The sequence below is a fragment of the Nocardia sp. NPDC088792 genome (genome assembly GCF_044750615.1).
Lineage (GTDB): Bacteria > Actinomycetota > Actinomycetes > Mycobacteriales > Mycobacteriaceae > Nocardia.
On the sequence record NZ_JBIVKC010000002.1, the window covers coordinates 170,542 to 285,199 of the forward strand.

Annotated in this window: 105 protein-coding genes, 1 tRNA gene and 1 pseudogene (2 of these 107 running past the window's edge); 57 read left to right on the plus strand and 50 right to left on the minus strand. The window is 67.0% G+C overall.

Translation table 11 applies throughout. From position 1 onward, the window contains the following. The 4 genes from ACIP5Y_RS10150 to ACIP5Y_RS10165 all read left to right on the plus strand — a co-directional run. Positions 1-163, plus strand: partial view of a PaaI family thioesterase gene (locus ACIP5Y_RS10150; protein ID WP_400349421.1) — the 3' portion only. Its footprint begins 254 nt before the window's first position; the window shows 163 of its 417 coding nt (coding positions 255-417); its start codon lies beyond the left edge, outside the window; its stop codon occupies positions 161-163. Between the two features lie 101 nt (positions 164-264). After that, the gene (locus ACIP5Y_RS10155; protein WP_400349422.1) at positions 265-480 is read left to right on the plus strand and encodes a hypothetical protein; all 216 of its coding nucleotides are present in this window, start codon (positions 265-267) and stop codon (positions 478-480) included. A gap of 75 nt (positions 481-555) precedes the next feature. Beyond that, complete coding sequence (locus tag ACIP5Y_RS10160) at positions 556-732, plus strand: DUF6374 family protein (RefSeq protein WP_400349423.1); 177 nt, start codon at positions 556-558, stop codon at positions 730-732. Positions 733-891: 159 nt separating this feature from the next. Then, on the plus strand, positions 892-1,434 hold the full coding sequence (locus ACIP5Y_RS10165; protein WP_400349424.1) for a hypothetical protein: 543 nt from the start codon (positions 892-894) through the stop codon (positions 1,432-1,434). Here the strand turns inward: ACIP5Y_RS10165 and ACIP5Y_RS10170 are convergent. Further along, positions 1,429-3,492 carry an AfsR/SARP family transcriptional regulator gene (locus tag ACIP5Y_RS10170; protein ID WP_400349425.1) on the minus strand — a complete coding sequence of 688 codons (2,064 nt, stop codon included), beginning with the start codon at positions 3,490-3,492 and terminating at the stop codon, positions 1,429-1,431. The two genes, ACIP5Y_RS10165 and ACIP5Y_RS10170, sit on opposite strands and share 6 nt — an antisense overlap. Before the next feature lie 194 nt (positions 3,493-3,686). Here ACIP5Y_RS10170 and ACIP5Y_RS10175 point away from each other — a divergent pair, with 194 nt between their 5' ends. Then, positions 3,687-4,949, plus strand: coding sequence for a GAF domain-containing protein (locus tag ACIP5Y_RS10175; RefSeq protein WP_400351225.1), 1,263 nt, complete (start codon positions 3,687-3,689; stop codon positions 4,947-4,949). Positions 4,950-5,036: 87 nt separating this feature from the next. Here the strand turns inward: ACIP5Y_RS10175 and ACIP5Y_RS10180 are convergent, their stop codons facing one another. Continuing rightward, complete coding sequence (locus ACIP5Y_RS10180; protein ID WP_400349426.1) at positions 5,037-6,011, minus strand: helix-turn-helix transcriptional regulator; 975 nt, start codon at positions 6,009-6,011, stop codon at positions 5,037-5,039. A 61-nt stretch (positions 6,012-6,072) separates the two neighbouring features. Here ACIP5Y_RS10180 and ACIP5Y_RS10185 point away from each other — a divergent pair, with 61 nt between their 5' ends. Continuing rightward, complete coding sequence (locus tag ACIP5Y_RS10185) at positions 6,073-6,651, plus strand: DinB family protein (protein WP_400349427.1); 579 nt, start codon at positions 6,073-6,075, stop codon at positions 6,649-6,651. Further along, the gene (locus ACIP5Y_RS10190) at positions 6,648-6,782 is read left to right on the plus strand and encodes a hypothetical protein (RefSeq protein ID WP_400349428.1); all 135 of its coding nucleotides are present in this window, start codon (positions 6,648-6,650) and stop codon (positions 6,780-6,782) included. The genes ACIP5Y_RS10185 and ACIP5Y_RS10190 overlap by 4 nt, the downstream gene beginning before the upstream one ends. 32 nt (positions 6,783-6,814) lie before the next feature. Here ACIP5Y_RS10190 and thrS read toward each other — a convergent pair whose 3' ends face one another. From thrS to ACIP5Y_RS10215, 5 genes are all read right to left on the minus strand, one after another. Next, on the minus strand, positions 6,815-8,053 hold the full coding sequence (gene thrS, locus ACIP5Y_RS10195; RefSeq protein WP_400351226.1) for a threonine--tRNA ligase: 1,239 nt from the start codon (positions 8,051-8,053) through the stop codon (positions 6,815-6,817). Between the two features lie 170 nt (positions 8,054-8,223). After that, positions 8,224-9,144 (minus strand): NADP-dependent oxidoreductase, encoded by a 921-nt coding sequence (locus ACIP5Y_RS10200; protein WP_400349429.1) that lies wholly within the window; start codon positions 9,142-9,144, stop codon positions 8,224-8,226. A gap of 87 nt (positions 9,145-9,231) precedes the next feature. Beyond that, positions 9,232-10,368: a serine hydrolase domain-containing protein gene (locus ACIP5Y_RS10205; protein ID WP_400351227.1), complete on the minus strand. Its 1,137-nt coding sequence runs from the start codon at positions 10,366-10,368 to the stop codon at positions 9,232-9,234. A 93-nt stretch (positions 10,369-10,461) separates the two neighbouring features. Further along, positions 10,462-10,917, minus strand: coding sequence for an aminoglycoside 6'-N-acetyltransferase (gene aac(6') / locus ACIP5Y_RS10210; RefSeq protein WP_400349430.1), 456 nt, complete (start codon positions 10,915-10,917; stop codon positions 10,462-10,464). A gap of 54 nt (positions 10,918-10,971) precedes the next feature. Then, the gene (locus ACIP5Y_RS10215) at positions 10,972-12,219 is read right to left on the minus strand and encodes an FAD-dependent monooxygenase (RefSeq protein WP_400349431.1); all 1,248 of its coding nucleotides are present in this window, start codon (positions 12,217-12,219) and stop codon (positions 10,972-10,974) included. A gap of 212 nt (positions 12,220-12,431) precedes the next feature. Between ACIP5Y_RS10215 and ACIP5Y_RS10220 the strand changes: the two genes are divergently transcribed. The 4 genes and pseudogenes from ACIP5Y_RS10220 (at position 12,432) to ACIP5Y_RS10235 (ending at position 15,514) form a co-directional block, all read left to right on the plus strand. Further along, complete coding sequence (locus tag ACIP5Y_RS10220) at positions 12,432-13,802, plus strand: MFS transporter (protein WP_400349432.1); 1,371 nt, start codon at positions 12,432-12,434, stop codon at positions 13,800-13,802. A 76-nt stretch (positions 13,803-13,878) separates the two neighbouring features. Beyond that, a pseudogene (locus ACIP5Y_RS10225) lies at positions 13,879-14,313 on the plus strand (DUF3159 domain-containing protein); the annotation flags it as partial. 130 nt (positions 14,314-14,443) lie between these two features. Beyond that, positions 14,444-15,139: an isochorismatase family protein gene (locus ACIP5Y_RS10230; protein WP_400349433.1), complete on the plus strand. Its 696-nt coding sequence runs from the start codon at positions 14,444-14,446 to the stop codon at positions 15,137-15,139. Between the two features lie 72 nt (positions 15,140-15,211). Then, a complete protein-coding gene (locus tag ACIP5Y_RS10235; RefSeq protein WP_400349435.1) occupies positions 15,212-15,514 on the plus strand; it encodes a tol-pal system YbgF family protein in 303 nt (100 codons plus the stop codon). Here the strand turns inward: ACIP5Y_RS10235 and cutA are convergent. From cutA to ACIP5Y_RS10255, 4 genes are all read right to left on the minus strand, one after another. Then, positions 15,495-15,830, minus strand: coding sequence for a divalent-cation tolerance protein CutA (gene cutA / locus ACIP5Y_RS10240; protein ID WP_400349437.1), 336 nt, complete (start codon positions 15,828-15,830; stop codon positions 15,495-15,497). The genes ACIP5Y_RS10235 and cutA overlap by 20 nt on opposite strands. 567 nt (positions 15,831-16,397) lie before the next feature. After that, positions 16,398-16,471 (minus strand) — tRNA-Ile (locus ACIP5Y_RS10245). Between the two features lie 184 nt (positions 16,472-16,655). Then, complete coding sequence (gene tnpB, locus ACIP5Y_RS10250) at positions 16,656-18,065, minus strand: IS607 family element RNA-guided endonuclease TnpB (protein ID WP_400349438.1); 1,410 nt, start codon at positions 18,063-18,065, stop codon at positions 16,656-16,658. Positions 18,066-18,157: 92 nt separating this feature from the next. Further along, positions 18,158-18,532 (minus strand): DUF4234 domain-containing protein, encoded by a 375-nt coding sequence (locus ACIP5Y_RS10255; protein ID WP_400349439.1) that lies wholly within the window; start codon positions 18,530-18,532, stop codon positions 18,158-18,160. A gap of 132 nt (positions 18,533-18,664) precedes the next feature. On the opposite strand from ACIP5Y_RS10255, the gene ACIP5Y_RS10260 reads away from it, so the two are divergent. The 8 genes from ACIP5Y_RS10260 to ACIP5Y_RS10295 all read left to right on the plus strand — a co-directional run bounded on the left by ACIP5Y_RS10260 (position 18,665) and on the right by ACIP5Y_RS10295 (position 27,023). After that, on the plus strand, positions 18,665-19,093 hold the full coding sequence (locus tag ACIP5Y_RS10260; protein WP_400349441.1) for a nitroreductase family deazaflavin-dependent oxidoreductase: 429 nt from the start codon (positions 18,665-18,667) through the stop codon (positions 19,091-19,093). A 195-nt stretch (positions 19,094-19,288) separates the two neighbouring features. Beyond that, positions 19,289-20,329: a TerC/Alx family metal homeostasis membrane protein gene (locus tag ACIP5Y_RS10265; protein WP_400349442.1), complete on the plus strand. Its 1,041-nt coding sequence runs from the start codon at positions 19,289-19,291 to the stop codon at positions 20,327-20,329. A 59-nt stretch (positions 20,330-20,388) separates the two neighbouring features. Continuing rightward, complete coding sequence (locus ACIP5Y_RS10270) at positions 20,389-20,874, plus strand: hypothetical protein (RefSeq protein WP_400349443.1); 486 nt, start codon at positions 20,389-20,391, stop codon at positions 20,872-20,874. A 263-nt stretch (positions 20,875-21,137) separates the two neighbouring features. Continuing rightward, positions 21,138-22,145: an ABC transporter permease gene (locus ACIP5Y_RS10275; RefSeq protein WP_400349444.1), complete on the plus strand. Its 1,008-nt coding sequence runs from the start codon at positions 21,138-21,140 to the stop codon at positions 22,143-22,145. Then, positions 22,142-23,914 carry an ABC transporter substrate-binding protein gene (locus ACIP5Y_RS10280; protein ID WP_400349445.1) on the plus strand — a complete coding sequence of 591 codons (1,773 nt, stop codon included), beginning with the start codon at positions 22,142-22,144 and terminating at the stop codon, positions 23,912-23,914. The genes ACIP5Y_RS10275 and ACIP5Y_RS10280 overlap by 4 nt, the downstream gene beginning before the upstream one ends. A gap of 6 nt (positions 23,915-23,920) precedes the next feature. After that, a complete protein-coding gene (locus ACIP5Y_RS10285; RefSeq protein WP_400349447.1) occupies positions 23,921-24,901 on the plus strand; it encodes an ABC transporter permease in 981 nt (326 codons plus the stop codon). Next, entirely contained in the window at positions 24,898-25,980 is a 1,083-nt protein-coding gene (locus tag ACIP5Y_RS10290) for an ABC transporter ATP-binding protein (protein ID WP_400349448.1), read from the plus strand. The genes ACIP5Y_RS10285 and ACIP5Y_RS10290 overlap by 4 nt, the downstream gene beginning before the upstream one ends. Continuing rightward, entirely contained in the window at positions 25,977-27,023 is a 1,047-nt protein-coding gene (locus ACIP5Y_RS10295) for an ABC transporter ATP-binding protein (RefSeq protein WP_400349449.1), read from the plus strand. Before ACIP5Y_RS10290 ends, ACIP5Y_RS10295 begins: the two co-directional genes overlap by 4 nt. A gap of 599 nt (positions 27,024-27,622) precedes the next feature. Here the strand turns inward: ACIP5Y_RS10295 and ACIP5Y_RS10300 are convergent. The 9 genes from ACIP5Y_RS10300 to ACIP5Y_RS10340 form a co-directional block, all read right to left on the minus strand. Next, the gene (locus ACIP5Y_RS10300; protein WP_400349450.1) at positions 27,623-29,386 is read right to left on the minus strand and encodes an SDR family oxidoreductase; all 1,764 of its coding nucleotides are present in this window, start codon (positions 29,384-29,386) and stop codon (positions 27,623-27,625) included. A 36-nt stretch (positions 29,387-29,422) separates the two neighbouring features. Then, positions 29,423-30,502, minus strand: coding sequence for a PDR/VanB family oxidoreductase (locus ACIP5Y_RS10305; RefSeq protein WP_400351228.1), 1,080 nt, complete (start codon positions 30,500-30,502; stop codon positions 29,423-29,425). Positions 30,503-30,528: 26 nt separating this feature from the next. Beyond that, positions 30,529-31,431, minus strand: coding sequence for a metal-dependent hydrolase (locus tag ACIP5Y_RS10310; protein ID WP_400349452.1), 903 nt, complete (start codon positions 31,429-31,431; stop codon positions 30,529-30,531). A gap of 130 nt (positions 31,432-31,561) precedes the next feature. Then, entirely contained in the window at positions 31,562-33,424 is a 1,863-nt protein-coding gene (locus tag ACIP5Y_RS10315; RefSeq protein ID WP_400351229.1) for an amino acid transporter, read from the minus strand. Positions 33,425-33,641: 217 nt separating this feature from the next. Next, a complete protein-coding gene (locus ACIP5Y_RS10320; protein WP_400349454.1) occupies positions 33,642-34,415 on the minus strand; it encodes an N-acetylmuramoyl-L-alanine amidase in 774 nt (257 codons plus the stop codon). Positions 34,416-34,452: 37 nt separating this feature from the next. Continuing rightward, positions 34,453-34,869, minus strand: a complete 417-nt coding sequence (locus tag ACIP5Y_RS10325; RefSeq protein WP_400349456.1) for a MarR family winged helix-turn-helix transcriptional regulator — start codon at positions 34,867-34,869, stop codon at positions 34,453-34,455. Then, complete coding sequence (locus ACIP5Y_RS10330; RefSeq protein ID WP_400349458.1) at positions 34,859-36,235, minus strand: MFS transporter; 1,377 nt, start codon at positions 36,233-36,235, stop codon at positions 34,859-34,861. The genes ACIP5Y_RS10325 and ACIP5Y_RS10330 overlap by 11 nt, the downstream gene beginning before the upstream one ends. Positions 36,236-36,297: 62 nt before the next feature. Next, positions 36,298-37,017, minus strand: a complete 720-nt coding sequence (locus ACIP5Y_RS10335; protein ID WP_400349460.1) for a hypothetical protein — start codon at positions 37,015-37,017, stop codon at positions 36,298-36,300. A 111-nt stretch (positions 37,018-37,128) separates the two neighbouring features. After that, positions 37,129-38,121, minus strand: a complete 993-nt coding sequence (locus ACIP5Y_RS10340) for a zinc-binding dehydrogenase (RefSeq protein WP_400349462.1) — start codon at positions 38,119-38,121, stop codon at positions 37,129-37,131. A 456-nt stretch (positions 38,122-38,577) separates the two neighbouring features. Here ACIP5Y_RS10340 and ACIP5Y_RS10345 point away from each other — a divergent pair, with 456 nt between their 5' ends. The 8 genes from ACIP5Y_RS10345 to ACIP5Y_RS10380 all read left to right on the plus strand — a co-directional run bounded on the left by ACIP5Y_RS10345 (position 38,578) and on the right by ACIP5Y_RS10380 (position 45,831). After that, entirely contained in the window at positions 38,578-40,722 is a 2,145-nt protein-coding gene (locus tag ACIP5Y_RS10345; RefSeq protein ID WP_400349463.1) for an ATP-binding protein, read from the plus strand. Further along, on the plus strand, positions 40,719-41,180 hold the full coding sequence (locus tag ACIP5Y_RS10350; RefSeq protein WP_397016542.1) for a roadblock/LC7 domain-containing protein: 462 nt from the start codon (positions 40,719-40,721) through the stop codon (positions 41,178-41,180). The genes ACIP5Y_RS10345 and ACIP5Y_RS10350 overlap by 4 nt, the downstream gene beginning before the upstream one ends. Next, positions 41,177-41,533, plus strand: a complete 357-nt coding sequence (locus tag ACIP5Y_RS10355; RefSeq protein ID WP_400349465.1) for a DUF742 domain-containing protein — start codon at positions 41,177-41,179, stop codon at positions 41,531-41,533. Before ACIP5Y_RS10350 ends, ACIP5Y_RS10355 begins: the two co-directional genes overlap by 4 nt. 13 nt (positions 41,534-41,546) lie before the next feature. Beyond that, positions 41,547-42,137, plus strand: coding sequence for a GTP-binding protein (locus ACIP5Y_RS10360; protein WP_400349466.1), 591 nt, complete (start codon positions 41,547-41,549; stop codon positions 42,135-42,137). Next, a complete protein-coding gene (locus ACIP5Y_RS10365) occupies positions 42,134-43,390 on the plus strand; it encodes a cytochrome P450 (protein WP_400349467.1) in 1,257 nt (418 codons plus the stop codon). Before ACIP5Y_RS10360 ends, ACIP5Y_RS10365 begins: the two co-directional genes overlap by 4 nt. Next, positions 43,387-44,613 (plus strand): cytochrome P450, encoded by a 1,227-nt coding sequence (locus ACIP5Y_RS10370; protein WP_400349469.1) that lies wholly within the window; start codon positions 43,387-43,389, stop codon positions 44,611-44,613. The genes ACIP5Y_RS10365 and ACIP5Y_RS10370 overlap by 4 nt, the downstream gene beginning before the upstream one ends. Before the next feature lie 63 nt (positions 44,614-44,676). Next, positions 44,677-45,384, plus strand: coding sequence for a hypothetical protein (locus ACIP5Y_RS10375; RefSeq protein WP_400349470.1), 708 nt, complete (start codon positions 44,677-44,679; stop codon positions 45,382-45,384). Positions 45,385-45,516: 132 nt separating this feature from the next. Beyond that, complete coding sequence (locus tag ACIP5Y_RS10380) at positions 45,517-45,831, plus strand: hypothetical protein (RefSeq protein ID WP_400349472.1); 315 nt, start codon at positions 45,517-45,519, stop codon at positions 45,829-45,831. 233 nt (positions 45,832-46,064) lie between these two features. Here the strand turns inward: ACIP5Y_RS10380 and ACIP5Y_RS10385 are convergent, their stop codons facing one another. The 3 genes from ACIP5Y_RS10385 to ACIP5Y_RS10395 are packed head-to-tail and all read right to left on the minus strand — an operon-like array spanning position 46,065 to position 48,266. Beyond that, positions 46,065-46,745, minus strand: coding sequence for a hypothetical protein (locus tag ACIP5Y_RS10385; RefSeq protein ID WP_400349474.1), 681 nt, complete (start codon positions 46,743-46,745; stop codon positions 46,065-46,067). A gap of 55 nt (positions 46,746-46,800) precedes the next feature. After that, positions 46,801-47,574 carry a lysostaphin resistance A-like protein gene (locus ACIP5Y_RS10390; protein ID WP_400349475.1) on the minus strand — a complete coding sequence of 258 codons (774 nt, stop codon included), beginning with the start codon at positions 47,572-47,574 and terminating at the stop codon, positions 46,801-46,803. 50 nt (positions 47,575-47,624) lie between these two features. Then, positions 47,625-48,266, minus strand: a complete 642-nt coding sequence (locus ACIP5Y_RS10395; RefSeq protein WP_400349477.1) for a TetR/AcrR family transcriptional regulator — start codon at positions 48,264-48,266, stop codon at positions 47,625-47,627. A gap of 68 nt (positions 48,267-48,334) precedes the next feature. Between ACIP5Y_RS10395 and ACIP5Y_RS10400 the strand changes: the two genes are divergently transcribed. After that, positions 48,335-48,769 (plus strand): hypothetical protein, encoded by a 435-nt coding sequence (locus ACIP5Y_RS10400; RefSeq protein ID WP_400349479.1) that lies wholly within the window; start codon positions 48,335-48,337, stop codon positions 48,767-48,769. A gap of 187 nt (positions 48,770-48,956) precedes the next feature. Beyond that, positions 48,957-50,120, plus strand: a complete 1,164-nt coding sequence (locus ACIP5Y_RS10405) for an alpha/beta hydrolase family protein (RefSeq protein ID WP_400349481.1) — start codon at positions 48,957-48,959, stop codon at positions 50,118-50,120. Between the two features lie 682 nt (positions 50,121-50,802). Here the strand turns inward: ACIP5Y_RS10405 and ACIP5Y_RS10410 are convergent. After that, entirely contained in the window at positions 50,803-51,723 is a 921-nt protein-coding gene (locus ACIP5Y_RS10410) for an SDR family NAD(P)-dependent oxidoreductase (protein ID WP_400349483.1), read from the minus strand. Positions 51,724-51,841: 118 nt separating this feature from the next. On the opposite strand from ACIP5Y_RS10410, the gene ACIP5Y_RS10415 reads away from it, so the two are divergent. Then, entirely contained in the window at positions 51,842-52,447 is a 606-nt protein-coding gene (locus ACIP5Y_RS10415) for a TetR/AcrR family transcriptional regulator (RefSeq protein ID WP_400349485.1), read from the plus strand. A 251-nt stretch (positions 52,448-52,698) separates the two neighbouring features. Here the strand turns inward: ACIP5Y_RS10415 and ACIP5Y_RS10420 are convergent, their stop codons facing one another. From ACIP5Y_RS10420 to ACIP5Y_RS10455, 8 genes are read right to left on the minus strand one after another with little or no spacing between them, the layout of a single operon-like run. Further along, the gene (locus ACIP5Y_RS10420; protein WP_400349486.1) at positions 52,699-53,082 is read right to left on the minus strand and encodes a VOC family protein; all 384 of its coding nucleotides are present in this window, start codon (positions 53,080-53,082) and stop codon (positions 52,699-52,701) included. Between the two features lie 57 nt (positions 53,083-53,139). After that, positions 53,140-53,937 carry an IclR family transcriptional regulator gene (locus ACIP5Y_RS10425; RefSeq protein ID WP_400349488.1) on the minus strand — a complete coding sequence of 266 codons (798 nt, stop codon included), beginning with the start codon at positions 53,935-53,937 and terminating at the stop codon, positions 53,140-53,142. Between the two features lie 49 nt (positions 53,938-53,986). Further along, positions 53,987-55,546: a GMC family oxidoreductase gene (locus ACIP5Y_RS10430; protein ID WP_400349489.1), complete on the minus strand. Its 1,560-nt coding sequence runs from the start codon at positions 55,544-55,546 to the stop codon at positions 53,987-53,989. Continuing rightward, entirely contained in the window at positions 55,543-57,090 is a 1,548-nt protein-coding gene (locus tag ACIP5Y_RS10435) for an APC family permease (protein ID WP_400349491.1), read from the minus strand. Before ACIP5Y_RS10435 ends, ACIP5Y_RS10430 begins: the two co-directional genes overlap by 4 nt. Before the next feature lie 57 nt (positions 57,091-57,147). Next, positions 57,148-58,647: an aldehyde dehydrogenase family protein gene (locus tag ACIP5Y_RS10440; RefSeq protein WP_400351230.1), complete on the minus strand. Its 1,500-nt coding sequence runs from the start codon at positions 58,645-58,647 to the stop codon at positions 57,148-57,150. Next, positions 58,641-59,771 (minus strand): aromatic ring-hydroxylating dioxygenase subunit alpha, encoded by a 1,131-nt coding sequence (locus ACIP5Y_RS10445; RefSeq protein WP_400349492.1) that lies wholly within the window; start codon positions 59,769-59,771, stop codon positions 58,641-58,643. Before ACIP5Y_RS10445 ends, ACIP5Y_RS10440 begins: the two co-directional genes overlap by 7 nt. Beyond that, positions 59,768-60,907: an N-methyl-L-tryptophan oxidase gene (gene solA / locus ACIP5Y_RS10450; RefSeq protein ID WP_400349493.1), complete on the minus strand. Its 1,140-nt coding sequence runs from the start codon at positions 60,905-60,907 to the stop codon at positions 59,768-59,770. Before solA ends, ACIP5Y_RS10445 begins: the two co-directional genes overlap by 4 nt. 5 nt (positions 60,908-60,912) lie before the next feature. Further along, positions 60,913-63,333 carry an FAD-dependent oxidoreductase gene (locus ACIP5Y_RS10455; protein WP_400349495.1) on the minus strand — a complete coding sequence of 807 codons (2,421 nt, stop codon included), beginning with the start codon at positions 63,331-63,333 and terminating at the stop codon, positions 60,913-60,915. Between the two features lie 222 nt (positions 63,334-63,555). On the opposite strand from ACIP5Y_RS10455, the gene ACIP5Y_RS10460 reads away from it, so the two are divergent. Both ACIP5Y_RS10460 and ACIP5Y_RS10465 read left to right on the plus strand, forming a co-directional pair. Next, positions 63,556-63,894, plus strand: a complete 339-nt coding sequence (locus tag ACIP5Y_RS10460; protein ID WP_400349496.1) for a bifunctional 3-phenylpropionate/cinnamic acid dioxygenase ferredoxin subunit — start codon at positions 63,556-63,558, stop codon at positions 63,892-63,894. Further along, positions 63,891-65,096 carry an NAD(P)/FAD-dependent oxidoreductase gene (locus ACIP5Y_RS10465; RefSeq protein WP_400349498.1) on the plus strand — a complete coding sequence of 402 codons (1,206 nt, stop codon included), beginning with the start codon at positions 63,891-63,893 and terminating at the stop codon, positions 65,094-65,096. The genes ACIP5Y_RS10460 and ACIP5Y_RS10465 overlap by 4 nt, the downstream gene beginning before the upstream one ends. Positions 65,097-65,100: 4 nt before the next feature. Here the strand turns inward: ACIP5Y_RS10465 and ACIP5Y_RS10470 are convergent, their stop codons facing one another. Beyond that, positions 65,101-66,654 (minus strand): glycoside hydrolase family 76 protein, encoded by a 1,554-nt coding sequence (locus tag ACIP5Y_RS10470; protein WP_400349500.1) that lies wholly within the window; start codon positions 66,652-66,654, stop codon positions 65,101-65,103. 599 nt (positions 66,655-67,253) lie between these two features. Between ACIP5Y_RS10470 and ACIP5Y_RS10475 the strand changes: the two genes are divergently transcribed. Next, positions 67,254-67,814 (plus strand): hypothetical protein, encoded by a 561-nt coding sequence (locus ACIP5Y_RS10475; RefSeq protein WP_400349502.1) that lies wholly within the window; start codon positions 67,254-67,256, stop codon positions 67,812-67,814. A gap of 16 nt (positions 67,815-67,830) precedes the next feature. On the opposite strand, the gene ACIP5Y_RS10480 is transcribed toward ACIP5Y_RS10475, so the two are convergent. Together ACIP5Y_RS10480 and ACIP5Y_RS10485 are read right to left on the minus strand one after the other, a co-directional pair. Then, positions 67,831-68,517: a hypothetical protein gene (locus ACIP5Y_RS10480; protein WP_400349503.1), complete on the minus strand. Its 687-nt coding sequence runs from the start codon at positions 68,515-68,517 to the stop codon at positions 67,831-67,833. 56 nt (positions 68,518-68,573) lie between these two features. Next, positions 68,574-71,768, minus strand: a complete 3,195-nt coding sequence (locus tag ACIP5Y_RS10485; RefSeq protein WP_400349505.1) for a ferritin-like domain-containing protein — start codon at positions 71,766-71,768, stop codon at positions 68,574-68,576. A 293-nt stretch (positions 71,769-72,061) separates the two neighbouring features. Here ACIP5Y_RS10485 and ACIP5Y_RS10490 point away from each other — a divergent pair, with 293 nt between their 5' ends. Next, complete coding sequence (locus tag ACIP5Y_RS10490) at positions 72,062-72,325, plus strand: GlsB/YeaQ/YmgE family stress response membrane protein (protein ID WP_400349507.1); 264 nt, start codon at positions 72,062-72,064, stop codon at positions 72,323-72,325. A gap of 186 nt (positions 72,326-72,511) precedes the next feature. Here ACIP5Y_RS10490 and ACIP5Y_RS10495 read toward each other — a convergent pair whose 3' ends face one another. The 3 genes from ACIP5Y_RS10495 to ACIP5Y_RS10505 all read right to left on the minus strand — a co-directional run bounded on the left by ACIP5Y_RS10495 (position 72,512) and on the right by ACIP5Y_RS10505 (position 75,654). Continuing rightward, positions 72,512-73,465 (minus strand): cytochrome c oxidase assembly protein, encoded by a 954-nt coding sequence (locus tag ACIP5Y_RS10495; protein ID WP_400349509.1) that lies wholly within the window; start codon positions 73,463-73,465, stop codon positions 72,512-72,514. Positions 73,466-73,621: 156 nt separating this feature from the next. Further along, positions 73,622-75,010, minus strand: coding sequence for an aspartate aminotransferase family protein (locus ACIP5Y_RS10500; RefSeq protein WP_400349511.1), 1,389 nt, complete (start codon positions 75,008-75,010; stop codon positions 73,622-73,624). A gap of 170 nt (positions 75,011-75,180) precedes the next feature. Then, positions 75,181-75,654 carry an Lrp/AsnC family transcriptional regulator gene (locus tag ACIP5Y_RS10505; RefSeq protein WP_400349512.1) on the minus strand — a complete coding sequence of 158 codons (474 nt, stop codon included), beginning with the start codon at positions 75,652-75,654 and terminating at the stop codon, positions 75,181-75,183. Positions 75,655-75,817: 163 nt separating this feature from the next. Between ACIP5Y_RS10505 and ACIP5Y_RS10510 the strand changes: the two genes are divergently transcribed. Together ACIP5Y_RS10510 and ACIP5Y_RS10515 are read left to right on the plus strand one after the other, a co-directional pair. Next, positions 75,818-76,261, plus strand: coding sequence for a helix-turn-helix transcriptional regulator (locus ACIP5Y_RS10510; protein ID WP_400349513.1), 444 nt, complete (start codon positions 75,818-75,820; stop codon positions 76,259-76,261). 10 nt (positions 76,262-76,271) lie between these two features. Beyond that, complete coding sequence (locus ACIP5Y_RS10515) at positions 76,272-76,682, plus strand: VOC family protein (RefSeq protein ID WP_400349514.1); 411 nt, start codon at positions 76,272-76,274, stop codon at positions 76,680-76,682. A gap of 6 nt (positions 76,683-76,688) precedes the next feature. Here ACIP5Y_RS10515 and ACIP5Y_RS10520 read toward each other — a convergent pair whose 3' ends face one another. Beyond that, a complete protein-coding gene (locus ACIP5Y_RS10520; RefSeq protein ID WP_400349515.1) occupies positions 76,689-78,356 on the minus strand; it encodes a PucR family transcriptional regulator in 1,668 nt (555 codons plus the stop codon). Between the two features lie 136 nt (positions 78,357-78,492). On the opposite strand from ACIP5Y_RS10520, the gene ACIP5Y_RS10525 reads away from it, so the two are divergent. The 8 genes from ACIP5Y_RS10525 (at position 78,493) to ACIP5Y_RS10560 (ending at position 87,914) form a co-directional block, all read left to right on the plus strand. Next, positions 78,493-79,920 carry a gamma-aminobutyraldehyde dehydrogenase gene (locus ACIP5Y_RS10525; RefSeq protein WP_400349516.1) on the plus strand — a complete coding sequence of 476 codons (1,428 nt, stop codon included), beginning with the start codon at positions 78,493-78,495 and terminating at the stop codon, positions 79,918-79,920. Between the two features lie 9 nt (positions 79,921-79,929). After that, positions 79,930-80,856 carry a universal stress protein gene (locus ACIP5Y_RS10530; protein WP_400349517.1) on the plus strand — a complete coding sequence of 309 codons (927 nt, stop codon included), beginning with the start codon at positions 79,930-79,932 and terminating at the stop codon, positions 80,854-80,856. Then, positions 80,840-82,372 (plus strand): APC family permease, encoded by a 1,533-nt coding sequence (locus ACIP5Y_RS10535; RefSeq protein ID WP_400349518.1) that lies wholly within the window; start codon positions 80,840-80,842, stop codon positions 82,370-82,372. The genes ACIP5Y_RS10530 and ACIP5Y_RS10535 overlap by 17 nt, the downstream gene beginning before the upstream one ends. Further along, a complete protein-coding gene (gene gabT / locus ACIP5Y_RS10540) occupies positions 82,369-83,712 on the plus strand; it encodes a 4-aminobutyrate--2-oxoglutarate transaminase (protein WP_400349519.1) in 1,344 nt (447 codons plus the stop codon). Before ACIP5Y_RS10535 ends, gabT begins: the two co-directional genes overlap by 4 nt. A gap of 54 nt (positions 83,713-83,766) precedes the next feature. After that, positions 83,767-85,221 (plus strand): NAD-dependent succinate-semialdehyde dehydrogenase, encoded by a 1,455-nt coding sequence (locus ACIP5Y_RS10545; RefSeq protein WP_400349520.1) that lies wholly within the window; start codon positions 83,767-83,769, stop codon positions 85,219-85,221. A gap of 106 nt (positions 85,222-85,327) precedes the next feature. Next, entirely contained in the window at positions 85,328-86,308 is a 981-nt protein-coding gene (locus ACIP5Y_RS10550) for a nitrilase-related carbon-nitrogen hydrolase (RefSeq protein ID WP_400349521.1), read from the plus strand. After that, entirely contained in the window at positions 86,308-87,327 is a 1,020-nt protein-coding gene (locus ACIP5Y_RS10555) for an agmatine/peptidylarginine deiminase (protein WP_400349522.1), read from the plus strand. Before ACIP5Y_RS10550 ends, ACIP5Y_RS10555 begins: the two co-directional genes overlap by 1 nt. Next, positions 87,324-87,914 carry a TetR/AcrR family transcriptional regulator gene (locus ACIP5Y_RS10560; RefSeq protein WP_400349523.1) on the plus strand — a complete coding sequence of 197 codons (591 nt, stop codon included), beginning with the start codon at positions 87,324-87,326 and terminating at the stop codon, positions 87,912-87,914. The genes ACIP5Y_RS10555 and ACIP5Y_RS10560 overlap by 4 nt, the downstream gene beginning before the upstream one ends. A gap of 85 nt (positions 87,915-87,999) precedes the next feature. On the opposite strand, the gene ACIP5Y_RS10565 is transcribed toward ACIP5Y_RS10560, so the two are convergent. After that, on the minus strand, positions 88,000-89,607 hold the full coding sequence (locus ACIP5Y_RS10565) for a PucR family transcriptional regulator (RefSeq protein ID WP_400349524.1): 1,608 nt from the start codon (positions 89,605-89,607) through the stop codon (positions 88,000-88,002). A 107-nt stretch (positions 89,608-89,714) separates the two neighbouring features. Here ACIP5Y_RS10565 and ACIP5Y_RS10570 point away from each other — a divergent pair, with 107 nt between their 5' ends. The 4 genes from ACIP5Y_RS10570 (at position 89,715) to ACIP5Y_RS10585 (ending at position 93,376) form a co-directional block, all read left to right on the plus strand. Then, a complete protein-coding gene (locus ACIP5Y_RS10570; protein ID WP_397016612.1) occupies positions 89,715-89,846 on the plus strand; it encodes a hypothetical protein in 132 nt (43 codons plus the stop codon). Positions 89,847-89,985: 139 nt separating this feature from the next. After that, positions 89,986-91,845 (plus strand): long-chain-fatty-acid--AMP ligase FadD32, encoded by a 1,860-nt coding sequence (fadD32, locus tag ACIP5Y_RS10575; RefSeq protein WP_400349525.1) that lies wholly within the window; start codon positions 89,986-89,988, stop codon positions 91,843-91,845. A 610-nt stretch (positions 91,846-92,455) separates the two neighbouring features. After that, positions 92,456-92,791 (plus strand): DUF3759 domain-containing protein, encoded by a 336-nt coding sequence (locus tag ACIP5Y_RS10580; RefSeq protein ID WP_400349526.1) that lies wholly within the window; start codon positions 92,456-92,458, stop codon positions 92,789-92,791. A 144-nt stretch (positions 92,792-92,935) separates the two neighbouring features. Beyond that, positions 92,936-93,376: a hypothetical protein gene (locus tag ACIP5Y_RS10585; RefSeq protein WP_400349527.1), complete on the plus strand. Its 441-nt coding sequence runs from the start codon at positions 92,936-92,938 to the stop codon at positions 93,374-93,376. A gap of 20 nt (positions 93,377-93,396) precedes the next feature. Here the strand turns inward: ACIP5Y_RS10585 and ACIP5Y_RS10590 are convergent, their stop codons facing one another. From ACIP5Y_RS10590 to ACIP5Y_RS10600, 3 genes are all read right to left on the minus strand, one after another. Continuing rightward, positions 93,397-94,146 (minus strand): SDR family NAD(P)-dependent oxidoreductase, encoded by a 750-nt coding sequence (locus ACIP5Y_RS10590; RefSeq protein WP_400349528.1) that lies wholly within the window; start codon positions 94,144-94,146, stop codon positions 93,397-93,399. A 100-nt stretch (positions 94,147-94,246) separates the two neighbouring features. Beyond that, a complete protein-coding gene (locus ACIP5Y_RS10595) occupies positions 94,247-95,218 on the minus strand; it encodes a sigma-70 family RNA polymerase sigma factor (RefSeq protein ID WP_400349529.1) in 972 nt (323 codons plus the stop codon). Between the two features lie 132 nt (positions 95,219-95,350). Further along, a complete protein-coding gene (locus tag ACIP5Y_RS10600) occupies positions 95,351-96,322 on the minus strand; it encodes an acyl-ACP desaturase (protein ID WP_400349530.1) in 972 nt (323 codons plus the stop codon). Between the two features lie 201 nt (positions 96,323-96,523). Here ACIP5Y_RS10600 and ACIP5Y_RS10605 point away from each other — a divergent pair, with 201 nt between their 5' ends. Then, the gene (locus tag ACIP5Y_RS10605) at positions 96,524-96,673 is read left to right on the plus strand and encodes a hypothetical protein (protein WP_400349531.1); all 150 of its coding nucleotides are present in this window, start codon (positions 96,524-96,526) and stop codon (positions 96,671-96,673) included. Here the strand turns inward: ACIP5Y_RS10605 and ACIP5Y_RS10610 are convergent. The 7 genes from ACIP5Y_RS10610 to ACIP5Y_RS10640 all read right to left on the minus strand — a co-directional run bounded on the left by ACIP5Y_RS10610 (position 96,663) and on the right by ACIP5Y_RS10640 (position 104,350). Further along, positions 96,663-97,517, minus strand: coding sequence for an isocitrate lyase/phosphoenolpyruvate mutase family protein (locus ACIP5Y_RS10610; RefSeq protein ID WP_400349532.1), 855 nt, complete (start codon positions 97,515-97,517; stop codon positions 96,663-96,665). The genes ACIP5Y_RS10605 and ACIP5Y_RS10610 overlap by 11 nt on opposite strands. Then, positions 97,514-98,584 (minus strand): phosphonopyruvate decarboxylase, encoded by a 1,071-nt coding sequence (gene aepY, locus ACIP5Y_RS10615; protein WP_400349533.1) that lies wholly within the window; start codon positions 98,582-98,584, stop codon positions 97,514-97,516. The genes ACIP5Y_RS10610 and aepY overlap by 4 nt, the downstream gene beginning before the upstream one ends. 68 nt (positions 98,585-98,652) lie before the next feature. Next, positions 98,653-99,789 (minus strand): pyridoxal-phosphate-dependent aminotransferase family protein, encoded by a 1,137-nt coding sequence (locus tag ACIP5Y_RS10620; protein ID WP_400349534.1) that lies wholly within the window; start codon positions 99,787-99,789, stop codon positions 98,653-98,655. A 79-nt stretch (positions 99,790-99,868) separates the two neighbouring features. Then, complete coding sequence (locus tag ACIP5Y_RS10625; protein WP_400349535.1) at positions 99,869-100,681, minus strand: hypothetical protein; 813 nt, start codon at positions 100,679-100,681, stop codon at positions 99,869-99,871. A gap of 14 nt (positions 100,682-100,695) precedes the next feature. After that, positions 100,696-101,823: a TauD/TfdA family dioxygenase gene (locus ACIP5Y_RS10630; protein WP_400349536.1), complete on the minus strand. Its 1,128-nt coding sequence runs from the start codon at positions 101,821-101,823 to the stop codon at positions 100,696-100,698. A gap of 6 nt (positions 101,824-101,829) precedes the next feature. Further along, complete coding sequence (locus tag ACIP5Y_RS10635) at positions 101,830-102,477, minus strand: methyltransferase domain-containing protein (protein WP_400349537.1); 648 nt, start codon at positions 102,475-102,477, stop codon at positions 101,830-101,832. 457 nt (positions 102,478-102,934) lie between these two features. After that, on the minus strand, positions 102,935-104,350 hold the full coding sequence (locus ACIP5Y_RS10640; protein ID WP_400349538.1) for a PLP-dependent aminotransferase family protein: 1,416 nt from the start codon (positions 104,348-104,350) through the stop codon (positions 102,935-102,937). A 108-nt stretch (positions 104,351-104,458) separates the two neighbouring features. Between ACIP5Y_RS10640 and ACIP5Y_RS10645 the strand changes: the two genes are divergently transcribed. The 8 genes from ACIP5Y_RS10645 to ACIP5Y_RS10680 form a co-directional block, all read left to right on the plus strand. Next, positions 104,459-105,307 carry a nitrilase-related carbon-nitrogen hydrolase gene (locus tag ACIP5Y_RS10645; protein ID WP_400349539.1) on the plus strand — a complete coding sequence of 283 codons (849 nt, stop codon included), beginning with the start codon at positions 104,459-104,461 and terminating at the stop codon, positions 105,305-105,307. Positions 105,308-105,335: 28 nt separating this feature from the next. After that, positions 105,336-106,757, plus strand: coding sequence for a dihydropyrimidinase (gene hydA, locus ACIP5Y_RS10650; protein WP_400349540.1), 1,422 nt, complete (start codon positions 105,336-105,338; stop codon positions 106,755-106,757). Positions 106,758-106,767: 10 nt separating this feature from the next. Beyond that, a complete protein-coding gene (locus ACIP5Y_RS10655) occupies positions 106,768-107,793 on the plus strand; it encodes a TIGR03842 family LLM class F420-dependent oxidoreductase (RefSeq protein WP_400349541.1) in 1,026 nt (341 codons plus the stop codon). Continuing rightward, positions 107,790-109,100: an aspartate aminotransferase family protein gene (locus tag ACIP5Y_RS10660; RefSeq protein ID WP_400349542.1), complete on the plus strand. Its 1,311-nt coding sequence runs from the start codon at positions 107,790-107,792 to the stop codon at positions 109,098-109,100. The genes ACIP5Y_RS10655 and ACIP5Y_RS10660 overlap by 4 nt, the downstream gene beginning before the upstream one ends. Positions 109,101-109,120: 20 nt before the next feature. Then, positions 109,121-110,614 carry a CoA-acylating methylmalonate-semialdehyde dehydrogenase gene (locus tag ACIP5Y_RS10665; RefSeq protein ID WP_400349543.1) on the plus strand — a complete coding sequence of 498 codons (1,494 nt, stop codon included), beginning with the start codon at positions 109,121-109,123 and terminating at the stop codon, positions 110,612-110,614. A 28-nt stretch (positions 110,615-110,642) separates the two neighbouring features. Then, positions 110,643-112,091, plus strand: coding sequence for an NCS1 family nucleobase:cation symporter-1 (locus ACIP5Y_RS10670; RefSeq protein ID WP_400349544.1), 1,449 nt, complete (start codon positions 110,643-110,645; stop codon positions 112,089-112,091). Positions 112,092-113,202: 1,111 nt separating this feature from the next. Next, positions 113,203-114,213 (plus strand): hypothetical protein, encoded by a 1,011-nt coding sequence (locus ACIP5Y_RS10675; protein WP_400349545.1) that lies wholly within the window; start codon positions 113,203-113,205, stop codon positions 114,211-114,213. A gap of 196 nt (positions 114,214-114,409) precedes the next feature. Further along, positions 114,410-114,658, plus strand: the 5' portion of a protein-coding gene (locus tag ACIP5Y_RS10680; protein WP_400349546.1) for a DUF4232 domain-containing protein. Its footprint extends 273 nt past the window's final position; the window shows 249 of its 522 coding nt (coding positions 1-249); the start codon lies at positions 114,410-114,412; the stop codon falls past the right edge of the window.

Consider the following 114,658-nt stretch of genomic DNA (forward strand, 5'->3'; position numbering starts at 1 on the left):
GGAGTCCAAGACCAATTTCCTGCGCGCGGTGCGGTCGGGTCATGCCACGGCGACGGCCAAGCCCTTGCACGCCGGGCGCAGCTTCATCGTGGTGGAGACCGAAATCCGTGATGACGCAGGCAAACTCGTGGCCAAGGTGACGCAGACGCAAGCCGTGCTCTGAGCCGCATGCGGGGTTTCGCTCCTTTTCGCGAGCGAAGAACCAAGATTGCGAATTGATAGCAATGGGACATTTCCGTCGGCCTGCATAGTTAGGCTCGACCCATGCCTCGCGTTCCAGCCGGAAATCGTGCGCTGACCTGGTTCCTGTACCGCTACCAGGGCATTCGTCCGCCGCGTCGGAGCTCGGCCGAGCGGCTGCGGGATCTCGCCGTGCGGCCGTTGCTCTATGCGCGGGTGGCGCAGCTGTCGCTGCGCTACCTGCTGCACAACAGGGCCCGCCTCTCGGAGGGCGGGAATCACTGGGCGCCGCGCAACTGACGCTCACCCCGGTCGTGATACCGCCTCCACGCAAACACTCGAACAAATGTTCTACTCGAGGTATCGTTCCGGGACATGCCGGAACTCTCACGCCGCGACTGGGCCACCATGAACCTCGATCAGGCCCGCAGCCAACTACTCAATGCGGCCGCCTTCGGGAAGATGCTCACCCCTGAGCAGTTGGAGATCGCCGCCGGGAAGATCAGTGAGGGCCTACGGATCTTCCGCGAGGAGACCGAACATCTCGCCTAGTTCACAGCCGACTGCCAGAGATCACCGCAACCTGAAAAACCGCTCCTACAGAGCCGATTTCCTATAGACGCAAATGCATGGCAAGCGCATTATTGTCTTACGTCCGAAGCCGTTCGTCGGGGGAACGTCAAGGAAAACCCGAACGGATGGAAAGAGAACATGTTTACCAGGAAGTTGGTGGCGACAGCGGTATTCGCCATAGCGGCCACGGGAGTCACCCTGGCCACGGCAAACGGCGAAGCGACGTTGGCCGACATAAATTTCGGAGGAATGGCCGGCCCGGTCGGCTACACCACCACGCTGGCGGCCGACCATTCGCGCGCCGACGTCAGCTTGAACAATGGCACCTTCGCCCTCACCCCCGGCGGCGTTCAGGTGCTCTCCAATGACGGCGCGGTCGTCGGCACGATACCCACGACCCTGGTCGCGGACACCGGCCAAACCTTCGCCGTCACACCGGCACTCGCCGATCCCACGGATCTGACCCTCACCCCGGTGGGTGGCCCCACTCCGGCGGCGGCCAGTGTCCAGAACCTGCCGTTCATCCATCAGGCCGACGGGGACGGCGGCGCGATAATCGCCGGCGCCGTGGTCGGCTGCCTCATCGGCATCGTGATCGGCATCTGGTTCTTCCTCGTCGGCGCGATCGTCGGCTGCGCGATCGGTGCGGCGATCGGAGGATTCATCGGCGCGGTGTCATAACAGGGCTCCGGGTGTCACGGCCCGGCACCGAATCCGGTCGCCCGCCTCCTGGCGGCCGGGTTCGCCGGGCGCGGTGGGCCGGTTGGCCGGCGACGAGGGCGACTCGCGTTCCAGGGCGGCGTAGGCGCGGATCGTTTCGGCCATGCGGTAGCGGGTGCCGTCGAACTCCACCAGGGACTTCGTGACCAGGGACATCAAGGTGTCGACGAGGCCGGCGGCGGTGGCGGCGCGCACGGGACCCGAGGCGTCGGTGGGGTGGTCGGCGCAGCTCGCGAGCACCATATCGAGGGTCGCGCCCGTGCCGAAAACCGATATGCGGCGGGCCAATTCGGCCTCACGCTCGGTGAGCAGCGCCCAGCTCCAGGCCACCGCGGCGTGCAGGCTGCGGTGCCGCGCGGAGATCCGGCGGGAGTTGCTGGTCAGCAGGGCGAATCGATCATCGAGTCGTTCGATCACCGCGCGTAGCGACAGCACCTGCAAGCGGGCGGCGGCCAGTTCGATCGCCAGCGGCATACCGTCCAGGCCACGCACGAGGGTGGAAACGTCGGCGCAATTGTCCTGAGTCAGGGTGAAATCCGGCCGCACGGTGGTCGCGCGGTCGATGAACAGCCGTACGGCGGAACAGTTACCGGCCGCCTCGATCGTGCCACCGGAGTCCGGCAGGTCGAGTGTGCGCAGCGGATACCTGCGCTCCCCCTCGATCCCCAGTGCTTCCCGGCTGGTCGCGAGGATCGTCAGCGCCGGAAGTCGTTGCAGCAGTTGGTCTGCCAGCTCCGCGACGGCCAGCACCACATGCTCACAATTGTCCAGGATCAACAGCATCCGCCGTCCCCGCAGCGCGCGGGCCAGCACCTCGATCCAGTCCCCGCCATCGGCGTCGACTCGCTCCACCCGCCCGAGCGCCGATAGCACGGCAGCGCCCACCGCTGCCCGAGCGGATACCCCGGCCTGCTCCGGGCCGACCCCAGCCAACTCGACGAAGACATAACCATCCGGCCAGTCAGGACCGCGAGCATGCACGAGTTCCGTTGCCAGACGCGTCTTCCCGACGCCCGCCAGCCCGACCAGCGTCACCATCGGGCTCGCCGCGAGCAGGCGAACCACCTCCGCGAGATCCTCCTCGCGCCCCACGAAGCTGGTGAACCGCCGCGGCAACCGGGCGCGGCCCGAGGGTGCCGCGAGGTGCGAGGCAGGCCCCGGGCTACGCGGATCGGCATCTCTGCCGGGCAAACCGGCAACCCGGCCGTGCGAATCGAAGGCCGGGCGGCGGAGATACCGGTCGTGGGGATTGTTGTGGTGCGGGTGAGGCAGCGCGACCGCCGGGGCGGGGTGGCGGGGCGTGCTCGGCTCGCGGTGAGCCGATTCGGCCGCCGGCGCCGCGAGGTGCTCTACTGCTCTGCGCAATTCAGCAGACGGGGCGACGCCGAGTTCGGTGGCGAGGGTCTGCTCGGTGCGCCGATATACCTGTAGTGCTTCGGCTTTGCGGCCTACGGTTGCGAGGACGGTGATCAGGCGGGCGGCGAGGGGTTCACGGAACGGGTTGGCCGCGGCCTCGACGGTCAGTTCGCGGACGATTTCGGCGGCGCGGCCGAGGGCGAGGTAGGCGTCGGCGCGTAGTTCGATGGCGTCCAGGCGTTGCCCGGCGACGGTGTCGGCGACGATCTGCAAGTGGGCGATATCGCCTATGTCGGCGAAAGCCGTTCCACGCCAGAGGTGTAGCGCCTCGTCGAGGGCGGCGGCCGCCGCTTCGGGGCGGCCCGCGGTGAGGGCGCGGCGGCCGGTTTCGAGGGAGTGCGCGAAGCGGTGGAGGTCGACGGCGTCCGGCTCGATCGTGAGCAGGTAGCCGCGCTGCACGTATCTGACGGTGTGCTCGGGTGTGATCGCGCGCAGCCGGCGGACCAGCGTTTGCAGTGCGTTCTCCGCGGCGGCGGGTGGTTCTTGATCCCAGATGCGGTCGATCAGCCGTGGCACCGGTACGGCCCGGCCGGCGTCGAGCGCCAGCAGGGCCAGCAGGGCGCGGACCCGAGGTCCGCCCACCTGGGTGGTGTTCTCCGTCACTGACAGTGTCGTCGGCCCCAACAGTCCTACCCGCATGAACTACTCACCTGGCCATCGATCCTGTGCATTCTTCAGAACAAAACCGTGCCGGGGTGCGGGCTTCAAGGGTTGCGGCACGTTGCATATCGATGTGCGCGCGCCGCTACCCCGAAATATGCTGATCGGTACGGTTTTGTGGATACAGGATGGATACCGTGGGTGATTTCAGCGCAATCCGGCCCGGCACGGATCTTCCGCGGTACGCCCGTGACCTGATCCGCATGCACGACGCCGTCCTCGGCGGCAGCAAATCCCCGCTGCGCCCGCGCCCGCTCATCGCCCGCTCCTGGTCCCGCGTGCGGGAGGCCGGCCTCACCGCCGACCAGACCAACAATCGAACCCTGTTGCCCGCGGACGAGATCGAACGCCGGCGCCAATCGCCGCTGGCCGATGTGCTCGGCGAGATCATCCAGGTGCTGCACGCCGTCGCCGACGATTCACAGCTCATCGTTGTCATCACCGACGTCGACGGGGTCGTGCTGTGGCGGGCCGGGTCGGCCCGCATCCGCTGCCAGGCCGACAGTGTCGGCTTCCGGGAGGGCGCGGTCTGGACCGAATCCACCGTGGGCACCAATGGCATCGGCACGGCGCTCGCCGAAGCCGCACCGGTGCAACTGTTCTCGGGCGAGCATTACGAGCAGTCACAGCACGGCTGGTACTGCACCGCCGCCCCGATCCACGATCCGCGCACCGGCGACCTGCTCGGCGTCGTCGATCTCAGCGGTCCGGCGCTGACCCTGCATCCGGCGATCACCGCGCTCGTCACCACGGTGGCGCGGCTGGCGGAGGTGAAACTGCAGGGACTGCACCAGAATTCGCTCGAACGACTGCGCACCAGCGCCGGACCGACACTCGCCTCCTTGTCCGGGCCCGCGCTGCTCGTGGACCAGCACGGCTGGGTCGCGCACGCCGCGGGCCTGGCGCCGGCCCGCCGCATCGCGGCCCCGCGCGACGAACGCGCGCTGCACGTCCCCGGTCTCGGCCTGTGCATACCGGAACGACTCGGCGCCGGCTGGCTGCTCCGGCCGCGACCCGAAGCCGCGCCCATCCGGCTGGAACTCGACCTGACCGGACCTCCGACGGCGATTGTCACCGGACCCGAATCGAGCTGGCGCAGTGCGCTCTCGGCCCGGCACGCGGAGATCCTGCTGCTCCTGCACCGGCAGGGCCGGACCGGTATGTCGGTCGCGGAGCTCGGGGTCGCCCTGTACGGCGATGCCGAGCACGCGGTCACCGTGCGGGCGGAGGTGTCGCGGCTGCGGCGGGTCCTCGGGTCGATCATCGAGAACCGCCCGTACCGCATCAACGACACCGTGGAACTCACCGTCAACCTCGGTGACGGCGGCTACGGCGAGTGCCGATTCATCCGGAATGCCGTCGCTCCGGCCGTCCGCGCACTGATCCACGACAAGCCCTGAGCGGCATACGGACAGCGCCATGCGGGACCTTTCCTCGAAGGGCGGCGTGCTCCCGACAGGTTCGCGGGCCGCACTGGCACGGCGCTGTCAGCCGCTGCCAGCCGGCGGCGGGACCGGGGCGCCGGCCGCCAGCAGGCGTTGCGCCAGTGCGCGGGAACGCTGCCCGAGCTCCGGCGGGTCGAGCACTTCGAACTCGTGGCCCAGCAGCAGGATGTGCAGGAGTACGCCGTCGAGGTTGCGGGCGCCGCTGAGCACCTCGCAGGCCGCGTCCCCGCATTCCCGGACGGCGGCCGCGGACGGCGAAAGTTGTTCGCGCACAATGTCCGCCGGTGCGTGCACGAGAAATCGGGCCTGATGCGGGTAGACGCGGCTCGCCACGCCCTCCTGGACATACCGCGCCGCATCGGGCGCCACCCGCGGGTGAAATCGCCAGGTGCGCGCCGAAACCTCGCTCATCCGGTCGACGCGGAAGCTGCGCCAGTCGTCGCGATCGAGGTCGTAGGCGAGCAGATACCAGCGGCGATCGGAGGCTACGAGGCGGTAGGGCTCGACGCGGCGGCGGCGCAGCTCACCGTTGGACGGGTAGTCGAAACCGGCCTCCACCTCGTCGCGGCATGCTCTCGCCAGCGCCAGCAGGGTTTCCGGATCGACGGGTATGCGGGCTCCGGCGAAGGACTCCACCGAACCGGCGAGCGCGCGCACCTCGTGCCGTAGCCGGGTGGGCAGTACCCGGTCGAGTTTGGCCAGCGCCCGTAGCGCGGCGTCACCGGCGCCGGCCGCACCGGCGAGCAGCGATACCGCGGTGGCGATGGCTTCCTCGTCGTCGAGCAGCAGCGGCGGCAGTTCCTGTCCGGCGCCCAATTGGTATCCGCCGCCGACGCCCTGGCAGGCGCGTACCGGATAACCGAGCGCGCGCAGCCGCTCGATATCGCGCCGCACCGTGCGCGGGGTGACGCCGAGCCGCTCGGCCAGCTCGGGTCCGGTCCAGACCTGGCGTTGCTGCAACAGCCCGAGCAGGGTGAGCACCCGCTCGGTCGTCCCCCGGTCCGCGCCGTCCGCCATTTCGCCACCCTGCCACAGATAGCGGACCGATCCTGTCCGCTAGGGGTGCCAGGGTAGCGGCATGGATGCAGACGACTTCGACTGGAACCGGATCCTGCGCGAGCAGTGGGAGTTCCATTGGGACCATCAGATCCGGGCCCGGCTACAGGGCCTCAGCGACGACGAATACCTCTGGTCACCGGCGCCGGACGCCTGGAACATCCGGCCACGCGACGCCTCGGCGGTGCCGCCGCAGCCCGGCGCCGGAGCCTTCACCATCGACTACGCCTATCCCACACCGGTTCCCGCGCCGTTCACCACCATCGCCTGGCGGCTCGCGCACGTCATCGTGGGCGTGCTGGCCATGCGCAATGCCACGCACTTCGGCGCGCCCGCCGCGTCCTACGAGTCCTGGGAGTACGCGGGCGATGCGGCCACCGCGCTCGAACAACTCGACACCCAGGTCGACGCCTGGGTGACCGGGGTGCGCGGCCTCAGCGAAACCGCACTCCGCACCCCGGTCGGCCCGAAGGAGCCCTACCCGGACGCTCCCATGGCGACGCTCGTGCTGCACATCCATCGCGAGTTGATCCATCATCTGTCCGAGGTCTCCTTGCTGCGCGACCTCTATCTGCACACCCGACAGGGAGCGACCGTATGACCGCGAAGACGACCCACGTCGACCCCGAAGAGCTCTACCACAACCCCGCCATCACCGTGGTCTCGACCGCGGGCCACGCGCGCCCGGGCGCGCTCGTGGAGATCGATGCGGTGGCGATCATTCCCGAATGACTCATGTTCCCGGTGGATTCGCCCGGCTGTGGTCAGTCGATCCACAAGCGGGTGTCGCGGCTTTCGACCAACGCGCGAACACCCGCGACTGCGGTCTCGGCGGATAGCCGAGGCAGGCGGCGGCCGTCCCTGAGCCGGACGGCCACCTCGCCGTTCGCGATCTCGGCGGGGCCGAGGATGAACTGGTACGGCGCCAGCCGGGTATCCCGCACGCGCGCACCCAGACTCCCGGATTCGGCGTCCATCACCTCCGCGCGCAGACCCGCGCGCAGGCAACGATCACGCAGTTCCGCCACCGCCGGCTCCACCGCACCGGATATCGGCAGGACCGCCACTTGCAGCGGAGCCAGCCAGGCCGGAAAGGCGCCGCCGTGCAGTTCGATCAGGTGCGCGACCGCGCGCTCGACACTGCCGATAATGCTGCGGTGCACCATGACCGGTCGATGCTTATCGCCGTCCGCGCCGACGTAGTGCAGATCGAATTGTTCGGGTTGGTAGAAGTCGACCTGCACGGTGGACAAGGTGAACTCGCGGCCCGCGTGATCGGAGAGTTGGACGTCGATCTTCGGTCCGTAGAACGCGGCCTCGCCCTCGACCGCCTCGTACGCGACTCCGGAACGATCGAGTACCGCACTCAGAATCTTGCTCGCCTGCCGCCACATCTCCGGCGCCACAACATATTTCCCGCCCGGGCCCGGTAGTGAAAGGCGATAGCGAGCAATGCCGATACCCATGGCCGCGTATGCCGCCCCGATCAAAGCCAAGGCGCCGGCGGCCTCCTCGGCGACCTGATCGAGGGTGCAGAAGATATGCGCGTCATTGAGCTGAATGCAGCGCACGCGGGTCAAACCGCCCAGTACCCCGGACAATTCGGAGCGATACATTGCCCCGAGTTCGGCCATGCGCAGTGGGAGTTCGCGATAGCTGTGCGATCGTGCGCGATACATGATCGCGTGGTGCGGGCACAGGCTCGGCCGCAGTACGACCTGTTCACCGCCGATATCCATCGGCGGGTACATGTCCTCGTTGTAATGGGCCCAGTGCCCGGAGATTTCGTACAGTTCCCGTTTGGCGAGCACGGGTGAATACACATGCCGGTAGCCGGCCCGGCGCTCCACCTCGCGAACGTATTCCTCGAGGCTGTGCCGCACGATCGCCCCGTCTGGCAGCCAATACGGCAGCCCGGCGCCGATCAGCGGGGCGGTGTCGAACAAGCCGAGTTCCCGGCCCAGCTTCCGATGGTCGTACATGTGGGACTCCTCCCGATACAGGGCGGATGACCACGCGAGAAAGCCCCGGGCATCCGCCCGGGGCTTCGATCAGAACAAGGTTCAGCGCGCCGGGACGTGATCCGGCGTCGTCGTGGACTGCGCGCGCTGCATGGCGGAACGCTACCCCGGCACATCCCCTTCGGCCAAAGGACTTTTCGCGGCGGGGCCGATCAAGGCTGGAGCACGATCCGGCCGGGGAGGCCACCGGCCGCCTTGGCGCTGAACCCCTTGATCGCGTCCGCGAGCGGGTAGACCTCGCTGACCGGCGGGCGCAGCGTCCCGTCGTCGATGAGGCGCGCGAGCTCGGCGAGCTGATTGCGGTCCGAGACCTGGACGAAGACGATCTTCTCGACATCGTCGCGGCCGGGCGGGAAGTCGAAGGCCGCCTTGATCGTGACCAGCCGGCCGCCCTCGCGGAGCAGGTCGGCCGAGGCCGCGAGCACCTCACCGCCGATGGTGTCGACCACCAGATCCGCTTGCCCGGCAAGATCTTCCAGCCGATCGGTATCCAGCGCCACGTACCGATCCGCGCCCATCTCGGTGGCCAGCGCGCGGGAATGACCGCGCCCGGTACCGATCACTATCGCCCCGGCCCAATGCGCGAGCTGTACGGCCACCGAACCCACCGCGCCGCCCGCGCCGTGAATGACCACCGTCTGGCCCGCCGCCAGTTTGCCGTGGTCGAACAGGGCCTGCCAGGCCGTCAGCCCGGCCCGCGGCACCGCGGCGGCCTGCACGTGATCCAGGGTCCGGGGCTTCAATGCGAGATTCCGTTGCTCGACGGCGACGAACTCGGCGGCCGCGCCGTCCCGCAGCTGGTCGGTGAGCCCGAAAACCTCGTCGCCCACGGCGAACCCGGCCGCCCCGAACCCCAGCCCGACTACCACGCCCGACACCTCGTTACCGGGAATGATCGAAGTCCGCTTATGCCCCGCCCGGCAGGTCCAGACGGGCCAATCCAGCTCATTGTGCGTGATACCGCATCCGGCCACCCGGATCAGTACCTCGCTCAGTCCGGGCTCGGCATCGGGGACGTCTTCATAAACGAGCCCGTCGATGCCTGTCGGTTCGTGGAGGCGAACAGCCTTCATCCCCCGCTCCTTCCGCGCGTGAAATCTCTTCCCCTGGCATTATGCGCGGACGCCCTTCGAGCACTTGGTATTTCGGCAGGAACGACCTCAGGCCCCGCACGCTGCGACATCGAGTGTATGAAACCCCGCCGAGTTGTGCTCGTGATCGATGAGGTCCTGGTTGAAGGCGATCGTCACCGCTCGCCCGGTCGCCGGGACCACGCCGTCGAAGGTCAGGAATCCGGAGGTGCCTCCGGTGTGCCCCCACAGCTCTTTCCCGCACGAGAGCGACATCCGCATCATTCCGAGACCGTAGGACAGCGTGCCTTTGTCGTCGACGGATCTGACATTCTTCATTTCCGCCAATTGCGCGGGCGGCAGCAGCTTTCCGTCCAGCAGGCCGGCCCAGAACCGGTCGAGGTCGGCGCCGGTCGCGACTATCGCGCCCGCGGCGCCGGCCCATGACATGTTCTGGCTCGTGTAGTCGACCCGCTGACCGCCGACCTCGCTGTACCCGATGGGATGCGGACCACGGATATCGGTTTCGCCGGGCTCCGGATAGTAGGTGTCGCGCAAAGCGAGTCGCTCGATAATGCGGCCGGTGATCTCGGCGGCGACCGAATGCCCGGTGACCTTCTCGATCACCATCCCGGCGACGGCGTAGTTGGTGTTGGAATACCGCCATTGCGCGCCGGGCTCGAAATCGGCCGGAGCGGTCAAGGCATTGCGTATCACCTCAGCCATATCCGCGGTCGTCCACCGTGCGTGCTCGGTCACGATCTCGACCTGCCCGGGTTTGGGAGTATCACCGAATTCCGCCGCATACTCGGGCAGGCCACTGGTGTGCTGCAACAGATTTCGGATGGTGATCCGATTGCCGTCGATACCCGGCCCGTGCACCACACCCGGCAGATACCGCTCCACCGGCGCATCCAATTCGACCTTGCCCTCGGCCACCAACTGCAGCATGACGGTTGCCACGAAAGGCTTGGTATTGCTGCCGATCCGAATCCTGGAATCGCCGGGGAACGGCTTGCCCGTGGCCAGCTCACCGGCACCCGAAGTCACCGTCCAGGTGTGGCCTTTGTCGTCGATCACGGCTTGCGCGCCCGGAAATCCCAGGTGCACAGCGGCATTCAGAGCAGCCGTGATCTCGCCCAGGCCGGCTTCCTCGTTATCGCCCGAACCGTCCACGCCGCAGGCCGTCACCGCCGCCATCGCCACGCCCAGCACCGCAAGTTTCATCCTCACGACCCCAAGCTATGAAAGGCGACCCACGGGCGACAGCCTGCTACCGCCCGGGCGGTAGTAGGGCTGCCACCACCGGACCGCGCGCCGTCAGTGGCCGGTGCCCAGCATCTTTCGGTAGTAGACGACGCGTTCGCGCTCCTCGAAACCGAGTGCGGCGTGCATGGCCTGGCCGGTGGGGTTGTCCAGCAGGGCGTCCGAGCCGAGTTCGGTGCAGCCGTGGGCGCGGCCCCAGGCTTCGATTGCGTCGCACAGCATTCGGGCGATGCCCGCGCGGCGGTGCGCCGTATCCACGTACATGCCTTCCAGGAAGGCGACCGGCGAGGTGTCGCAGCCGTTCACATAGTCGGTGCGCAAGGTAGCCTCCGCGAAGCCGATGGGGCGGTCCCGGCCGTCGCGGGCCAGGAAGGCGACCGCCGCGCGGGAGCCGTCGTATGCGTCGGCGATATCCGCGCGATGCAGCGCGACCGTGAGGTCGGGCCACAATTGGGCGCGGAGAGTGGCCAGATCGTCCAGGTGTTCCGGACCGCACCGGTGGATTCTCATGCCGCCAGCGTATTCCGGGCAAGCGCCCGAACCGGACGCGCCCGGCCCGGCAATCTATATTCGGCCGGTATCTCCCGGGTACGTGGGTACTGGATATTCGGCTCCCTTCCCGATCAAGTGGGTGAGCAGAGCGCGCACCGGCTGCAGTGGGCGCGACGCGATCACCGCTACGAGGCCCTGCATGAACGCGACCCCGCGACGGGTTTCCGGGTGACGCAGCCGCACTTGCCCCTCGGTGCCCTTCTGCACGGCGGTCACCAGTGGACGCAGCAGTTCCTCGTAGCGCGTGAAGGCACGCTCGAAATCGTCCGGTGTGGTGGCGATTTCACCGGCGAGGAGATACGCGCCGATGAGGGCGAGCGCGGTGCCCATGCCGGTCATCGGCGAACCGCAGCAGGCGGCATCGCCGAGCAGCACCACGCGACCCTGCGACCACTCGGGCATCCGGATCCTGGCCACCTCGTCGAAGTAGAAGTCGGGGGCGTCGGCCATGGTGTCCAGAATCGCCGGAACCACCCAGTGGTGCCCGGACAGTCGATCGCGGATGAGCTGTTGCTGCGCCGCGACATTCCCGCGCAGGCGGTCGTCGGCGGGGACGCGGGTGGAGATGATGGCCATGGAGGTCGCCGGGTCCGGGTCCGGCCGCAACGCGACGACGCTGCCGGGCACGGGATACACACCGACCCAACCGGTTTCCAGCTTCGAGTCCGCCGGCGTGGGGATGGTGAAGAAGCCGATATAGGCGCCCAGATATTCGGTGAACTGCTCGTGCGGGCCGAATACCTGCTCCCGCAGGGCCGAACGCAGACCGTCGGCCCCGATCACGAGGTCGAAGTCGGCCACCGCGCCGGAGGCGAAGCGCACCTTCACCGCTTCGGCATCCTGTTCGAGCTCCGCGACCGATTCGCTGTAGCGGTAATCGAGTACGCCGGATTCCGCTGGGAGTGCGGCGATTTCGTCGAGCAGCACCTGATTGAGGTCACCGCGTGTGATCTCGATATCGGCGATGATGCCTTCGCCGCCGAACATCTCGGCCGGCATGCGCGCCCGCCGGCGACCGCGGTCGTCGATGAACACCATCCCGCGCTCGTCGAGCGCATGCCGGCGGATGCCCGGCATCAGCCCCATCCGCTCGGCCACCTTGCGACTGGGTCCGCGCAGGTCGACGGCTTGGCCGCCGGGTCGCGGCGCGGGCGCCCGTTCGACGACGGTGGTATCGATACCTGCCCGCAGGAGTTGCAGGGCGACGGCGTTACCCGCGATACCGCCGCCGCAGACGAGCACGCGAATCGGTTGCGACATGGTGAATCCTCCCCGCACGATGCCATGAACTCACCTCAGTCTTCACCGGGGATCAGAGCGTGACAACCGAGTTACGGGCGCGGGGCCGCGCTCGACTAGATGTGTGGCGACGATCACTTTTGCCACTTCCGCCCTGGTAGCGGGTGATGAACGAGGCCATTTCATCGATGCCCGCTGTTTGCCCGCACCGTTCATGGGTACCGGTCTGTTTCGTGCGACAAGAGACGGAATCGAAGACATCCGGCTTCCCGCTACGGCGATCGGTGGCCGCGAGCGCGCTGGGCAATGCCACCGAGTGGTACGACTACGGCGTCTACGCGGCCACGGCCACCTACCTCACCGATGCCTTCTTCCCGGGCGCACTCGGCACCCTCGGCACCATGCTCGGCTTCGCCGTCTCCTTCCTGCTGCGACCCCTCGGCGGCATGGTGTGGGGTCCGCTGGGCGACCGCATCGGCCGAAAAGCCGTGCTCGCCACCACGATCCTGCTCATGGCCCTCGCCACCGGTCTGATCGGCATCCTCCCGACCCACGCCGGCGCCGGCGTCCTCGCGCCGATCCTGCTCATCACTCTCCGTGTCGTACAAGGCTTCTCGACCGGTGGCGAATACGGCGGCGCCGCAACCTATCTGGCCGAATGCGCGACCGACCGCAAACGCGGCTTCCTCGGCAGCTTCCTCGAATTCGGCACCCTGGCCGGCTTCGTCGGCGGCTCGACCGTGGTCCTGGCCTGTCAGCTGGTCCTGGGTTCCAGCGGCATGCACGACGGCGGCTGGCGCATCCCCTTCCTGCTCGCCGTCCCCCTGGGCCTGATCGGCTGGTACCTGCGCACTCGCCTCGACGAATCCCCCGTCTTCAACGAACTCTCCGAACAATCCGACCGCGACCAGCCACCGACCGGCCTGCGCGAGGTCGTGACCACCTACCGCCGGGAACTCCTGACCCTGATCGGCCTGGTAGTGGCCCTCAATGTCGTGAATTACACCTTGCTCACCTACCAGCCGACCTACCTGCAGCGCACCATCGGCCTCGGCGAATCCACCACCACGGCAATGATGCTCATCGGGCAGTTGGTCATGATGATCTCCCTCCCTTTCTTCGGCCGCCTCTCCGACCGAGTGGGCCGCCGCCCCCTGTGGCTGGTCTCCCTGGTCGGCCTGGCCGTCCTCGCCATCCCGATGTACTGGCTGATGGGCAAGGGAACAGCCTGGGCCATCACCGGATTCGTCATTCTGGGCCTGCTCTACGTCCCACAGTTGTCGACCATCAGCTCAACCTTCCCGGCGATCTTCCCCACCCACGTCCGCTACGCCGGCTTCGCCCTCGGCTACAACATCTCCACCGCGATATTCGGCGGCACCGCCCCACTGGTAAACGAGGCCGTCATAGAGAAGACCGGCTGGTCCCTCTTCCCCGCCGCCTACATGGTCGCGGCCTCCCTGATCGGCCTGATCGCCTGGTCCTTCCTCCGCGAAACAGCCGGAACCTCCTTGCACGGCACCGAAATCCCCGACGCGAGCGACCTCGATCCCGTCCCCGCCGCGGCCGGACAGGCGACACCGCAGTACACCCTCGGCAGCTGAGAATCCTTGGACACCGCGTCCGCGCGCAGACACCCCGACCACTGGTCTCGGGGAACTGCGCACAAAGATCCGCGACATGGGCGGCAGCCGCCATCTGATCGACGGCGGCGCCCCCATCCTCGCCGTCGCCATAGGCTATGTCCTGCAAGGCATCCCAACCGGCATAGCCCTCGCAGCCGTCACGGCGGCCCTCCGCCTGCACCACCGCGACCGCCCCACCGCAGTCGCCATCTCAACCGCCGTCGTCCTGGTCTTCTCCGCGACCGCCGCCGTCACCGGCCAAGGCCGAGACTTCTTCCTCCCCGCGCTGATCCTCTACGCCGCGCTGGCAGTCGCATTCGGCATCAGCCTGGCCACCAATACCCCACTCACTCTGCCTATCTGCCGAAGGCTCCACGTCGAACCCGCCACGTCCACAAACGCCGTCACCCGAATTCGTCTGCACCGCCGCATAACCGCCGCCTGGACGATCTTCTGCCTCGCCCACGTCCTCATCATGACCCCGCCCTACCTGGCCGACAACGTTGTCCCACTGGGCACCCTCGCCCTGATCCTCAACAAACCGCCCTACTCGCCGCCCTCGCCGGCACCTGGGTTTGGGTACGCCGCCCCCGAAAAAAGGGCAACCCCACACCGATCCGGTGAGAGACTTCGACACCGTGGATGTCGAGAAGCTCGAAACACACGACTGGCACATCGAGCCCCGCGAGTACGCCCGCCACGAATCCCGCCGCGGCCGCCGCTTCGCCTACCCCACCGTCGATCCCCCGCGCACCGCACTGATCGTGATCGACATGGTGCCGTTCCACGTCACCGACAACCCGTACTGCCGCGCAATCGTCCCCAACATCAACCGCCTGGCGGAAGCCCTGCGCCGAGCCGGCGGCACGATCGCCTGGGTCCTCCCCGGCACAGACGAGCCGAGCGCAGCCTCGATAGCCTTCTTCGGCAGCCAGATCGCCGAAACCTACAGCACCTCAGGCGGTTCCGGCCCACTACCCACTCGTCTATGGCCAGGCTTGTCCACCCACAAAGATGACCTCTTCGTAGAAAAGTCCGCATTCAGCGCCTTCTTCCCCGGCCGCTGCCCCCTCCCAGACCTACTCGACCAGCGAAACATCACCACAGTCCTCATCACCGGCACGGTAACCAACGTCTGCTGCGAATCCTCAGCCCGAGACGCCGCCACCCGCGGCTACCGCGTAATCATGATCGCCGACGCCAACGCCGCCCCCCGCGACCAAGACCACAACGCCACCCTCCACACCATCTACAGATCCTTCGGCGACGTCCGCCCAACCCCAGACCTGCTGACCATGATCACCGCAGGAAAATAACCCTACGCTCGTCTGTGACTAGCGGTTTCGTAGTTCAGAACACTGCTGAGCTCCTTTGATCGAGTCTGGTCGGTGTTGCACAAGCCCGAGCGCGCCATTCCTCCGCTACAGCGAGCCCTCGCCGACTACCCGGACAACTGGGCGAGAGACAAAGCCCTGTACCTGACTTGGCTCGCCGACGCATATCTTGACTCAGGCGATCACGCCAACGCTCTTGCAACAACCGAGCAGGCTTTCGCCCTCGCAGGAGAGGTCGCATCCGTGCGCCCGCTGGCGCGAATCAGAGAGACCACACAGCCCGTGCTGGCAGCCGGAGCGGCCGCCCTCGCACGGCTGGCCGCCACCGCGAAGTCCCCTATTCCGGTGCAGCTGTGAACTTCTCGACCCATTCGGCGTAGCTGTCGATGCACCACTCGACGGGTGTCGCGGTGATCTCGGGTCCGCCGGCCCACGGGTGCAACTCGAGAATGCGCTCAGCCAGCTCGTCCCGGACTGCGGCCGAGGTCTTGAGAGTGACACGCCACTCCTGGCCCTCCCCAAGCTCGTTGAGGTGCCAGAACACCGACATCGCAGGCCCGGTCACCTCCGCACCCGCGGCGAGTCGCTCGGCCACCACGGTCCGAGCGATCTTCCGTGCGTCCTCCTCGGTCGGAGTTGTCGACGTTACTGTCCACACCCGTGCTTGAGTCATAAGAGAACAGTAGGCGCGGGGCTTTGGCTGTCAGTGCCCGCGCGTAGTCCCGATCGAGGCGGCCTGGCACCTCACGGGCGTCTCTGCGGCGCTTGGGGTCCCGATGAACGGCCAGAAATAGACGATATTCCCGATGCCCACGTGAACACGAACAGCAACACTGCACCCGGAGCGGTTGCCCCTTACATTGACGACGGTAGGTCACTGCCGAGCCCGCGGAAACATGGTTGTCGATGATCCGGAGGCGCGTACTGCTGCTGCGGATACGCCTGTCCGTACATCGGTTGTGCGTATTGCGGTGCATACCCTGCTGCGGGAATTGCTGCGGTGCAGGCGTTCCGGACGCCGCCCGCTGGATTTCCATCCGGCCGGGCCGCGCCCGTTCAGACCCAGGCCACCTCACACTGTGGATCGGTCGGTTCACCAGGCTTACTCAGATCCCGCGCATGTGGAACGTACCCTTCGGCTCAAAGCCGATTGATTTGTGCCACCAACAGACAGGCCGCCACCTGTTAGCTGGAAGAAAAGAGGCCGGTGTGTCCAGAAATGACACGCCGCACGTCAAGGTGCCCCCGGCCGGGCTCGAACCGGCAACCGACGGATTATGAGTCCGCAGCTCTAACCGATTGAGCTACAGGGGCCTGCCACGGCACATTAGCAAGAGCGGCTTGAACCGACAAACCAAACACCGGTGTCTCGGGCGACGCTCCCGTAGCGGGGCGTCGATCGGGTAACCGACTGAGCTACCGCCGTTGCCGATCTCATCGGTGGATGGGTCGGCAGTCCTCGGCCTTTCGGCGAGGAAGGTCCGTATCGGTGTCACCATCAGCCGAGGTGGGTGGTGGTGTCTTGATGACGGTCTCTCGTTTCTGACCGCGGGTGCGGGGTTGCGCCACCTGCCCGCCGCGCCGTCGCCTTGCGGTTCGGGTGCGTTGTGCGGGTCTTCCGGTCGGCTCCACGAGGGTTCGGAGCTGTCGCTCCCCGGTCTCCGGCCACTCCGGTACCGGTTGGATCGTGGGTCGTTGCGAGGGCGGCCAGGTTGCGGGCCGCGTTCTCGTCTCTGTCGATGGACAGGCCGCAGGTGCGGCAGGTGAACACTCGAACATGCGGGGACAGTTTGGCTTTCACCTCACCGCAGTGCGAGCAGGTCTTCGACGAGGGGTACCAGCGGTCTGCCGCGATGGTGCGGCCGCCGTTCCAGTCGCCTTTGTAGGTGAGCTGGCGGCGGATCTCACCGAAACTGGAATCGGCGATCCTGCGAGCCAGTCGCCGGTTGCGCAGCATGCCGGCCACATTGAGGTCCTCGATTACGACGGTGCCGTAATCGGATCGGATACTCGTAGTGAGCTTGTGGAGTGCGTCGGCTCGCAGGTTCGCCACCCGGTGCAGTACGCGGTTACGTTCGGTATTCGCCCGCAACCAGCGTTTGGACGGTTCCCGGCCACTACGGCGATCCGGGCCTCGACGGCGCGATACGCGCCGGGACAGCCTTCTGAGCACGGTAATCGCACCGTCGTAGTGGCCGGGGTTCGGGATGAAGCGGACCGCGCCCGAGGAGTCTGCCACGACCGCCAGGTTCCGGACACCGACGTCGATACCCGCAACTGCACCAGCCCGCTGGGCAGAGTGAGTACGCCGCTGGACTTCGACTTTGAAGGCCACCCACCAACGGCCGCGCTCGAATTTGACTGACGCCGACAAGATCCGGGCGGTGCCATCGGCGATGTGCCGTTGCAGTTTTCGGGTGGATTCATGAGTGCGGATCGTCCCGAGTCGAGGCAGTGTCACGTGTCGGCGATCGGGATCGACACGGATCACGCCTGTCGTGAACCGGCATGCCATCGTGACGCGGTGCTTCGACTTGAACCGCGGCATGCCGACCCGGCCCGACCGCCCGCCGGTCTTGGCCTTCGCATAGTTGTCGAAGGCCGCGGCGGCATTGGCCAACCCGGTGTTGTATGCCTCTTTCGAGTTCTCCGCCCACCAGGCTGCGAACCGTGGATCGGTCCGTTTGACGACGTTGAACACCTTCCGCAATTCCGGCAACGACCAGGGCCGCCAGGGCGTCAAATCCGCGTCCTCGATCCCATAGGACCGTTCGGCCTGACGCTGCCACCAGGACGCCGATACCCACCCCACGGCCCAGTTGTACGCTGCCCGCGCCGCACCACAGTGCGACCTCAGAGCCGCATCCTGGCCGACGTTCGGATCGAGGGCGAATCTGTATGCCTGCACCACCCAACCTGGCTGCGGCTGAAACGATTTCACTCTGCGCCCCCAATAGACTGTCCTGCCCCAGTAGTTCGGAGCAGGGCAACCGGTGGATGTCAGGCGAAGCGGTCGGCGATTTTGTTGAGTTCGAGTTGGTAGTAGAGGACGCCCAGGCCGAAGACGAAGTTGAGGAGGAAGGCGAGGAGGGGGGTGCAGGTGGCTTCGAGGCCGGCGGCTTCTTGGGATTGGCGGATTCGGGTGCCGGTGCGCCAGAAGCTGATCAGGGCGGCGATGCCGGTCCAGGAGAGGAAGAGCATGACCAGGAGGGGGCCGGCTATGGGGGCTTCGGGGTCGCGGCGGAGTTCGGCCATCTCCTTGTGGATCTTGTAGTACCAGACGAAGAAGTAGACGCCGAGGGTGATCAGGGGCCAGACCAGCCAGACGAGGACTGGGTTACGGTACTTCACGGGGGCCGCGAGGGCAGTAGTCATTGCGTTCGATCCTGTTGGTGTAGTGCGAATTTCGGGGCTCCCGGCGAAGCCTTTCCGGGAACCGTATCCACAAGATCGTGACCGCTTCGTGAAGCGTTAATGTGGGCATCGACCACTAGAGCAGGAGGAACGATGGCGAATCTGTTCGGGAACGTGCTGAAGGCACATCAGTGGATCTACGAGAACAGCAATGGGCTGGTCGGGCACAAGTTGTTGTTCGGGAATCCGACGCTGCTGCTGCGGACGGTCGGGCGCAAGAGCGGGCAGGCGCGGACGTCGGCGCTCACCTATGCGAAGGACGGCGGCGATTATCTGGTGACCGCCTCCAATGGCGGCGCGACGAAGCCGCCGGGGTGGCTGGCCAATGTGAAGGCCGACCCGAAGGTCGAGATCCAGGTCGGGCCGAAACGGATTCCGGTCACGGCCCGGCCCACCTACCCGGACGACCCGGATTATGCGCGGCGCTGGGACCTGGTCGACAAGGTCAATCAGGGTCGGTACACGGAATACCAGAAGAAGACCGACCGTCCGATTTCCGTGGTGGTGCTCAGCCCCCGCTGACCGCGATACGGGCCACATCGAGTGGACATGCGAGGTAAGGGTCGACTATCCTCACCGCCGTAGAGGGGAGTACTTCCCAATAATCACTCCGGTCAGTACGGGCCGCGCCGTCGCGTCCCCCGGATGATTGCCCGCGAGCAGGATCTACGTGGGTGAAGGAGACCTCGGCTGGTTTCCCATGCCCGAGGAGGTCCCATGAGCCTTACTGTTTTCGCGAGTGCCCCCGTCATCCACACCATCGGCACGCCGTGGTTGTGGGGCGGCACCATCATTGCCGTGCTCGCCCTGCTGGTCCTGGATTTCACCCTGACCCGACGCCCGCACGAGGTATCCATGCGGGAAGCCATCGGCTGGACCATCTTCTATATCGCCCTGCCCGTGCTGTTCGGGCTGTTCCTCTGGGGCAATAACGGCGGTAAACCCGCCATGGAATTCTTCACCGGCTATCTGCTGGAGAAATCGCTGTCGGTGGACAACCTGTTCATCTTCATGCTGCTGCTGTCCGCGTTCGCGGTGCCGGCGGCGCTGGCGCAGCGGGTACTGCTGTATGGCATCGCGGGCGCACTCGTATTGCGCGGCATCTTCATCGCGCTCGGCGCCGCCGCGCTGGCGACGTTGGATTGGGCGTTCCTGCTGTTCGGCGTGATCCTGCTGATCACCGCGGTGAAACTGCTGGCCGACGCGGCGGGCGGGCACGAACAGGACGTCGATATCTCGTCCATGCGCTCGGTGCGACTGCTGCGCCGCATCTGGCCGGTCACCGACGACTACCGCGGCACCAAAATGATTGTGCGCGAAGCCGATCCGGCGCAGCCGTCCAAGCTGCGCCGCGCCCTGACCCCGCTGGCCCTGGTGGTGACCGCGGTCATGGCGACCGACCTGGTCTTCGCGGTCGACTCGGTGCCCGCCGTGTACGGCGTCACCGGTGACCCGTTCCTGGTGTTCGCCACCAACGCCTTCGCGCTGCTCGGCTTGCGCGCACTGTATTTCGTCCTGCACGCCGCCCTGTCCCGCTTGGTGCACCTGGCCTACGGCCTGGCCGCCATCCTCGCCTTCATCGGCGTGAAGCTGGTACTGCACTGGGCGCACGGCGTCTGGAGCGGCGTCCCGACGATCCCCACCGCCACCTCACTGGTGGTGATCGTGGTGGTACTGGCCACGGTGACCTTCACCAGCCTGCGCGCCACCCGCGGTCAGCAGCAGCCGGACGCCGAAATCAGCACGCCCAGCGCCTGAGCCCCGCCCCGGAAATCGGTGCCGTGCGCGGGCTCCGGCCCGCGAAGTACGGTGAAGCCATGCTGCAACGCCGCTCCCGTCCACGGCTCGACCAGGTGAATCGAGCCGTGGACGCGCTGGAACTGCCGGACGCGGTATTCAAGACCAGCCCGTGGCAACCACGCGACCTGGTGGAGACCGGTCTGCGGCAATGGCTGCGCTGCTGCGGGGCCGCCATGCGCGACGATCAGGTGATCGGCATGCCCTCGCACGCGGTCGACGAGGCCTGGCACGGGCTGATCCTGTGCACCGTCCGGTACGGCCGCTTCTGCGAGAACGCGTACGGCCGCTTCCTGCACCACTTCCCGGACGGCGAGGGCACCGGATCCGGCGACCCCATGGCCGATCAGCTGGGCCGCACCGTGGTCGCCTGGTCCATGGTGGCGCGACCGGACGAGCAGTGTGTGCTCTGGAACCTGGATTCGGTTGTCGGCGTGGACAATCCATGGGGTATCCCACTGGAACGAGTCGACACCATCGAGACGGCACTGCGGTCCGGAGACTGAGTCCCCGGGATCTCGCGAACCCCAAAGCCTCAGCTATGCAATTGTTTCCGTAAACGCGGTCGCAGACCGCCGGAAACTGGCTGAATTGTCAAGCGAAGTCCGATCATCGGTCGATTATCGGAAATATGTTGCGCTACAGCGCAGTTGAGTAACCCCACCCCGCGGCGCGCGTCGACGCGAGTATGAGTTGACGTTGAACGGTATGAGTCGTACGGTTCGTCCATTCTTGTCAACTGATTTGTTTCGGGTGATCGGGGAAAGTAGTGGCGGTACTGCTCACGGATCAAAATGCCCCGGATGTTGCACCGACCACCGAGGAGGCACGGCAGCGGCTGCGCGGCCGCTCGCCCGGACAGCTCGCCTGGCGGCGGTTCAGACGGGACAAGACCGGCCTGGTGTCCGGTGTCGTGGTGCTGTTCTTCTTCGTCGTCGGCCTCGGCGCACCGCTGATTTCGCTGCTCTACGGCAAAGATCCCTACACCCCGTACGCGACGCCGGAGAACGGGTTGCTCACCAATACCGGCTTCCCGGTCAAGCCGAACGGCGGTATCTCGGGCCAGTTCTGGTTCGGTATCGAGCCGCACACCGGCCGCGACGTGTTCATGGTGCTGATCTACGGGATCCGTACCTCGCTGCTGATCTCCCTGGCTGTGGTGCTGGCGACCACGATCATCGGCACGGTGCTCGGCATTACGGCCGGCTACCTGGGTGGTAGGTCCGACTACCTCATCAGCCGGGTCACCGACACCCTGTTGTCGGTGCCGTCGACGCTGTTCATCCTCGCGTTCATGCCGGTGGCGTGGGCCGGCTATATGGCGGCCGGAGAGGAGGTTCCGGTCTGGGTGCGGGCGGGCAGCATCATCGGGTTGCTGACCCTGTTCGGGTGGACCCGCAATGCCCGCCTGCTGCGCGGGCAGACGTTCTCGCTGCGGGAGCGAGAGTTCATCGAGGCGGCCAAGGTGACCGGCGCCGGTACGCGGCGAATCATCTTCCGGGAGCTGCTGCCGAATCTGTGGACGCCGGTGCTCGTGCTGGTGACGCTGGACCTGCCCTCCTATGTCACCGCGGAGGCGGCATTGTCCTTCCTCGGCGTCGGGATCACCGCGCCGACGCCCGACTGGGGTGTGATGGTCCAGAACGGGGCGGGCTTGATCTCCTCGGACATCACCTATCTGGCCTTCCCGGGTTTCGCGATGATCATCTTCGTGCTCGCGTTCAACCTGCTCGGCGACTCGGTGCGCGACGCCCTGGACCCGAAGGGGAACCGTTGAACAGAAGAGATTTCGCGCGCACCGCGGTGCTGGCGGTGACCGCGGTGCTGGCCGCGGACGCCTGCTCGCCGGGCCACAGCAATGTCGGGCCCGGCGACCTGCCCGGCGCCCCGCCGAACAAACTCACCCTGGATCCGGAGGGCCTCCAATCGACCGGCCCGGCCGCGCCGCTGCCCGGCGCCCAGACGGGCGGCACGCTGAACGTGACGTGGCGCAACGACTTTCCGCACTACGACCCGGTCAAGGTCTACACCTCGCCGGACGATGCGGTGTTCCGGCTCATCAACCGGCGTCTCACGGTGCTGAAGCAGAACGACGACGGTTCGATGGTGCTGGTCGGCGACCTGGCCACCAACACCGGTACGGCCTCCGGCGGCGGCAGCACCTGGAAGTACACGCTCAAGGATGGCGTGACCTACGCCGATGGCACGCCGATCACCTCGCGGGACATCAAGTATGCGGTCGAACGCAGCTTCGACGCGCGATTCGCCATGGGCCCCAAGTGGGTGCAGCAGTGGCTGATCGGCAATGACGATTACAACTCGGTCTATCCGGGTCCGTACAAGGGTCAGGAACTCGGCCCCGACAAGATCGAGACACCGGACGACAAGACCATCATCTTCCACCTCGCCGCGCCGCAGTCGGACTTCCCGTTCGCGGTCTCGATGACTCAGACCGTTCCGGTGCGCAAGGCGCTGGATACCGACCAGAATGCCTTGGACGCCAACGGATTGGGTGACATGATCACCGGACCCTACAAGATCGACTCCCACGCGGTCGACCGGACGCTGGTACTGGTGCGGAACCCGCACTGGGATCCCCGGACCGACCCGGTGCGCCACCAATATGTGGACAAAATGCACTTCCAGTTCGGCGTGCAGCCCAAACAGGAGACCGATCAGCTCCGGGCGAACATGGACCCGCACAGTGCCGCGCTCTACAACCAGATCGACGTCGATCAAGTTCAGGACATCCTCGCGGATTCACAGCTGAAGCAACGCACGATAGACGCCGAGCTGAACTTCGTATTGAGCTTCCAGATCAACAACGCCCGGGTCACCGATGTGAATGTCCGCAGGGCCATCGCGACCGCGTTCCCGAAGCAGGATGTCATCAACACGCAGGGCGGGCCCTACTACGGCGCCATCGCCACCACATTCAGTCCGCGTGCCGCGGTGGGCTATTCGCCGCAGCCCAATCCGTACGGCGTCGGCGACAATGGTGATCCGCAGCTGGCCAGGCAGATCCTCACCACCGCCGGCAAACTCGGCTACGTAGTCAATGTGTGCTGGGATTCCACACCGGCGGCCGACCGGATGGGCGCCCCGATCAAGCGGGCGCTGGAGGCTGCCGGATTCAAGGTCAATCTCGATCCGCTGGCGGACAAAGGTTATTACGACGCCATCGAGCACCTGCAGAATCCGTACGACCTCATTTGGTATCAATGGGCACCGGACTGGCCGACCAACCGAACCGTATACAGCGCCCTGTTTTCCAGCGGTCAGGTCATGGAGGGCGGAAGCGCCGTGGCCCAGGTCAAGTCGCAGCAGGTCGACGACGACATCGACCGCGTCCAGGCGATACAGGACATCGAGGCGCAGGGCGCTCAGTACATGCCATTGGACCAGACGATCCAAAAGGATTACGGGGCAGCGATTCCGGTGGCATATGTCCGCAAACAGATGATGTTCGGTTCGAAGGTCCGTGGCGTGCGGGTCGACGTGGTCAGCACCAGCATCGACCTGTCCCATATCTATCTCGAGAGGTAGCGCGGAATGTGGGGCTTCCTGATCCGCCGGGTGCTCGGCGGCATACTGATCCTGTTCATCATTTGCGCGGTCACCTTCATGCTGTTCTATGTGGCCCCGGGCCACAATGTCGCGAAACTGGCCTGCGGCAAGACCTGCACGCCGCAATCCGTCGCCCAGGTCGCACACCAGCTCGGCGTCGACAAGCCGGTCTGGCAGCAGTTCGCCGACTATCTCGGCGGGATCTTCGCCGGGCGCACCATCGGACAGAACCACTGCCCGGCGCCGTGCCTGGGCTACTCCTTCCGCAACGACCAGCCGGTACTCGAAACCATCCTGGGCCGGCTGCCGGTCACCCTGTCGCTGACCCTGGGCGCGGTGGTGCTGTTCCTGATCATCGGCGTGGGCCTCGGCATGCTGGCCGCGCTGCGCCGCGGCAAGGCCGCCGACCGGTTCGCGATGGGTTTCGCGGTACTGGGCGGGGCACAGCAGATCTTCGTGCTGGGACCGTTCCTGTTGTTCCTCTTCGTCTATTCGACCCACCTGATGAATGTGCCGACCTACACCCCGTTCTTCGGCAATCCGCTGAAATGGGCGACCGGGCTGATCCTGCCCTGGTGCTGCCTGGCCATCATCACCGCCGCGTACTACGCCCGGCTCACCCGCTCCACGATGCTGGAGATGTTGAGCGAGGACTACATCCGCACCGTGCGCGCCAAGGGCATGGGTAACGCGAATGTCTATGTGAAGCATGCCTTTCGCGGCGCGATGAGCCCGGTCGCCACCCTGCTCGGCCTGGATATCGCCGTGCTGCTGGGCGGGGCCATCATCACCGAGACGGTGTTCGATCTGCCGGGTGTCGGTCAGCTGGCTGCTACTTCCGTGCAGGACTCCGACCTGCCCGTGATGATGGCCGTGGTGCTGCTGGGTGCGGCCTTCGTGGTGACAGCCAACATTGTGGTGGACGTCGTGTACGCGTTCATCGACCCGAGAGTGAGACTGCGATGATTGCGACCGCCGAATCCGAAGCGCAGCAAGACATACCCGATCGAGAGGCGATCCTGTCGGTGCGGGATCTGCAAGTGCACTTTCGTACCGACGACGGCGTGGTCAAGGCGGTCGACGGACTATCGTTCGATCTCGCCCCGGGCACAACGCTCGGCATCGTGGGCGAGTCCGGCTCCGGCAAGAGTGTCTCGAATATGGCGATCCTCGGCCTGCACAATCGCGAGCGGGCCACCATCGGCGGGCAAATCCTGTTCCAGGGCACGGATTTGGCGGGCGCGGACGAGCGGACCATGCGGCAGTTCCGGGGCAAGCGGATCTCGATGATCTTCCAGGATCCGCTGACCGCACTGTCGCCGTACTACACCATCGGCAACCAGATCATGGAGACCTATCGCCGGCACACCGGCGCGAACCGGAAGCAGGCGCGGGCGCGAGCCATCGAGATGCTCACCAAAGTCGGTATCCCGCAACCGGAGCGGCGGGTGGACGACTACCCGCACCAGTTCTCCGGAGGCATGCGGCAGCGGGCGATGATCGCGATCGCGCTGTGCTGCGACCCTGACCTCCTGATCGCGGACGAGCCGACGACGGCGCTGGACGTGACGGTGCAGGCGCAGATCCTGGACCTGCTGCGTGAGCTGCAGGCCGAGTTCGACACGGCGATCATCCTGATCACCCACGATATGGGCGTGGTCGCCCAGATGGCCGATGACGTGCTCGTGATGTACGCGGGTCGCTGCGTCGAACGCGGCTCGGTCCGTGAGGTTCTCGGCCGGCCGCGACATCCGTACAGCTGGGGCCTGCTGTCCTCGATCCCGCACCTGGGCGGAGACGTGAACACGCCGCTGCGGCCGGTGCGGGGCGCGCCACCGAGCCTGATCGACGTGCCCGCCGGATGCCCCTTCCACCCCCGATGCGATTTCACGGACCGGGTGGGAGGCGCACGCTGCCTGAGCGAGCGGCCGGAGCTCGACTCGCCCATCGGGCGCGCCGCCGCCTGTCACCTGCCCGCCGAAACCGCCGACCGCATCTTCCTCGACGAGATCGAGCCCGAACTGGGAATCGGAGCGGAATCATGACCGAACAGACTCTGCCCCAACCGATTTCGCCACCGACCGGCGATGGGCCGCTGCTGTCGGCGACCGGGCTGCAGATGCATTTCCCGATCCGCTCCGGAGTCGTGTTCCAGCGCCGGACCGGCGTGGTCCGCGCGGTGGACGGCATCGACCTGAGCGTCTCCGCCGGCGAGGCGTTCGGCCTGGTCGGGGAATCCGGCTGCGGGAAGTCGACCACCGGGCGGCTGCTGGCTCGGCTGCTGGAGCCCACCGCCGGCACGATCATCTACAACGGTCGCGACATCACCCATCGGACCCGCCGCGAGCTGGCGCCCATCCGGTCCGAAATCCAGATGATCTTCCAGGATCCGTACTCCTCGCTGAACCCGAGACAGACGGTGGGCGCGATCGTCGCCGGGCCGATGGAGATCAACCACATCGACCCGCCGGGCGGCCGGCGCAACAGGGTCCAGGAGTTGCTCGAGACGGTCGGACTCAATCCCGAGCACTACAACCGCTATCCGCACGAGTTCTCCGGCGGGCAGCGACAGCGCATCGGGATCGCCCGCGCATTGGCGCTGGAGCCGAAATTGATCGTCGCCGACGAGCCGGTGTCGGCACTGGACGTTTCCATTCAGGCGCAGGTGGTGAACCTCCTGCAGCGGTTGCAGCGCGAGTTGGGTATCGCCTTCGTGTTCATCGCGCACGACCTGGCCGTGGTGCGGCACTTCAGCGAACGCATCGCGGTCATGTACCTGGGCAAAATCGTGGAGGTCGCCGACCGCGCCGACCTCTACACCCGCCCGCACCACCCGTATACCCAGGCCTTGCTGTCATCGGTGCCCGAGGCCGACCCGGACAGCGCACATCAGCGCGAACGCATTCGCCTCACCGGCGACGTGCCGTCCCCGATCGATCCGCCGTCCGGGTGCCGCTTCCGCACCCGCTGCTGGAAGGCCGAGAGCATCTGCGCCGAGCAGGAGCCGCCACTGATCCAGCAGGACACATCCGCCGACGGGCACCTGGCGGCCTGTCACTTCCCGGAGCCGCAGCCCACGGCCGCCTGAACACGGCTTCGTGGTGACGGTGACCGTGGAGGCAAACCGCTGCTCCCCGCGCACGGAACAGCGGCGCAGACCGGGAATTGAATTACCGGGCCGCTCTCCCACCGTGGCGCGAAGGGTCGCCGTGGCAGCACGCCTAGCTGCTGCCACCTCCGCCGCAACCGCCCCCGCCGCAACTGCTTCCGCCGCCACAGCTGCTGCCCCCGCCGCAACCACTGTGGCCGCCCCCGCATCCACTGTGCCCACCGCCGCAGCCGTGATGGCCGTGATGGCCCGAACTCCCGCTGTCACTGCCGTACGAGCCGTACATCCACGTGGTGCCGTTGTCGCTGGAGCTGCCACTGCTCCAGCCGCCGCGCCGGCCTCGGCCGCGAGAACCGCCGCCACCCGAGCTCTTCCGGCCGAGCTTCACCAGCCAGACCGTGAGCAGGACGCAGCACGCGAAGATCAGGAATGTCATGAACATCGTCTCGTACCCCTCCCCCGGCCCGTGGTCGTGGTGACCATGGGCTTCACCGCGAAACTACAACTCGCGGGCCCGCTCCGGAAGCCCTGGCAATTCGGGGAGCCGGAGCGGGTGTCGCACACCTCGCCGCTGGGTACTACGTCAGCTTGACCCGCGCGGCGAAGAAGCGGGCCACGGCCGGGGCGAAACGGTTGAAGCGGTATTGCAGCCAGGCTTCGGGGGTCACCGGGACCACGTCGCGGCCGTGTTCGACGGCCTTGACGATCTGGGCGGCGACCTTGTCCGGGCCGTAGCGGCGAGCGGCGTACAGCTTGTCGAAACGCTGCTGCTTGGCCGCTTCCTCTTCGGCGGAGACACCCGAGAAACGCGTGGTGGCAACGATATTGGTGTGCACGATGCCGGGGCAGATGGTGTGCACGCCGATGCCCTTGCCGTTCAGTTCGGCGCGCAGGCAGTCGGAGAACATGAAGACGGCCGACTTGCTGGTGCTGTAGGCCGCGAAACCGCGCTGCGGGGTGTAGGCGGCCATACTCGACAGGTTCACGATGTGCCCGCCCAGCCCGCGATCGGCCATGGCCTTGCCGAAGGAGCGGCAGCCGTTGATGACGCCGTGCAGGTTGATGTTCAGCACGCGGTCGAATTCGGCTGCGGGAGTGTCGAAGAAGTCGCCTGCCGCACCGACGCCCGCATTGTTGATGAGGATGTCGGGCACGCCGTGGGCGGTGATCACCGTGGCCGCATGCTCGGCGACAGCCTCCTCGGAGGACACGTCGAGCTGGTAGGCGTGCGCCGTACCGCCTTCGCGCGCAATGAGTTCCGCGGTTTCCTTGGCGGAGTCGAGGTTGATGTCGGAGAGCACCACCTCGGCGCCGCGCTTGGCGAAGGCCAGCGCGGTCTCGCGGCCGATGCCGCTGCCGCCGCCGGTGATGACCAGCAGCTGATCCTCGAAAGCGCCCTTCTCCCGGCCCACTTCGGCCCGCCGCAACGCCCGCGTCTGCGCGCCGGTGCGCAGCGAATCGATGAGTTCGGTGGTGGCGGTGGCCAGCAGTTCCGGATGCGAGAACGGCAGCCAGTGCCCGCCGCCGACCTCACGGCGGTACAGGGTCGGCGCGTATTCCTTGGTGTCGCTGTACCCGGCGGGCCGCACGGCCACATCGCGGCGGGCGATGATCAGCTGTACCGGCACCTCGGTGCGGCGTTCGCGCGGACCGGCCATGCGGCGCAGGATGTTCGCGCGGTAGATGCGCATGCCGTCGAAGAAGTCGCGCCGGAATTCGGGGCCGAGGGTGATGTTCTCGGGCGAGGTCTCGTTCATCAGCCCGACGAACCGCGACCACATCTTCTCGGTGCCCAGCGGCTTCAGCACCACGCGCGGCACACCGGGCGTCATGAACAGCCCGGTGTAGGCCGAGGACAGCAGCTGCGTGAACGGCCCCCACACCTTGCCCTGCGCCAGACTGGACCGCACCCAGCCGCCCAGGTGATCCAGGTTCGGGCCCGAGACCGAGGTGAAGGAGGCGATCCGCTCGGCGGCCCGCGGCTCGCACACCGCCTCCCAGGACTCCACCGAACCCCAGTCGTGCGCCAGGATGTGCACCGGCCGGTCCGGGCTCACCGCGTCGGCGACCGCGAACAGGTCCGAGGCGAAGGCCTCCAGCTGGTAGTCGTCGGTGCGATCGGTGCGGGTGGAGCGGCCGTGCCCGCGGGTGTCGTAGGTGACCACGTGGAAGCGGCCGGCCAGCAGCGGCACCACCCGGTCCCACAGGTGGTTGTCGTCGGGCCAGCCGTGCACCAGCAGCACGGTCTCGTTGGACGGTTCGCCGTATTCGTAGACGGCGAGGTCGAATTCGCCGTTGCGCACGAGTCGTTCGGCGGCGGGGATGACGGTCTGATCGGTCACGATCTTCTCCTGGCAGCGCTGCTAGAGACGGAAAGGCTAGAGGTCCAGCACCAAACGGTCGCCGGTACAACGGGATACGCAGATGAGCATGTCGCCGGCCGCGCGTTCGTCGGCGGTCAGCACGGTGTCGCGATGCTCGACGTCGCCGTCGAGCACCCGCACCCGGCAGGTGCGGCAGAAGCCCTGACGGCACGAATACGCCGTCTCCGGACGGGTTTTCAGCACTTCCTCGAGCACCGATTTGTCGGCCGGGATATCGACGGTCGCGTCGCTGCGGGCCAGTTCGACCTGGAACGGGGTGCCGTTCACCACCGGCGGCGCGGAGAACCGCTCGGAATACATTTCCACGCCGGGCATCTCGCGCACGGTGTCGGCGATGGCCTGGGTCATGACGACCGGGCCGCAACAGTAGACCGAGGTGTCCGGGCCGACCCCGGCGAGCAGGTCGGCGCCGGTGGGCAGGCCGTGCTCGTCATCGGTGCGGACGGTGACCCGCTTGCCGAAGCTCTCGATCTCTTCCAGGAACGGGATGGTGTCGCGGCTGCGCCCGGCGTACACCATGGTCCAGTCCACGCCCAGCCGGTGCGCCATCCGCACCATGGGCAGGATCGGCGTGATGCCGATGCCGCCGGCCACGAAATGCACTCGGGCGGCGGAGGATCCGAACCCGGGCAGCACGAACGGGAACGCATTGCGCGGCCCGCGCACGGTCAGCTTGCTGCCGACCTTCAGTTCGTCGTGCACTTCCAGCGAACCGCCGCCGCCATTCGGTATGCGCCGCACCGCGACTCGATACGCGTGCGTGTCGGCCGGATCGCCGCACAGCGAGTACTGCCGCACCCGCCCGGACGGCAGTTCCAGATCCAGGTGCGCGCCGGGTCGCCACGGCGGCAGCGCGCGGCCGTCCTGCGCGCACATGAGCAGGCTGATCACATCGGTGTCGTGCGCCTCGACACGGCGCTCGACCACGACCAGCGGCAGCCGCCGGTCGTCGACCCGCATCTGCGGGTCGTGCCGGTTCACGAAAGTCGACCAGCGCAACCGTGTTTCGACAATGCTGTCAAGCACCCGGATGCTGCGGTCCGGGCGCGGACGTCCGTACAGGTCCCCCGGCATCTCGCGGGGGACCTCGTGCACCGAGGTCACGAGGCGGCTCGCGCCGCCGGCGACTGCGCCAGGTAGGCCACGGCCTGCGCGGTGGAGCCGACCGACTCCGGGGTGTAGGCCGGTTTGAACGTGGACAGGCCACTCCACAGCAGCGACGGCAGACCCGGCAGCGAGCCCCGCCACATGGCGCCGAACACGCGCTTGATGATGCGGGGATAGCCGAGGTCGGGCAGCGCGGGATCCTGCCGGACAAGGTATTTGGTGCCGCGGATCATCAGGTAGATGAAGGTCGGGAAGACGATCAGCATGAGCGCGCCGCGGCGGATGTAGCCGATGCCGAAGTACTCGGCGACATCGTGCGCCACATTGCGGTGCTCGACCTCTTCCGCACCGTGCCACCGGAACAGATCCAACATGCGCGGGTCGGCGCCGAACTTCTCCAGATCGGCATTGAGCACCCAGTCGCCGAGAAAGGCGAAGAAGTGTTCCAGCGACGCGATCATCCCGAGCCGTTCGACCAGCGTCTGCCGCTGCTCGATCTCGTTCTGGCCCTCGCGCGGGCCCAGCGACTTCCGGAACAGGTACTGCATCTGCTCCTGATAGGACGCCACGTCGACCCCATTGGCCACCAGCACCTGCTCGAACGAACCCGCATGGGTTTCGGCGTGCATGGATTCCTGGCCGATGAAGCCGATCATGGCTTCGCGCAGCTTCTCATCCTTCACCAGCGGCAGCGCCTCGTTGTAGGTGAGGATGAACATCCGCTCGCCCTCGGGCAGCAGCAGATTCAGCGCATTCAATACGTGTGAGGCTATCGGTTCAGCGGGCATCCAGTGCAGGGGTGTACCGGCCCAGTCGAACTGCACATTGCGTGCGTGCAGGGCTACCTCACCCGGATCGGTCACCGCGCGGCGGTCCCGCTTCGGAAGTAGCTTCATCGATACTCCTGGTTCGTCGTCCGAGGGCTGTGGTGATCGATCCCACAGCCACCGTTTGCTGCGTGAGCGTAGCAATATTCTACGCATGTATGAAACCAGGAGTTACAGCTAAATATCCCGAGCGCGTCGATCAGCTGTCGACGTGGACGTGGGGGCGTTGGGAGCGGCGGGGGACGGCTCGGCGGAGGATTTCGCGGGTTACCGGGGCTACCTCGCCTTCGCCGAAGAAGAGGTAGCGGACGAGGTTTGTCAGGGGGTTGCCCTCGGTCCATTCGAAGTAGACGTGGGGGATGACGCCGGTGCGGTCGCGGATGGCGAGGAGGATGGCGGCGATGGAGTTGGGGACGGCGGAGGCCTCGACGCTGAGGATGTGGTACTCGTCGACGTCTACCTCGGTGACCAGGAGGTTGGTGCTGAATTCCGAGGGGTCCCGGACGATGACCTCCAGGAAGAGGATGGGGTCCTCGTCGGGGATGTGGCTTTCGCGGCGCTGGTCGAGTTCCTTCTCCGCGTACTCCTCGGGCTCGCGCTGGTCGATGTCGTGGGTGACGATGCGGATCTCGCCGCGCGCGGCGAGGTCGTCGACCATCTTTCCGGCCTTCTCATCGAAGGTGACCTCGATGGCGCGCAGTTCGAATGCGCGATGTAGCCGGGAAGCGAAGGACACCACCACGATTGCCAGCACGAACAGGATGGCCAGGTGCAGACCGGCGGGCTTCTCGATGATGTTGTCGATGGTGGTGTACACGAAAATGACCGACACGATGCCGAATCCGAGCACCCGCGACTTCTGGCCCTTGCGCCAGGCCGAAATCGCCACGGCCATGGCCGCGGAGGTGATGAGCACCAGCACACCGGTCGCGTACGCGGCGCCCTGCGCGTCCACGTTGGCGTCGAAGTACCAGGTGATGCCGAAGGACACCAGCGCGAAAACCAGCACCAGCGGCCGGATCTGGCGCGCCCACTCCGGCGCCATGCCGAAGCGCGGCAGGTACCGCGGCACCAGGTTTAGCAGCCCGGCCATGGCCGAGGCGCCCGCGAACCACAGGATCGCGATGGTGCTGACGTCGTAGACGCTGCCGAACACATCGCCGAGATAGTGATGCGCGAGGTACGCCAGCGCACGGCCGTTGGCCTTGCCGCCGTCCTGGAACTCCGCCTGCGGAATCAGAATCGTGGTGATGACGCTGGTGACGACGAGGAACGCGCTCATGATGATCGCGGCACTGGTCAGTAGCTTGCGGGTGCCGATGATGCGGGCGCGCGGGAACTCCGGGGAGTCGGCCGGATTGCCCTTGATCTGCGGCATGACCGCCACCCCGGTCTCGAATCCGGAAAGGCCCAGTGCGAGTTTCGGGAACACCAGCAGCGCGACGCCGACCATGGCTATCGGACTGCCGTGCGCGGTGACGAGCGCGTCCTTCCAATCCGTCACCAGATGCGGCGCCTTGGCCACCTGATAGATGCCGACGCCGGCCACCACGAGATTCAGGGCCAGGTACGCGCCCACGAGTCCGACCGCGATCCCGATGGCCTCGCTGAAGCCCTTGAGGAACACCGCCGCCAGCAACGCCAGCAGGATCAGCGTGATGATCATGTTCTGGCCGTGCAGGAAGCTCGGCACCGACGGGTTCTCGACGATGTGCGCCGCGCCGTCCGCCGCGGACAGCGTCATGGTGATGGTGAAGTCGGTGGCCGCGAAGCCCAGCAGCACCAGAATGAAGATCTTGCCCCACCAGTTGGGCAGGAAGTTGGCGAACATGGCGATGGAACCGCCGCCATTGTGGCTCTCCTTGGCGACGCGCCGGTACACCGGCAGCGCGCCCAGCAGGGTGAGCGCCACCAGCACCAGGGTCGCCAGCGGTGACAGCACGCCCGCGGCGAGGGCCGCGATGCCGGGCTGGTAGCCGAGGGTCGAGAAGTAGTCGACACCGGTCAGGCACATGACCTTCCACCAGGAGTGCTGGTGTTCCTTGGGTGTGCTTTTGACCATCGGTCCGGGCAACTGCGCCGGCGGCTCACTGCCGTCTTCGAGTAGCCAGTTCGCGAAGCGCGCGCGTGACCGTTCAGAGGTCGTGGTCAAGGAGTCCTCCCCGGAACTCTGTGTCGGTCCGGTTGCCCGAAAATTTCTCGTAAATGACGTGGTCAATGTACTCACGTCGAACCGGGCAAATACACACACCGCGTCGCGAGTCGTACTGAGCGGTGTGTTAGCCGAGGTAGGAGAGGATGGCCGCCGTGATGGCGTTGGCGAATCGGGCGCGCCCATCAGCGGATTCGATGACCGCGGCATCGTCGGGATCCCGCATGTTGCCGCACTCCACCAATGCCGTCGGCACCTCGGAGAGGTTCAGCCCCGCCAGATCGGAGCGGGGATCGAGTCCGTCCGAGCCGACATAGTTGGAGGTGCTGAATCCGGCATTGGTGAAACCGTCGCGCAGCGCGGTGGCCAGCTGCGGCGACGGGCCGCTCTGGGCATCGTTGAGCGGGGGCGAGGAGTAGGCGACGTGGAAGCCGTGATCGCCCGCGGGCGCGCCGTCCGCGTGGATGGAGACCACCGCGGCCGCGCCGACCTTGTTGCCCAGCTTGCCGCGCTCGTCCACGCAGGGGCCGACCCCGGTATCGCTGTCACGGGACATGACCACGTGAATACCGCGGGCGCCGAGCGCATCCCGCACCCGCAATGCCACGTCCCAGTTGAATTCGTGCTCGCTGTAGCCGTCGGTGGCATTGGTGCCGGTGGTATTGCAGGCCTTCATGCCGCCGCGGCCGTCGGGCACCTGGGCATTGAGCTGGTCCGGATGCGCGGCGCCGCCGCCATTGTGGCCGGGGTCCAGCACGACCGTGCGGTCGGCGATCGGATTAAGCGGCGCGGCAGGCGAATCCGCGGCCGGGCGCACGCCGGCGGCCAGGCTCTGCCCACTACTGCCGATCAGCAGTGCACCGCAGATGATCGCCAAGGCTTTCCACTGTCGCTGTCGCACCCGCCCAACGATAACGGTCGGATCACGGAACGGTGGGTCAGTGCTCGATCTTGCGCAGCAGATCGCGCAGACTGCGCAGATCAGCCGGGTCGAGACCGGATAAAGTCGCGGGCGCGGGGTCGGGCGTGGCGAACGCGTACCCGAGCATCTCCCGCCCGGCCGCGGTGAGCGAGACCAGTTTGCTGCGGCGATTGCCCGGATCGATCTCGCGGACCACCAGCCCGCGCTCCTCGAGATCGTTCACCGCCACGGTGGCGGCGGGCGCGTCCATGGCGGCGGCGTGCGCCAGATCCTTCACGGTGAGCGGTCCCGCGGCCAGCCGGCGCAGTACGCGAATCCGGCTGAACGGCAATCCGGTTCGTTCGGTGACAGCGCGTTTCCAGCTGTCCCGGGTGTCCATGACGACGTGGGTGAGCAGCCGCCAGACGTCATCGGGCGTGGGGTCATCCGGCATGGGCGGGGGCTTTCTGTTCTAGAAGCGGAACGATGCGATCGCGGGAACGGTACGCCCACGCGGTGTTCGCGGCGACTCCGAGCCCGATCACCGCGATGGCGAATCCGGAGATGGTCCACCACAATCCGGCGCCCGAGAGCGCACCACACAGTGCCACACCGAGACTCACGCCGACCTGCCGGCTGGTGGAGGCGACCGCGGAGGCCGCGCCCGCGCGGTCCAGCGGCATACCGCTCACCGCGGTGGTGGTGATGGGGGCATTGACCATGCCGAAGCCGATGCCGAACAGTGCGAAGGTGATGATCAGCTGCCAGATCGGCGTATCCGGCTGCAGCCGGGTCAGCCCGATCGCGGCCAGCGCCATCAGCACGCCGGAGGCCAGCAGCGAGGGCCGGGTGCCGTAGCGGCCGACCAGCCTTCCCGACAGCGGCGAGAAGATCAGCATGCTCAGCGCCATGGGCAGGTACAGCAGGCCGGTGTGCACGGCCGAGAAGTGCCGTGTCCCTTGCAGATACAGCGAGACGTCGAACAGGAAGGCGCCCAGTCCCGCGAACGCGCACACCGCGATGACGGTGGCCGAGGAGAACGGGAAGCTGCGGAAGAACCGCAGATCGATGAAGGGTGACGGGTGCCTGGCCTCGTGCCAGATGAATCCGGCCAGCGCCAGGGCGGTGAGCGCGAAGATGGCCGGGCGTTGTTCGATCAGGCCGAACACCAGGGTGAACAGCACGCCGATGGCCAGCAGCTGCCCGATCGGGTCGATGCCACGTTGGGTGGCCGACTTCGATTCGGGGATATAGATGGTGGTGAGCACCAGGGCCACGGCGACGATGGGCAGGTTGATCCAGAACACCGACTGCCAGCCCAGCGAGTCGATGAGCACGCCGCCGACCAGCGGGCCCAGTGCTGTCGAAATGCCGACCACCGCGCCCCATACGCCGACCGCGCGGGCGCGCTCCACCCGGCCGGTGAAGGTGGTCGTAATGATGGACATGGCAACGGGATTCAGCATGGAACCACCGATGGCCTGCAGGAACCGGGCGCCGATCAGCACATCGATATTGGGTGCGAGGCTGCACAGCAGCGAGCCGGCGGCGAAGGTGACCAGGCCGATGCGGAAGACGCGCTTGCGGCCGAAGCGGTCGGCGGCGGCGCCGGAGAGCATGAGCAGGCTCGCCAGGGTGAGGGTGTAGACATCGACGATCCACTGCAGCCGCGAGAACGGGGCGGACAGATCGTGGCGAATGGTCGGGATGGCGACATTCACGATGGTCGCGTCCATGGATGAGATCAGCAGGCTGAGACAGCAGGTGATCAGGATGATCTGTTTCCGGCGCGCGCCGAGCTCATCGACAGTTGTAACCACACAATGATTGTGAAACCACAATCATTCAGGATGCAAGGGGTTGCGGGAGTGCGACAGGTCACTCAGCGCTTCGGGATCAGCTGGGTGATCACACCGGCGAGCGCGCCCTGCACATCCGTGGTCTGATCGTCCGCCGTGCCGTAGGTGTGGGCGCTGACCGTGAAACCCGGCCCGAAGGACGCCGAGGCCACCTCCGGCGGCGGCATATCGGACCAGCCCCATTTGGTGCCGCGCACCTGCGGCAGCCGGGCCGTTCCCCAGTTCTGCTTGGTGCCGTCGGCGGCCGTGGCGCCGGCGTGCGACATCCAGTCGAGGATCGGGCTGTCGGGTTCGGTGCGCACCTTCGCGGCCAGGAAATCGGCCACATCGGCGGTGCTGGTGGTGGAGACCTCCCAGCCGCCCGCACCACTGGTGGCGCTGAGGCTGTATTCCTGGGCGATGGAATCGATGGCGTAGGGGTACTTGGCCGCCATGCGGTCGGCGGCGGCATCGTCGGAGAAGCGGATCATGCGCTCCCCCAGTTCCCGGTCCTCGGCCGAGCCGTCACCGCGCCGCAATGCGTAATCGGCCAGGTACAGCTTCGAAATCGACAGTGCCGCACGCGGTTCCGACTCATTGGCGGTGCCCCAGAACACCCCCGGTAGCACCGAACGCACCGAGATCGCGGTGCGGGGCGGCACCTGACTGGGGTCGCCGCCCTTGGGCTCCGCCGCCGCCTGCGGGGCGGCACACAGGCAAACCCCTGCGGCGATCGCCCCGATCAGCCCGGTCCGATAACGCATATCCACCTCCGGATCGCGTGCCCGAACGTCCAGCTTGCCTGGCGGCGGAGCCCATACCAGCGAAAACAGGACCGACACGCCGGATACGATCGTGCCCGGCATGCTGGGCGCTCAGACCGTCAGGATCGTGCGGCCGATGGCCGCGCGGGCGGCGATGGCTTCGTGCGCGGCCACGGCGTCGTCGAGCGGGAAGGTCTGGCCGATGACCACTTCGAGACGGCCGGCCGCGACCTCCCGCAGGGCCTGCTCCTGCATGGACTTCCAGTCGGCGGCCGGGTCGGCGATATCGAACAGGGAGACCACCGTGACACCCTGCGCGGCAACTGATTCCGGGTCGAAGGGCGCGAATCCGCCTGCCGCATTGCCGTATCCGAGGATGACGCCGCCGCGGGCGGTGGCGGCCAGCGTGGCCGTACCGATCGCGCCGCCCGCACCGTCCAGCACGACCTGCACGCCACCGCCGCTCAGCGCGCGGACCCGCTCCACCCAGCCGGGCTCGGAGTAGTCGACGACATGCTGCGCGCCGAGGCGTTGTGCCAGTGCGAGTTTCGCCTCTCCGCGGGCGGCGGCGATGACCTCGGCCCCGGCCGCACGGGCCAGTTGGATGAGCAAGGTACCGAGTCCGCCCGCGGCGGCGGTGATGAGCACCCGGTCGCCCGGCTGGATATTCGCCCGGTCGGCGACGGCGATCGCGGTCCGCCCGTCGGACACCAGCGCCGCGGCCTGCACGAGGTTCACTTCCTCCGGAACCTCCACGAGGGTATCTGCCTTGGCGAGCGCCAGTTCGGCGTATCCGCCGGTCGGTGATCCGCCGCCGACGCCGCTGCTGGCGGTGGGCGTCGCGACGCGGCGGCCGATCCAGGCGGTGTCCACGCCGGGCCCGGCCGTGATGACGGTGCCCGCCACCACGCTGCCCGGCACGAAGGGCGGATGCACCGGGAAGTACTCCTTGCCCGCCCCGCTGCGCAGCAGCAGATCCAGGAAACCGACATCGGCCGTCGCGACCCGGATGAGGACCTCCCCCGCTGCCGCAACGGGTTCCGGCGCGTCCACGACCGCCAGCACTTCGGGACCGCCGAATTCCTTGACCTCGACTGCACGCATTGCCTTTATCTCCCTTGTCGTTCGTTCTCACAGCGTTCGTTATCGCTCGACTTCCCCAGTCTCGAACCCAAACAATGGTTGAGGTCAAGTCCGTGTCATCGATTACGCGCAGAGCGAACTGCGGGCAACCCGGGAATACGCGGGCGGCGAACTTCGGGATACTCGAAAAGCGGTACAGCATAGTGGGTTACCTGCCGATAGCCGACAATGCGCCAGATGACGGCGCAAGAATTCTCCGCATACATCGGATGACGCGATATCTACGCACCTCCCAACCAGCGAGACTGCGGGTTTACACCCGTTCGCGCTCGGGTAGCGCATGGCCTCGCGGCCGCTTATGCTCGGTGCCGCCAGGTCCGAATCCGCTTGCCGGTCTGTGCTTTCGACGCAGGCGCCGGGATCGGTGTGTCGGGCGCGCCGGGGCGTCGGCCGCGGTGGACGTGAGGAAGTGCAAGCTTGTCGGAGTCATCGAATCCGCCGGGGCCAACGCAGCCGGCGGGGCCGTCGGCGATGGTCGCGCCGCGCAATGCGGGCCGGCCGGACGGTGCGCCGAATACGCGAGACGCTGTACCGGATACCGGTGCGGGCGTGCGACTGCCGTTCGTGACGCTCGCGATCTGCGCCGTGCTGGTCACGGCGGTGGTGGTGGCCGCGGTGTTCGCCGCGCCCGCCGGTTTCCGGATCTCGCTGGCGGTGGGCGGCAGTGTCTTCGGGGTGCTGTTGTGCGCGGCGGTGACGGCCGCGGCGTGGTATCGCGATCGGGTCGCGCACGCGGGCCATGCGATCGAGGCCGCGCGAGCACAGGCCGACGCCGCACGGGCGGAGACCGAGTCCGTCCGCGGCGAGATCCAGTTCCAGCTGGAGGCGGCGCGTGCGGAGGGTGACTCCCGGGTGGCGTCGATCATCGCCGAGGCGCAGGCGCGAATCACGGAGTCGGACGACCGGATCCAGACCTTGCACGAGGGTGTGGCCGAGCGGCTGCGCGCCGTCAAGGACAGTGACAATCGGCGAGCGGCGGCCATGGCGGCGTTCGCCGGCGCGGCCGGGCGCATGCAGGCCATGAGCACCAGCATGCTGGCCGAACTGCGCGAGATGGAGCATCGGCACGCCGATCCGAAGGTGCTCGCCGATCTGCTGGAACTGGATCACCGCACCGCGCAGGCCGGCCGGCTGGCCGACAGCGTGGCGGTGCTGAGTGGCGCCCGCTCGGGTCGTCGCTGGGCGAAACCCATTGCCATGGAATCGATTCTGCGTGGCGCCATGGGCCGCGTTGCGGGCTATCAGCGGGTGCGGCTGCGCGCGGTCGCGGAGATCGCGATCGCCGGCCATGCGGCCGAGGGTGTCATGCACGCGCTGGCCGAGCTGCTCGACAATGCCTGCAATTTCTCCCCGCCCACCACCGAGGTGCACGTCTACGCGGCCGAGGTGCCCGCGGGCGTGGTGATCACCATCGAGGACAGCGGCCTGGTCATGAGCGAATCCGCCTTGCACCGCGCCGAACTCACCGTCTCCGGCCGCTCCGGCAACAGCACCGACCTGTCCTCCCTTTCCGGCACCCGCCTGGGTCTGGCCGTGGTCGGCCACTTGGCCCGCAAACACGATCTCACCGTCTCCTACCGCCCCTCCGCCATCGGCGGCACCGCGGTAGTCGTGGTGGTCCCGCGCGAACTCACCACTCGCCTGGAACGCCCCACCGGTTCGCTCACCGCCCTGGCCCCGGTGCCGCACACCGCCATTCGCACCACCACCCTGGCGGGCCAGGCCGCGACCACCACCAGCAGCCGCCTCACCCCGGTTACCTCGGCTGAACTGCCCCCCACCGGCTTGTCGCCACGCACACCCACCGGAACGGAGGGCCGGGCCCCGATCGCACCTGCGGCGGAGACCGGCCCACACCCCACGGAGACCGGCCCGCGCACTATGGCAGCCGGCACGAACTCCGCGGCGGCCGGAATGGACTCCGTGGCGGCCGCTCGGTCCGGAACAGCTCCGGACGCCGGCAACACCCCCGGGCCGGAGGCGACCTTCGCCGAGCATCTCGCCGCGTGGGAGGCCACTCGTGCGACGGACGGCCCCGCGGAGGGCGGAACTCCGCTGCTGCCCGGTGCTTCCGAGCCGATCGGCGCACTCACCGGCCTGACCCCCGAGTCCCAGGCTGCGGCCGGGGTTTTCGGCGGCTCGGTAACGCAGCCGCCTGCGGACAATGCCCACAGCGTGCTTCCGGGCTCCGAATGGACCTCGCCCGACCTCGACGGCCGGCCGGCCATCGGCGGCGGTGCCCGTTCCACGGATTCCACCGCGGAGGCCTTACCCGACGGCTTACCGGCGGCCGCTGCTGCACCCGCGGCGCCGACTCTCGACGAAATCGCCCAGCGCGCAGCGGGTTCCACTGCGTCCGGTCTGCCGAAGCGGCGGCGGGGGCAGACGCTGGCGGCGGTGCATCCGCAGGGGCTGGATGCGATGGCACCCGCCCCGCAGCGCCCGCCCGCGTCGCCGTCCGCGCTGGGTGCGTTCCAGCGTGCCGTGAACGGGCGTGAAAACCCCGGTGCGGCGCCTTCTTCCCCGTCCCTGCCCTCCGCGTCCTTGGAGACCGATCGATGACACCGTCCGCCACACATCTGGGTTGGCTGCTGGAGCAACTGCTCACCCGTACCCCGCGCGCCCGGCATGCCCTGCTGCTGTCCGGTGACGGGTTGAAGATCTGCCATACGCCGGAGTTGAGCGTGGACAGCGCGGATCAGCTGGCCGCCATTTCCGCTGGTATCCAGAGTCTTTCGCACGGCGCCTCGGTCGAGTTCGGTGACGGCCGCGGCGGTGTGCGCCAGTCCATGACCGAGTTCTACGGCGGCATCCTGTTCATCGTGGAGGCCGGGGTGGGCGCGCATATCGCGGTGGTGGCCGCGGAGGACGCTGATGCCGGGCTGGTCGGCCACAATATGCGTGAGCTGGTCGAGCAGCTGAGCGAGCATCTGGCCGCCGCGCCGCGGGTGCGCGAGCCGATCGAGCCGCGTGTGCGGGGCCCGCTGGAGCCGCGGGTGCGGGGAGCGAGCGTGTCGTGACCAGGCCAGACGAGGATCCGGACCGGCTGTACACGCTGACCGGCGGACGCAGCCGCCCGGATTCCGACGCCTTCGATCTGGTCACTCTCGTTGTCAGCGAATGCGATCCGGCGCCGGGCATGCAGTCCGAGCATCGCGCCATCCTGCAGATGTGCAGCGCGCCCACCGCCGTGGTGGAGATCGCGGCGGAGTTGCGGTTGCCGGTCGGCATCACCACCGTGCTGCTGTCGGATCTGCTGCACATGGGCCGGATCACGGTGCGGCATCCGCACTATGCCAGTGGCGGGCAGTGGAATTCGCTGCCCGACACCAACACCCTGGAGAAGGTGCTCGTTGGACTCCGCAAGCTTTGAACACCCCTCGCGCGTGGCGGATTCGCGTCCGGCCCGCGCGGATGCGCCGTTGCACGCCGATACCCGGCACGGCCTGAAGATCGTCATCGTGGGCGGTTTCGGGGTCGGCAAGACCACCATGGTCCGGTCGATCAGCGAGATCCGGCCGCTGGATACCGAGGCCACCATGACCCAGGTGGGCCAGGGTGTCGACGATCCGACGCTGGCGCCCGGAAAGTCCACCACCACGGTGGCTTTCGACTTCGGCCGCATCACCATCGACGACGAGCATGTGCTGTACCTGTTCGGCGCGCCCGGGCAGGAACGCTTCTGGTTCCTGTGGGATCGCCTGTTCACCGGTGCGCTCGGGGCGATCGTGCTGGTGGATCAGCGGCGCATCGAGGATTCCTGGTACGCCATCGATCGCCTGGAGCATCAGGGCACCCCGTTCATCGTGGCGTGCAACAACTTCGGTGGCGACGCGCAGCTGCGGGAGGTGCGGGACGCGCTGGATCTGGATCCGCGGGTGCCGCTGGTGGATTGCGATGCCCGCTTCCGCGAGTCCTGCCGGGATGTGCTGATCACCCTGGTCGAATACCTCTACACCCCGGAGACCGTGTCATGACCTCACCCGCGTCCGCCGGGGGCTGCCCGGTGCATCCGGCGGTGCCGTTGAGCGGCCCGCGTTTCCACACCGACCCGCGCGGCCTGTACAACGAGATGCGCCGGGATCACGGTTCGGTGGTGCCGGTCGAGTTGCCGGGGCAGGTGCCGGCCTGGCTGGTCGTCGGTTATCGGGAGTTGCATCAGGTCACGAGTTCGCCGGAGTTGTTCCCGCGGGATGTGTCGCTGTGGAATCAGTGGCCGAACATTCCGCCGGATTGGCCGTTGCTGCCGATGGTGGGGCAGCCCATGCCGTCGATCTACTTCACCGCGGGGGCGGAGCATCGGCGCCATGTGAGCATGGTGGAGCCCGCGCTGGAATCCATGGATCCGTTCGAATTGCGCCGTGTCTGTGAGGGTTTGGCGGACCAGCTGATCGATTCCTACTGTGGCCGCGGTGAGGCGGATCTGGTCGGTGAGTACGCCGAGCCGCTGCCGGTGCTGGTCATGGCCTGGCTGCTGGGCCTGCCGAACGAGGAGGGTCCGCATCTGGCGTGGACCATGAAGACCCTCGCGGACGGCGGCGCCGACGCACAGCAGGCGCATCTGCAGTTCGGCGCGGTCATGCAGCGGCTGGTGGCGATGAAGCGGGCCATGCCGGGCGATGACCTGACCTCGCGCATGCTGGCCTTCCCGGGCGCGTTCACCGACGAGGAGTACGCGAACGACCTGATGGCGATCACCGCCGCCGGGCATCTCACCACCGCGGACTGGATCGGGAATTCGCTGCGGCTCATGCTCACCGACGACGGTTTCGCCGCCGCGCTGGGCGGTGGCCGCCGCAGTGTCGGCCAGGCCATGAACGAGGCGCTGTGGGAGGACACTCCGACCCAGATCCTCGCCGGCCGCTGGGCCGCCCGCGATACCCGCCTGGGCGACAAGGCGATTCGCGCCGGTGACATGCTGCTGCTGGGCCTGGGCGCCGCAAACGGTGATCCGCATGTGCGCCAGCATGTTTCGGACAGTGCCGTGCACGCCGGGAACAGCGCGCACTTCTCGTTCAGTCACGGCGAGTACCGGTGCCCGCTGCCCGCACAGCATATTGCCGAGATCATCGCCCGGACGGCGATCGAGGTGCTGCTGGATCGGCTGCCCGATGTCGACCTGGCCGTCCCCGCGCAGAACCTGGTGCGGCGCCCGTCGCCGTTCCTGCGTGGAATGACTTCTCTTCCTGTTGTTTTCACGCCTGTTCGTGCTGTCGGAGGTTTCCAGTGAGTTCTGCATGCCCACACGCCATGGCCATCGATCCGATGGTGAGTGACCTGGCCGGGGAGACCGCGGCCCTGCGTGCCGCCGGCCCGATCACCCGGATCGAACTGCTCGGCGTGCCCGCCTGGACCATCACCGATCACCAGATCGCGCGGCAGCTGCTCACCGATACCCGGCTGATCAAGGACATCGAGGCCTGGGAGCTGTGGCAGTCGGGTGTGGTGACCCGGCAGTGGCCGCTCATCGGCATGATCGATGCCGGGCGTTCCATGTTCACCGTGGACGGCACCGAGCATCGCCGGCTGCGCATCAAGACCACGCAGGCGCTGACGCCGCGCCGGCTGGAGGAATTGCGGCCGTCCATCGAGCGGCTCACCAAGGAACTGCTGGACGATCTGGAGGAGGCCGGGCAGGACGGCGCGGCCGTGGATCTCAAGCAGATCTTCGCCTATCCGCTGCCCATGCGGGTGATCAGTGAGCTGATGGGGGTGCCGCGCGAGGACCACCCGATGCTGCTGGACTGGTACAAGAAGTTCTTCTCCATGGTCACGCCGCAGGACGAGCGACTACGGATCATCGACGCGATGGACGTCTACTTCACGGAAATGGTGCGGCGCAAGACCGCGAATCCCGAGGACGACCTGACCTCCGCGCTCATCCTGGCCGACGAGGGCGGCGAGCCGCTCACCGAGGAGGAGGTGGTCGGCAATCTCAAGGCGCTGGTCGCCGCCGGTCACGAGACCACCGTGAGCCTCATCCTGAATGCGGTGCGCGCCTTGCTGACCCGCCCCGAGCAGCTGGCGCGGGTACGAGCCGAGGAAGTGGAGTGGAAGCAGGTCATCGAGGAGACGCTGCGCTTCGACGGCCCGGTCATCCACCTGCTCATGCGTTTCGCCACCGAGGACATCACGGTGGGCGACACCGTGATCGAGAAGGGTGAGGGCGTGATCATGTCGTACCGCGCCATCGGCCGCGACGTCTCGATTCACGGCGAGGACGCCGATGAGTTCGATGTCGCCCGCCCGACCGCGAATCGCAATATCTCCTTCGGTTACGGCCCGCACGTCTGCCCCGGCGCGGCCCTGGCCCGCCTCGAGGCGGCCATTGCCCTCCCGGCCCTGTTCGAGCGTTTTCCGGAGCTGCGCTTGGGGATTCCGGACGCCGAGTTCACGAATCTCCCGGTGCTGACCCAGAACGACCTGGCCGCGTTCCCGGTCCAGCTGGCCTGAGACTCGCCGCGACGACGGGCGGAATGCGTGTGTCGCCGACGCCACCTTGGCATGCTGCGGTTCGTGATGAACAGAGGAGCATGGGCGTCGGCGGCCGCACTCGCGGTGCTGCTGACCGCCGGATGCGGTGGGGGAAACAGTGATTCCGGCGCATCGGCGACCGCCCCGCCGCCGAGCACCCCACGCGAGCAGCTGGTGCTGACCGAGCAGGAATTCCCCGCCGGAGCCAAGAAGCTGGATATTCCGCAGGACAAACTCCAGGCCACCGCCGGCGACTTCGAGGGCATGATGGCGACCACGAAGGTCCAGCCCGCCGAATGCCAATCCCCGCAACAGGATCTGTCGGCGGCCACCAAGGCGGTGCTGAGCAAGTCGGCCACCTCGGCCGCGACCACCGATAAGCTGATGCTGGTCGACTTCGTCTCCGGCCAGGTCTTCGACCTGCGGAAAATGGCCGACACCAACAATAAATGCGCCGACGTGACCACCAGCGCCACCGTCGACGACAATCACGTCGACGGCACCACCAAGATCGAGAAGCTCGACCTCCCCGCCGCCCTCGCCGGCACCGACGCCATCGCCTACCGCGTCACCAGCACCGCCAAGGTCGGCGACGGCGACCCCATCACCACCACCTCCTACCAGGGCTGGGCCACCTTGCGCTCCACCACCGTCGGCGTCCGCGCCACCTCCTTCTCCGGCGGCATCGACGACGCCACCTTCCAACAGGTCTTCGCCACCGCCGTCAAGAAGGTCCGCGACGCGAAATAACCGCGAGGTAGCGCTCCTCACGCCCCGGAAGATCAACTGGCCGTGCTCATCCGAGGCCGGGCCGACGCACCATATTGCCGAATGCAGGGCGTCCAACACGCGCTCACGGCACCCCGAAATAGACTCGCGCCTATGACTCCTCAGGAAGACTTCGAGCGCGTCGCCGCCCAACTCGCCGACTTCGGCGTCGTCATGTCGACGGTCTTCGGCAAGCCCGCCTACAAGGACGTGAACGGCAAAGCCTTCGCCTGCCTCTTCCGCGATGGTCTGGCCTGCCGACTCGTGACCGGCACCGAGGAACATGCAGAAGCCCTCACCCTTCCCGGCGCTGCCCTGTTCGATCCCTCCGATCGTCACCGGCCGATGAAGGATTGGGTTGTCATCCCGCATGCCGATACCGACCGCTGGGCCACCTACGCAGAAGCCGCGTATCGCCGACCCCGCTGACGGTCGTCTGGCACAACCCGAGGTCCATAGCGGCTCTTCAGTCTTCGAACAAGCTGGCTTTGCCGTGAACACACGGTCATGCCGCGACCCGCGCTGACCGAACTGGCCGGCACGGGCGCCGGAAGATCAACGGGGCGAGCACGATACGGCCGTCGGCAGTTCGCGCTCATGCAGTTGGCGGGATGCCGCATCATTGCGACATACCTCTTTTCCTGGCATACAGAGCTGTCGGCTCAGGTCTGACCGGTATGCGCGCGGGCGACGGTTCGTCGAGCATCACGCCAGGCGATCAGGGCTGTTCGCAGACGGGGTGAGGTGAGGTCCTCACCCCGGCGTCTTGCGCGCAGTTGATCGACCAGCCAGCCCGGAGCATCAGCCCGTTCGACCGCCTGGCTCTTGGTCAGCAGTGCACCGTTGCTCAGCGCATAGCGGCCACGAGCCATCGACGTAAGGCCGAGATCAGCGATGACGGGATCCAACCACATCCATGGGCGCCGGGCCGCCCACGCCCAGTATCCAGTCAGCTCGGCACGGGCCGCTTCACGGACATCGTCCTCACCCATCGGGGGCAACACAGCACACGGCGAACGGCCGAAAACCGCACGCCCGTAACGCACAAGCTCAACCCTGGTGATTCCCGACAGAACGCGCTCGGCCAGCGAGCCGTGAGTCCACGTCGGATGAGTCATCCGAACATCCGACACCTTCCCGGCATCGACGTAGACACATCCGAGGTCGAGACCAGAGCCGGCACCCTCGTCAAGACGACGATGTACCGCTGTGAGAGTGGTCTGCCGGTGCGTGTCGACCGGGCCGTCGACAAGCGCCACCAAGTCGATATCGCTGACCCCGGGAACGTAGTCCCCGGTCGCCAGCGATCCCGCGCCGAGTACAGGACGCAACGGTTCCGACAAACCTCCCTGTGGCTGGCTACCAACTCGACGCGGGTGGTCGCATCGATCAACTCGTTCACGCCATGGCCACGAACATCGCGATCGGCGCGTTGATGAACCCATGAACGATGACCTGTAACCAGGGATTGCGGTACCGCGACCACAGATAACCAAGGAAGAGACCAGTGACACCGACATTCAGCACGACTGCGGCAAGATCGACCCCCAGGCCGTCGACGCCCTGGATCGCCGAATGCCACGCCGCGAACAGGAGGCTGGTGACCACGATCGCCGGCCAGCGACCATAACGGGATTCCAACCGAGTTTGCAGCCAGAAACGGTAGAAGATCTCCTCCAGAACCGCATTGACGAGGAAGCCCACGACGATGGTGACCGGGTCGGGAATCGTTGCCCGCCAACCAGGTTCGAGCGCCGTCGCAACCAAGATATACGCAACGACCGCAGGCATCGCACGCAACCAGTTCGTGTTCAGCCGGGCCCACTCCACGAAGGTGACCATTCGCAGCGCGAGCGGGATGACCAGTAGCCACGCGAATTTGAGCGTGAGGAACCACAGTTGGGTCCTGGGCGCCAGATGCAAGGTCACGGCGAACGCCAGCGCTACACCCACGAGCAGCCAGAGCTGCCGGGTGAGTAAGCCGGAAGCATTGTGCGCGAACGGATCTCGTGCAGGCATACGAGGCGGAACCAGCCAGGCGAACAGTCCTCCCGCAAGGGCCGGCAGCCAAAGAATCCATACCGGCCGAGTCTGCGCGGTGTCGGCGGAGAAACGCACCGATGTATGCCCTGTACAGACGAGCACCACCAGGGCGGCGAGATAGCCGATCACCCCGAGGACCAGCAAGGCCTTGGCTACACCGGTACCGAGGGCCGGGCTCCTCACAGCGACCCGGAATGCTTCCCGGCGTCCGCATCTGGGCCGATGAGGGCCAGATCGGATGCCAGGGCATGGGCGGCGTCGGCGAAGAACTGTTCGTCCGCACCGGGGGCGAGGCCGAGGATGACGCCCTGCGTGAGGCCGACGAACTGCGCCCTCAGCGCCATGGTCAGGCGTTGCGCCTGCGGTGGCGTCACGATGGTCCCGTTGTGCGATCTGCCGGTGAACAACTCGATCAGATGGTTCTCCTGGGCGCGGACGGACGCGGCGAGCTGGGCGCCCAGCTCGGGGTCGTGTAAAGCCATGTCCAGCAAGGTGATCTGCAACGACAAGACGGCCACCGCGTCGGGACCGTCGCAGCTGCGCCGGTAGTAGCGGGCGAAGGCGTCGACCGCCCCGAATAGATCCATGTCGGCGGGAATCGCCTGTTCGATCTGTTCGTAGTGCGGCCGCAGATAGTCGGCGATCAGGGCGACCACCAGGCCGTTCTTGCTGCCGAACAGTGAGTAGACCGCGCCGGTGGTCACTTCGGCCCGTTCGGCGATCTCCTCGAGCTTGGCGCGGTACCCGTCTCGGGAGACGACCTGCAATGCGGCATCCAGCAAGGCGCGGCGGTTGCGTTCCTTGGTCTCCGCTCTCGTCATTCGCATAATGTCATTATTGTAGTAATCAGATTACAGAACAACGAGGTTGCCCTCGAGGAGGAATGCTCATGTCCCCGACGCAGGTCATCGCATCGACAGCGGCACGCCGGAAGGTGGTCGGGATCATCGCCGACGGCGTCGTGAAAGTGCTGCTGGCAGCCGGATTCATCCTCGGCGCCACCCGGCTCGGCACCCTGCTCGGCGTGCCCACCTGGCTGATGGTCAGCTCGGGCCTCGCCCTACTGATCGCCGGCGGGACCGAGATCAGGTATGTCCACAGCCGCCCGGCGAGCACCTATACCCGGCTCATGGTCACCTACGACATCGGCTGGGCGCTGGCGGCGCTTGCCGGCCTGCTGATGGCAAGGCAGGGCAGCAGTGGCGGGGGTGAGGTATGGATCGGATACCAAACCGTCGCACCCCTCGCATTCGCCACGTTGCTGACGGCCGCCACCCCTGTGCCCGCCACCCCGGACGCCGGCACACGCGAGTCCGAACACTGACACACCCGGATCCAAGCTCCATGCAGTCGGGTCGAGATCCCCTGGAGCGATATGCCATCCATGCGAGACGCAGGCCAGTCCGAGCTGGCCGAAGGCGATCACAGCCGAGACTGGAGAGGGAATTATCTTGTTGGGCTGCGCATTTCGGTGTCTACTGATTTTGCTGCCGACTTCACCCTCGGCCGCGATGGCCGCCGTTGCCCGAGCCGAACAGGTGCCGTCGCAACAGGCATCGGTGGTCGTCGCCCTTCCTGAGCCGACCGGCACCGATCCGATCGGCGTGGCGGATCTGCACCTGATCGATCCGTCTCGTCACGATCCCTATGTCCCTTCTCGCGCACGCGAGCTGATGGTCAGCATCTGGTATCCCGCCGCCGATCGGGCGGCAATGCCGGTGCGGCCCTGGTTTTCCGGACAGATAGCTCGTGCCTACGCAGAACGCTTGGCCGAAACCGCTCCGCCGATTACAGGGTCGTGGACGTGGGCGCCCAGCCACGGTCGGGTCGATGCGGCTGCGAACAGCACCGGTGGGCGGCGGCCGATCGTATTGTTCTCCCCCGGTATGAGCATGCCGCGGGAGGCCAGTACCGCGCAGGCCGAGGATCTCGCCAGTCACGGATTCGTGGTGGTCGCCATGGGTCACACCTACGAATCGCTGGCGACGGAATTTCCGGGCGGACGGGTGGAGAAGAGCCTGCTGTCGCAGATCGACGACGCCGACGAGGCCAAAGCGCAAATGGGAAAGGCGTTGCAGGTCCGCGTCGCTGATACCCGCTTTGTCCTCGACCGGTTGGCCGACATCGGCAACGGCCTCGCCTCGGACGCCGACGGACATCCGCTGCCCGCGAATCTCGCCGGAATACTGGATCTTTCGAAGATCGCGATGTTCGGGCATTCGCTGGGTGGGGCCACCGCGGCCCAGGTGATGCACGACGATCGGCGCGTCGCAGCCGGAGTGAATCTGGATGGCTCCCTGTGGGGTTCGGTCGTCACCGACGGACTGGACCGCCCGTTCGTACTGATCGGCGGCACCGATCACGGCCGCGCCCAGGACGCCGGCTGGCAGCAGTTCTGGTCAGCCGATCACGGACCGAAACTGGAATTCCGGCTCACCGGCTCGCAGCACCACTCGTTCTGCGACAACCAGCTGATCATTCCCGCCTTGACCGCCGAGGGCATCGTGCCGGCCGATTTCGCCACCCGCGTGGTCGGCACCATCGCCCCGGCGACTTCGCTCGACCTCCAACGCGGCTACCTGCGAACCTTCTTCGACACCGCACTCGGCCGATACGACGACCTCGCGGACGCCCCGACCTTCCTGCTGCATTCAGAAATGGTCCCGATTCCCTAGTGGCCGCACAGCCTCGAACAGCTGTTCAGATCGCCGGCCCCACAACCGACTGGCTGATCAACAGCTCGCACGAGCCTGAACATCAGCAGCCGACATGGACCGGCGGGCGCGTCCACTCTTCCTGCGGACCGCGCCGGTTGAACCGGCCGGCCCCAGACCTGGAAAGTCAACTGAGACTGCCGATCCGGCGCCGGCCGAACCCACCGTATAGCCGATGGCCGAGTGGTACCCGACCCGTCAAAAATCGGGCAGAATCTCACGCTGAGGTGCCACTCGAGGACCTCGTCCGCCACGCTTGAACGTCGAGAAGTCCGCTGCCGTGCCCGATTCCAGCAAGTCTCCTAAGCAGTGCGCTGCCGATCTGCCCCTAAACTCCGATGCGACCGGCGAACGCACTCAACTGCCGATTACAGGGCGGACCGGCCACAACACTTGTCCCTCACCGCCGAAGGCCCGCCCCGGGCGAGGAAGCCGACATCTCGGCCATGGGTATTCCACTCGCGGCGCCAGCGCCATATCAATCCTGCCCCGGACACAGCGAAGGGCCTACCACCTCTGGGCCCAGGCAGGTCGATCCTGCTCAGACCTGTTCCCAGACCCCACGAATATCGAATGCTTCGACCGCGAGCACATGCGGCAAGCTGTGGGCTCACCACGCTGATCGGCAGTTCACGAACAGCTTTTAGAGGGTGAAGCGGTGGATGGCCTCGTTGGCGTGGTCCTGGAACGATGGGTTGGCCAAGTCGGGGAAGACGTCTGCCTGGTCGACCAAGGGGCCCTTCAGCTTGTTGGCCGCGCTGGCGTAGAACACGCCGCTGGACAGGGTCGGGTCGGTGACGCCGTCGACCAGTCGCTTCGCGCCGGCCTCGAGCTTGTGGGAGATCCCCAGGGCGGGCAGGACGTACTTGGACGCCATACGCAGTGGTAGGGCGATGTCGTTGGAGGCTTGGGTGCCGGTGGTGGCGCCGGGGCTCACGGTGATGAAGCGGCGTTCGGGGTGTTGGCGGGCCAGGTAGCCCATCCACAGGGCTCCGATGTACTTGGCCTGTCCGAAGGCGAGGTTGAAGTCGGTTTTTCCGCCGGCGAAGAATCTGCCGTCGATGACGGTGGCGAGTTCATCGGCAGAGGTTGAGACGAAGGACGGCCGTTTCATCCGCAACATCGGAAGTCCCCTGGCTGCTTCACTTCCGGCGAGGACCGCAACCTGCCCGAGCCGCCCCTCGGCCAAGAGCCCTTCGAGTAGGACGACGTGGCCGAGAACGTTCGTCGCAAACACCCGGGTGACCCCGTCAGCGGTCAACTCCATCGACTGCGGGCCGATGACACCGGCGTTCATGACCAACGCGTCCACGGATCCGTCTACGGCCGCGAGGCCGCCTCGGACCGAACCCAGATCGGCGACATCCATGACGACGATGTCGAAGATGCGCCGGCCGGTAGCGGCTTCGAGTTCGGCCTTTGCCGTTGTCGCCCGATCCAGGTTGCGGCATGCCAGGTAGATGCGGGCCGTCTCCGGTCGTAGAGCCAGTTGCCGGGCCACGTCCTTGCCGATTCCGGCGTTGGCGCCCGTGATCATCACGGTCTTTCCTGGGGGTGTGCTCATCGGGATTCCCTCTCATCTGCTCTGGGGCTATTCAGGCTGTCCGCTCAAAGTGGGTTGTACAACCCAGTCTGTCTCGATGGGACTGGGCTGTCAAACCCAGAATCGCTAGCATGGGTGCATGGTGAACAAGACGAACGATCGCCCGCGGCTCACCCCGAAGGGCGAACGCGTCCGGGCTCGAATCGTGGAAGAGGCTGCGGCCTTGATCCACGAGCACGGCGTCGCGGGTACCACCTTGGAAGACGTCAAGGCCGCAGCGGAGGTCAGCGGTTCGCAGCTCTACCACTACTTTCCCGACAAGAACGAGCTCCTGCAGGCAGTCATCGGCTACCAAGCCGACACCCTCGTCGATCACAATCGGCGCGCACTCAGCAGCGAAGACGGAGTCGCAGCCTGGCGGAACATGCTGATCGCCGGGGTGCTGCACAGCCAGGCACAGGGCGGCTGCCCCCTCGGTTCGCTCAGCGGTCAGCTCGCCGAGAGCGACCCCGAGGCCCGGGCCCTCATCGCCGCCGGATTCCAACGATGGTCAACCGTCATCAGTGAAGGACTCAGGTCGCTTCATGCCGACGGGAAGCTCGCACCCGGCATCGACCCTGACGCCCTCGCCACCACCATGCTTGCCACCCTCCAAGGCGGACTCCTACTCGCCCAGGTACAACGCAGCACGCGTCCCTTCGAAACTGCGATCGATACCCTCCTGGCCCTTGCCATCCACACTTGAGACTCAACGACCGGTTCCGAATGGGGACAACCCCCGGCAACGCCCGGAAGCCACCACCAACCGGGGCCGTCAGTAATGCCTCGGACAACTCACCCGCATCGAATGCACTAATCAGCCGCGGACCGCGCTGAGCGTACCGGCCAGCACGGGTGCCGGAAGATCAAGTGGCCGTGTCCGTTCGAGACTGGCCGAACGCACCTTCATGCCGATTTCAGGGCATTCTGTGGCCGGCTCGGGCCGAGCTTTCCGCGCTATTTCAGGACGCAGAACTCATTGCCTTCGAGATCCTGCATCGTGATCCAGTTTTCGTGCTCGGCGATGACCGTCGCTCCCAGCGTGCACAGGCGATCAACTTCGGTTGCCGCGTCGACCGCGTGCAGATCGAGGTGGACGCGGTTTTTGCCTTGTTTGCCCTCTGGTACGAGTTGGAAGAAGATGCGAGGCAAGCCACCGTCGGACCGGATGAGCAGCACCGTGGGATCGTCTTGCGGACCGTCGAATCCCAGCGATCGCAGCCGATTCAGTTCGGTCTCGTCGTAGGGCGCGACCTCGTAGTCGTCGAGCACTTGCGCCCAGAACCGGGCGGCCGAGGCTGGATGGGCACTGTCGAAGACGACGTCCTTGATCGTTGCCACGGACCTGGAGCTCCTTCCTCTCGGGTAGAGAAGAAGGCGACCAGGGTTCAGGGCGGGTCAGGCGGTGTAGCCGAGGCGGCGGCTGATGATGGTGGTGGATTCCATTGTGCGGTCGATGATTTCGGGGAAGCGGTCGGCGGACATGCGGTAGGTGGGGCCGGAGACGCTGAGGGCGGCGATGATTCGGCCGTCGCTGTCACGGATGGGGGCTGCTACCGCGTTGAGGCCTATTTCGAGTTCTTCCTCGCAGGCGGCCCAGCCTTGGCGGCGGACCTGGTCGAGTTGGGTGCGGAGGGTGGGGAGGTCGGTGATGGTGTTGGGGGCGAAGGATTCCAGGCGGCGGGTGAGGCGGGTGCGGAGGTCTGCGGCGGAGAGTTCCGCGAGGAGGACCTTGCCGCTGGAGGTGGCGTGGGCGGGGCAGCTCTGGCCTACCCAGGTGCGCAGGGCGACGCCCGAGGAGCCGACGGCCTCGGCGACATTGATGATGCGGTCGCTGTCGAGGATGGCGATATTGGTAGTTTCGCCGACGCGGGCGGCGAGATCGTCGCAGACGTCCTGGCTCTGGCGGGGCAGATCCATATGGGCGCTGGTGGATCCGGCCAGCCGCACCACGGTGAAGCCGAGGCGGTATTTGCCGCGTTCGGAGAGTTGTTCCACGTAGCCGCGCGCCTCCAGTACCGCGATGAGCCGCGATACCGTGGACTTGTGCACGCCGAGTTCGGCCGCGATCTCGGTGACCCCGGCCGCCCCCAGTTTGGCCACGATTTCGAGGGCGGTCAGCGCGCGGTCGACCGACTGCACCGCTGCCGTCCCGTCCCGCCGGGCGCCGGGCCCGGATTCCGCACTCGTTGCCATAACACGTCCAGTGTATGTGCCGCAGGCTTTTCTGCGGGTCCGTGGGTGTTCATCGGGCCGCCGCCCGCACCAGGTCCGCGCATCGCTCGCCCATCGCCATAATGGTGATGTTCGGGTTCACCGCGGGGAGTTTCGGCATGGCGGAGGCGTCGACGACGCGCAGCCCGCGCACGCCCTTGACCCGCAACTGCGGATCGAGCACCGCCATGGGGTCGTCGATCGCGCCCATGCGCGCGGTGGCGGCCGGGTGGTAGACGGTGTTGTGGGTGTGGTGCATGTAGTCGACGAGTTCGGCGTCGGTGACGGCGTCCGGGCCGGGTGCGAGTTCGCGGGCCACCCATTCCCGCAGCGGGGACTGCTCGGCTATGCGCCGCGCGAGCCGGATGCCGTGCAGCATGACCCGTTCGTCGTGCCCGTCCGGGTCGCTGAAGTAGCGCGGATCCACCCGGGGCTTGTCCCGGAAGTCCCGCGACCGCAGCCGCACCGTGCCACGCGAACGCCCTTGTGTCACATTGGGTGTGAGGCAGAAGCCGTTCTCCGTGGTGGGGTAGCCCCAGCGCACCGTGTTCATGTCGAAGGGCACGCTGCCGTAGTGCATCATGAGGTCCGGCTGGGTGAGGCCGTCCTCGGTGGTGGTGAACAAGCCGATCTCCCACCATTGTGTCGAAGTGTCGATCATGGGCCGCGTGCTCTCCCAGAACACCAGTCCTTCGACGTGATCGTCGAGGTTCGAGCCCACGCCCGGCGAGTCGGCGCGCACCTCGATTCCCATGTCCCGCAGGTGTTCCGCGGGTCCGATACCGGACAGCATGAGCAGCTTCGGTGTGTCGATGGCGCCGGTGCTGATGATCACTTCGCGGCGCGCCCGCACCGTATCGAAACCGGTCAGATCCGGCCGCCGATACCGTGCGCCCACAGCGGTATTCGTCTCGTCGAAAACGATCTCGCTGACCCAGCATCCGGTGCGCACCACCAGATTGGGCCGCTGCCCGAGCACGGGATGCAGGTAGGCGTGCGAGGACGACATGCGCGTGTTGTCCCCGTCGGCATTGATCTGGAACCAGCCCGCGCCATTGCGCACCGTGCTGCCCCGATTGAATTGCACCGTGGGCAGTCCCGCCGCGGCGGCGGCCTCCAATACGGCGTAGCCGCACGGATCCTTGGGCGGAATATCGCGGATCTCGACCGGACCGGTGCGCCCGTGATGGTCGCCGGGTGCGTCGTTGTTCTCGACTTTCGCCACGTAGGGCCAGAATTCGCCCGCACCCCACCCGGTGGCCCCCATCGCCTCCCAATCGGCGAGTCCCTCAGCGGGCGGCCAGAAGGCGATACAGGAGTTGTGCGAGGAACACCCGCCCAGCACCTTGGCGCGCGCATGCCGCAGGAAGCTGTTCCCGGTGGCCTGTGGTTCCACCGGATAGTCCCAGTCGTAACCGGATTCGAGCAGCAGCATCCAGTCGGTGAGCCGCAGGATCTTGTCGTCGCCGACATCGGAGGGCCCGGCCTCGAGCAGGCATACCGTCACCGCCGGGTCCTCGCTGAGTCGTGCGGCCACCACGCATCCGGCCGATCCGCCGCCGACGATCACATAGTCGAAGGTGTCGCTCATGCCGCCGGCACCTCCTGCGTCGCCGCGTGCGAGGCGAGGATTCCGATGACGCGAACTCCCCTGAGCGCGTACCAGATCAGGCCCACCGCGACGATCACGCCGATGTAGATGAACGCGCCCCAGGTGTTGTACCAGGGCCCGCCGTACACGGACGTGCGCGGCCAGGCCAGGTTGATGGCCATGCCCAGGCCCCACAGCACGGCGAGGATGTTCACCACCAGTCCCCAGCGGCCCATGGAGAAGTACCCGTCCTTCCCGAGATCCGCCGGCGGCCAGGCGCCCCGGAGCCGCTGCCACAGCATGGGCGCGGTCACCAGCAGATACGCCAGGTAGATCATGATGACGGCGATCGAGGTCAGCACCGTGAACACCTGCGGCTGATTGATATTGATGACGAGTACCAGCGCCGACAGGATGCCGATCACCACCGCCGGGATCACCGGCGCCGAATGCTTGACGCTCACCTTGGCCAGCTTCTCGGCGAACGGCAGCGCATTGTCGCGGGCCATGGCGAAGGTGAGCCGGATGGCGGCGGTGTGCACGGCCAGCGCGCACACGGTCACCGCGATGACGATGCAGACCAGGAACACCTTGCCCAGCCAGCCGTACATGACCTGCTCGACGATGTACTGCAGACCGCCGTCGGTGGTGCCGAGCTTGGGGTCCTTCAGGTTCGGCGCGGACATGACCGCGAACACCAGGATCGCGCCGCCGATGACGAAGGAGGCCAGCAGGGCGCGCAGGATCGCCTTGGGCGCGGTGCGCCGGGGTTCCACCGTCTCCTCACCGAGGGAGCTGGCGGTGTCGAAGCCGTACATGACGTACCCGGAGGCCAAGGACGCCACCAGGAATGCGCTCAGGTAACCGCCGCTCTGCCCGGCGCCGTATCCGTTGCTGGAGAAGAAGACACTCGGTCCGCGAGTCACGTGCAGGCCCAGGATGATCGCGATGAGCACGGCCGCAATGAGTTCGATGAACACGCCGCTGCTGTTGATCATCGCCATGAGCCGCACCCCGAAGGCATTCACCACGGTGGTGAACACGATCAGCACGGTGCCGAGAATGACCGCATTGGTGGCGTAGTCATGACTGCCGCTGCCGTCGCCGACGAGCTGGAATCCGCTCCACAGCTTGGGCAGATTGAGCTGGTAGGCCAGCACCACCGCGGACAGCGTGACGATCGAGGCGGTCAGCATGAGCCAGCCCGCCGACCAGCCCACGATCCGGCTGCCGAGTTTCTTGGACCAGTTGTACACCGAGCCCGCCACCGGGTACTTCGCCGACAGCTCCATGAAACACAGTGCGACGGCGAGCTGTCCGAGGAAGACCAGCGGCCAGGACCACAGATAGCCCGGCCCGGCGGTGCCGAAGCCGAAGTAGAACATCTGGAAGGTGCCGGTGAGGATGGAGATGTAGCTGACGCCGGCGGCGAAGCTCGAGAATTTCCCGATACTCCGGCTGAGCGATTGGCGGTAGCCGAATTCCTCCATACCGTGGTCGGAGGCGGTGGCGCTGGTTGGTGCAGGGGGACGCGTGGTCGTCATGACGGACCAACTTTCGAGAAAAGCGCTGAACCATATTCAGTTGTGGACGAACAGACTTCAGTTGTCGGAGAACCAGCCGCCCACCGCGGGCGCGGTGTTGTGCCAGATGTGTTTGGTCTCCTGGTATTCCGCCAGGCCGGACGGCCCGAGTTCGCGCCCGATACCGGAGCGGCCGAAGCCGCCCCATTCGGCAGCGGGCGTGTAGTAGCCGAAGTCGTTGAGCCACACCGTGCCGTGCCGCAGGGCGCGAACCAGGCGTTCCCCGCGGGCGGCATCGGCGGTGCGGACGCCCGCGGCGAGACCGTAGGCGGTGTCATTGCCGAGGGCGATGGCCTGGGCCTCGGTGCTGAAGCGCTCGACCGTGAGGATGGGACCAAAGGTTTCCTCCTGAACTATGCGCATCCCGCGGTGGCAGCCGTCGAAGATCGTCGGCAGATAGAAGCTGCCGGCCTGCAACCGGGCGGCTTCCGGCCGGGCGCCGCCGGTGACGAGGCGGGCGCCTTCCGAGATCCCCAGGGCCACATAGGCTTCGACCTTGGCGCGATGCTGCTCGGAGACCAGCGGGCCGGTCTCACTGGTCTCGTCGAGGCCGGGTCCGATGCGGATACCGGCCGCACGCCAGGAGAGTTCGGCGACGAAGGCGTCGGCGATGTCCTCGTGCAGGATCAATCGCGTTCCGGCCGAGCACACCTGACCGGAGTGCAGGAAGGCACCGGTCAGCACCGCGTCCACGGCGCTGTCGAATTCGGCGTCCGGGAAGATGATGTGCGGGTTCTTCCCGCCGAGTTCCAGGGCGACGCGAGTGATGTGCCCGGCCGCGTTCCGGGCGATGGCCTCGCCCGTGGCGGCGCCGCCGGTGAACGAGATGAGATCCACGTCCGGCGTATCGGTCAGCGCGGGACCCACTGTGGCCCCGCTGCTCTGGATCAGATTGACCACTCCGGCGGGGACGCCGGCCCGGTCGATGAGCCGCATCAGCGCGATGGTGGTGAGCGGGGTGACCTCGCTGGGCTTGACCACCATGGTGCAGCCGGCTGCGAGCGCGGGCGCGATCTTCCAGGACATCTGCAACAGCGGATAGTTCCACGGCGCGATGAGCGCGCACACCCCGGCCGGTTCCCGGACCACCCGGCTGATGATGGCCGGATTCCCGGTGTCCACCAGGCGATCACTGCCGGTGGCCGCCAGCCGGGCGTAGTAGCGGAAGACCTCGACCACATCGTGGAGGTCGATGTAGCTCTCGCGCAGCGTCTTTCCGGTGTCCAGGGTTTCCAGCCGCGCGATGTGATCGCGATGTTCGTCGAGCAGATCGGCAATGGCCAGCAGGTACGCGATCCGTTCGGCCACCGGGGTCTGCGGCCAGCCTCCGGTGTCGAAGGCGGTGCGGGCGGCGGCGACCGCGGCGACGGCATCGGCCCGGTCGGCCTCGTCCACGGTCGCGATCACGGTGCCGTCGGCGGGATTCACGATGTCCCGGGTGCCGCCGCCCTGCGCGGGCACCCATTTGCCGTCGATGTACAGGTGCGGGCCGCAGCAGAGTTCGTCTTCGGTCAGCATGCCGCGCCGCCGATCCGGGTGCGCGCCCATTCATGGAACTCGGCGATGTGATGTTCGGCGGGCACCAGTACCCCGCCCTTGCGGTAGGCGCGGGAGGACATGGCCGGCTGGGTCCGTTCGCAGGCCGCGAAATCCTGTTCGTTCACCCTGTGGAACAGTTCCACGGAATGATCGAGGACACCGCCGGATTCGACGATATCGGGCGCGTACAACCAGTCGCATTCGACCACGGTGCGGTCGTGCGCCAGCGGGTACATGCGGTGGAAGATGACGTGATCGGGCACCAGGTTCACGAAGACCGCCGGCCGGATGGTGATGGCGTAGTACTTGCGGTCCTGCTCCGGCGCCAGGCCGGGTAGCGCCTCGAAGCCGGGCCGGCCGTCCACGGTGAAACCGGCTATGCCGTCGCCGAATTCGGCGCCGTGGCCCACGTAGTACTGGGCCGCGTAACCGCCCGCGAACTCCGGCAGCACCTCCACCAGTTCCGGGTGGATGGTGGCGCAGTGGTAGCACTCCATGAAGTTCTCGACGATCAGCTTCCAATTGGCGGCCACGTCGTAGACGACCCGCTTACCGACGGTCAGCTCCGCCATCCCGTAATGGTCGATGGCGGCGAGATCGCCGAGCCGGGCGGTGACCGCGCCCATCACCTCGGTCTCGAAGGACGGCGGGTCCTCGGCCAGGCACACCCAGGCGTACCCGAGCCATTCGCGCAAGGCCACCGGGATCAGGCCGTGGGCGACACGGTCGATGGGCGCGCCCGAATCATCGTGCAGGGTACCGAGATTCGGGGCGGCCACCAGTTTCCCGTCGAGCGCGTAGGTCCAGGCGTGATAGGGACAGCGCAGGTGCCGTTTCACCTGCCCCTCGGACTCGGTGCAGATCAGGGCGCCGCGGTGCCGACAGATATTGAGGAAGGCGCGCAGTTCCCCGTCCTGGCCGCGCACCACCAGCACGCTTTCGCGGCCGACCTGCACCCGTTTGAAGGCGCCGGGATCGGCCAGCTCCGCGGACCGGGCGGCGCAGGACCACATGCGTTCGAAGATGTGCTCCTGTTCCGCGGCGAAAACGGCCGGGTCGCAGTAGTACTCACCGCCGAGGGTGGGAATCAGATCCGGGCTCACAGGGATACCAGCCTTTGCGGGGCGAACAGGTCGATGGGGTGGCGGGTGCCGCCGGTCATGGCCAGATCGGCGAGGATCTCCCCCACCACCGGCACGAATTTGAAGCCGTGCCCGGAGAATCCGCAGGCCACGGTGACCGCGGGATGCACGGGGTGGCGGGCGATCACGAAATGCTGATCGGCGGTATTGGAGTACATGCAGGTGGCGGCGTGCAGGCGGCGACCGGTCAGGGCGGGCACCAATTCGCGGACTCGCGTGCGCATTTCATCGATTTCTTCGTCGTGGACGGTGCGGTCGATGGTGTCGGGGGTGCAGGCGATGCCCTTCCGGAAGAACGCGGTCTTGACTCCGCCCTCGGGGCCGTCGATGGCCGGGAAGCCGTATATCTGTGAGCCCGAATCGTTTTCGGCAATGTAGATGGGATCGTTCAGGAACGGCCGGGTGCCGGTGGCGGGGTCGAGCCAGTACATGATCTGGCGTTCGACCTGGATATCGATGCCCAGGTCGGCGAGCAGACCGGGCGCCCAGGCTCCGGGGCAGATCACCAGCTGCGCGGCCGTGTACGTGCCCGTCCCGGTGGTGACGGTGACGCCCGAGCCGTTGTCCTTCCAGTCCTCGACCTGTTCGCCGTAGCGCAGCGTGGCTCCCGCGCGGTCGGCCAATTGCAGGTGCGCGGCGACGGTGGCTTCGGGGCGGGCGAATCCGGCCTGTTCCTCGTACAACCCGATGAAATGATCGTCGGGCGTGAAGTTCGGGAAGCGGGAGCGGATTTCCCGCGCATCCAGAATCTCGTGCGGCAACGCCCACTCCCGGGCAGCACTGATACTGCCCGCGACGGTCTCGCATTCGGGCGGTCCCACGTAGAGCCCGCCGGTGAGCCTGTACACGTCCTCGCCGGAGTCGCGCGCCAGCTCCGCCCACAGTTCGTAGGCGCGCAGCAGCAGCGGCACATACGCCGGATCCTCGAAATAGGACTGCCGGATGATGCGGGAGCCGCCGTGACTGGACCCCTTGTTGTGCGCGGGCGTGAACTTCTCCAGGCCGAGCACGCGGTGGCCGCGCCGCGCCAGGTGGTAGGCGGCGGCGCTGCCCATGCCGCCGAGGCCGATGACTATGACGTCGTAGGTTTCGGTCATGGCGGTTACCTCCGGATCAGCGACATGTCGGGATCCACCACCGGCTCGGTATGCACCGTCGCGGTGAATACCTGTGCCAGGTAGTCGATTTCGACCTGATCGCCGGGTTGGACCGAGCTCGGGAGCCAGGCGTAGGCGATGGTGCGGCCGATGGTGGCGGAATAGCCTGCGCTGGTGACGTACCCGGCGGGCGTGCCGTCGACGGAGACCGGCTCCTTGCCGAGGACGACGGCATGCGGGTCGTCGAGCACGATCGAACGCAGCATTCGCGCGGGCGGGTCCGCGGATTCGAGCGCCCGCTTGCCGAGGAAGGACGGCTTGTTCATCCGGACCGCGAAACCGAGGCCCGCGGCCTCCGGCGTGTGCTCGGTGGTCATATCCGTGCCCCACGAGCGGTAACCCTTCTCCAGCCGCAAACTATTGAAGGCGATCCGCCCGGCCGCGATGGCGCGGTACTCCCGGCCGGCCTCCCACAGCAGATCCCACAGTGCCGCACCGTGTTCCGCGGTCGTGTAGATCTCCCAGCCGAGTTCGCCGACGTACGAGACACGCAGCATGGTGACCGGGATACTGCCCAGATAGGTGCGCAGCGCCTTGAAGTATCCGAACGCCTTGTGCGACAGGTCGTCGGCGCACAGCGGCTGCACCAGCTCGCGCGCCCGCGGACCCCAGACACCGACACAACAGGTGCCGCCGGTGATGTCGCGCAGGGATACGCTGCCGTCGCCGGGCAGCCTGCGCGTGAACCAGTCGAAATCCAAGGGGCCGTTCGCGCCCACCTGGAAGAGCTGATCGCCCAGCCGGGCCACCGTGAGATCACTGCGGACCCCGCCGTGCGCATCGAGCAGCAGCGTGTAGGTCACCGCGCCCGGCTTCTTGGCGATATCGTTCGTGGTCAGTTCCTGCAGGAAGCCCAGTGCGCCCGGTCCCGAGACCTCGTAGCGGGTCAGCGGGGTCATGTCGTAGAGCGCGACATGCGTTCGCGTCCACTTGGCTTCGGCTATGGATATTGGTGAATAGAACCGGCTCGACCAGTCGTCGCGCGGGGGAAATTCGACGCCGTCCGCCGCGAGTTCCTCGACGAGCCCGGCATTGGCCTCGTACCAGGCCGGCCGCTCCCACAGTGCGCCCTCGAAGAAGTAGGCCCCGAGTTCGCACTGCCGCGGATGGAACGGGCTGGTGCGCACATTCCGCGGCTCCGTGCGGTATTGGTGCGGGTGCAGAATGTCGTACACCTCGACGAAGGCCTGCACGCTGGTGCGCCGGATGAATTCCGGGCTGTGCGCGGCGTCCTCGAAGCGGTGCAGGTCGGCCTCGTGCAGGTCGATATCGGGAGTGCCGGTGACGATCCACTCCGCCACCGCCCGCGCGACGCCCGCCGAATGCGTGACCCAGACCGCCTCCGCCACCCAGAATCCGTCCAGGTCACGGTGTTCGCCGAGGATCGGGCCGCCGTCGGGGGTGAAGGAGAAGATGCCGTCGAAGCCCTCGTCGATCTTGCTGTCGCCGAGGGCGGGCAGCAGCCGGACGCTCTCCGCCCAGGCCGGTTCGAATTCGGCCTCGATGAACGGGAGCATGGACGGCATGGGTTCGCCCGCGGTGTCGCGCAGCAGGTTGTCCATATCGACCGGGCGCGGGGTGTGGCCGTAGTAGCCGATGCCGATCCGATCCCCGTAGGTCCGGTAATAGAGGTCGGCGTCCTGGTGCCGCAGGATGGGCAGGCGCTCTTCCCCGTTCAGCGCCGGGACCTGCACGGTCTTGGCGAACTGGTGGGCCATGGGCACCAGCGGGACGGTGAGGCCGACGCGGCGGCCGAGTTCCGCGCCCCAGAAGCCGGCGGCGCTGATGACGATATCGGCCGGCAGGTCCTGGCCGTCCGCGGTGTGCACGCCGCGGACCCGGCCCTCGCGGTGCACGATATCGACGACCTCGCAGTAGCCGAGGAAGCGGGCGCCGCGATCGATGGCGCGCCGCGCCTGCTGCTCCGCGGCGCGCACGGCGAGTGCCAAACCATCTGTGGGCGTGTGGAATCCGCCGAGGATGCGCTCGCGATCGAGCAGCGGGTGCAGCCGGGCGCATTCCTCGGGGTCAAGCAGCCGCGATGGGATCCCCCAGGAGGTCGCCCAGCCGTGCCGGCGGTGCAGCTCGGTCCAGCGTTCAGGGGTGGTGGCGACCTCCACACCGCCGACGGTGTCGAAAGCGCCGAGGCCGCTGAACTTCTCGACGGTGTAGCGGGCCAGTTCCGCCATGGTCTTGGACGGATTGGTCTGGAACACCAATCCCGGTGCGTGCGAGGTGGATCCGCCCGTCCGGAAGAGTGGTCCGCGATCGGTGACGGTGACGTCGGTCCAGCCTCGCGCGGTGATCTCGTCGGCCAAGGCCGTGCCCACGATTCCCGCACCGATGATGACAACTCGCGGCTGCATGAAACGAGCCTCCAGGTTGTTGCGTATTGCGCACCAAGTGCCGTAATACGCAACTATGCTCCGCCCGGTCCGAGAGCCTGTCAACCGAATCGGAAAAATTCGTATTTCGTTGTTTCCGTGATGTTTCGCCTGGTTGACGGGCTGGTTCGAACGCGCCACACTGTTGCACACAGCGCATCCGGACGCGCTATTCGCAACAACCCTTCGCCCCCGGGAGGGCTCATGACCGCACCGCATTCCACGGCCACCCTGCTGGTCGCCCGGCTCGCCGACCTCCCGCCCGGCGGCGTGCTCACCGTGAATCCACCCGGCCTGCCGCCCATTTCGATCTTCCACACCGAGGCAGGCCTTTTCGCCGTCGACGACACCTGCACCCACCAGGACGCCTCGCTCGCCGACGGCTGGGTGGAGGGCTGCACGGTCGAATGCCCGCTGCACGAATCCTGTTTCGACCTGCGCACCGGCGCGGCCTCCGGGCCGCCCGCCAAGCGGCCCGTGCGGACCCACCGCGTCGAAGTGCGCGGCGATGAGATCCATCTGCTGCCGAGTGCGGCGTCATGACCGGTTCGGTCGCCATCGTCGGGGCGTCACTCGCGGGGCTGTCCGCGCTACGGGCGTTGCGCGCCTGCGGCTTTCGCGGCCACATCACACTGATCGGGGAGGAACCACACCTCCCCTACGACCGCCCGGCCCTGTCGAAGGAATTCCTGCACAGCGGAGAACCCCTCCCGCTGCTCGAAGACCACAGCGAGGCAACCGAACTGGACGCGGAATGGCTGCTGGGCCGGCGCGCCATCGGCCTCACCACCTGCCCGCACACCATCCACCTGGACGACGGGCGAACGATCACCGCCGACACCGTGATTCTCGCGACCGGTGCGCGACCCCGGCGCCTGTCCGCGTTCCCCGAGGCGCACTATCTGCGCTCCCTCGACGATGCCCGGCTGCTCCGCGAAACACTCGCCGGTACAACCCATCTCGCAGTGGCCGGCGCCGGTTTCATCGGCGCCGAGATCGCCTCCTCCGCACAGGCGATGGGCATACAGGTCACCCTCGTCGACCCGGCCGCCATCCCGGGCGCGCACGCGCTGGGCCCGGTGGTCGCCGCCGCCTGCAATACCCTGCACGCCCGCCACGGCGTCCAACTCCTGACCGGCGTCTCCATCGCCACCCACATCCCCGCCACCACCGAGCCGGTCGCCGCCCCAGGGATGGTGCGGCTCACCGACGGCACCACCCTGCGCGCCGACACCCTTCTCGTCGGCATCGGCAGCACCCCCAACACCGAATGGGCCGTACCACCCGCCGGACATCACGGAACACCGGAGTCATGGTGCACTGCAACCGGTTTCGCCACGGACAGCCTGTGCCGCACCACCACCCCCGGCATCTACGCCATCGGCGATTGCGCGCACTCCCCCGATCCGCTCACCGCCCACCCCACCCGCACCGAACACTGGACGGCCGCCACCACCCAGGCCCGCCTGGCCGTCGCCGTCATCACCGGCGCCCCGGCCCCCGCCCCGACGGCCCCCTACTTCTGGTCCCGCCAGTACGGCAAACTCCTCCAACTCGCCGGAAACCCCCACGCAGCCAACGATGTTCGCCTCATCGACGGCTCCTACGATGCACCTTCCTGCACCGTCCTCTACGAACGAGCGGGCGTCCCGGTCGCCGTCTTCGCCCTCGACAACCCCCGCCTGTTCACCCGCCACCGCAAACAACTCGACCGCACCCTCCGCTCCGACCTGGAGATCGCCTGACGATTCAATCGGCGGCGTTGAGAGCGTCCAAGGCCGCGGCCTGGGTGGCGTAATTCGGGCGATCGTTCGAATCGGGTACTGCGCCCCACCGGAATCCGTACGCATCGGATTTGCCGATCAGTGAGTTCACCTGGCGGGAAAGGAATTCCTCGGTGGCGACCTTGGAGCGACCGGTATCGAGCAGGTCCCGATACGAGCGGACGAAGACGCCCTTGAAGGTTTCCGCGTCCTTGCACTCGGGGCCGGGGCAATTCGTGGCGGCGGGCTCGGACAGGACGCCGTCCCGGAGGAACGGGGAGCGGGGTCCGGTGGCCGCCGCGGCTATCGAGTCGGCGACGGTGAGCAGGCCCGCTTGCCGTGTGGCCCGGTATTCGGCCACCAGGCCGCTGATCATCGCGCCCTGCACGTAGGTCCATCGGGTCTCCGCGTCGGCCGGGACGCAGGTGTCGCCGTACTGGTCGAGGTGATCGTTGATCAGGCCGGAGGGGTCCAGCAGGGCGCGACCCGCACGGTCGGTGAACCATTCCCGGGTACGCAGGGCGCGCGCGGAATAGGCGGGGCGACTGACGGAATCGACGCGGGTGCTCAATTGCGCCGTCGCGGTGAGGTACAGCGCATTGGTGATCGCATTGACCTGGGTCCACGGGCGACTCTGCGGATCGACTCCCATTCGCGCCCACGCTATGCCGCCGTCACAGAATGCGGCGTGCTGATCGTCGAGACCGTCCACAATGATGCGCGCGGCCTGGAGATAACGCTGATCGGCGGTGAGGTCGAAGGCGTCGATCCAAGCCAGGGCCCACCACAATTCGTCATCGTTGTAACCGGTCTGACGCGGAACACCGGTCTGCGCCACCATTCCGTGCTCGTAAGTCTCATCGATATAGCCCAGGTACTGCCGATCGCCGGTGCGCGCCATATAGTCGATGAGCGCGGTCAGCGCATTGGCGCTCTGCCAGATACTGGTGCCGTTCTCCCATCGGCCCGCCGCATGGTCGTAACTGTCCAGCAGCCGCTCCACCGCACGCTGCCGGCGATCAGCGGCCGCCTCACCTTCCGCGAACCATCGGGTACACCGGATCGCGTCCCGATCACCCGGCTTCCCACAAGCCCGCAGCATCCCGCCGGCGTACGGCCGGAAGCCGGTGTGCGCCACGGTCTGCTGCGCCGCCACCGTCCCCGGTACGAGTCGCTCCGCAGTGTCCGGCACGAGATGCTCCGCGGTGTCCGGCACGAGACGCTCCGCAGTGCCCGGCACGAGACGCTCCGCGGTGTCCGGGCCGGATTCCGCTCCGGTATCGGCGCTTTCGGCCGGGGAAGCGCCACCGTCGGTGGATCGCTCGAGCCACACGCTGTCCCCCTGCTGCCCGTGCTCGAGGGTCGCGGTGGCCCCGCCACCCGAACTGGTCAGCGTGATCACCCGCGACCACTGCCGCACCTGCAGCACGGCCGGTCCGATCGGTTCCGGGGTGATGGCATCACTCGCCGTCAGTACTCCACCGGCGACCGCAACCACACAACCGGCCACTCCCCAGCGGACTCTCCTGTTCTCGGCCACCCCAGCCACGGTAGCGGCCGTCGTTCAGTCGAACAGCTCCGCGAGCATGGCGACGCCCTCACCGGGCGCGTTGATCTCCAGCTCGCCGCGGCGTCATCTACCACCACTTCCCAAACGGCAAGGCGGAGCTCGCCACCGAGGTGCTGACCCTCACCGACGCCACCGTCGGGCCCGCCATCGAGGCCGTCTGCGCGGGCCAGCCGCGCGTCTCCGCCATGCACGCCAGCCTGTTCGGCGCGAAAATGGTGATGACCGGAGGTGGCCGGCCGGCTGGCTGCCCCGTCGCCGCCGTGGCCCTCGGCGCGGGTCCCGCTGGGCCGCACTGCTCGACACGGCCTGGGACGTCTTCCGCCGCCGGCAGCTGCCGTTCCGGGAATGCCTGCTACGCAACGGTTTCCAGGAGGAGGACGCAACGAACCTGGCCACTCTGCTGATTGCCGGCCGGAGGGCGCGCTCGTCCTGTGCCGGGCCGAAGGCACCACCGACCCGCTGGACCGCGTCGCCGCCGCGCTGGTAGTTCGCCCGGCGCGCTTGAAGGTGCGTGGCAATAGTGTAGCGAATACGATCCGGGGGAGGGTGGACCGAGGTGGAGGGTTACGGTGCAGCGAGACGGTACCGGGTCGCGAACCGCGACGGACGAATTGCGCCGGGCGCTGCGCGCTCTCCGGCGCTCCTGGTGGGGCCCACCGGCCGCACTGGCGATGGTAGTCACGTCGATCGCGCTCTCCGACGGATATTTCAGCTGGGTATGGGGCGCGGGCTGGTTCGCGGTCGGATTCGGCACCGGGATGGTGCTCTGCCGCGCCGACACCGCACGCCGGTTCGGGGTGCGCGAGCTGCAGCTCGAGTTCTACGCGGCGCAGGACCACCGGCGCCTACCGGAACAGATCTACCCGCCGTGGTGGCATGCACACCTCGGCGCCGAGCGCCGGCGGATCCATCAGCAACTCTCCCGCGAATGGATCATGATCGCCGTGGGCGGCTGCGCGGCCTTGCTCTTGTTCGCCCAGCGACTGATACCCGAGATCCAGCTGTTGTCCCCCGGACAGCTCGGGGTCTACATCGTGTTCTGCCTCTGCGTTCTCGGCTGGGACCGCATCGTGGCCCCCACACTGCTCGCCGATCTGGACGAGCTGGCCCACCAGCTCCGGGATCGCTGACTTCGGCCGGGCCGCTTCAGGAGATCGGCGTCGGGGAGTCTCCGGCGAGCAGCAACTGCGGAACCTGCGTGAACGACCAGCCGGTCGACAGCCGCCGCAGGACATAGACGATGTCGAAGCGGTCACCGGGCCAGGTCTTCGGCGGCGCCGGGGTGATCGTGCCCATGGCGGCCAGAATGTCCCCGATGTTCTCGTGCTCCCAGCAGATCAGCACCGGATCGGCGGCCGATGCGAGCGCGGCCACCAACTCCTTCGCCTGGTCCTTCTTGAAACGCACATCCGGTTGCAGATTCAGATCGGCGGCCAGCGGCGTAATGGTCTCCAGCGGCCGCTTGCTGCCGTGACCGCCGGGGTCGGCGGCGAAAATCGTTGCGGGCCGCGCCAATCCGGACCGCGGCACGGCAGGCGTGGCGTCGGCGGTGCGCGGATCGAACAGCCCCGTCAATGCCCCGGCCCGCGTCCAGCCCCGCACCGTCAGCGATTCGGGATCCTGATCCCCATCCGCGGTCAGGCCATAGGGCGCGCCGGACCCCGTGGGCTTCTCGGCGTGCCGGATGATCATCACCAGGTTGGCGCCGTTGCCCGGCGGCGCGGGCGTGCCGACAGGCGCGGTGGTCGCCGGATGATCATGATGCTTACCGCCGCCGCACGCGGCCAGCAGCGGGGCCAATCCGGCTGCGAGAAAAACGGTGCGCCTGTCCATCGCTCCCAAATTACCGGGCCGGCCGCGCCGGCACCCGGACCGGCACGGCCCGATGGCTAGGGCAGCATGCCGGATTCGGTCCAGCGGCGGAAGACCTCCGTCTTCTCGGGGGGCCACGCACCGTCGCAGGGCATATCGCCGGTAGTGAGGCGGTGCAGGATTTCGGTGGCGTGTTTGCTCACGTCGTCGTGGGACCACAGGTCGAAGACGAAGCTCATCGAGCGCTGATCCTTGTCGCGGAAGAGCGGTTTGATGTGGGCGGCGAAACCCACCGATTCGTCGGGGCCGGGGAGGGCCGGTTCCGCGGTTTCGGTGACCGGCGGTTCCACCGGGTAGGCGGGCGGGCCGAGCGGACCCCAGTTCCAATCGGGAGCGATCACGCCTTCGGGGGTGGCGATACCGTCGGCTCCGGCGGACCATTCGGCGAAAGCGGCCAGGGCGGAACGGAATTCAGGATCCGCGGGCAGACCCGCGGTCCGGGCCGCTTGCAGATACAGCGCGGTCCAGCGGTCCTGCTGCTCATCGGTCAATACAGGCCTGGTCAATGGCTCGTCCGCGCTGCGCGGCGCGCCGAAGGCGCGGGCCGTCCACTCGGCCTCCCGCCGCGGCAGCTCGGCGTCCACCTCCGCGAAAACCTTTGCGAGCGCGTCATCGTCGGGTATGAGCTTCTCGTAGAGCAGCCCGGTCAGGCGGTAGAGCGCCGGATAGCCGCCCGCCCATTCGAACAGCGTCGGCTCCTGACCGGGCGCGGGCACCGGATCGTGGAAGTCCACATACCAGTGCATACCGCTGCAGAACGGCTTGTTCTGCGACTGCCCGCACCGGCACAGCGCGTAGTGCTCGGTGGAAGCGCCTGCCGCCCGCTCGATTTCGGCGCCACCCGGCCCGGCCAGCGGAATCGATCCGCGAATCCGGTAGGGGCCGTCCTGCGTCACCTCGATGACGGGCTCGCGGGTACCGTTCCAATCGGTGAGCTCACGCGCCTCGACACCGTCGAAGCCGAGGCCCAGCGCGCCGGAGGGGCAGCCGCGCACCGTCCGCACCACCTCGTCCAGCCGGCCGCCGTTCGCCGCCACGAAAGGCTCGGCGCCGGCCCGGAAAACTCCCGCCAGCCGGTCGGTGCACAGCCCCGAGTGCTGGCAGATCCCGCGATTGTCGAAGATGGTGACCTGCTCGCCTTGATAGATATCGCGCCGATCCGCCACGCGCCCAGGGTCTTTCGCGTCATTGAAGCCGATGCGCGCATGACTGCCATCGCACAGCGGCTTCGATTCGGACGCTCCGCACCGGCACAGCGCGGCCGTGGGCGGCACCTCGAGCGACAGCCCGAGATGATCGACCACCTGCGCATTGGTCGCCAGGTACGGCCCGTTCTTCGCCGTCCGCAACGAACCGGGCAATCCGGCCTGCAATTCCGCGAACTGCGCCCGAACGGTGCCCCGCTCCCCCACCGGCAGCACCGCACACGCGAGATCCTGCAGCGCGGCCGTGGCCTCCACCAGCTCCGGCAGATCACTGCGCGCCCGCAATCGCGTCGCCGCCACCGCGAGCGCCTGCAACCGATCCGCGACCGTCATACCCGGATCCACCGCGGGCGCGCCATCACTTACCGCATCCTGACCGTCACCATTCGGCGCACGCAGCAGGGCCACCGACAGCGGGCGCAGTACGCTGTCCGCCAATCTCGGCCTGACCACAGCGGGAAGTACGGAATCCGTTGTGTCCAACGCGTATACGGCCTGGAACAGCTCGGCGAGTTCGCCGGTCAGACCGCCACCCGAGATCCCCGCAACGCGGCTCGCGAACTCATCGGCCCGTTGCCGCGCCGCGGTCTGCACCGCCGGATCCAGGCCCAGTACGGCAGGCTGAGCGTGCGCGTCCCAGGCCGGGAAGTGCGCGGCCAGGGTCCGCTGGATATCGCCGAATGCCGTTGACACGGTGGCGAGTTCGGCGGCGACATGCTGATCGCATTCGGATCGGATGCCTTCCGACAGGTTCACCGCCTCACCCAGTCGCTCGGTGAGCAGCGCCCACGCGGCTTCGCGGTGCGGCATCAAGTAGTCGGTCTCGTAGAACAATTCGAAGCTGGGTCCGACGGTACGGCCGGGGTACTCGGGTCCGGCGGGCAGGGTGGTGATGAGCTCGCCGAGCGGTTTGATCACCCGGAACATGAGGTCGACGGTGGCGTCCGCCAGGGTCTGCAGTTGCGCGTCGGTCTCGTCGGTGTGCGCGAAGAAGCGTTCGAAGATCTGCAGCAGTACCTCGTAGCCGACATTGAACAGGTCGGTGACGCGGGCGGTCTGCTGATCGCTGATCAGCGGCACCTCGACGACCCGTTCGGGCGCACGCACATTGGCGGCCAGCACCGGCCGCACCGGGTTGAAACCGGGATCCTCGCGCATACATTGCTCGTATTCGTCGAGGATCTTCACGAACTGCCCGAAATGCGCGTCCCGCCAATCGCCGCGCGCCCCCTCGCCCTGTTCGAGGATGGTGTCGATGGCGCGCCGCGCCGATGCCACATCGGTCACCGGCACCAATTCCGGCCAGCGGAAATGCTTTTCGGTCGCCTGCGCCCGCGGCGGCCCGACGAACAGCCAGCGTTCACCGTATTTCTCGGCCAGATGCTGGACGCCGTGTTCGATGGACCGGTACAGATGCCCGACCGTCGCGAAGTCCTGCAGCCGCGGCACGATCTCGCCCTGCTGCATGAGCGGCGCGGCCCGCCCGGCCATGGCCAGCCCCTCGGCGTCCTGCAGGTCCATGCCCTCGGGCCGCTCGAGAAACAGGAAGTGCCGCAACGCTTCCTCCCCGAACGGGATCAGCGCCAGCTGCACACCGGCCGGATAGTGCGCGGCCGGCAATGGCAGGTTGGGCCGAGACATGTGCGGTGCGGCGCCGATGGCGGACAGCAGATTGTGCACCAGCGCCAGGTGCAGCATCTCCTGGGTCGCCACGTGCGATACCAGTTTCCGCCAGCGCGTTGCCATCTCGACCTGGTCGGCCGTCAGCCCTTCGCTCTCGTGCTGCTTGAGCGAGAAGGCCGCGAACAGGTACTGGCACATGATGCCGTGCTCGAGCTCCGCCGCCTGGCAGAGCATGTAGATGAGCGCCTCGCGGTGTTCGATGACGAACGGCGCTTCCGGCGCCGCGAGCCCGCCGCGCGCCGCTATGGTCCGGGCCAGCGGGCCCTGCCCGCTGATATTCGGTATCTCCGGTGGCGTCCCGCCACCCTGCGCGCTCTCGGTCATGCGCGTGCCTTCCGGAATCCGGTGAAGTCCCGGTCTCCACGGCCACCCTGCCGCCTCGAGACCGCCGACCTCATCATGATCCCCGGCGGGACCCGCCGCAGCGCGTTTCGCTACCCGAGAAACCGCACCCGCCCAAGGGGTTTCCGGTGGCGTGAACCGGGAAAGACCTGCGGGAAGGTGTCAGCCGGCGACAGGAAAGAGACCGGGCACGCTGATGTATTGCGACACGCTCACCGCCGGGCGTGGGGCTGCTACCTTCGAGAACGCGGTACCTGCACGGCAAGGAGCACGCCATGGGCATTATCACCATGATCGTCATCGGCCTCATCGCGGGCGCCATCGCCCGTCTTCTGGTCCCCGGCAAAGAGAATTTCGGGATTATCTGGACCATTGTGCTGGGCATTGTGGGCGGCTACGTCGGTGGCACCCTGGGCAGCCTGGTCTTCTCACCACACAAGTTCAGTGTTCATCCGCCGGTCGCGCACGCCTTCTTGGGGGCGATCGTCGGCGCGGTGATTCTGCTGATCATCTACAAGGCGATTCGCGCCAGAGTCTGACGTACGGAGGTGCGGCCGGCGGGCATATACGAGATGAGGGGGCCGTACATACCCGCCGACCGGTGACGCCCGAGCCCCAGGCGCCCCCTTACCGCCGGTGGCCGGCGGTTCGAGCTCTCCTACGTATCTACTAAGTAGATACGTAGAACATAGCCGAGGTCGGGACGGCGCGCAAGCACCCGGCCGTCAGTTTCTGTGCAAACCGCGCAGATACTCGTTGTAAGCACGCAGCTCGGCGTCACCGGTCGCGGTGGAATGGCGTTCGGCCACAGCGTTTTCGCGCTGCTCGTCCCGGCGCCAGCGGATCGCGAACAACGTCACGATGACCAATGCGACCGGTTCGCCATAGGACCAGGCCAGAGCACCCGCCAGGTTCTGATCCGCGAGCACGTCCACACCCCAGTTCGCCGGCGGATTCGCGAACAAGGCGACCACCGGCGTCGTCGCCATCATGAGCACGACGCCGATGAACACGTGCAGCGGCATCTCCACGAAGATGTCGAAGAACCGGCCCAGATTGGTCTGCCGGATGGGCAACGGGCCCGTGGACAGCACCGGGACGATGAACAACAGCCCGCTCGCCAGGAACATCACCTCGAGGGCGATATGACCGGGCCAGCGCGCGCCGACCGTATCCAGCACCGGGGTCAGATACAGGCCGTAGTAGCTGAACAGGAACAGCGGGATGGTCACGCCCGGATGCAGCAGGATGCGGGCGAGGCGGCTGCGCAATCCCGCCAGCGCCCCGGCCAGCACCAGCCGGCCCGCACCCTCGTGCGCGGTGGCGCGCAACAGCAGGACGCCGGGTGAACCGAGTACCCACAGCGGCGGCACCAGGATCGACAGGGTCAGGTGCTGAAACATCCAGACGCTGAACAACTCGAAGCCGTAGCCCTCGATGGCCAGCCCGGTCACCAGCACCAGCACCGCGGATCCGGTCAGGAAGGACGCCGCCCGCCACCACGGCCAGGCCCGCCCGGCCGCGCGCACCCGCCACACACCCCAGCAATACAGCAGCGCCGTCACCAGGCCGACCGCCGGTAGCACCGGCACGGGCTGCGGATTCCATGCGAGGAGTGCGCCCAGCGAGGGCGGCGCGTCCGGAAGATGCACTGCGCCCGCGACTATCGCCTCGATCATTCGCCACTCCCCGCTTCGCCGGTACCGCCGATCTACTAAGCCGCATAGTAGTTACTTGCGCCGCAACGGCAAATGCTCAGCAAAACGCCTCCGCGGCCGATGGTCGCGGAGGCGTGCACTCGCAGCGCTGCCCGGCCGGACGCGGGCAGCGATCGATCAGATGAGCTTCATGGCTCCGGTCAGCGCGTGCCGCAACGCCTGCTCCATCTCGTCGAACTGGGCCTGCCCGCAGATCAGCGGCGGGGCCAGCTGGATGACCGGCTCGGCGCGGTCGTCGGCGCGGCAGTGCAGGCCCGCCTCGAACAGCGCCTTGGAGACGTGACCCTTGAGGATGCGGTGCGCATCCTCGTCGGTGAACCGCTCCTTGGTGGTCTTGTCCTTCACCAGTTCCACGGCCCAGAAGAAGCCCGAACCGCGGACCTCGCCGACGATCGGCAGGTCGTACAGCTTCTCCAGGGTGCTGCGGAAGGCGGCCTCATTGTTGCGGACGTGACCGTAGAGGTCCTCGTTCTCCATGATGTCGAGATTGGCCATGGCCACCGCGCAGGACACCGGATGCCCGCCGTAGGTGGAGCCGTGCATGAAGGTCGCGCCGTTCTTGAACGGCTCGAAGATCCTGTCGCTCACCAGCACCGCGCCCAGCGCGGCATAGCCGGAGGTGAGACCCTTTGCGGTGGTGATGATGTCGGGCTGGTAGCCGAACTTCTTTGCGCCGAAGTCGTATCCGAGCCGGCCGAAGGCGCAGATGACCTCGTCGGAGACCAGCAGCACGTCGTGGCGGTCGCAGATCTCGCGCACGCGCTGGAAGTAACCGGGCGGCGGGACGAAACAGCCGCCGGTGTTCTGCACGGGCTCGAGGAATACGGCCGCAACGGTTTCCGGGCCCTCGAACAGGATCGCTTCCTCGATGCGGTCCGCGGCCCAGAGGCCGTAGGCCTCGTAATCGTCGGGGTGCTCGGTGGCGCGGTAGAAGTTGGTGTTCGGCACCCGCAGGGTGCTGGGCACCAGCGGCTCGAAATCGGCCTTGGCGCCGGGGATTCCGGTGATGGACAGCGCGCCCATGGAGGTGCCGTGGTAGGCCATGGACCGGCTGATCACCTTGTGCTTGGTGGGCTTGCCGATCAGCTTGAAGTACTGGCGGATGAGTTTCCATGCGGTCTCGACGGATTCGCCGCCGCTGACCGTGAAGAACACCCGATTGATATCGCCGGGGGCGGCGATGGCCAGCCGTTCGGCGAGGTCGAGGGCGGGCGGGGTGGCGTAACCCCACAGCGGGAAGTACGCGAGTTCGCGGGTCTGGCACGCGGCGGCCTGGGCGAGTTCCTCGCGGCCGTGGCCGACCTGCACGGCGAACAGTCCGGCCAGGCCGTCCAGGTAGCGGCGGCCCTGGTTGTCGTAGATGTACGCGCCCTCACCGCGCACGATCACCGGTACGTCGGCGCCGGTGTCGGCGTCCTGCGGGGTGAAGTGCATCCAGAGGTTGTCGCGGACGATCCGGGCCGCGTCCTGGGCGGTACGCGGTTGGTAGTCGGTAGTGGCGGTCATGTGCGGACTCCTCGGCGGGTTGGGGATCGCGCTCCGGCGTCGTTCGCGGGCGGCGACACTCTGTTTATGCCACAGCCGGCAACCCGTTTGCAACCGATTCAGTTGTCTGCACGGCACACATCAACCGAAAACCTATTAGTTTTGGATGATCAACTACGGATTTCGTAGGTCTAGCGCGGACCCCACTGGTAGGTCTGCTTCCGCAGCGCCAGATAGACCAGGATCTCCGCATGTCGCACGCCCGGCAGGGCGCGCAGGCGGGTGTCGACGAGATCCAGCAGGGCCGCATCGTCGGCGCAGACGGCCTCGCAGAGCACGTCGTAACGGCCCGCGCACTCGACCACATAGCTGATCTCGTCCAGGCCGACCAGCGCCTCGGTCACCTCGCGCACCGGTCCGTCCACCGTGATCGCCAGCATGGCCTGCCGGAACAGGCCGACCTGCAAGGGATCCGAGACGGCCACGATCTGGATGACGCCCGCGTCGGTGAGCCGCTGCACCCGCTGCCGCACCGCGGCCTCGGACAAGCCGACCTCCTTGCCGATCGCGGCATACGCCCGGCGCCCGTCTTCCTGCAGCAGGCCGATAATGCGCTTGGCGAGGTCGTCGAGTGGGATGCGACGGGCCGCCTCCGGTTCCGTCATGCCCCTGCCTCCTTTTCCGATCCTGCGGTATGGGCAATGGATTGCTGGCGCCGATCCTGCCACAGACAACGAAATCCGTATATTTCTGAGGTTGACAACGAAGATTCCGCAGGCACTGCCGCGAAGATGGCTGCGCTGCCGGGAGCATGGAAAGATTTCGAGGGTGAGCAGCAGACCCGCCGACGAACAACGGATGCGCGATCTGGCGCAGTTACGGCGCGTGAAGGACCGCATCGACCGCGAGTACGCGCAGCCACTCGATGTCGAGGCGCTCGCCCGGGACGCGCACATGTCGGCCGGGCATCTGAGCCGGCAGTTCCGCGCCGCCTACGGCGAATCGCCGTACTCCTATCTCATGACTCGTCGCATCGAGCGGGCCATGGCGCTGCTGCAGCGCGGGGATATGAGCGTCACCGAAGTGTGTTTCGCGGTCGGATGTTCCTCGCTGGGCACGTTCAGCACCCGCTTCACCGAGCTGGTCGGCATGCCGCCCAGCGCCTACCGCCGCGACGAAGCGGGCGCGACCGAGGGCATTCCCTCCTGCGTCGCCAAACAGGTGACCAGACCGGTCAGGAATAAAGAAGCACAGGTAACCACCCCGAACTAGCCTGATCACCATGGACATCACAATTCACCAGACCTTCCTGCCGCAGGACGATCCGGAAGCCGCCCTGGCCTTCTACCGTGACGCCCTCGGCTTCGAGGTTCGCAACGACGTCGGATTCAACGGCCTGCGCTGGATCACCGTCGGCCCCGCCGACCAGCCCGGCATGTCCATCGTCCTGTACCCCCCGAGCGGCAATCCGGGCGTCAGCGAGGACGAACGCCGCACCATCGCCGAAATGATGGCCAAGGGCACCTACGCCAGCATCATCCTGGCCACCAAGGACCTCGACGGCGTCTTCGAAAAGCTCCAGGCCACCGACGCCGAAGTGGTCCAGGAACCCACCGCCCAGCCCTACGGCATCCGCGACTGCGCCTTCCGCGACCCCGCCGGCAATATGGTCCGCATCAGCGAAGTGGCCTGACGCCCTTCAGCCGTGCGCGAGCAGGGCCAGTAGCAGCTCGGCCCGGACCCGCGCATTGTCGAGGTCCGCTCCGAGCAACCCCGCCGCGGTCGTGACACGTTTACGAAGCGTGTGCCGGTGGATTCCCGTTGCGGCGGCAGCGGATTCCCAATGACCGTTCGCTTCCAAGAAGGCCCGCAGCGACGGCAGCAGTTCGGCGCCATGCGTGCGGTCATGCTCGGCCAGCGGCGCCAGCACGCCACGAGCCATGGCCGCGAGCACGTCTCGCGTCGCGTCGACCGCGAGCAGCGACCGGCCGGCCAGACTCCCGAATTCCATTGGCACGCCGCCCCGTTCGGCCGCGGAAGCGGCCAGGCGCGCGCCGGTCACGGCGTCCGTCAATTCCCGCACCGGATGCGCGGCGCTCAACCCGAGCCGCACCAGCTTGCGTGTGCCACCGAACACTTCCGGGCTCAGCCACCCCGCCGGAGCGCCACCGACCGCGGCCTGCTCCGCGGACGCGATATTCCCGACCGTCCGCGAGTTGCCGTCCGCCTTCGAACTCCCGGCCGCCGTTGGACTTCCATCCGTCGCGGCGACGTTGGCCGCGCTGCCGTCGGCGGCCGAGCCCTCCGACCGCGTCGTGGTGGGAGCGGCGGGGAGGACGGCGATGAGCTGCCGCTCGTCGGCGTGGAGGAAGAGCGGGTGCCCAGCTCCCACAATGGCGGCGGCGAGGGCGGTACGGACAGGGTCGACGGCGGCGTCGGTGTCGCAGTCGGCAACGAGGACTCGAATACGGCCGTGCACGTCGGCGGCTTGTGCGAGTTGCGACCAGGCCGGGGTGAGGTCGGTGGTCGCGCCGAGGAGGAGGGAGAGGGCCTGGGTGTTGAGGCGGTGCTGGACGGCTCGGAGACGGGCCGGCTTCTCGAAGTCCAGGGCCAGTAGGGAATTCGCGTGGCCGAGGAGGATCTGGTCGATGTGGCCGAGGGGGGCGGCGCTGACCACGACCAGGTCGCCGTGGTGGCGGCGGCCCACATTGATGCGCTGGTAGGTGATGGAGGCGCCGGCGGGATCGGTGTGCACGCCTGCGCCGACGGCGTCGGCGAGTACCGCGCGGCGGGCGCGATCGAGGGTGCCGGGATCCAATTCCGTGGGCTGGCAACCGATTACGGCGCCCGCGGGGTCGAGGACCAGGGCGGTCGCGCCGAGTGATCCGGCCAGTTCGCGCACGATGGCCTGGATCCCGGATTTGATGAGGGCCCGGGTCATGCGGGGCTGGGCGCGGGAGGCGCGCAGGACCGCGTCGTATTGGAGTTCCGCGATGCGGCCGGAGACCTGTTTGACGATAGCGGCGAAGGCGGTGGAGAGCGGCACCTCGAAGAGCGGGATGCCGATCTCGTCGGCCGCGATCACCAGGTCGGCGGGTAACTCGTCATGGGTGAGGCCGACGCCGAAACCGACGCCCGCCACGCCGCGATCGTTCAGGCCGCGCAGGTAGTCGCCGCGCCGGGCGGGGTCGTCGGGCAACCGCATGCCGGTGGTGAGGACGAGCTCGCCGCCGGACAGCCAGGGATAGGGATTCTCCAGCTCGGTGGTGACCACGAGGTCGATTTCGCGGTGGATTCCGCCGGCCCCGCCACGCAGCCGCACGGCGAGATCGGGCTGAGTCAACACCCAGCCAACGGAGACGGACATGCCCGGAGTGTACAGATTGTCGATTCACCGGCACCGACTTGTACAAGTTGGCAGGCGCGCTATCGATGTGTTTCACCGCACACTGAGCTCCACCAGTGAACGACGAGATGGACGGTGGAACCAGGTGACCTCAACGGTGAGTCCCACGCTCGAGAACTACATCGACGGCGAATTCGTGGCATCCGCCGCGACCGCGACCCTCGATCTGGTCAACCCCGTCGACGAGACCATCGTCGGCCGCGCCCCCGTCTCGAATCGCGCGGATATCGACGCCGCCATGACGGCCGCCGCACGCGCCTTCCAGACCTGGGGCCGCAGCACGCCCGGCGTGCGGCAGGCCGCCCTGCTTAAGCTGGCCGACGCCATCGAGGCGCACGCCGATGAACTGGTCGCGGCCCAGTGCCGCAATACCGGTCAGCTGCAAGCGGTGATCGCCGCCGAGGAAGTCACCGTGGGCGCCGATCAGATCCGCTTCTTCGCGGGCGCCGCGCGCCTGCTCGAGGGCCGCGCCGCCGGTGAGTACATGGATGGCTTCACCTCCTACGTACGCCGCGAGCCCATCGGTGTAGTCGCCCAGGTGACCCCCTGGAACTACCCGTTCATGATGGCCATCTGGAAGATCGGCCCGGCTCTCGCCGCCGGAAACACCATCGTGCTCAAGCCGAGTGACACCACCCCCGAGTCGACTCTGGTACTGGCGAAGCTCTCCAAGGGCATCCTGCCGGACGGCGTGTTCAACGTCGTGCTCGGCGATGCGAGCACCGGCGCGGAGCTGGTCAGCCATCCCACCCCCGGCCTGGTGTCCATCACCGGTTCGGTGCGTGCGGGCATCGCGGTCGCGGAATCGGCTGCGGCCCAATTGAAGCGGGCGCATCTGGAGCTGGGCGGTAAGGCCCCCGCGGTGGTGTTCGGCGATGTGGATATCGAGAAGGCCGCGCTGGGTATCGCGCAGGCCGCGTTCTTCAATGCCGGGCAGGATTGCACCGCCGCCACCCGCGTCCTCGTACACGAGTCGATTCACGACAAGCTGGTCGATGCGCTCGTGGCCGCGGCGGAGACGCTGAAGCCGGGCCGCCCCGACGATCCGACCGCGTTCTACGGTCCGCTCAACAACATCAACCACTTCAATGCCGTCATGGGCAAGCTGGCCGCCGTGCCGTCGCACGCGACCGTGGTGACCGGCGGAAACCGCTGGGGCGATACGGGTTTCTTCGTCGAGCCGACCATCATCACCGGTGTCCGCCAGGACGATGCCCTGGTGCAGGACGAGACCTTCGGCCCGGTGCTGACCGTGCAGTCGTTCGCCGACGAGGATCAGGCCGTCGCCTACGCCAACGATGTGCGCTACGGCCTGGCCTCCAGCGTCTGGACCCGCGATCACGGCACCGTCGAACGGCTCACCCGCGCACTGGATTTCGGCGCCGTCTGGGTGAACTGTCATATCCCGCTGGTGGCGGAGATGCCGCACGGCGGTTTCAAGTACTCCGGTTACGGCAAGGATCTGTCGGCCTACAGCGTCGAGGAATACACGCGCGTCAAGCACGTCATGAGCTCGCACGACTAGGCCGCCGGCATGCGCAGACTCGTAGTCGGATATCTGGCGACGCCCAGCGGTGACGACGGCCTCGCCCTCGCCATCCGGCTGGCGCGCACGCTCGGCGCGCATCTCGACATCTGTATGGTGCTGCCCCCGGATCCGCCGGGGGCGTCGCCCAACAGCAGCTATGACGACCTGCTCGCCGTGCAGGCCCGCAAATGGATCGCCGCGGCCGTCGCCGCGGTGCCCGCTGATGTGACTGCTGAGGGGCACATCAGTTTTCACGAATCGTTCGCCGCGGGCCTGATCGAGGAGACGCAGCGGCTCGGCGCCCTGGGCATCGTGGTCGGTGCGGCGGGTGACGGGCTGCTGGGCCGGCATTCCATCGGCACGGTGACGGGTGAACTGCTGCACTCCGCGCCGGTGCCGCTGGCGCTGGCCCCGCGCGGCGCCCGCACCTCGACGGTCACCCGCGTCCGCGAGGTGACCTGCGCGATCGGTGACCGGCCCGGCGCGGACCTGCTGCTCGACCTGGCCGTACGGGCCAGCGCGGCGGCGGGCACTCCGCTGCGGCTGGTGTCGCTGATTGCCGTGGATCCCGTTCGGGCAGCGCTGGATTCGGCGCGCATCCCGCACGCGGAGCCCGAACCCGCTTACGCCGCCGAGAGCGGCGACTCACTCTCCGAGCGTGCCCGCCGGCACGCCGAACTCACCCTGGAGGCGGCGAAATCCCGCCTGCCCGAGGGTTTTCCGGTCACGTCGCTGACCGCCGACGGCGCTACCGTCGAAGCCGCCGTCAACCGCTTGGACTGGCATGACGGCGATCTCATCATGGTCGGCTCCAGCCGCCTAGCCCAACCACGCCGCCTGTTCCTCGGCTCCACCGCCGCGAAGATGCTCAGGGTCCTCCAGGTGCCGATGGTCGTGGTTCCCAAGGAGGAAATCTATGAGCCTCACGACTGACCCTCCCCAGGTCGCGGTGGAAACCACCGAAAAAGGTTTGGCCGCAGGCAAACTCGGCACCTTCTCCGGTGCCGTGCTCGGTATCTCGACCGTCGCGCCCGGTTACACGCTGACCGCGAGCATCGGCCTGATCGTGGCGGCCGTCGGATTGAAGATGCCCGCGATTCTGATCGCCGGCTTCGTCCCGATGTTCCTGACCGCCTACGCGTATCGCGAATTGAATTCCCGCATGCCCGACTGCGGGGCGTCGTTCACCTGGTCCACCCGGGCCTTCGGTCCCTATGTGGGCTGGATGTGCGGGTGGGGCATGGTGATGGCGACCATTATCGTGCTGTCGAATCTGGCCGCCATCGCGGTGGAGTTCTTCTATCTGTTCCTGGGACGGATCTTCTCGAACCCCTCGATCGCCGAACTCGCGCAGCACAAGGGCGTGAACATCGCCACCACACTGATTTTCGTCGCCATTGCCACCGTGGTGGCGGGGCGCGGCATCACCACCAGCCAGAAGGTGCAGTACGTGCTGGTGGGCTTCCAGATGGTGGTGCTGCTGGCCTTCGCGGTCACCGCGCTGGTGCAGGTGGCCCGCAGTGATGCGCCCGCGCACCTGAGTTTCAGCCTGGACTGGTTCGACCCGTTCAGCGGAGTTGCGTTGAGCGCCTTCATGATCGGCGTCACCGGCTCCATCTTCGCCTTCTGGGGCTGGGATACCTGCCTGACCCTGGGCGAGGAATCCAAGGATCCGAACAAGGTGCCCGGCCGCGCCGGACTGCTCTGCGTGCTGTCGATTCTGGTGACGTATCTGCTCGTCGCCGTCGCGGTCATGATGTACGCCGGGATCGGCGACACCGGGCTGGGCCTGGGCAACAAGGACAACGCCGACAATGTGTTCGGTGCGCTCGCCGATCCGGTGCTCGGCTGGGCCGGTCCGCTGCTGCTGCTCGCGATCCTGGCCTCGTCGGCGGCCAGCCTGCAGACCACCTTCCTGCCCGCCGCGCGCACCATGCTGGCCATGGGCGTGTACGGCGCGTTCCCGAAGAAGTTCGCCGAAGTCAATCCGCGGTTCCTGGTACCCACCTTCAGTACGGCGGTGGCCGGTGTGGTGACCGGCGCCTTCTACACGGTCACCTCGCTGCTGTCCGAGCGGGTGCTGCTGGATACCATTGCGGCGCTGGGGATCATGATCTGCTGGTACTACAGCATCACCGCGTTCGCGTGCGTGTGGTTCTTCCGCGGCGAACTGTTCGGCGGTATCCGGAATTTCATCTTCAAGGGATTGTTCCCGCTGCTCGGCGGGATCATGCTGATGGCGGTGTTCGTGGTCTCGGTGCGCGAGAGCATGAATCCGGACAATGCCAGCGGGGCCGCCATCGGCGGGATCGGGCTGGTGTTCTATCTGGGCTTCGGCATTCTGCTGCTGGGCGTGGCGCTGATGGCGGTGGCGCGCCGGCGCAATCCCGACTTCTTCCGCCGAACTTCTTCCGCTTCCACACTATTCGACCTGGAGAACCAGCGATGACCCCCATCTCCTACCGGCTGCCGCAGCAGCGCAACCTCGTCACCAGCCTGCCCGGGCCGCGCTCGGCGGCTCTCACCACGCGCCGCAAGGCGGCCGTCGCCGCCGGTGTCGGCTCCTCGGTGCCGGTGTATGTGGCGGACGCCGACGGCGGCGTGATCGTGGACGTGGACGGAAACTCGCTGATCGACCTGGGGTCCGGCATTGCCGTCACCTCGGTCGGCGCCTCGCATCCGGCGGTGGCGGCGGCGGTCGCCGAGCAGGCCGCGCATTTCACGCACACCTGCTTCATGGTCACCCCGTACGAGGGCTATGTGCGAGTGGCGGAGGAACTCGCCGCGCTCACTCCCGGGCAGCACGACAAGCGCACCGTCTTGTTCAACTCGGGCGCGGAAGCCGTCGAGAATGCCATCAAGGTGGCGCGGCTGGCGACCGGCAAGACCGCGGTGGTCGCCTTCGATCACGCCTATCACGGCCGCACCAACCTGACCATGGCGCTGACCGCGAAATCCATGCCGTACAAGGCGAATTTCGGCCCGTTCGCGCCCGAGGTCTACCGCATGCCCATGTCCTACCCGTACCGGGACGAGGCGGGCCTCACCGGCGAGCAGGCCGCACAGCGGGTGATCTCCCGGATGGAAGCGCAGATCGGCGCGGATTCGCTGGCCGCCATCATCATCGAACCCGTGCAGGGTGAGGGCGGATTCATCGTGCCCGCACCGGGATTCCTGGGCACCCTCGCCGAATGGGCCCGCCAGCGCGAGGTGGTGTTCATCGCCGACGAGGTGCAGACCGGCTTCGCCCGCACCGGCGCCTGGTTCGCCAGCGAGCACGAGGACATCGTGCCGGACATCATCACCATGGCCAAGGGCATTGCCGGCGGGATGCCGCTGGCCGCCATCACCGGCCGCGCCGACCTGCTCGACGAGGTGCATCCCGGCGGCCTCGGCGGCACCTACGGCGGCAACCCGGTCGCCTGCGCGGCCGCGCTGGCCACCCTCGATGTCATGCGCGAGCTCGACCTGCCCGCCCGCGCCCGCGAAATCGAAGCCGCGGTCATGCCGAAGCTGCATGCCCTGGCCGCCGAGACCGGCGTCATCGGCGATGTGCGCGGCCGCGGCGCCATGATCGCCATCGAACTCGTCCGGCCCGGCACCAGCGAACCCGACCCGGTTCTCACCAAGGCCGTTGCCGCCGAGGCCCTTTCCCGCGGCGTCGTCCTGCTCACCTGCGGCACCTACGGCAATGTCATCCGCCTGCTGCCGCCGCTGGTGATCAGCGACGAGCTGCTCGCCGACGGCCTGAGCGTGCTCGCCGACGTGCTGCGCGAGCAGACCCGCTGAGCCGCGATACCGGACCCGTTGCACGAATTCCGTTGATATCTAGGAGAATTCATCATGCGTGATGTGGCAGAGTTGCTCGCCACCGTGCCCACCGGACTATGGATCGGCGGTGAGCAGACAGCGGCGAGCGATGGCGGCACCTTCCCCGTGCATGATCCGGCGACGGGTGAGGTACTGGTGGAGGTCGCCGATGCCACGGCCGCGGACGGGCAGCGCGCGCTCGAGGCCGCCGCTGCGGCGCAGGCGTCCTGGGCCGCTACCCCGGCCCGCGAGCGGGCCGAGATCCTGCGCCGCGCTTGGGAATCGGTGATGGCGCGGCGCGACGACTTCGCGCTGCTCATGACGCTGGAAATGGGTAAGCCGCTGGCCGAGGCGCAGGGTGAGGTCGCCTACGGCGGCGAATTCCTGCGCTGGTTCAGCGAGGAGGCGGTCCGCATCAACGGGCGGTACACGCACTCACCGTCGGGCAGCGGCCGCATCCTGGTCACCAAGCAGCCCGTGGGGCCCACCCTGGCCATCACGCCGTGGAACTTCCCGCTGGCCATGGGCACCCGGAAGATCGCCCCCGCCTTCGCCGCCGGCTGCACCATGGTGGTGAAACCGGCCGCCGAGACACCGCTGACCATGCTGCTGCTGGGCCAGGTGTTCGCCGAGGCCGGACTGCCCGCGGGCGTGCTGTCCATCCTGCCGACCTCGCACGCCGCGCGGCTGACCGATCCGATGTTCGAGGACGATCGGCTGCGCAAGGTGACCTTCACCGGCTCCACCGGAGTCGGCAAGATCCTGATGGCACAGTCGGCTTCGCAGGTATTGCGCGGCTCGATGGAGCTCGGCGGCAATGCCCCCTTCGTGGTGTTCGACGACGCCGATCTGGCTGCGGCCGTCGAGGGCGCCATGGCCGCCAAGATGCGCAATATCGGCGAAGCCTGCACGGCCGCGAACCGTTTCCACGTCGACAATGCCGTGCGCGAGGAATTCACCGCCCGGCTCACCGAGCGCATGCGCGCCCTGAAGATCGGGCCGGGCACCCTCGACGGCACCCAGGTCGGGCCGCTCATCACCGAGAAGCAGCGCAATTCCGTCGCCGCGCTGGTCGAGGACGCCGTCCTCAAGGGAGCGCGAGTCGCGACGGGCGGCGCGAAAGTGCCCGGCGCGGGCTGGTTCTACGAGCCCACCGTGCTCACGGAGGTGACCGCCGATGCCCGGATCCTGCGCGAGGAGGTGTTCGGCCCGGTCGCCGCCATCACCGGATTCGACGGTGAAGCAGCGGGCATCGCGGCCGCGAACGACACCGAATTCGGTTTGGCCGCATACATTTACACGCAGAACCTGGACCGCGCCCTGCGGGTCGCGGAGGCCCTGGAATCGGGCATGGTGGGCGTGAATCGCGGCATCATCTCCGATGTGGCCGCGCCGTTCGGTGGCGTGAAGCAGTCGGGGCTCGGGCGTGAGGCGGGCACCGAGGGCATCGAGGAGTACCTGGAGACCAAGTACATCGCCCTGCCGTAAGCGGCGGCGACAGGCGGCGGGCAGCGCACATGCGTTGCCCACCGCCTTCGGCGCTAATTTGACTGAATTTTCAGTTTTTGTCAGTATCGAAGCAGGAGGTACAGCAATGACCGACTCCGATTTCACCGTCGAAACCGCTTTCCACCCGCCCGTTTCCTTCGCTCGCGTGGCGGAATCGGAGCGCGCGCCGCTGCGCGTGGGCCTGGTGCAGCACCGCTGGCTGGCCGATCCGGACGCGCTGCGAGCGCAATTGAGCGAGGGCATTCGGCTGGCCGCCGAGCAGGGGGCGCGGGCCGTGTTCCTGCCCGAACTCACGCTGTCCCGCTACCCGGCCGATGTACGGGCGGGCGCGAATCCGGGTGCGGACGCCGAGGAGCTGCTGTCCGGGCCGACCTTCTCCTTCGCCGCGCAGGCCGCCAAGGACCATGACGTCGTCGTGCATGCCTCGCTCTACCAGCGCGCCGAAGCCGCGGACGGGCTCGGGCTCAATACCGCGATCATGGTCTCCCCCGACGGGGAACTGCTGGGCCGCACCCACAAGCTGCACATTCCGGTCACCGCAGGCTATTACGAGGACACCTACTTCCGGCAGGGTCCCGCCGAGAACGCGTACCCGATCCACCGTCCGGCCCGGCTCGACTCGGCGGCCATCGGCCTGCCGACCTGCTGGGACGAATGGTTCCCGGAGGTGTCGCGCATGTACTCGCTGGGCGGCGCGGAAATCCTGGTGTACCCCACCGCGATCGGGTCCGAACCGTCCTTCCCGGCATTCGACACGCAGCCGCTGTGGCAGCACGTGATCGTCGGGAACGGGATCACCGCGGGCACATTCATGGTGGTACCCAACCGATTCGGCGACGAGGGCAGCGTGACCTTCTACGGCTCGTCCTTCATCTCCGATCCCTACGGCCGCATCCTCGTGCAGGCGCCGCGGGACCGAGCCGCCGTACTGGTCGCCGACCTGGACCTCGCGCAACGCGCGGACTGGCTGGACCTCTTCCCGTTCAACACCACCCGGCGGCCCGACACCTACGCGCGCCTGACCGCGCCGGTGGACGCCGCCAACCCCTACGGATCGGAGTCCTGATGAACTGGGTCATGCCCTCGGAAACCGCGCTGCAGGAACGCATCTGGATGGCGTTCCCGCCGGGCGGGGCCAGTGTCTTCGATACCGCCGAATCCGCGCACGCGGCACGGACGGCGTGGTCGGCCGTCGCACACGCCGTGCTGGAGTTCGAGCCCGTCACCATGGTCGTCGATCCCGCCGATCGGGAAGTCGCGCGGAGCTACCTGTCCGGCGATATCACGGTCATCGAGGCGCCGCTGGACGATGCGTGGATGCGCGATATCGGGCCGACCTTCGTGTACGGCGCCGACGGCCGGCTGGGCGCGGTGGACTGGGTGTTCAACGGCTGGGGACAGCAGGAATGGGCCCGCTGGGAACGGGATCGGCACATCGGCGGGATCGTCGGCGGGCTGGCCGGGGCGGAGATCATCGCCTCGCCGCTGGTCAACGAGGGCGGCGGCATCCAGGTCGACGGGCAGGGCACGGTGCTGGTCACCGAGACCGTGCAACTCGATCCCGGCCGCAATCCGGGCCTCGACAAGGCCGCGGTGGAGGCCGAACTCGCGCGCACCATCGGCGCGCGGCACGTGATCTGGCTGCCGCGCGGCCTCACCCGCGACAGCGAACGCTTCGGCACGCGCGGGCATGTCGATATCGTGGCGGCCATCCCCTCGCCGGGGCGACTGCTGGTGCACTCGCAGCAGGATGCCTCGCACCCGGATTTCGCGGTGAGCGCCGACATCATCGCGGGTTTGCGCGAAACCCACGATGTCAATGGAAAGCCTTGGGAGATAGTGGAAATCCCTGCCCCAGAGGTCCTCCGCGATGACGAAGGCTGGGTCGACTACAGCTACATCAACCACCTGGTCGTCAATGACGGCGTAATCGCCTGCGGCTTCGACGATCCCGGCGACGCCACCGCCCGCGCGCTGCTCGCCGAGGCCTACCCGGGCCGCCGCGTGATCACCGTCGACGCCCGCGAGTTCTTCGCCCGCGGCGGCGGTATCCACTGCATCACCCAGCAGCAACCGGCGGCATGACGAGCCGGCGCGAGGCCATCCTGCGGGCCAGTGCCACCGCGATCGCCGAGCGCGGGGTGCGCGGGCTGCGGGTGAGCGATATCGCGGAGGTCGCCGGAGTCTCCCCCGGCCTGCTCTACTACCACTTCAAGGACCGCGACGGCCTGCTCGCGGCCGCCCTCACCTACATCAACGACCAGGCCCTCACCTACCGCCAGGCGGCGAGCGGCTCCGGCTCCAGCCGTGAACAACTCGTCGACTACCTGCTCGCGGAGATCCAGGATCTCCCCGAGGTCGTCGAGAACTCCTTGGCCTGGAACGAACTCCGCGCCTGCGCGGTCTACGAAACCCCGCTCCGCGAGCCGCTCGCGCAGGCCTCCCGGCAGTGGACCACCGAAACCGCCGAGGCCATCCGCCTGACTCGCGCACTCGGCGAAATCTCCGACCGTACCGACCCGGAACACGCCGCGGTCACCATCACAGCTCTCACCGAGGGCCTCTCCTCCCGTTGGCTCTCCGGCGAACTCACCACCGACGCGGCCCGCACCCACCTCCGCATCGCCCTCGACATCCTCATTCCCCCGAAGGGCCACAACCGACCCCGCTGAACTGCTGCGGAGCGGTGCCCGCGACTGCTTGCTGTTCCGGCCGCCCGCCGACGCTGCGGCGGGCTCGGGAACCGGCTCCGCGGAATCAGTTGGAGTGGCGGAGGTCCGCGCAGCGGAGTTGGAGGTGGGCCAGGAGCATGGCGTCCGCGTCGCGGAGGTCGAGGCCGCAGACCTCGCGGATGCGGCGGAGGCGGTAGCGCAGGGTGTTGACGTGGATGTGCAGGGTGGCGGCGGCGGTCTCGGCTTGGGCCGCGGCGGCCAAGTAGGCGCGGAGGGTTTCCATGAGCTGGCCGTCGGGGCCCTCGTGGGCGGCGAGAACGGCTATGGGGCCGGTGTATTCGGGCAGGCCCATGGAGTCCGCGTAATCGGTCAGTTGCAGGAGTTGCAGGGGCAGGGCCATATCGTCCAGGTCCGCCACGGGAGCGGAGGCGATACCGGGGTGCTGCATGGCGCGCAGGATGCCGTCGGCTTGGATGCGCGCCTCCGGCAGGCGGGACAGGGTCTCGGCGGGCGGGCTGACGGCGATCTTGTAGCGGGCGAGCATGGGGGTGCGGCCGGCGAAATCCATTGCCAGCGAACGGGTCGCGCCGGCGGCGCGCGGGCGTGAGCTCCGGGGCCACGCCAACAGTCCGTACACGGTCTGGTCGCCGCGAATGGCGACGCCGGAGGGGTGGACGGCGGCCAGGTAGTGGCCGAGCAGATCTTCCAGGCGGCCCAGGTTCGCAACCGTCGCCGGATCGGTCGAGGCCGAATCCCCTTCGCTCGCAATCGGTCCGATGGCGAGTACGCACACCGGTCCGGCTGCCAGACCTAATCGCTTGGCCGCGGCGGTGCCCGCCGGTCCGCCCGCCACCATCGCCTCGGCGAGGGCGCGGCGACGCCGCCGGACCAGTCCGATCATGTCCGCACCGGCGTTCATCAGGTATGCGGCAACAAGATCCGTGGACTCGGTCAGCTGCCGCGCCTTCTCCTCGGACAATGGCTCGGAGACGACCAGCCAGATGTATCCGAGCAGCATCCCGCCGCCACGCACCGCGATCGCCACGCGCGGCGACGCGTCATCGCCCGCCGCACCGCGCGGCACGAAAACCGGTGCGGTTCCGTCCCGCAACGCATCGAATACGCCGCGCTCCTCCAAGGCGCGCACCCGATCCGCGGGCACGGCCCGGGACAGGATGGATTCGATGCGCATGGCATCCGCCGGTCCCTGCCAGGCCGACCAGGCCACCAGCGACGAGGCGGCGTTCTCGATCGTGACGGGCGCGACCATGGTGGCGCTGATGACGTCGGCGACCGCGAACAGGTCGGTGGCCGTCGCGGCGGGCGACCATTGCATCCGGACATGGCCGAGCAGCTGCTCGCGCAGGGTGCTGGCAATGTCCATCCAGGAGACGTCCGCGCTCAGCCGGACGATCGGCAGGGCCGGATCCGGGGCGAGTGCCAAGTCCCCTTTCACGGCGACCGCGGCGGCTCGATGCCGCACGGCATGATCGAGAAACGCCTCGAATCCGGCGGTGGTGTGCACTCCCGCGCCGAGCAGGAATGCGCCGGGGCGGAGGTCCGGGTGCACGGGGTCGTAGATCTCGACGGCGGTGACGCTGCGATCGGCCCCTACGGTGCCCGTGACCAGCCGGGCGACGTCAGGGCCCAGTTCTGCGACCAGGCTGCGGACCGTCGCGGGTGCGGAGACCATTGCCGCAGTCTATCCGGGTATTGGTTGTCGAAAACAACAAGCACGGGGGTTCCTGCTTGATGCGAAGAACAAGAAACCGACCGGACTCCCCTGACACCGTCGTAGGCATGAAGACCGCCAAGCTCCGGCCGATGACCGTGCGCCGCGCCATGCTCCTGCAGATCGCGGTAACCCTCGTCCTCATCTTCGCCATAGCGACCATCTGCGCCTGGGCCACAGTAACCGCTATGTCATTGTGAAGATCATTCCTAGTATCTACCAAGGTTTTTCCAATCACAGCGGAGTTCACTGCAATAAACGACACCGTTGTCCGACACGAAATGATCGTGAAAGCTTCTGCGATACAGGTGAATGAGAACAGATCGGAGGATCGGGTACATGACGGCAATCTCGTTCGACAGTTCCGTTGATATCGAGATCAATTCGGGCACAACCCTGATCGATCTCATCGACCGGCGTGTCGCATTACACGGGAACGACGTGGTGTACCGCTACGCCGACTATTCGCGCCACCGCGACGGCGAATACCACGATCTGACCTGGTCCGCCTTCGATGCCCGGGTGCGCGCGATCGCGGCCCGCATCCAACAGGTCAGCGCGCCCGGCGAGCGCGTCGCCGTGCTCTGCCCGCACGGCTTGGACTACGTGGCCGCCTTCTTCGCGGCCATCACGGCCGGCACCATCGCGGTACCGCTGTTCACCCCCGACGAGCCCGGCCACACCGACCGCCTGCACGCGGTGCTCGGCGACTGCGCACCCGCGGTCATCCTGACCACCACCTCCGCGGCGGCCGGCGTCCGCGCCTTCTTCGGGCATCTGCCCGCCACCCGGCGGCCGCGCATGATCGCCGTCGACGCCGTACCCGACGTCCTCGGCGCCCGCTGGCGACACCCCGGCACCGGCGCGGATTCGATTGCCTACCTGCAATACACGTCCGGTTCCACCCGGATTCCGGCCGGGGTCGAGATCACCCACCGCGCCGTGTGCACCAACCTGCTGCAACTGTGCGACGCCCTCGGGCTCGATGAGGGGTCCCGAGGAGTCACCTGGTTGCCGCTGTTCCACGATATGGGGTTGCTGTGCGTCATCCTGCCGATGCTGGGCGGGCGCTACCTCACCATGATGTCGCCCAGCGCCTTCGTGCGCCGGCCCTACCGGTGGATCAAGGAGCTGGGTGCGACCGCGGAACCCGGCGGAGTCTTCTCCGCCGCACCGAATTTCGCATTCGACTACGCGGCCGCCCGGGGCCGACCGGCGCCGGGCGTAGAGCTGGACCTGTCGCAGGTGATCGGCTTGATCAATGGCAGCGAACCGGTGACGGTATCCGCTCTGCACAAGTTCACCAAGGCATTCGCGCCTTACGGCCTGCCGGACAATGCCATCAAGCCCTGCTACGGAATGGCCGAGGCCACCGTTTTCGTCTCCGCCACGCGGGCGCGGGAAGCCGCCGAGATCCTTCATGTGGATCGAATTCAGCTCGGCGACGGCCGCCTGGTGCGAGTGCCGGTGGAATCGGAATCCACTGTCGCACTGGTCAGTTGCGGATATGTGGCACGCGAGCAATGGGCGGCCATCGTGGATTCGGAGACCGGAAAGGAACGACCCGACGGCACGGTCGGCGAAATCTGGTTACACGGCGACAATATGGGCGTCGGATATTGGAATCGCACCGAGGAATCCGCCCACACCTTCGGAAACACCTTGTCCGGCAAGCTGTCCAGAGGCAGCCACGCCGGTGACGTACCCGCCGACGGAATGTGGCTGCGCACCGGCGATTACGGCGCCTACCTGGGCGGTCGCCTGTACGTGACGGGCCGGCTCAAAGACCTGGTCATCGTCGGCGGCCGCAACCACTACCCCCAGGACCTCGAATACTCCGCGCAGGACGCCACCACCGCGCTGCGCCCCGGTTTCGTCGCCGCCTTCTCGGTCCCCGCCAACCAGCTCCCCCGGCACGCCTTCCCCGAACGCAATCCGACCGCCTACGACCCCGACGACGCCACCAGCCAGCTGGTCATAGTCGCCGAACGCGGCATCGGCGTGGGCAAACTGGACGCCGACCTGGTCACCTCCCGAGTCCGCGCGGCGCTCTCCCACCGGCACGGCATCACCGTCCGCGACCTGCTCCTGGTCCCGGCCGGTTCCATCCCCCGCACGTCCAGCGGCAAGATCGCGCGTCGCGCCTGCCGGGCCGAGTACCTCGACGGCACTCTCAGCCGCACCGCGCGTCACCCGTAAGGTGGAACGCACGCCAGTTACTCAGGCGTGCAAACTATTTCACCTTCTCCGGCGGGGCTGACAACCGTCCACGGCGGGCATCGCCGGACGTTGCCCCACCCATCCTTGATACACGTGTCGTACTCGTGCGGATCGGCGGTAGGGACCATCGAACCCGTCTGGCAACCTTGCTCGAGCACCGGCCCACCCGCGGCCGACACACCCGCGCCCGCGGCGCAGGCCGCGGCAGTCATGGCAACACCGGCCAGCGCACCGGCGACATACGTTCGAAGGCGATACATCGTCTCTCCAGTTCGCTTGTGAAATCTCGTTCATTCGGCAATGACTTGAAGACGGCCGCCGTACTGTCCCTGACTATACCGACTGGTATACATTGACAAAATCGGACACGCGTCACAGTCGAACCGTCGACCGGCAAGACCGCTCCCGAACGTGCCGCGAATCACGTCCGTGGCGGTTTCCGGAAAGACCTCATATCGAGCGTTTGATCATGAAATCGATTGGCCCGCAGCGATACTGAAACCGGCGAGTCGCAGACGGGATGGTGTTACCTTCCAGTGAGTCTCCGCCGCGGTAGTGCGCCGGCAGACGATCGATCGGGAGGAACCCCATGGGTCTGTTCGATTTCTTCGACAACGACAGCGCCAAGCGCGACCAGGTCTACAACATCGACCCGAACAACGACGACCACAAAGCCAAGCTGTCGCACGAATTGATCGGCGGCGCAGCGGGATTCGAGGCCATGAAGGCCTACGAGAAGCATTGCGCAGCCAATGGCAAGCCCGCGTCACACGCCCTGGCCAAGGAACTGATCGCCGGCTTCGCGGGCGCCGAATGCGACAAACTCTTCGAAACCAAGGGACTGAACGCCTGGGACCGCGAAGAGGCCAAACGCCACGCCGTGGACCAGGCCCACCGGGCCCTCAACCAATCCGGCCAGTACTGACCGGACCACGCCGTCGAATTCTCCCTGCGCTACGGCCGCCGCACCCTGCCATGCCCGTGTTGATCGACTGACAATCGCCAGTTGATCCCCTCCCCCAAGCATGAGATCCGTTCGAACGCGCGGCACTGGAAGCAGGGAGAAAGTATGAAGCGCACCCTCGGCCTGTTGGCAGCCTCGGCCTGCATCGTGGCCGGAATGACCGCATGTTCCGACAGCGGCAAGAACTCCGCGGCGCCCGCCGGTACCAGCACTCCGGCGGCCGTCAGCAGTCCCGCGGCGGCGCCGGTACAGAGCACCGACTTCTGCTCGGGCCTGCGCGACCTGGCGGTCTCGACGAGAAAACTCGCCTCACAATCGTCGATCAGCCCGGCCGAGTACACGAAAACCGCCGACCAATTCGACAACCTGAAGTCGAGCGCCCCCGCCGACGCCATCCCCGACATCGAAACGATCAGCTCGAAGTACCGAGCCATCGGCGCCGGCACCACCACCATCACGGCCGAGGGCCCCGCCGTCGCACAAGCCACCCTCCACCTCCAACAGATCCAATTCGCTACCTGCCCGCCACCCACCACCACCAAATAGGGGGAACGCTGCCGCTGGTGCTACCGGTCCCCGTCGGGGTTGGCCGCGTCCGGGACCGGCATTCCGGCGAGTTGGGCGAATTCGCGTTCGAGGGCTTTGGCCGCGCCATTGCGCCAGGCATCGGCGATGGTTTCCGAGACCGGGTCGGGGAAGATGTCCTCCTCGCCCTTCTCGACGCCGTCGAAGATGGCGCGGGCGACGATCTCCGGGGCAACCTTCGGGATCTCGAGACCCCGGTTCATATCGGTGTCGGTGGGGCCGGTCAGCACCGCATGGACCGTGACGCCGTGTTCGGCCGCTCGGAGGCGCAGGGATTGGGTCATGGACAGGGCCGCCGCCTTCGAAATCGCATAGGCGGGCGAGAGCGGTACCGGGGCCAAGGCGGCCAGCGACAGATTGTTGACGATCGCGCCGCCGGATCGCTCGAGCAGTACGCGGAAGGCACGGGTCATCTCGTAAGGACCGAAAAGGTTGACGGCGAGCTGGCGTTCGATTGCGGAGCGATCGGTCAGATCGTCGTAGAGTGCGATGCCGGCATTGTTCACCAGGATATCGAGAGACTCGACCGTCGTTGCAGCACTACGAATTTGGGTGCTGTCCGTAATGTCGAGGAGCAGGGGCGTGACGCGTGTGTCGGGATGGGTCCACGGCGTGCGGGTTCCGGCGTAGACGCGGCGCGCGCCCCGGCTCAACGCCTCCTCGACCAGCGCGTGGCCGATACCACGATTGCCGCCGGTCACCAGTACCGTGCTGCCTGCGATGTGCACCATGATGAGTTCTCCTTCGTAGCGAATACGTTCTCTGCCAATAGAGATACGCAGGCGCGGGAGAACTCATCGCGGCGCCGGAGAGCCTTGCCGGACAGCGGGATCACGACCGGGGCAGCATCGGCGCCAAGCCGAACGCCGGGAAGATATCGGCATCGAAGAACGCCACGATATGGCTGATACCGGCCTCGGTGAGGCCGAATACCTGTAGCGAGTACGCGTGATAGCGGCCGTCGGCATCGCGCCGGTATTGACCAAGGGCCGCTTGACCATTCGCGGACGCGTGCCGCATCCGGAAGTGCCCGGGCATACACCCCAGCGACTTCAGGAAACGCACGATCTGCGCGCGTCCCGCGAACCACGCCGCTGACGGCGGCATCTCCAGAATGGCGTCGTCCTGCAGGATCGCATGCAAGGCATCGAAATCGGCCGACTCCAGCGCCGCCACGTACCGATCGAGCAAGGCCCGCCGCCGCGGTTCGGGCGGCTCATCGATCTGGTCCAGCCCCACCCCCGCCGCGGCCAGCGCCGCCCGGGCGCGCTGCAGCCCGCTGTTCACCGCCGCCACCGTAGTCCCCAGTGCCGCAGCGGTTTCCGCGGCCGGGAATTCCAGCACCTCGCGCAGGATCAGAATCGCCCGCTGCCGCGCCGGCAACAACTGCATGGCGGCCACCAAGGCGAGCCGCACCCCACCGCGTGTGTCGACAATGGCGGCCGGGTCTCCGGACAGCAAGTGATCCGGTATCGGCTCGAGCCACCGCACCCCCGACTCCCCCGGGGCGTACTGGTCGGGATCGCTCATGGGCTCGGACAACCCGGACGGCAACGGCCGCCGCCCCCGCTGCTCCAATGCGCGCAAACAAGCATTGGTCGCGATCCGGTACAGCCACAACCGCAGCGAAGACCGCCCCTCGAACCCGCCGTACCCGCGCCAAGCCCGCAGGTACGTCTCCTGCACCAGATCCTCGGCGTCCTCGGGCGACCCCAGCATCCGATAGCAGTGCGCCATCAGCTCGGGCCGGAACTGCTGCGCGAGCGTCATGAACTCCCCAGCGTCGGCAACCGGTGTATCCACGTAGGCCTCCTCGATTTCTCAGCCCGGAATACAGATCCCCTCGGCCCCCGAAACTCATCGCTCGACACACACGAAGTCGCACCGACCTCGAAGCGATCGGTGCGACCGGGTTTGCCGGACTGTTCCGGCGGCTCAGCTCGACGCGGCGCCGGCGGTGGCGGGGGTATCGGCGCGGGCGGCTTCGCGGGCCAGCAGGCGGGCACGCTGCTCCTCGAAACGGACCACATCGTTCTGCAGTTTCTCGAGGTACGTGCCGAGTTCCTCGCGGCTGCGCTCGCCGCGGGCGGTGAGGTCGGTGCGCTCGAAGGCTTTCCACACCCGCAGTACCGGCGTCAGCACCTCGTCGAGATGTTGACGCAGGTCGTAGATGCCGTGCTTGACCATGAGCACACCGTTGCGCCGCCAATTCGGCATGCCGGTACCGGGCATGGCGAAATTCTTCACGACCTTGGTGATCGCTTCCATGGTCTGATCCGGGGCTCGATCGAACGCGGCGCCGGCGACATTGCGGTAGAAGATCATGTGCATGTTCTCGTCCGTGGCAATGCGGGAGAGCATGCGATCGGCGATCGGGTCGTTGCAGACCCGCCCGGTGGAACGGTGGCTGACGCGGGTCGCGAGTTCCTGGAACGTGACGTAGGCGAGCTGGTCGAGCACCCCGCCGTAGCCGTCGGGCGCGTGCACGCCCTTGGTGATGTGCACCATCCGGTCGTTCTCGAGTGCAACGGGATCCACGCCGCGGGTGACCACGAGATAATCGCGCATGGCGATGGCGTGCCGATTCTCCTCGGCGGTCCAGCGTCCCACCCAGGTCCCCCAAGCCCCGTCACCGGCGAAGTTCTCCGAGATAGTGCGGTGGTAGGAGGGCAGATTGTCCTCGGTGAGCAGGTTGGTGATCATGGCGACCTTGGCCACCTCCGACAGCCGCGACTGCTCCGGCGCCCAGTCCTCACCGCCCATGGCAGCGAAATTGCGCCCCTCGTCCCAGGGCACATAGTCGTGCGGATCCCAATCCTTGACCGTCGCCAGATGCCGGTCGAGATTCTCCCCCACCACCGGCTCCAACTCGGTCAAAAGCTGCAATTGCGTCAATTCCGTTGCCATGAACGCCTTCCGGTGTCGATGAGAACAACAGGGCAGAACCGAACGCCAGACACTGCCGAACCACCGTAGTCGCCCCGCCCGATCTCATTCGAAAGACGCGCTGGCGCACCTCACTTCGGATCGGTGAACGCCGGGGCCGCCGGCAACCGATCCCGGTCGATGGCCTGCTCGGGCAGGGCCGCCGCCGGGAACGTCCACTCCTTGAACTTCGGTTCGGAGGACCCCCGCTCCCTGACCTTCCTGCTCGGCGCGCTGACCATCGACTTCGACGTCCTCGACGCACCCGATCTGTCCCGCGAACTCCGCGCCGTCGCGGCCCGGTTCGCCGCGGCGGCCGGATTCAGTGGATGATGGCGGGCTGATCCATCCCGACGAGGCCGAAAAGGTCGCTGACCGAAGCGATCCGCTCCTCCACGTCGGTGGTGGAGCCGACCGCGGCCAGGGACTCCAAGACCAGCTCCATGGCCCGCGCCGAGGCGCGGACCAGCTGATTGGCGTAAACCGCGGCACTGATCCCGTAGGACCACAGCTGGTCGGCGGTGGTGGTGTGGTAGGTGGTCGGAATGCACACCAGCGGTAGCGGGATGCCGTCGGCCCGCACCCGGGCGCAGTATGCGGCCACCTCGCCGGCATCCTTGCGGCGGCTGTGAATCAGCAGCGCGTCGGCGCCGGCCTCGTGGTAGCGGTGTGCCCGGACGACCGCATCGTCCAGACCGGCTCCGGCGATCATGGATTCCTGGCGTGCGATCACCATGAAATCATCGCCGCGCTGGGCCTGCTTGGCGGTCTCGATCCGCCGCACGGCCACCTCGAGCTGTTCCAGCTGGTTGCCGTCCTGGAAACTGTTGCGCTTGGGAAACTGCTTGTCCTCGATGCAGACCGCGTCGATCCCGGCTTCCTCGTAGAGCCGCACCATCCGGCGCACCACCTGCTGGTCACCGAAGCCCGAGTCCACGTCGGCGACGATCGGCAACGAGCTGGCCTGACGCATCTGCACTGCGGCGGCATGGAATTCGGTCATGGTGAGCAGACCTTCATCGGGCAAGCCGTGCACGGCCGAGATGCCCAGGCCGCTCGCCCACGTCCCGTCGAAACCGAACCGCTCGGCGAGCAACGCGGACAGGCCGTCATGAGCGCCGATGAGGCGCAGGCGATTTCCGGCGCGCAGCCTGTCGCGCAGCGTGGTGCGGGTCATGAGATGAGTCCTTTTCGCTGGGCGGCATTCGCGAATCGCGCTGCCAGGACATGCGGTGCGGCGCTGCTGGTGGCCCGCGGCGGGGCCTGACCAACCCTGCCGCCGGTTCGTATCCCGGCCAGATGCGGCCCTCGCGAATGCAGCGCCTTACGCAAGAAGAGCTCCAGATCGCTTGCGGTGCGGCAGTTCACCGCCGTGTGGTAGCCGACGGCTGTCGCGACCGCGGCGAAGTCGGTGGTGCCGGAGGTGGAAGGCTGGCCGCCGGTCGACTCGTGCATCCCGTTGTCCAGAACCAGGTGGATCAGATTGGCCGGGGCCTGATTTCCGATCACCGACATGGTTCCGAGGTGCATCAGCGCGGAGCCGTCGCCGTCGATCACGATGACCGGCCGGTCGGGGTCGGCTTGTGCGAGCCCGAGGCCGATCGCCGCAGCGTGGCCCATCGAGCCCTGCATATAGAAGTTGCCCGGGCGGTCCGCGACCGCGAACAGTTCCCGCGCGGTGTAACCGGTACTGGCGACGATCAGGCCGTCCGCACCCGCGGCCTGCGCGGCCGTGCGCAATACGTCTGCGGCGATGAGGGACTCGTGATCCGGGGCCGCTGGCATCTCGACGGAACCGACCGCACCCTTCTCGACCAGGATGAACGCGGGCCTGCCGGCCGCGAGTTCGGTCAGCGCCGGATCCAGCAGCGAGCGGAATCCGGACAGGCCGGCGTCGGCACGCAAGGTGCCGTGCTGGACGCCGAGGGTGTCCAGCAGCGCGTGCGTGGACGTTCCCATCACTTCGTGCTGCGGTTCGTCGTGGGCCGGGTCGGGCCAGCCGCGCAGGCTGACGAAGGCGAGCACCGGGATCCGGTAGGTCATCGTCAGCGAGGTCAGCGGGTTGACCAGATTGCCCAGCCCCGAGTTCTGCGCCATGAGGTACGGCCGGCCACCGGCCAGGGCGGCGCCTGCCGCAATGGCCAGGGCCGCACCCTCATTGGCGGCCGGGATGTAGCGGCCCGGGCTGCTGCCGAGCAGCGCGATCGGACCGCCGAAGTAGGAGCACGGCACGCCGCTGGCCACGGTGAAACCACGCCTGTCGAGTTCAGTGCAAAATTCCGCTGCGGAGATCATGTACGTGTTCTCGTCTTTCAGTCTCGAGCCGCGAGGAGCGCGGCACCGAGCGCGAACTCCAGGGCCTCGAGGCGCTCGAAGGGAATCTCCCCGAATGTGCAGATTCGAAAATGCCCGGCAGCCAGCCCGCCCTGTCCCGCGTAAATGATGTAGCCGCGCTTCGCGAGCTCGTCATGGAGTCGCGGATAGGTGACGCGCTCCGGAAGTCGCAGCGTGGAGACGGAATTCGCCCGATGCGGCGGATCGACCAGAATCTTCAGGCCGAGACGGTCGAAGCCGGCCCGCACCACGGCGGCCCGCTCCCGGTAGAGGGCGACGCGGGCGCGGCGGCCACCGCGCTCGGTGTATTCCGCCAGCGCCTCGTCGAGGGCATAGCAGATCTGCACCGCCGGGGTGAACGGCACCTCACACCGCCGCTGGCCCGCCAAATGGATTGCCGCATTGTTGTAGAGCCCGCGCATGGGCGCCTCGGCGATGCGGGCCACCCCGGCCGGTCCGCAGAGCAGGAAGGATATGCCGGGCAGCCCGTGCAGACCCTTATTGGCAGTGCCGCAAAGGATATCGATGCCGACATCGGCGAGATCCAGTTCCTCATTTCCGGTGCTGCTGATCGCGTCGACCACGAAAAGTGCGCGATGGCGGGCGACAATCTCGCCGATCGCACGGACCGGGTTGATCAAACCGGTGGTCGTCTCGTGGTGGACGCACACCACGGCGTCCACCTCCGGGTATGCGGCGAGCGCACTTTCGACCCATGTGGGATCGATCGGCGTGGTCCACCGCTCCAGTTGGTCGCCGTCGGGTGCCACCTCGTGGGCTGTAATCCCGTGCGCCCGTGCGATAGCGAGCAGCCGCTCGCCGTATACCCCGTTACTGAGGACCAGGATCTCCCGTCCGGCCCGCACCGAGCCGGTGACGGCCATCTCCATCGCCGCCGTCCCGGAACCGGTGATCAGTACCGACTCGTACGTCTCGGGAAATTCCAGGGCCCGCGGCAGCGCTGCCCGCAGCCGATTCAGCAGCTCGCTGAATTCCGGTTCCCTATGACAGAGGTCGCCTCGCAGCAGTGCGTTCTTGACGCGCTCCGAAGTTCCCGCCGGACCGGGATTGAGCAGGACCGGGCTACCGGCACCTGCCTCGCCATCGCTATACATGCCCCGGGCACCGAACCTTTCCATTCGAATGCATGAACTCGATAACTCCTGCTGCCGCACGGGAATTGGTGAATTTCGCTCAGCTCAGCAAGGCCGCACCCGCCAGGATCACCGCGCAGGCGCCGAGCCGGACCGCCGACAGCGACTCGCCACGGAACCGCCAGCCGATCAGCGTGGCAGCCACCACGCTGGTCTGCCGCAGCGCCGATATCGGTCCGAGCGGACTGAGCGTGAAGGCCCAGATCACCACCGCGTAAGTGACGATCTGGATCACCCCGGCGAGCAGCGCCGTGTGCAACTCCGGCATATACCCCAGCGGCTGAAAGCCGCGCATGGCGACGAACGCCGCGGGCATCAGCACGCCGAAGACGAGGAAGATCCACGCCGTATAGGCCTGCGGATCACCCGCCAGCCGAGCGCCGACGCCGTCGATCACCGTGTACAGCGCGATGATCCCGCCGGTGACCACGGCCAGCGTCATGGCTTTCCACCCGCCATTGTCCTTGCTGCCCAGCATCGCCATGGTGCCGAACGACACCAGCCCGATGCCGAGCAGCATGCGCGGGCTCAGCTCCTCGCCGACTGCTACCGCCGCGCCCAGCGTGACGAAAAGTGGCACGCTGCCCCGGATTACGGGATAGACCGAACCCAGATCGGCCACGCGGTATACCCGGACCAGAAAAATGATGTACAGCACCTGCACCGCCGCACTGGTCAGCAGATAGGGCCAACTCGCCCGGTCCGGCAACGGCAGCAGCGCCGCGAACGGGACCGCGATCAGCCCGGTCGCGATGCTCATCAGGGTGGCCATCCGCAACTGGTCGCCGCCGCCGTGCAGGAGGGCGTTCCAGCCGGCGTGCAGTACGGCGGCGACCAGCACGAGTCCGACCACACCGGCCGACACCGTCAGCTGACCCGTTCGGAGACGAATCGCGCCCTGGCGGCGAGCTCGATTTCACTGAAGTAGCCGCCGCGTAGCGTACGGGTGATGTTCGAGGCGCTGAATTCCTCGCGCCCGTGGAAGATTCGTCGATTGTCGAACACGATCATGTCGCCCGGATGCCAGGAGTGGAAGTAGGACACCTGGTCGCCGAGCAGCCCTTTGAACTTCGAATATGCCCGGTACAGCGGCATCGTCGCTTCGAAGGGCACGTTGTCGAAATACATCTTGGTCGGGTTGTTTATCAGACCGACGACCTCGCCATTGCGGTCGGTGCGGATGATCGTCGTTCGGTTCTGATAGATCTTCTCGGCGGCCGGATACTCGGCACGATAGGTGACCGGGGTATCGGCCAGCACCCGGAATGCCTCGGGGTCCGCTGCCCGAAGTCGATTCGCCGCAGCCAATCCGTCGGCGAATCGGGTACGACCGCCGGTGGCCGCGGTCGCAGCCTCGTTGACGTCCAGTCCGTACAGGAATTGATAGTCCGGTGGAGTGGTGTAGTACGGAATATCGGTATGCATCGGCAGCTGCCGGGTACTGAAAGAAATACTGTCGGTCGTATCGTCCGGTTTGGTCTCCAGATCGAAATATTCGCCGAAGTACGAGCGGTCCACGAATCCGGCCAGTCGATCACAGAGGGAATCCGAGTCGGCATCCGGCTGCCCGCCGATCACGACCATCCCGTGGCTGAACAATCTTCGGAGGGCGGTGACCAATACCGAATCCTCCGCCATGATGTCCCGATACCCGAAGAGGTGGTCGCCGACCGCCGCCGGGGAAGTCCACGGGATGCGGCCACCGGGTGCGGGTGGCCGCGCAATGCGATGTTCTTCGCGTTCGGCGAGCCAATGCATCGGGTAGCTGCTCCGATGTCCATCCGGCCAGACGATCTCCACCTGTTCCGCGGTATGCCGGACGGTGCTCGCCGTGATATCGATCGGAATGGCCGCGGAGTCGAAGTACTTCTGCTTGGCGTGAATGTTCCGGCACTCGTCGCACAGACAGGAGTCACGCAGCCACACCCAGTGGAAGTGCGCGACGCGACCGGAAGGCAGGTCGGCGGACAGATATTCGGCATGCGGTGTGGTCATCGCGCCTCACTCCGCGGGTGCGGTCGCCGCGAAGAGCCCCTGCGTCAGGGAACCCGCCGCGATGAAATCGATCTTCCGTTGCCAGCGTTCGACGACGTGCGCGGCGTCCTCCGGCGCGATGGCGTCGTCGCCGGCCGCCTTGGCCCGATACCGCTCCAGATCGGCGCGCAGGAACTCACCGGTCAGCTCGGACAGATCGACGCCTGTCACATCGATGAACCCGGCATCGGACAGCAGCCGCGTGTATCCCTCGATCGTCGGCAATGAGTATCCGGAGACGTCGACGTACTCCTCGAACTCCGGCGTGCTCCGCCCGGAACAGAAGTCACTGATGTGCAGACGCCCGCCCGGCTTCAGCAGCTCGCGACAACGACCGAACAGACCCGGCTTGTCATGCTCGTAGAGCAGCGAGTCACGCGAATAGATCACATCGAACGAATGTGCCGCCAACTCGTCGGCGAACGCACTGCCCAGAATGAACCGGACGCGGCTGTTCGAATCGTCATGGTTCCGGCGATCATTTGCCAGGTTCACCATCACCTCGGCCAGATCCACCCCGACCACTTCAGCGCCCGTAGCGCCGGCAACATGAAACGCCGCACCCCCTAACCCCGAACCGACATCCAGCACCCGCATATCGGCGGATATCGACATCGCGGAGAACAATATCTTCTCGAATCCGTCCAGGCCTCCCGGACTTTGAAAGCCCGGCCCGTAAATCTCCTCGGACCGAAGGATATTGTGTGGAACAGCATAACGAGCCTGTTCATACGCGCGCAATTCAACATCAGGTGAACCCATGTCAACACCCTCTGATTAGCAAAAATACATTGGAACAACACCGCTCGAACGTTGCAGTAACGCTAGCCGACACGAAGTTCACTGTCCAGCCCGGAGTTTCGGCACATCAACACCCATCAACCGACCGAGGTAACTCATCGAAGAATGCGTACGACAGCCCGGATTGTAGGCAAATGGCCGACTACAAAACTCCGGAAATCCTAGATTCTTCGCACAAAGTGAAGATTATCCCGCCCTGCAATGCCGCCCTCGATCCCCGCAACATAATTATTATTCCTGCCGCACCACTCGATAAACGTAATTTTTCCGCTCATCGAGTGGTGCGGACATGGTCGCGGAATCGGCCCGGGTCCTCGCGGTCCGGACGGCCCAGGGAGAAGTAGTCCGACTGCTGCGGTGCGGTGGTGGCGGCCAGGATGCGGGCCACTTCCTCACCGCCGCCGTGCAGCGGCGCGATCGTCACCCGGACCGCCTGCCCGTGGTGGCCCCGCGCGTCGACGAGGAAGGGGCCGCCGGGCGCGACCCGAATCCCGTTGGCCGCCAGGTGAACCAGTGCCGAGCGCTCGTCGGCGACCGGAATCCAGACGTTGAGCCCCTCGCCGGCGCCGACCTGCACACCGTTGCGGTCCAGGGCGTCGACGAAGGAGCTGCGGCGGATCCGGTACTGCGTGCGCGCATTCTCGACGGTGCGGGTAGCGGTGTCGTCGCGCAGCAGTTCGTACAGCAGGCGTTGCAGGATCCGCGGCGTCCAGCCGGGACCCAGCATGCGGGTGGCCACGACCCGGTCGATCACCTGCGCGGGCCCGGACAGCGCCGCGATCCGCAGATCCGGGCCGTGCGATTTGGAGTAGCTGCGCACATGCAGCACCTGCTCGGGCAGCCATCGGCCGATGCTCAGATCGGCGGTGGGCACGATGCTGCCCGAATGATCGTCCTCGACGACCATGCACCGAGTATCGCTGCGGCGCAGGATCTCCGCGAGCTCCCGGATCCGTTCGGCATCCATCGACGCACCGGTCGGATTCTGCGCCCGTGGCTGGATGAGCGCCGCGGCGGGGCCCAGTGCCAGTGCACGCTCGAATTCGGATGGCAGCACGCCACATTCGTCCATGGCCACCGGAATAGGCTGCGCGCCAATCGATTCCAGATAGTCCAAGAAGTGCGGGAAGGTGGGATTCTCCACGATCACCCGGTCGCCGTAGCGGACCACCGCGCGCAGCCCGCGGGCGACCGCGTCCATCGCGCCGTCGACCACGGTCAGCCCGCCCGAGGCGGTCGGCCAGTCGGCCTGCAGCAGTCGTCCGAGTTCGGGCACCACCGGGGCCTGGTGATAGTCCGTGGGTTCGGCGTTGAGCGCGACGTGGGCCAGCAGCGGCCCGAGTTCGGGGAGCAGCGCCGGATCCGGGGTGCCGAGCGACAGGTCCAGCCGGGCCGCGTTGGCGCCCTTGCCCATGCGGGCGGTGCGCGCGGGGGCGGGATGGGGTTCGGAGTCCCGCGGCGCGGCGACGAAGGTACCGCTGCGCCCACGGGAGACGACCAGCCCGGCCTGGGACAGGGCCTGCCAGCCGTGGCTCACCGTCGCCGGGCTCACCCCGAGTTGCGCGGACAGCTCCCGGACCGTCGGCAGCCGGTCCCCCGGCCGCAGTTCGCCACTGCTGATCAGCCGGGCGATGGCGCCGGCGATTCCGGCCGGGGTCGGGTCATCGATCTCGATCGGTCTGCTCATTTTCGCCTCGTGGTGGGGGTGACAGGTTTACGCTTCCGGCACTCATCGAAATATTCACGAAATGTTTAGAGCCAACAATAACAAAACACATCGGATAGAGGAGCGTTGATGACCACGATCAAGGCAGCCATCACCCAGGCCACATGGACCGGTGACAAGGAATCGATGCTGGCCAAGCATGAGAAGTTCGTCGAGGCCGCGGCCGCCGAGGGCGTGCGGGTGATCTGCTTCCAGGAGCTGTTCTACGGGCCGTACTTCGGAAATGTTCAGGACAAGAAGTACTACGAATACGCCGAGTCCGTGCCCGGCCCCACCACGGCGCGATTCAGCGAACTGGCCCGAAAGCACAATATGGTGATCGTGCTGCCGGTCTACGAGGAGGACCAGCCCGGCGTGCTGTACAACACCGCCGCGGTGATCGACGCGGACGGCAGCTATCTGGGTAAATACCGCAAGCACCACATTCCGCAGCTGCAGAGCTTCTGGGAGAAGTTCTACTTCCGGCCCGGCAACCTCGGCTATCCGGTATTCGACACCGCCGTGGGCAAAATCGGGGTCTACATCTGCTACGACCGGCACTTCCCCGAGGGCTGGCGGGCCCTGGGTCTGGGCGGCGCGGAGCTGGTATTCAACCCGTCCGCCACCAAACCCGGTCTATCCAACCGGCTCTGGGAACTCGAGCAGCCCGCCGCGGCCGCCGCCAACCAGTACTACATCGCCGCCAACAATCGGATCGGCACCGAGAGCGACGAATTCGGTGACGCCGCCGTCACCTTCTACGGCAGTTCGTACTTCGTCGACCCGCGCGGCAACTATGTCGGCGAGGTGGCCTCCACCGACACCGAGGAGCTGGTGATCCGCGAACTAGACCTCGACGTGGTCCGCGAGGTGCGCGGGGACTGGCAGTTCTACCGCGACCGCCGGCCCGACTCCTACGACTCCATCGTCGCGCCCTGAGACAGCCGACGAGAAGGAGTTACACAGTATGCCAACAACTTTGATCACCGGCGGCACGATCGTCTCGGCAACCGGGCGCGGCGCCGCCGACATCCTCATCGACGGCGAGCGGATCGTCGCGCTGCTCGAGCCGGGCAGCACCGTGCTGGGCGCGGATCTCGCACGCACCGCCGACACCGTCATCGATGCGACCGGTAAATACGTCATCCCCGGCGGTATCGACGCGCACACCCATATGTCGATGCCGTTCGGCGGCACCACCGCCTCGGACGATTTCGAGACCGGCACCCGTGCGGCGGCCTGGGGCGGCACCACCACGATCATCGACTTCGCGGTGCAGAAGTTCGGGGAGCGGCTCCAGGACAGCCTGGCGACCTGGCACGAGATGGCCGCGGGGCAGTGCGCGATCGACTACGGGTTCCATCAGATCGTCGGCGACGTCAACAAGGCCTCGCTGCAGGCGCTGCGCGAGCTGCCCGGCGAGGGAATCAGCAGCTACAAGCTTTTCATGGCCTATCCGGGCGTGTTCTACAGCGACGACGCACAGATCCTGCGGGCCATGCAGACCGGCGCGGACACCGGGCTGATGACGATGATGCACGCCGAAAACGGCCCTGCCATCGACGTTCTGGTGAGCCAGCTGCTCGCTCAGGGCAAAACCGATCCGTATTACCACGGCATCGCGCGGGCCTGGCAGCTCGAGGAGGAGGCCACCCACCGGGCGATCATGCTGGCCGATTTGACCGGGGCCCCACTGTATGTCGTGCACGTCTCGGCGAAACAGGCCGTAGCGCAGCTGGCCGCGGCGCGTGATCGCGGCCGCAACGTCTTCGGCGAGACCTGCCCGCAGTATCTGTATCTGTCCCTGGAAGATCAGTTGGGCGCACCGGGCTTCGAGGGCGCCAAGTGGGTGTGCTCGACGCCGCTGCGGTCCAAGCACGACCACCATCAGGACCATATGTGGCAGGCGTTGCGCACCAACGATATTCAGATGGTCGCCACCGACCACTGCCCCTTCTGCATGAAGGGGCAGAAGGACGCGGGTATCGGCGACTTCTCCAAGATTCCCAACGGCATCGGCTCGGTCGAGCACCGGATGGACCTGATGTATCAGGGCGTGGTGGACGGCAGGATCACCCTCGAACGCTGGGTCGAGATCACCTCCACCACGCCGGCGCGGATGTTCGGGCTCTACGGCCACAAGGGTGTGCTCGCGCCCGGCGCGGACGCCGACGTGGTGATCTACGACCCGAACGGGCACACCTCCATCGGCCTGGACAAGACCCACCACATGAACATGGACCATTCCGCATGGGAGGGCTACGAGATCGACGGCCACGTCGACACCGTGCTCTCACGCGGCAAGGTCATCGTCGACGGCGAGAAGTACCTCGGCCGCAAGGGCGACGGGCGCTTCGTCCGCCGCGATCCCTGCCAGTACCTGATCTAGGGAGACACCAATGCAATTCGGAGCGGTGCTGCAGTGCGACGCGCCCTCGGCGCGCACGGTACAGCTGGCGAAGCTGGCCGAAGCGTACGGCTTCAGCCATGTGTGGACCTTCGATTCCCACATCCTGTGGCAGGAACCGTACGTGCTCTACAGCCGAATCCTCAACGAGACCAAGCGGATCACGGTCGGCCCGATGGTGACCAACCCGGCGACCCGGGACTGGGCCGTGACCGCCTCCACCTACGCCACCCTGAACGAGGCGTACGGCAACCGCACCATCTGCGGGATCGGCCGCGGCGATTCGGCGGTGCGGGTCGGCGGCGGCGAACCCACCACCCTGCGGACCTTGCGCGATTCGATCCACGTGATCCGGGAGCTGGCCAACTCCCGGCCCGTCGAATGCGACGGGCGCACACTGCAATTGCCCTGGAGCACCGGCTCCACGCTGGACGTGTGGGTAGCGGCCTACGGCCCCAAGGCCTTGGCTCTCACGGGCGAGATCGCCGATGGATTCATCCTGCAACTGGCGGATCTCGATATCGCCGAATGGATGATCGGCACCGTCAAAAAGGCCGCGGCCGCGGCCGGACGCGATCCGGACGCGGTGAAAATCTGCGTGGCCGCGCCCATGTACATCGGGACGGACTACCAGCACATGCGCGACCAGTGCCGCTGGTTCGGCGGCATGGTCGGCAACCATATCGCCGATATCGTAGCCCGCTACGGCACGAACGGTGATGTCCCGCAGGCGCTGACCGACTACATCGCCGGACGGCAGGGTTACGACTACAACCAGCACGGCCGGGCCGGAAATACGCACGCCGACTTCGTCACCGACGAGATCGTCGACCGGTTCTGCATCCTGGGCACCCCCGAGGAACACCTCAGCAAACTACGAAGGCTCGCCGAGCTCGGGGTCGACCAGTTCGCGGGCTATCTACAGCACGACAACAAGGAGGAGACCATGCGCGTATACGGGGACATCATCATTCCGCAGCTGACTCCGGCGATCACCGCGACAAAGGTGTCGCGATGACCAGCACACAGGTCGATTTGGACAGGCGCACATACGATCTCGACCGGGCACACGTATTCCATTCCTGGTCCGCGCAGGCCGCACTCGATCCGCTGGTACTCGCCGGGGGCCGCGGGTGCACCGTCTGGGATCACGCGGGCCGCGAATATCTCGACTTCTCCAGTCAGATGGTCAATCTCAATGTCGGGCACCAGCATCCGGCGGTGACCGCGGCGATCGCCGCTCAGGCCGCCCAGCTGAGCACCATCGCACCCTCGACGGCCAACCTCGCCCGCGGCGAGGCCGCCCAGCGCATCACCGCGCTCGCGCCCGAGGGATTCCACAAGGTGTTCTTCACCAACGGCGGCGCCGACGCCAACGAGAACGCCATCCGCATGGCGCGCCTGCACACCGGTCGCGACAAGGTGCTCTCGACCTACCGCTCCTACCACGGCAATACCGGCGCCGCGGTGGTGGCGACCGGCGACTGGCGGCGCATGCCCAATGAATACGCCCGCGGCCATGTGCATTTCTTCGGCCCGTATCTGTATCGCAGTGAGTTCTGGGCCGATTCGCCCGAACAGGAATGCGAGCGGGCGCTGCGGCATCTGGAACGGGTCGTGCAATGCGAAGGGCCGCAACAGATCGCGGCCATCCTGCTGGAGAGTGTGCCGGGCACCGCGGGCATTCTGGTGCCGCCGCCGGGCTATCTGGCCGGCGTGCGCGAGATCGCCGATCGGTACGGCATCCTGCTGATCCTGGACGAGGTGATGAGCGGATTCGGCCGCACCGGGCGCTGGTTCGCCTTCGACGGCCACGATGTCGTGCCCGATCTGATCACCTTCGCCAAAGGCGTCAACTCCGGCTATGTCCCCGTCGGTGGCGTCATCGTCTCCGATTCCGTGGCAAGCACCTTCGACGAGCGGGTCTTCCCGGGTGGACTCACCTACAGCGGCCATCCGCTGGCCTGCGCCTCGATCGTGGGCGCCCTGGACGCGATGGCCGCCGAGGGCATCGTCGAGAATGCCGAACGCATCGGCCGCGAGGCGATCCGCCCGGCCCTGGACGCCCTCGCACAGGACATTCCACTGGTCGGCGAGGTGCGCGGCGAGGGCGTGTTCTGGGCGATCGAACTGGTCACCGACCGCGCCGCCCGCACCCCGGTGCCGGCCGCCACGATGGCGCGGATCAAGACCGGACTGGCCGAGCGGGGCGTGCTTATCTTCCTGGCCGAGAACAGGATTCACGTGGTGCCACCATGCGTGGTCACCGCCGCCGAGGTGGCCACCGCGACCACCGCGATTCGTGAAGTCCTGACCGCACTGTGAGCAAGGAGAGTGAGACAACGATGACTTCTATTCTCGACCACTGGGTGGACGGCAAGGCGTGGGCCGGCGAATCCGACCGCGTCGCACCGGTTTTCGATCCCGCACTCGGCACCACGCAGCGCGAGGTGCGCATGGCCACCGCGGCTGATGTCGGCGCGGCCGTGGAGGCCGCCGCGGCGGCCCTGCCGGGCTGGCGCGACAGCTCGATCGCGGCCCGCAGCAAATTCCTGCTGACCTATCGGGAACTGCTCAACGCTCGCAAGGACGAGCTGGCGCAGATCCTGACCGCCGAGCACGGCAAGGTGCTCAGCGATGCCGCCGGCGAGATCGCCCGCGGCCTCGAGGTCGTCGAATTCGCGCTGTCCATGCCGCATCTGACCAAGGGCGAATTCAGCCAGAACGCCTCCACCGGCGTGGATGTGTATTCGGTGCGCGAACCGGTCGGCGTGGTCGGCATCATCACCCCGTTCAACTTTCCGGCGATGGTGCCGCTGTGGTTCTTCCCGATCGCACTCGCCGCCGGAAATACCGTGGTGCTCAAGCCCAGCGAGAAGGATCCCTCCGCCTCGAACTGGCTGGCCGAACTGGCCGCCGAGGCGGGGCTGCCGCCCGGTGTACTCAATGTCGTGCACGGCGACAAGGAGGCCGTGGACGCGCTGCTGGTGCATCCGGAGGTCGCGGCGATCTCCTTCGTCGGCTCCACCCCGATCGCGCGCTACGTGTATCAGACCGCCGCCGCGCACGACAAGCGAGTGCAAGCCCTGGGCGGGGCCAAGAACCACATGCTGGTGCTGCCCGACGCCGATCTGGACCTGGCCGCCGACGCCGCCGTCAATGCCGGATTCGGTTCGGCGGGTGAACGATGCATGGCCGTCAGCGTGGTGCTGGCCGTCGACTCGATCGCCGACGAACTGGTCGCCAAGATCGCCGAGCGGATGGGCGGGCTGCGCACCGGCGACGGCCGCCGTGGCTGCGATATGGGTCCGCTGATCACTCGCGCGCACCGCGATACCGTCGCGGGTTATCTCGATATCGCCGCGCGGGACGGCGCCGATATCGTCGTGGACGGCCGCGAGGGCGAATTCGACGGCGCCGCAGACGGATTCTGGCTCGGCCCGACCCTCATCGACAATGTGCCGACCTCATCGGAGGTGTACCGCGACGAGATCTTCGGCCCGGTGCTGTCGGTGGTGCGGGTCGACGGATTCGAGGCCGGGGTGCAATTGATCAACGCGTCACCGTACGGCAACGGCGTCGCCATCTTCACCAATGACGGTGGTGCGGCGCGGCGATTCCAGCGCCAGGTGACCGTCGGAATGATCGGCGTCAACGTGCCCATTCCCGTGCCGGTCGCCTATCACAGCTTCGGCGGCTGGAAGGCGTCGATATTCGGCGACACGAAGGCCTACGGCCCGTCCGGGTTCGCCTTCTTCACCCGGGAGAAGGCAGTAACATCCCGCTGGCTCGACCCCAGCCACGGCGGGATCAATCTCGGGTTCCCGCAGAACAGCTAGAACTCTGCACCGCTAGAAGGAAAAACCAATGACAGAAACACAGGTCCGGGACCCCGAGGGCACACCGGAACGTTCGGCGCTCGTCAATGCGGACTTGATGCCCACCACCAAGGAAACGGCAGTCTGGCGCACCTGGGACCTGTTCTGTCTCTGGATGACATCGGCGCACAGCATCGGCAGCTACGGTTTCGCGGTGGGCATGCTGGCGCTCGGATTGAGCGGCTGGCAAACCATGCTGGCGCTGTTCGCCGGTGTCCTGATCCTCTGGGGCGGCAGCAATCTGATCGGCGTCGCCGGACAGCGCGTCGGCGTCCCCTTCCCCGTATTCGCCCGCGGCGCATTCGGCATATTCGGCGCGAATATCCCGGCCCTGCTGCGGGCTCTGGTCGCCATCTTCTGGTACGGCATCCAGACCTATCTCGCCTCCACCGCCCTCATCGTGCTACTGCTGCGCGTCTCACCCGGCCTGCAATCCCTGACCGAACACAAGTTCCTGGGGCTCTCTACCCTGGGCTGGATTTCGTTCCTGGTGCTGTGGGCAGCGCAGTTGCTGATCATCAATTACGGCATGAACGTCGTCCGCAAGGCCTCGGATTTCGCCGGCCCGGTGGTGTGGATCGGCATGATCGCCCTGGCGTTGTGGATTCTCGGAAAGGCCGGCTGGAGCATCGATTTCGGCGCCCGCTCCGGGCCCGCGCTCTCGGGCGGCAAGACCGTCGCGGCATTCATCGGAGTGATGTTCCTGATGGTGGCGTTCATGGCCGGCCCCCTGGTGAACTACGCCGACTTCGCCCGCTTCTCCCCCAACAAGCGAGCCATCGTCCGCGGCAACGCATGGGGCATCCCCTTCAACGAGACCGCATTCGTGGTCATCTCGATCGTCATCTCCCTGGCCACCCTGAAGGTATACGGCAAGGTCCTCTCCGACCCGGTGGAACTGGTCGCCAAAATCCACGACAACACGATCGTCATCATCGCCGCCGCGGTATTCGCGATCGCCACGGTCGGCATCAACGTGGTGCTGAATTTCGTGTCCCCGGCCTACGACATCTCCAATACCGCACCGAAATACATCTCCTTCCGCACCGGCGGCGTCATCACCGCGGTCCTCTCGATCCTGGTGATGCCCTGGAAGCTCTGGGAAAACCAAAACTTCATCGTCTACTTCCTAGGCGGCGTCGGCGCACTGATGGGCCCCGTATTCGGCATCCTGATCGTCGACTACTACCTGGTGCGCCGCCAGCGCACTGTCGTCGCCGACCTGTATTCCGAATCCCCCCAAGCCACTTACCACTACACCCGAGGCTTCAACCCCCGCGCCCTCATCGCCCTCGCAGTCTCAGGCGGGGCAGGCGTCCTGGTCGCCCTGGTCCCGCACTCCCAATCAGTGACCGCACTGTCCTGGCCCGTCGGTGCCGCACTGGGCGCGGCCATCATGTACGCCCTCAGCATGGGCCGACGCCCCATGGCACCATAACCCGAACCCGCGGATGGCACTCAGTTCAGCTGACATTGCCAAATCCGTCGCCAATACAGCGAGAAACGGTCCTGGAACCACATGGTTCCAGGACCGTTTTCCTAGTAGCGGGGACAGGATTCGACCCTGCGACCTCCCCTCCAGTGGTGCTGATTGCCTGGAGCTCAAAGGTGTCCTGAACCATCCCGTCCACACGTTTTCGACATCATGCGCGATCACGGCTCGCCGACCGTCGCGCACGGCGACCAGATCTCACAGTGGACAATGTCTCGGCTGGTATCGCTCGTCTCTGCCACGATCGCCCTCGCTATGCTCGCCCACCGTGCCAACCCGAAGGCAACCCCCCCGGGTCCCGATCCCCACATCGAGCAGGCCGCTGATCATGTCGGTTCCAGCCCGTGGGTTTCACACTATTTCCTCAGCCCTGACCAGAAACTCGGCTGCGCGATCAGACAATCTTCCGACGAACGGGACTGCAGTACAGGTCGACACCGTCCTTGGCGGTCACTGCCACCCGCATGAGGCCGTCGGCCACCGTGAACGAAGCCTCTCACCAGTCCTCCCCCGCGCGCGGCATGACATTCCTTGACGTACAGCCAATTTCGATGTGGGCCCCCGGGCCGTTAATGCCGCGAGCACGCACGACGATCTTGTTGGCGATGGATGGTGGGAGGAATGAAAACCATTGAGTCGGTCGCGATCCGCGCGATCGGGGTCGCGATGCCGGCCGTGACCGCAACAGCATGTTCGGACAGCCGAGCGCATCAGGATCGCGCGGTACCGAGCGCTGTCTCCAGCACCAGCACCCTCACGGCGAGTGTTGCTACATCGCAACCTGTCTCGCCTGCAGGCACACTCCTACTGTGCGGGGACATCAAGCCGGACTACGAGCACGTGCTGCCGGGCTGCCGGTTGCAGAGCATCGATGGGTCGGGACTATCGTTCACCGTCCATTACACCGCGGGCTCGACCTCGGTCGGGTGGGCCGATGCCGGGATGCGAATCGATGTTTCCGGGCCCGATTGCATCGTGCGGCAAACACTGACGCAGACCGGCACCGTGCGATGCGATCGGTTCACTCCTCGAGACCATGAGGTTTTATATGAAGTGTGTGAAAGCCGGGCTGTTTTGGGCTCTGGCCGCCATGCTGTCGCTATCGGGCTGCGGTGCGGACAGATCGGGACAACGCCCGGATTCCGTGACCGCCACAACGCTGGCGGTCCAGGGCTCATATCGGGACGCGCTCACCCCAGAGGCACGGCAGTTGCTCGCTGCGGACGATGCCGTCCGCATCCTCGATCCGTGCGGATTCATCGACTACAGCGTCGTCGAGCGCACCGCGACACCCACTTACATCGGAACCATCGACTCTGGACAGCTGACGATGAACACATGCAACATCTTTTTCGGCGAAGCATCGAGATCCATCACCGTCACCATTCTCGATCGCTATAGTGGCGACACATCTATGCCGGGGACACCTATCCTGATCGGCGATACGACCGCGAGGATGGAGCCATGGAAGCCTTACGGTGGCTGTGACATCTCCATTCAGCTCGACACCATGAATATCCGGTATCACGCAGTCACCTCGCTGTGGCCGGAAAAGAATTCTTGCGAGAGCCTTTCGACGATTGTCGAAGCGTCAGCTCACCTAGTCCACACGCGGCCCCTGCGTGAGGATTCCGCTAACCCGAGCATGAGAACGAAGCTCAGCCGCATCGACCCCTGTGGGGTGCTGGACATCCTGCGAAAGACCTATCCGATCGGTCCCGGCGGAATCACCGGCATCAAGCCCGGCTGCACCTTTCAGTACCAGCCGAACGATCACCCATCCAAGACGGTGGTGATCAGCTTCGGCATCGCGAAACGGACGCAGATGGATACCTTCCACCCCGCAGATCCGATCGACGGGGTACCCATCATGACCCAGTCGTGGAACGGTGGCATCGGGATGATGATCGAACTCGGCAGCTCCACCCCGGTTCCCGTGATGGAACCCGACGGTACGACCACACCGGAGTTCGACACCGCCGACGTGGAATGCACCGGACAAGGCAGTGCCGAGCTGGTCCACGCGATCACCGAGGCCATGATCGAGCTCTACCACGAGACTCCTTGACCCACAACGAACTGGACTGCAATGAAGACCGCCAAGGGTCCAGTCGACTGCGAACCTGCCGCTCTTGATTCGGTACATCCATCAACACACCGAGCGGCTATCATGATCTTCATACTGATCAAGGGGAGGTGGCGTGAAATCTCCTGCGCGAGTGCCTATCCGCGCGGCATATGTGGTAGCGGCGCTATGGGCAACGATGCAACTGACGGGGTGCGCGCCGGATCACGCGGCACCGAGCGGACCGTCCGCGCAGACGTCGTCTGCGGGGCCACCGTCTGCTCTTTGGTGCGTGTCGGCCGACCTGCGAATGAGCCTGCGTGGAGGTGGCGCCGCGATGGGAACCGAGACTCTGGCAATCGATTTCACCAATATCGGTGCGACCGCCTGCCGACTGTCCGGCACTCCGAGGGTGGTCCTCGCGACCGGCAGCCCGGATCATCACCTC

What these genes read in the sequence shown, in the direction of transcription:
- ACIP5Y_RS10155 (WP_400349422.1), top strand. Translation starts at nt 265, where the DNA reads ATGCCTCGCGTTCCAGCCGGAAATCGTGCGCTGACCTGGTTCCTGTAC.
- ACIP5Y_RS10160 (WP_400349423.1), top strand. Translation starts at nt 556, where the DNA reads ATGCCGGAACTCTCACGCCGCGACTGGGCCACCATGAACCTCGATCAG.
- ACIP5Y_RS10165 (WP_400349424.1), top strand. Translation starts at nt 892, where the DNA reads ATGTTTACCAGGAAGTTGGTGGCGACAGCGGTATTCGCCATAGCGGCC.
- ACIP5Y_RS10180 (WP_400349426.1), bottom strand. Translation starts at nt 6,011, where the DNA reads ATGGCGGACGGCGCGGACCGGGGGACGACCGAGCGGGTGCTCACCCTG.
- ACIP5Y_RS10185 (WP_400349427.1), top strand. Translation starts at nt 6,073, where the DNA reads ATGGATGCAGACGACTTCGACTGGAACCGGATCCTGCGCGAGCAGTGG.
- ACIP5Y_RS10190 (WP_400349428.1), top strand. Translation starts at nt 6,648, where the DNA reads ATGACCGCGAAGACGACCCACGTCGACCCCGAAGAGCTCTACCACAAC.
- ACIP5Y_RS10200 (WP_400349429.1), bottom strand. Translation starts at nt 9,144, where the DNA reads ATGAAGGCTGTTCGCCTCCACGAACCGACAGGCATCGACGGGCTCGTT.
- ACIP5Y_RS10205 (WP_400351227.1), bottom strand. Translation starts at nt 10,368, where the DNA reads ATGAAACTTGCGGTGCTGGGCGTGGCGATGGCGGCGGTGACGGCCTGC.
- ACIP5Y_RS10215 (WP_400349431.1), bottom strand. Translation starts at nt 12,219, where the DNA reads ATGTCGCAACCGATTCGCGTGCTCGTCTGCGGCGGCGGTATCGCGGGT.
- cutA (WP_400349437.1), bottom strand. Translation starts at nt 15,830, where the DNA reads ATGACTCAAGCACGGGTGTGGACAGTAACGTCGACAACTCCGACCGAG.
- ACIP5Y_RS10255 (WP_400349439.1), bottom strand. Translation starts at nt 18,532, where the DNA reads ATGACTACTGCCCTCGCGGCCCCCGTGAAGTACCGTAACCCAGTCCTC.
- ACIP5Y_RS10260 (WP_400349441.1), top strand. Translation starts at nt 18,665, where the DNA reads ATGGCGAATCTGTTCGGGAACGTGCTGAAGGCACATCAGTGGATCTAC.
- ACIP5Y_RS10265 (WP_400349442.1), top strand. Translation starts at nt 19,289, where the DNA reads ATGAGCCTTACTGTTTTCGCGAGTGCCCCCGTCATCCACACCATCGGC.
- ACIP5Y_RS10270 (WP_400349443.1), top strand. Translation starts at nt 20,389, where the DNA reads ATGCTGCAACGCCGCTCCCGTCCACGGCTCGACCAGGTGAATCGAGCC.
- ACIP5Y_RS10285 (WP_400349447.1), top strand. Translation starts at nt 23,921, where the DNA reads ATGTGGGGCTTCCTGATCCGCCGGGTGCTCGGCGGCATACTGATCCTG.
- ACIP5Y_RS10290 (WP_400349448.1), top strand. Translation starts at nt 24,898, where the DNA reads ATGATTGCGACCGCCGAATCCGAAGCGCAGCAAGACATACCCGATCGA.
- ACIP5Y_RS10295 (WP_400349449.1), top strand. Translation starts at nt 25,977, where the DNA reads ATGACCGAACAGACTCTGCCCCAACCGATTTCGCCACCGACCGGCGAT.
- ACIP5Y_RS10305 (WP_400351228.1), bottom strand. Translation starts at nt 30,502, where the DNA reads ATGCCGGGGGACCTGTACGGACGTCCGCGCCCGGACCGCAGCATCCGG.
- ACIP5Y_RS10310 (WP_400349452.1), bottom strand. Translation starts at nt 31,431, where the DNA reads ATGAAGCTACTTCCGAAGCGGGACCGCCGCGCGGTGACCGATCCGGGT.
- ACIP5Y_RS10315 (WP_400351229.1), bottom strand. Translation starts at nt 33,424, where the DNA reads ATGGTCAAAAGCACACCCAAGGAACACCAGCACTCCTGGTGGAAGGTC.
- ACIP5Y_RS10325 (WP_400349456.1), bottom strand. Translation starts at nt 34,869, where the DNA reads ATGCCGGATGACCCCACGCCCGATGACGTCTGGCGGCTGCTCACCCAC.
- ACIP5Y_RS10335 (WP_400349460.1), bottom strand. Translation starts at nt 37,017, where the DNA reads ATGCGTTATCGGACCGGGCTGATCGGGGCGATCGCCGCAGGGGTTTGC.
- ACIP5Y_RS10340 (WP_400349462.1), bottom strand. Translation starts at nt 38,121, where the DNA reads ATGCGTGCAGTCGAGGTCAAGGAATTCGGCGGTCCCGAAGTGCTGGCG.
- ACIP5Y_RS10350 (WP_397016542.1), top strand. Translation starts at nt 40,719, where the DNA reads ATGACACCGTCCGCCACACATCTGGGTTGGCTGCTGGAGCAACTGCTC.
- ACIP5Y_RS10365 (WP_400349467.1), top strand. Translation starts at nt 42,134, where the DNA reads ATGACCTCACCCGCGTCCGCCGGGGGCTGCCCGGTGCATCCGGCGGTG.
- ACIP5Y_RS10380 (WP_400349472.1), top strand. Translation starts at nt 45,517, where the DNA reads ATGACTCCTCAGGAAGACTTCGAGCGCGTCGCCGCCCAACTCGCCGAC.
- ACIP5Y_RS10395 (WP_400349477.1), bottom strand. Translation starts at nt 48,266, where the DNA reads ATGACGAGAGCGGAGACCAAGGAACGCAACCGCCGCGCCTTGCTGGAT.
- ACIP5Y_RS10400 (WP_400349479.1), top strand. Translation starts at nt 48,335, where the DNA reads ATGTCCCCGACGCAGGTCATCGCATCGACAGCGGCACGCCGGAAGGTG.
- ACIP5Y_RS10405 (WP_400349481.1), top strand. Translation starts at nt 48,957, where the DNA reads ATGGCCGCCGTTGCCCGAGCCGAACAGGTGCCGTCGCAACAGGCATCG.
- ACIP5Y_RS10410 (WP_400349483.1), bottom strand. Translation starts at nt 51,723, where the DNA reads ATGAGCACACCCCCAGGAAAGACCGTGATGATCACGGGCGCCAACGCC.
- ACIP5Y_RS10415 (WP_400349485.1), top strand. Translation starts at nt 51,842, where the DNA reads ATGGTGAACAAGACGAACGATCGCCCGCGGCTCACCCCGAAGGGCGAA.
- ACIP5Y_RS10425 (WP_400349488.1), bottom strand. Translation starts at nt 53,937, where the DNA reads ATGGCAACGAGTGCGGAATCCGGGCCCGGCGCCCGGCGGGACGGGACG.
- ACIP5Y_RS10430 (WP_400349489.1), bottom strand. Translation starts at nt 55,546, where the DNA reads ATGAGCGACACCTTCGACTATGTGATCGTCGGCGGCGGATCGGCCGGA.
- ACIP5Y_RS10435 (WP_400349491.1), bottom strand. Translation starts at nt 57,090, where the DNA reads ATGACGACCACGCGTCCCCCTGCACCAACCAGCGCCACCGCCTCCGAC.
- ACIP5Y_RS10440 (WP_400351230.1), bottom strand. Translation starts at nt 58,647, where the DNA reads ATGCTGACCGAAGACGAACTCTGCTGCGGCCCGCACCTGTACATCGAC.
- solA (WP_400349493.1), bottom strand. Translation starts at nt 60,907, where the DNA reads ATGACCGAAACCTACGACGTCATAGTCATCGGCCTCGGCGGCATGGGC.
- ACIP5Y_RS10455 (WP_400349495.1), bottom strand. Translation starts at nt 63,333, where the DNA reads ATGCAGCCGCGAGTTGTCATCATCGGTGCGGGAATCGTGGGCACGGCC.
- ACIP5Y_RS10460 (WP_400349496.1), top strand. Translation starts at nt 63,556, where the DNA reads ATGACCGCACCGCATTCCACGGCCACCCTGCTGGTCGCCCGGCTCGCC.
- ACIP5Y_RS10465 (WP_400349498.1), top strand. Translation starts at nt 63,891, where the DNA reads ATGACCGGTTCGGTCGCCATCGTCGGGGCGTCACTCGCGGGGCTGTCC.
- ACIP5Y_RS10480 (WP_400349503.1), bottom strand. Translation starts at nt 68,517, where the DNA reads ATGGACAGGCGCACCGTTTTTCTCGCAGCCGGATTGGCCCCGCTGCTG.
- ACIP5Y_RS10485 (WP_400349505.1), bottom strand. Translation starts at nt 71,768, where the DNA reads ATGACCGAGAGCGCGCAGGGTGGCGGGACGCCACCGGAGATACCGAAT.
- ACIP5Y_RS10490 (WP_400349507.1), top strand. Translation starts at nt 72,062, where the DNA reads ATGGGCATTATCACCATGATCGTCATCGGCCTCATCGCGGGCGCCATC.
- ACIP5Y_RS10495 (WP_400349509.1), bottom strand. Translation starts at nt 73,465, where the DNA reads ATGATCGAGGCGATAGTCGCGGGCGCAGTGCATCTTCCGGACGCGCCG.
- ACIP5Y_RS10500 (WP_400349511.1), bottom strand. Translation starts at nt 75,010, where the DNA reads ATGACCGCCACTACCGACTACCAACCGCGTACCGCCCAGGACGCGGCC.
- ACIP5Y_RS10505 (WP_400349512.1), bottom strand. Translation starts at nt 75,654, where the DNA reads ATGACGGAACCGGAGGCGGCCCGTCGCATCCCACTCGACGACCTCGCC.
- ACIP5Y_RS10515 (WP_400349514.1), top strand. Translation starts at nt 76,272, where the DNA reads ATGGACATCACAATTCACCAGACCTTCCTGCCGCAGGACGATCCGGAA.
- ACIP5Y_RS10520 (WP_400349515.1), bottom strand. Translation starts at nt 78,356, where the DNA reads ATGTCCGTCTCCGTTGGCTGGGTGTTGACTCAGCCCGATCTCGCCGTG.
- ACIP5Y_RS10530 (WP_400349517.1), top strand. Translation starts at nt 79,930, where the DNA reads ATGCGCAGACTCGTAGTCGGATATCTGGCGACGCCCAGCGGTGACGAC.
- ACIP5Y_RS10535 (WP_400349518.1), top strand. Translation starts at nt 80,840, where the DNA reads ATGAGCCTCACGACTGACCCTCCCCAGGTCGCGGTGGAAACCACCGAA.
- gabT (WP_400349519.1), top strand. Translation starts at nt 82,369, where the DNA reads ATGACCCCCATCTCCTACCGGCTGCCGCAGCAGCGCAACCTCGTCACC.
- ACIP5Y_RS10545 (WP_400349520.1), top strand. Translation starts at nt 83,767, where the DNA reads ATGCGTGATGTGGCAGAGTTGCTCGCCACCGTGCCCACCGGACTATGG.
- ACIP5Y_RS10550 (WP_400349521.1), top strand. Translation starts at nt 85,328, where the DNA reads ATGACCGACTCCGATTTCACCGTCGAAACCGCTTTCCACCCGCCCGTT.
- ACIP5Y_RS10555 (WP_400349522.1), top strand. Translation starts at nt 86,308, where the DNA reads ATGAACTGGGTCATGCCCTCGGAAACCGCGCTGCAGGAACGCATCTGG.
- ACIP5Y_RS10560 (WP_400349523.1), top strand. Translation starts at nt 87,324, where the DNA reads ATGACGAGCCGGCGCGAGGCCATCCTGCGGGCCAGTGCCACCGCGATC.
- ACIP5Y_RS10565 (WP_400349524.1), bottom strand. Translation starts at nt 89,607, where the DNA reads ATGGTCTCCGCACCCGCGACGGTCCGCAGCCTGGTCGCAGAACTGGGC.
- ACIP5Y_RS10570 (WP_397016612.1), top strand. Translation starts at nt 89,715, where the DNA reads ATGAAGACCGCCAAGCTCCGGCCGATGACCGTGCGCCGCGCCATGCTC.
- fadD32 (WP_400349525.1), top strand. Translation starts at nt 89,986, where the DNA reads ATGACGGCAATCTCGTTCGACAGTTCCGTTGATATCGAGATCAATTCG.
- ACIP5Y_RS10580 (WP_400349526.1), top strand. Translation starts at nt 92,456, where the DNA reads ATGGGTCTGTTCGATTTCTTCGACAACGACAGCGCCAAGCGCGACCAG.
- ACIP5Y_RS10585 (WP_400349527.1), top strand. Translation starts at nt 92,936, where the DNA reads ATGAAGCGCACCCTCGGCCTGTTGGCAGCCTCGGCCTGCATCGTGGCC.
- ACIP5Y_RS10590 (WP_400349528.1), bottom strand. Translation starts at nt 94,146, where the DNA reads ATGGTGCACATCGCAGGCAGCACGGTACTGGTGACCGGCGGCAATCGT.
- ACIP5Y_RS10600 (WP_400349530.1), bottom strand. Translation starts at nt 96,322, where the DNA reads ATGGCAACGGAATTGACGCAATTGCAGCTTTTGACCGAGTTGGAGCCG.
- ACIP5Y_RS10610 (WP_400349532.1), bottom strand. Translation starts at nt 97,517, where the DNA reads ATGACCCGCACCACGCTGCGCGACAGGCTGCGCGCCGGAAATCGCCTG.
- ACIP5Y_RS10620 (WP_400349534.1), bottom strand. Translation starts at nt 99,789, where the DNA reads ATGTATAGCGATGGCGAGGCAGGTGCCGGTAGCCCGGTCCTGCTCAAT.
- ACIP5Y_RS10630 (WP_400349536.1), bottom strand. Translation starts at nt 101,823, where the DNA reads ATGACCACACCGCATGCCGAATATCTGTCCGCCGACCTGCCTTCCGGT.
- ACIP5Y_RS10635 (WP_400349537.1), bottom strand. Translation starts at nt 102,477, where the DNA reads ATGTCGATATCCGCCGATATGCGGGTGCTGGATGTCGGTTCGGGGTTA.
- ACIP5Y_RS10640 (WP_400349538.1), bottom strand. Translation starts at nt 104,350, where the DNA reads ATGAGCAGACCGATCGAGATCGATGACCCGACCCCGGCCGGAATCGCC.
- ACIP5Y_RS10645 (WP_400349539.1), top strand. Translation starts at nt 104,459, where the DNA reads ATGACCACGATCAAGGCAGCCATCACCCAGGCCACATGGACCGGTGAC.
- hydA (WP_400349540.1), top strand. Translation starts at nt 105,336, where the DNA reads ATGCCAACAACTTTGATCACCGGCGGCACGATCGTCTCGGCAACCGGG.
- ACIP5Y_RS10655 (WP_400349541.1), top strand. Translation starts at nt 106,768, where the DNA reads ATGCAATTCGGAGCGGTGCTGCAGTGCGACGCGCCCTCGGCGCGCACG.
- ACIP5Y_RS10660 (WP_400349542.1), top strand. Translation starts at nt 107,790, where the DNA reads ATGACCAGCACACAGGTCGATTTGGACAGGCGCACATACGATCTCGAC.
- ACIP5Y_RS10665 (WP_400349543.1), top strand. Translation starts at nt 109,121, where the DNA reads ATGACTTCTATTCTCGACCACTGGGTGGACGGCAAGGCGTGGGCCGGC.
- ACIP5Y_RS10670 (WP_400349544.1), top strand. Translation starts at nt 110,643, where the DNA reads ATGACAGAAACACAGGTCCGGGACCCCGAGGGCACACCGGAACGTTCG.